Source organism: Kitasatospora sp. NPDC058063, assembly GCF_042885395.1.
In the GTDB taxonomy this organism is placed as follows: Bacteria; Actinomycetota; Actinomycetes; order Streptomycetales; family Streptomycetaceae; genus Kitasatospora; species Kitasatospora lactacystinica.
This window is the reverse complement of sequence record NZ_JBHVSD010000007.1, coordinates 1-114734: the sequence shown is the minus strand read 5'-3', so window position 1 is coordinate 114734 and position 114734 is coordinate 1. Positions and strand designations below refer to the sequence as shown.

97 protein-coding genes (1 of these 97 running past the window's edge) are annotated in these 114734 nt (G+C 73.8%); 37 read left to right on the top strand and 60 right to left on the bottom strand.

Annotated elements, in window-relative coordinates; translation table 11 throughout:
• From ACFVUY_RS14090 to ACFVUY_RS14075, 4 genes are all read right to left on the bottom strand, one after another.
• Positions 1-190: the beginning of a PDZ domain-containing protein gene (locus ACFVUY_RS14090; protein WP_359908403.1), read on the bottom strand. Its footprint begins 920 nt before the window's first position; only the first 190 of its 1110 coding nucleotides appear in the window; it begins with the start codon at positions 188-190; its stop codon lies beyond the left edge, outside the window.
• Between the two features lie 42 nt (positions 191-232).
• On the bottom strand, positions 233-424 hold the full coding sequence (locus ACFVUY_RS14085) for a hypothetical protein (protein ID WP_387694938.1): 192 nt from the start codon (positions 422-424) through the stop codon (positions 233-235).
• A gap of 212 nt (positions 425-636) precedes the next feature.
• Positions 637-1077 carry a molybdenum cofactor biosynthesis protein MoaE gene (locus ACFVUY_RS14080; RefSeq protein WP_359908397.1) on the bottom strand — a complete coding sequence of 147 codons (441 nt, stop codon included), beginning with the start codon at positions 1075-1077 and terminating at the stop codon, positions 637-639.
• Between the two features lie 138 nt (positions 1078-1215).
• Complete coding sequence (locus tag ACFVUY_RS14075) at positions 1216-2364, bottom strand: NAD-dependent epimerase/dehydratase family protein (RefSeq protein WP_387694936.1); 1149 nt, start codon at positions 2362-2364, stop codon at positions 1216-1218.
• A 199-nt stretch (positions 2365-2563) separates the two neighbouring features.
• Here ACFVUY_RS14075 and ACFVUY_RS14070 point away from each other — a divergent pair, with 199 nt between their 5' ends.
• The gene (locus ACFVUY_RS14070) at positions 2564-4084 is read left to right on the top strand and encodes a zinc-dependent metalloprotease (RefSeq protein WP_387729847.1); all 1521 of its coding nucleotides are present in this window, start codon (positions 2564-2566) and stop codon (positions 4082-4084) included.
• Entirely contained in the window at positions 4081-4683 is a 603-nt protein-coding gene (locus ACFVUY_RS14065; RefSeq protein ID WP_387694934.1) for an NUDIX hydrolase, read from the top strand. Before ACFVUY_RS14070 ends, ACFVUY_RS14065 begins: the two co-directional genes overlap by 4 nt.
• 120 nt (positions 4684-4803) lie before the next feature.
• Here the strand turns inward: ACFVUY_RS14065 and ACFVUY_RS14060 are convergent, their stop codons facing one another.
• Entirely contained in the window at positions 4804-5541 is a 738-nt protein-coding gene (locus ACFVUY_RS14060) for a M48 family metallopeptidase (RefSeq protein ID WP_387729844.1), read from the bottom strand.
• Positions 5542-5796: 255 nt separating this feature from the next.
• Here ACFVUY_RS14060 and ACFVUY_RS14055 point away from each other — a divergent pair, with 255 nt between their 5' ends.
• Positions 5797-6885, top strand: a complete 1089-nt coding sequence (locus ACFVUY_RS14055; RefSeq protein WP_387694932.1) for a ThiF family adenylyltransferase — start codon at positions 5797-5799, stop codon at positions 6883-6885.
• A gap of 227 nt (positions 6886-7112) precedes the next feature.
• On the top strand, positions 7113-8495 hold the full coding sequence (locus ACFVUY_RS14050; RefSeq protein ID WP_387729841.1) for an ABC1 kinase family protein: 1383 nt from the start codon (positions 7113-7115) through the stop codon (positions 8493-8495).
• 120 nt (positions 8496-8615) lie between these two features.
• Here ACFVUY_RS14050 and ACFVUY_RS14045 read toward each other — a convergent pair whose 3' ends face one another.
• From ACFVUY_RS14045 to ACFVUY_RS14030, 4 genes are all read right to left on the bottom strand, one after another.
• Positions 8616-9014 carry a hypothetical protein gene (locus ACFVUY_RS14045; RefSeq protein WP_387694930.1) on the bottom strand — a complete coding sequence of 133 codons (399 nt, stop codon included), beginning with the start codon at positions 9012-9014 and terminating at the stop codon, positions 8616-8618.
• Positions 9011-9379 (bottom strand): WhiB family transcriptional regulator, encoded by a 369-nt coding sequence (locus ACFVUY_RS14040; RefSeq protein WP_387694929.1) that lies wholly within the window; start codon positions 9377-9379, stop codon positions 9011-9013. The genes ACFVUY_RS14045 and ACFVUY_RS14040 overlap by 4 nt, the downstream gene beginning before the upstream one ends.
• 170 nt (positions 9380-9549) lie before the next feature.
• Positions 9550-10008, bottom strand: a complete 459-nt coding sequence (locus ACFVUY_RS14035; RefSeq protein WP_380358901.1) for a hypothetical protein — start codon at positions 10006-10008, stop codon at positions 9550-9552.
• Between the two features lie 270 nt (positions 10009-10278).
• On the bottom strand, positions 10279-12546 hold the full coding sequence (locus tag ACFVUY_RS14030) for an ATP-dependent DNA helicase UvrD2 (RefSeq protein ID WP_387694927.1): 2268 nt from the start codon (positions 12544-12546) through the stop codon (positions 10279-10281).
• 164 nt (positions 12547-12710) lie between these two features.
• Between ACFVUY_RS14030 and ACFVUY_RS14025 the strand changes: the two genes are divergently transcribed.
• A complete protein-coding gene (locus ACFVUY_RS14025) occupies positions 12711-12968 on the top strand; it encodes a mycoredoxin (RefSeq protein WP_030058313.1) in 258 nt (85 codons plus the stop codon).
• Between the two features lie 41 nt (positions 12969-13009).
• Here the strand turns inward: ACFVUY_RS14025 and ACFVUY_RS14020 are convergent, their stop codons facing one another.
• From ACFVUY_RS14020 to ACFVUY_RS13995, 6 genes are all read right to left on the bottom strand, one after another.
• The gene (locus tag ACFVUY_RS14020; RefSeq protein WP_359915373.1) at positions 13010-13849 is read right to left on the bottom strand and encodes a GntR family transcriptional regulator; all 840 of its coding nucleotides are present in this window, start codon (positions 13847-13849) and stop codon (positions 13010-13012) included.
• Positions 13850-14186: 337 nt separating this feature from the next.
• Positions 14187-15128 carry an NAD(+) diphosphatase gene (gene nudC, locus ACFVUY_RS14015; RefSeq protein WP_359915374.1) on the bottom strand — a complete coding sequence of 314 codons (942 nt, stop codon included), beginning with the start codon at positions 15126-15128 and terminating at the stop codon, positions 14187-14189.
• Between the two features lie 70 nt (positions 15129-15198).
• The gene (locus ACFVUY_RS14010; protein WP_387694926.1) at positions 15199-16602 is read right to left on the bottom strand and encodes a dipeptidase; all 1404 of its coding nucleotides are present in this window, start codon (positions 16600-16602) and stop codon (positions 15199-15201) included.
• Positions 16603-16803: 201 nt separating this feature from the next.
• On the bottom strand, positions 16804-19662 hold the full coding sequence (locus tag ACFVUY_RS14005; protein ID WP_387729838.1) for an FtsX-like permease family protein: 2859 nt from the start codon (positions 19660-19662) through the stop codon (positions 16804-16806).
• On the bottom strand, positions 19659-20423 hold the full coding sequence (locus ACFVUY_RS14000) for an ABC transporter ATP-binding protein (RefSeq protein WP_387729836.1): 765 nt from the start codon (positions 20421-20423) through the stop codon (positions 19659-19661). Before ACFVUY_RS14000 ends, ACFVUY_RS14005 begins: the two co-directional genes overlap by 4 nt.
• A gap of 70 nt (positions 20424-20493) precedes the next feature.
• Positions 20494-21120 (bottom strand): PadR family transcriptional regulator, encoded by a 627-nt coding sequence (locus ACFVUY_RS13995; protein ID WP_387694923.1) that lies wholly within the window; start codon positions 21118-21120, stop codon positions 20494-20496.
• 79 nt (positions 21121-21199) lie between these two features.
• Between ACFVUY_RS13995 and ACFVUY_RS13990 the strand changes: the two genes are divergently transcribed.
• Positions 21200-22171, top strand: coding sequence for an endonuclease/exonuclease/phosphatase family protein (locus tag ACFVUY_RS13990; RefSeq protein ID WP_387694922.1), 972 nt, complete (start codon positions 21200-21202; stop codon positions 22169-22171).
• 15 nt (positions 22172-22186) lie between these two features.
• Here ACFVUY_RS13990 and ACFVUY_RS13985 read toward each other — a convergent pair whose 3' ends face one another.
• From ACFVUY_RS13985 to ACFVUY_RS13970, 4 genes are all read right to left on the bottom strand, one after another.
• Positions 22187-23398, bottom strand: a complete 1212-nt coding sequence (locus ACFVUY_RS13985) for a PP2C family protein-serine/threonine phosphatase (RefSeq protein ID WP_387694921.1) — start codon at positions 23396-23398, stop codon at positions 22187-22189.
• 191 nt (positions 23399-23589) lie between these two features.
• Positions 23590-26856, bottom strand: a complete 3267-nt coding sequence (locus ACFVUY_RS13980; RefSeq protein WP_387729834.1) for a UvrD-helicase domain-containing protein — start codon at positions 26854-26856, stop codon at positions 23590-23592.
• Between the two features lie 58 nt (positions 26857-26914).
• Positions 26915-30235, bottom strand: coding sequence for an ATP-dependent helicase (locus ACFVUY_RS13975; RefSeq protein ID WP_387729831.1), 3321 nt, complete (start codon positions 30233-30235; stop codon positions 26915-26917).
• Positions 30236-30369: 134 nt separating this feature from the next.
• Complete coding sequence (locus ACFVUY_RS13970) at positions 30370-30720, bottom strand: MGMT family protein (protein WP_387694918.1); 351 nt, start codon at positions 30718-30720, stop codon at positions 30370-30372.
• Between the two features lie 135 nt (positions 30721-30855).
• Between ACFVUY_RS13970 and ACFVUY_RS13965 the strand changes: the two genes are divergently transcribed.
• Positions 30856-33663, top strand: a complete 2808-nt coding sequence (locus ACFVUY_RS13965) for a flippase-like domain-containing protein (protein ID WP_387729829.1) — start codon at positions 30856-30858, stop codon at positions 33661-33663.
• Between the two features lie 88 nt (positions 33664-33751).
• Here ACFVUY_RS13965 and moeZ read toward each other — a convergent pair whose 3' ends face one another.
• From moeZ to ACFVUY_RS13940, 5 genes are all read right to left on the bottom strand, one after another.
• Positions 33752-34930, bottom strand: coding sequence for an adenylyltransferase/sulfurtransferase MoeZ (gene moeZ, locus ACFVUY_RS13960; RefSeq protein WP_387694916.1), 1179 nt, complete (start codon positions 34928-34930; stop codon positions 33752-33754).
• Positions 34931-35158: 228 nt separating this feature from the next.
• Positions 35159-36148, bottom strand: coding sequence for an NAD-dependent epimerase/dehydratase family protein (locus ACFVUY_RS13955; RefSeq protein ID WP_380539953.1), 990 nt, complete (start codon positions 36146-36148; stop codon positions 35159-35161).
• A 136-nt stretch (positions 36149-36284) separates the two neighbouring features.
• Complete coding sequence (locus tag ACFVUY_RS13950; RefSeq protein WP_387729827.1) at positions 36285-37388, bottom strand: hypothetical protein; 1104 nt, start codon at positions 37386-37388, stop codon at positions 36285-36287.
• Complete coding sequence (locus tag ACFVUY_RS13945; protein WP_387729824.1) at positions 37388-39019, bottom strand: DUF3492 domain-containing protein; 1632 nt, start codon at positions 39017-39019, stop codon at positions 37388-37390. Before ACFVUY_RS13945 ends, ACFVUY_RS13950 begins: the two co-directional genes overlap by 1 nt.
• Before the next feature lie 543 nt (positions 39020-39562).
• Positions 39563-40465: an alpha/beta fold hydrolase gene (locus ACFVUY_RS13940; RefSeq protein WP_380539945.1), complete on the bottom strand. Its 903-nt coding sequence runs from the start codon at positions 40463-40465 to the stop codon at positions 39563-39565.
• A gap of 220 nt (positions 40466-40685) precedes the next feature.
• Between ACFVUY_RS13940 and ACFVUY_RS13935 the strand changes: the two genes are divergently transcribed.
• The 3 genes from ACFVUY_RS13935 to ACFVUY_RS13925 all read left to right on the top strand — a co-directional run bounded on the left by ACFVUY_RS13935 (position 40686) and on the right by ACFVUY_RS13925 (position 42169).
• Complete coding sequence (locus ACFVUY_RS13935) at positions 40686-41348, top strand: TetR/AcrR family transcriptional regulator (RefSeq protein WP_387694913.1); 663 nt, start codon at positions 40686-40688, stop codon at positions 41346-41348.
• 130 nt (positions 41349-41478) lie between these two features.
• Positions 41479-41706, top strand: coding sequence for a DUF3107 domain-containing protein (locus ACFVUY_RS13930; protein ID WP_359903510.1), 228 nt, complete (start codon positions 41479-41481; stop codon positions 41704-41706).
• A 136-nt stretch (positions 41707-41842) separates the two neighbouring features.
• Positions 41843-42169 carry a hypothetical protein gene (locus ACFVUY_RS13925; RefSeq protein WP_387729822.1) on the top strand — a complete coding sequence of 109 codons (327 nt, stop codon included), beginning with the start codon at positions 41843-41845 and terminating at the stop codon, positions 42167-42169.
• A gap of 6 nt (positions 42170-42175) precedes the next feature.
• Here ACFVUY_RS13925 and ACFVUY_RS13920 read toward each other — a convergent pair whose 3' ends face one another.
• Positions 42176-42904, bottom strand: coding sequence for a ferritin-like fold-containing protein (locus ACFVUY_RS13920; protein ID WP_049660234.1), 729 nt, complete (start codon positions 42902-42904; stop codon positions 42176-42178).
• Between the two features lie 689 nt (positions 42905-43593).
• Here ACFVUY_RS13920 and ACFVUY_RS13915 point away from each other — a divergent pair.
• From ACFVUY_RS13915 to ACFVUY_RS13895, 5 genes are all read left to right on the top strand, one after another.
• Positions 43594-45768, top strand: coding sequence for a DEAD/DEAH box helicase (locus ACFVUY_RS13915; protein ID WP_387729820.1), 2175 nt, complete (start codon positions 43594-43596; stop codon positions 45766-45768).
• Between the two features lie 201 nt (positions 45769-45969).
• Positions 45970-46845: an alpha/beta fold hydrolase gene (locus ACFVUY_RS13910; protein WP_387694911.1), complete on the top strand. Its 876-nt coding sequence runs from the start codon at positions 45970-45972 to the stop codon at positions 46843-46845.
• 409 nt (positions 46846-47254) lie between these two features.
• The gene (locus tag ACFVUY_RS13905) at positions 47255-47413 is read left to right on the top strand and encodes a hypothetical protein (RefSeq protein WP_359903649.1); all 159 of its coding nucleotides are present in this window, start codon (positions 47255-47257) and stop codon (positions 47411-47413) included.
• Between the two features lie 308 nt (positions 47414-47721).
• Complete coding sequence (locus tag ACFVUY_RS13900; protein WP_387694910.1) at positions 47722-48360, top strand: DUF6758 family protein; 639 nt, start codon at positions 47722-47724, stop codon at positions 48358-48360.
• Positions 48361-48409: 49 nt separating this feature from the next.
• Positions 48410-49270, top strand: coding sequence for a PHP domain-containing protein (locus ACFVUY_RS13895; RefSeq protein WP_387729817.1), 861 nt, complete (start codon positions 48410-48412; stop codon positions 49268-49270).
• 102 nt (positions 49271-49372) lie between these two features.
• On the opposite strand, the gene ACFVUY_RS13890 is transcribed toward ACFVUY_RS13895, so the two are convergent.
• Entirely contained in the window at positions 49373-50014 is a 642-nt protein-coding gene (locus ACFVUY_RS13890; protein WP_387694908.1) for a suppressor of fused domain protein, read from the bottom strand.
• Between the two features lie 453 nt (positions 50015-50467).
• On the opposite strand from ACFVUY_RS13890, the gene corA reads away from it, so the two are divergent.
• Positions 50468-51589 carry a magnesium/cobalt transporter CorA gene (gene corA, locus ACFVUY_RS13885; protein WP_387694907.1) on the top strand — a complete coding sequence of 374 codons (1122 nt, stop codon included), beginning with the start codon at positions 50468-50470 and terminating at the stop codon, positions 51587-51589.
• 27 nt (positions 51590-51616) lie between these two features.
• On the opposite strand, the gene ACFVUY_RS13880 is transcribed toward corA, so the two are convergent.
• Entirely contained in the window at positions 51617-52588 is a 972-nt protein-coding gene (locus tag ACFVUY_RS13880; protein ID WP_387729815.1) for a DMT family transporter, read from the bottom strand.
• Between the two features lie 145 nt (positions 52589-52733).
• Here ACFVUY_RS13880 and ACFVUY_RS13875 point away from each other — a divergent pair, with 145 nt between their 5' ends.
• The 4 genes from ACFVUY_RS13875 to ACFVUY_RS13860 all read left to right on the top strand — a co-directional run bounded on the left by ACFVUY_RS13875 (position 52734) and on the right by ACFVUY_RS13860 (position 56553).
• A complete protein-coding gene (locus ACFVUY_RS13875) occupies positions 52734-53273 on the top strand; it encodes a hypothetical protein (protein ID WP_387729812.1) in 540 nt (179 codons plus the stop codon).
• Between the two features lie 139 nt (positions 53274-53412).
• Positions 53413-54711, top strand: coding sequence for a magnesium transporter MgtE N-terminal domain-containing protein (locus tag ACFVUY_RS13870; protein WP_359903533.1), 1299 nt, complete (start codon positions 53413-53415; stop codon positions 54709-54711).
• Positions 54712-54787: 76 nt separating this feature from the next.
• A complete protein-coding gene (locus ACFVUY_RS13865; RefSeq protein ID WP_387694950.1) occupies positions 54788-55336 on the top strand; it encodes a DUF1003 domain-containing protein in 549 nt (182 codons plus the stop codon).
• A gap of 56 nt (positions 55337-55392) precedes the next feature.
• Positions 55393-56553 carry an Mrp/NBP35 family ATP-binding protein gene (locus ACFVUY_RS13860; protein ID WP_387694902.1) on the top strand — a complete coding sequence of 387 codons (1161 nt, stop codon included), beginning with the start codon at positions 55393-55395 and terminating at the stop codon, positions 56551-56553.
• Positions 56554-56625: 72 nt separating this feature from the next.
• On the opposite strand, the gene ACFVUY_RS13855 is transcribed toward ACFVUY_RS13860, so the two are convergent.
• From ACFVUY_RS13855 to sigE, 4 genes are all read right to left on the bottom strand, one after another.
• The gene (locus ACFVUY_RS13855) at positions 56626-57294 is read right to left on the bottom strand and encodes a hypothetical protein (RefSeq protein ID WP_387694901.1); all 669 of its coding nucleotides are present in this window, start codon (positions 57292-57294) and stop codon (positions 56626-56628) included.
• Positions 57295-57538: 244 nt separating this feature from the next.
• A complete protein-coding gene (locus ACFVUY_RS13850; RefSeq protein ID WP_387694900.1) occupies positions 57539-57973 on the bottom strand; it encodes a sec-independent translocase in 435 nt (144 codons plus the stop codon).
• A gap of 148 nt (positions 57974-58121) precedes the next feature.
• A complete protein-coding gene (locus ACFVUY_RS13845) occupies positions 58122-59006 on the bottom strand; it encodes a zf-HC2 domain-containing protein (protein WP_387729809.1) in 885 nt (294 codons plus the stop codon).
• A 122-nt stretch (positions 59007-59128) separates the two neighbouring features.
• Complete coding sequence (sigE, locus tag ACFVUY_RS13840) at positions 59129-59860, bottom strand: RNA polymerase sigma factor SigE (protein ID WP_387730063.1); 732 nt, start codon at positions 59858-59860, stop codon at positions 59129-59131.
• A gap of 258 nt (positions 59861-60118) precedes the next feature.
• On the opposite strand from sigE, the gene ACFVUY_RS13835 reads away from it, so the two are divergent.
• On the top strand, positions 60119-60781 hold the full coding sequence (locus tag ACFVUY_RS13835; RefSeq protein WP_359903646.1) for a class I SAM-dependent methyltransferase: 663 nt from the start codon (positions 60119-60121) through the stop codon (positions 60779-60781).
• Between the two features lie 133 nt (positions 60782-60914).
• On the opposite strand, the gene ACFVUY_RS13830 is transcribed toward ACFVUY_RS13835, so the two are convergent.
• Complete coding sequence (locus tag ACFVUY_RS13830) at positions 60915-61082, bottom strand: DUF3117 domain-containing protein (protein WP_014137929.1); 168 nt, start codon at positions 61080-61082, stop codon at positions 60915-60917.
• A 297-nt stretch (positions 61083-61379) separates the two neighbouring features.
• Between ACFVUY_RS13830 and ACFVUY_RS13825 the strand changes: the two genes are divergently transcribed.
• Positions 61380-62180: an enoyl-CoA hydratase-related protein gene (locus tag ACFVUY_RS13825; protein ID WP_359903545.1), complete on the top strand. Its 801-nt coding sequence runs from the start codon at positions 61380-61382 to the stop codon at positions 62178-62180.
• Between the two features lie 39 nt (positions 62181-62219).
• Here the strand turns inward: ACFVUY_RS13825 and ACFVUY_RS13820 are convergent, their stop codons facing one another.
• Together ACFVUY_RS13820 and ACFVUY_RS13815 are read right to left on the bottom strand one after the other, a co-directional pair.
• A complete protein-coding gene (locus tag ACFVUY_RS13820; RefSeq protein ID WP_359903548.1) occupies positions 62220-62813 on the bottom strand; it encodes a DNA-3-methyladenine glycosylase I in 594 nt (197 codons plus the stop codon).
• A gap of 10 nt (positions 62814-62823) precedes the next feature.
• Positions 62824-63264 (bottom strand): DivIVA domain-containing protein, encoded by a 441-nt coding sequence (locus ACFVUY_RS13815; RefSeq protein ID WP_387729807.1) that lies wholly within the window; start codon positions 63262-63264, stop codon positions 62824-62826.
• Positions 63265-63445: 181 nt separating this feature from the next.
• On the opposite strand from ACFVUY_RS13815, the gene folP reads away from it, so the two are divergent.
• Positions 63446-64258 (top strand): dihydropteroate synthase, encoded by an 813-nt coding sequence (folP, locus tag ACFVUY_RS13810; protein ID WP_387694253.1) that lies wholly within the window; start codon positions 63446-63448, stop codon positions 64256-64258.
• A 57-nt stretch (positions 64259-64315) separates the two neighbouring features.
• On the opposite strand, the gene ACFVUY_RS13805 is transcribed toward folP, so the two are convergent.
• The gene (locus ACFVUY_RS13805) at positions 64316-65125 is read right to left on the bottom strand and encodes a TIGR00730 family Rossman fold protein (RefSeq protein ID WP_359903553.1); all 810 of its coding nucleotides are present in this window, start codon (positions 65123-65125) and stop codon (positions 64316-64318) included.
• Positions 65126-65236: 111 nt separating this feature from the next.
• Positions 65237-66313, bottom strand: coding sequence for a succinyl-diaminopimelate desuccinylase (dapE, locus tag ACFVUY_RS13800; RefSeq protein ID WP_387729804.1), 1077 nt, complete (start codon positions 66311-66313; stop codon positions 65237-65239).
• Positions 66314-66500: 187 nt separating this feature from the next.
• Here dapE and ACFVUY_RS13795 point away from each other — a divergent pair, with 187 nt between their 5' ends.
• Together ACFVUY_RS13795 and ACFVUY_RS13790 are read left to right on the top strand one after the other, a co-directional pair.
• Positions 66501-67577 (top strand): hypothetical protein, encoded by a 1077-nt coding sequence (locus ACFVUY_RS13795; protein WP_387729801.1) that lies wholly within the window; start codon positions 66501-66503, stop codon positions 67575-67577.
• 304 nt (positions 67578-67881) lie between these two features.
• Positions 67882-68682 (top strand): hypothetical protein, encoded by an 801-nt coding sequence (locus ACFVUY_RS13790; protein ID WP_387694244.1) that lies wholly within the window; start codon positions 67882-67884, stop codon positions 68680-68682.
• Between the two features lie 81 nt (positions 68683-68763).
• Here ACFVUY_RS13790 and dapC read toward each other — a convergent pair whose 3' ends face one another.
• Complete coding sequence (dapC, locus tag ACFVUY_RS13785; RefSeq protein WP_387694243.1) at positions 68764-69912, bottom strand: succinyldiaminopimelate transaminase; 1149 nt, start codon at positions 69910-69912, stop codon at positions 68764-68766.
• 20 nt (positions 69913-69932) lie between these two features.
• A complete protein-coding gene (fdxA, locus tag ACFVUY_RS13780) occupies positions 69933-70259 on the bottom strand; it encodes a ferredoxin (RefSeq protein ID WP_030061559.1) in 327 nt (108 codons plus the stop codon).
• Positions 70260-70458: 199 nt separating this feature from the next.
• Here fdxA and ACFVUY_RS13775 point away from each other — a divergent pair, with 199 nt between their 5' ends.
• Together ACFVUY_RS13775 and ACFVUY_RS13770 are read left to right on the top strand one after the other, a co-directional pair.
• On the top strand, positions 70459-71403 hold the full coding sequence (locus ACFVUY_RS13775) for a GNAT family N-acetyltransferase (RefSeq protein ID WP_387729799.1): 945 nt from the start codon (positions 70459-70461) through the stop codon (positions 71401-71403).
• A 61-nt stretch (positions 71404-71464) separates the two neighbouring features.
• Entirely contained in the window at positions 71465-72373 is a 909-nt protein-coding gene (locus ACFVUY_RS13770) for a transglutaminase family protein (protein WP_387729796.1), read from the top strand.
• A gap of 9 nt (positions 72374-72382) precedes the next feature.
• Here the strand turns inward: ACFVUY_RS13770 and ACFVUY_RS13765 are convergent, their stop codons facing one another.
• Positions 72383-73012, bottom strand: a complete 630-nt coding sequence (locus ACFVUY_RS13765; RefSeq protein ID WP_387694240.1) for a response regulator — start codon at positions 73010-73012, stop codon at positions 72383-72385.
• A 77-nt stretch (positions 73013-73089) separates the two neighbouring features.
• Here ACFVUY_RS13765 and ACFVUY_RS13760 point away from each other — a divergent pair, with 77 nt between their 5' ends.
• Both ACFVUY_RS13760 and ACFVUY_RS13755 read left to right on the top strand, forming a co-directional pair.
• Positions 73090-74031, top strand: a complete 942-nt coding sequence (locus tag ACFVUY_RS13760) for a MerR family transcriptional regulator (RefSeq protein ID WP_387694239.1) — start codon at positions 73090-73092, stop codon at positions 74029-74031.
• Positions 74028-74519, top strand: coding sequence for a GNAT family N-acetyltransferase (locus ACFVUY_RS13755; RefSeq protein ID WP_387729793.1), 492 nt, complete (start codon positions 74028-74030; stop codon positions 74517-74519). Before ACFVUY_RS13760 ends, ACFVUY_RS13755 begins: the two co-directional genes overlap by 4 nt.
• A gap of 110 nt (positions 74520-74629) precedes the next feature.
• On the opposite strand, the gene ACFVUY_RS13750 is transcribed toward ACFVUY_RS13755, so the two are convergent.
• Together ACFVUY_RS13750 and murJ are read right to left on the bottom strand one after the other, a co-directional pair.
• Positions 74630-74950, bottom strand: a complete 321-nt coding sequence (locus tag ACFVUY_RS13750; RefSeq protein ID WP_387694237.1) for a hypothetical protein — start codon at positions 74948-74950, stop codon at positions 74630-74632.
• Positions 74947-76521, bottom strand: a complete 1575-nt coding sequence (gene murJ, locus ACFVUY_RS13745; RefSeq protein WP_387729790.1) for a murein biosynthesis integral membrane protein MurJ — start codon at positions 76519-76521, stop codon at positions 74947-74949. Before murJ ends, ACFVUY_RS13750 begins: the two co-directional genes overlap by 4 nt.
• 146 nt (positions 76522-76667) lie before the next feature.
• Between murJ and ACFVUY_RS13740 the strand changes: the two genes are divergently transcribed.
• Positions 76668-77342, top strand: a complete 675-nt coding sequence (locus ACFVUY_RS13740; RefSeq protein WP_387694235.1) for a response regulator — start codon at positions 76668-76670, stop codon at positions 77340-77342.
• A complete protein-coding gene (locus ACFVUY_RS13735; RefSeq protein WP_387694234.1) occupies positions 77336-78757 on the top strand; it encodes a sensor histidine kinase in 1422 nt (473 codons plus the stop codon). Before ACFVUY_RS13740 ends, ACFVUY_RS13735 begins: the two co-directional genes overlap by 7 nt.
• Here the strand turns inward: ACFVUY_RS13735 and ACFVUY_RS13730 are convergent.
• The 4 genes from ACFVUY_RS13730 to ACFVUY_RS13715 form a co-directional block, all read right to left on the bottom strand.
• On the bottom strand, positions 78754-80013 hold the full coding sequence (locus tag ACFVUY_RS13730) for a sensor histidine kinase (protein WP_387694233.1): 1260 nt from the start codon (positions 80011-80013) through the stop codon (positions 78754-78756). The two genes, ACFVUY_RS13735 and ACFVUY_RS13730, sit on opposite strands and share 4 nt — an antisense overlap.
• Positions 80014-80021: 8 nt before the next feature.
• Positions 80022-80744, bottom strand: a complete 723-nt coding sequence (locus ACFVUY_RS13725; protein ID WP_387694232.1) for an ABC transporter permease — start codon at positions 80742-80744, stop codon at positions 80022-80024.
• Positions 80741-81706, bottom strand: a complete 966-nt coding sequence (locus tag ACFVUY_RS13720; protein WP_387729787.1) for an ABC transporter ATP-binding protein — start codon at positions 81704-81706, stop codon at positions 80741-80743. Before ACFVUY_RS13720 ends, ACFVUY_RS13725 begins: the two co-directional genes overlap by 4 nt.
• Before the next feature lie 196 nt (positions 81707-81902).
• On the bottom strand, positions 81903-84056 hold the full coding sequence (locus ACFVUY_RS13715) for a prolyl oligopeptidase family serine peptidase (RefSeq protein WP_387694230.1): 2154 nt from the start codon (positions 84054-84056) through the stop codon (positions 81903-81905).
• 313 nt (positions 84057-84369) lie between these two features.
• On the opposite strand from ACFVUY_RS13715, the gene ACFVUY_RS13710 reads away from it, so the two are divergent.
• The 5 genes from ACFVUY_RS13710 (at position 84370) to ACFVUY_RS13690 (ending at position 90555) form a co-directional block, all read left to right on the top strand.
• Complete coding sequence (locus ACFVUY_RS13710; protein WP_049658010.1) at positions 84370-84564, top strand: DUF2304 family protein; 195 nt, start codon at positions 84370-84372, stop codon at positions 84562-84564.
• 105 nt (positions 84565-84669) lie between these two features.
• Complete coding sequence (mshB, locus tag ACFVUY_RS13705) at positions 84670-85578, top strand: N-acetyl-1-D-myo-inositol-2-amino-2-deoxy-alpha-D-glucopyranoside deacetylase (protein WP_387694229.1); 909 nt, start codon at positions 84670-84672, stop codon at positions 85576-85578.
• Positions 85575-86033: a DUF6113 family protein gene (locus ACFVUY_RS13700; protein ID WP_387694228.1), complete on the top strand. Its 459-nt coding sequence runs from the start codon at positions 85575-85577 to the stop codon at positions 86031-86033. The genes mshB and ACFVUY_RS13700 overlap by 4 nt, the downstream gene beginning before the upstream one ends.
• A gap of 244 nt (positions 86034-86277) precedes the next feature.
• Positions 86278-88692: a hypothetical protein gene (locus ACFVUY_RS13695; protein ID WP_387729785.1), complete on the top strand. Its 2415-nt coding sequence runs from the start codon at positions 86278-86280 to the stop codon at positions 88690-88692.
• A 150-nt stretch (positions 88693-88842) separates the two neighbouring features.
• A complete protein-coding gene (locus tag ACFVUY_RS13690) occupies positions 88843-90555 on the top strand; it encodes an ABC transporter family substrate-binding protein (RefSeq protein WP_387729783.1) in 1713 nt (570 codons plus the stop codon).
• A gap of 24 nt (positions 90556-90579) precedes the next feature.
• On the opposite strand, the gene ACFVUY_RS13685 is transcribed toward ACFVUY_RS13690, so the two are convergent.
• The 12 genes from ACFVUY_RS13685 to typA all read right to left on the bottom strand — a co-directional run bounded on the left by ACFVUY_RS13685 (position 90580) and on the right by typA (position 105899).
• Entirely contained in the window at positions 90580-91629 is a 1050-nt protein-coding gene (locus ACFVUY_RS13685; protein WP_387729781.1) for an ABC transporter ATP-binding protein, read from the bottom strand.
• Between the two features lie 156 nt (positions 91630-91785).
• The gene (locus ACFVUY_RS13680) at positions 91786-92844 is read right to left on the bottom strand and encodes an ABC transporter ATP-binding protein (protein WP_387730061.1); all 1059 of its coding nucleotides are present in this window, start codon (positions 92842-92844) and stop codon (positions 91786-91788) included.
• Between the two features lie 25 nt (positions 92845-92869).
• Positions 92870-93922: an ABC transporter ATP-binding protein gene (locus ACFVUY_RS13675; RefSeq protein ID WP_387694224.1), complete on the bottom strand. Its 1053-nt coding sequence runs from the start codon at positions 93920-93922 to the stop codon at positions 92870-92872.
• A gap of 15 nt (positions 93923-93937) precedes the next feature.
• The gene (locus ACFVUY_RS13670) at positions 93938-94852 is read right to left on the bottom strand and encodes an ABC transporter permease (protein ID WP_359899595.1); all 915 of its coding nucleotides are present in this window, start codon (positions 94850-94852) and stop codon (positions 93938-93940) included.
• A gap of 76 nt (positions 94853-94928) precedes the next feature.
• The gene (locus ACFVUY_RS13665) at positions 94929-95855 is read right to left on the bottom strand and encodes an ABC transporter permease (protein WP_387729779.1); all 927 of its coding nucleotides are present in this window, start codon (positions 95853-95855) and stop codon (positions 94929-94931) included.
• A 126-nt stretch (positions 95856-95981) separates the two neighbouring features.
• The gene (locus ACFVUY_RS13660) at positions 95982-97607 is read right to left on the bottom strand and encodes an ABC transporter substrate-binding protein (RefSeq protein ID WP_387694222.1); all 1626 of its coding nucleotides are present in this window, start codon (positions 97605-97607) and stop codon (positions 95982-95984) included.
• A gap of 236 nt (positions 97608-97843) precedes the next feature.
• Positions 97844-98860, bottom strand: a complete 1017-nt coding sequence (locus tag ACFVUY_RS13655) for a dipeptide ABC transporter ATP-binding protein (RefSeq protein WP_359899565.1) — start codon at positions 98858-98860, stop codon at positions 97844-97846.
• A complete protein-coding gene (locus tag ACFVUY_RS13650) occupies positions 98853-99902 on the bottom strand; it encodes an ABC transporter ATP-binding protein (RefSeq protein WP_387694221.1) in 1050 nt (349 codons plus the stop codon). The genes ACFVUY_RS13655 and ACFVUY_RS13650 overlap by 8 nt, the downstream gene beginning before the upstream one ends.
• 19 nt (positions 99903-99921) lie before the next feature.
• Positions 99922-100866, bottom strand: coding sequence for an ABC transporter permease (locus tag ACFVUY_RS13645; protein WP_387694220.1), 945 nt, complete (start codon positions 100864-100866; stop codon positions 99922-99924).
• Complete coding sequence (locus ACFVUY_RS13640; RefSeq protein ID WP_387694219.1) at positions 100859-101785, bottom strand: ABC transporter permease; 927 nt, start codon at positions 101783-101785, stop codon at positions 100859-100861. Before ACFVUY_RS13640 ends, ACFVUY_RS13645 begins: the two co-directional genes overlap by 8 nt.
• A gap of 140 nt (positions 101786-101925) precedes the next feature.
• Complete coding sequence (locus ACFVUY_RS13635; RefSeq protein WP_387694218.1) at positions 101926-103563, bottom strand: ABC transporter substrate-binding protein; 1638 nt, start codon at positions 103561-103563, stop codon at positions 101926-101928.
• 431 nt (positions 103564-103994) lie between these two features.
• Positions 103995-105899: a translational GTPase TypA gene (typA, locus tag ACFVUY_RS13630; protein WP_359899557.1), complete on the bottom strand. Its 1905-nt coding sequence runs from the start codon at positions 105897-105899 to the stop codon at positions 103995-103997.
• A 256-nt stretch (positions 105900-106155) separates the two neighbouring features.
• Here typA and ACFVUY_RS13625 point away from each other — a divergent pair, with 256 nt between their 5' ends.
• Complete coding sequence (locus ACFVUY_RS13625; RefSeq protein ID WP_387729777.1) at positions 106156-107280, top strand: hypothetical protein; 1125 nt, start codon at positions 106156-106158, stop codon at positions 107278-107280.
• Positions 107281-107365: 85 nt separating this feature from the next.
• Here the strand turns inward: ACFVUY_RS13625 and ACFVUY_RS13620 are convergent, their stop codons facing one another.
• The 3 genes from ACFVUY_RS13620 to ACFVUY_RS13610 all read right to left on the bottom strand — a co-directional run.
• Positions 107366-109183, bottom strand: coding sequence for an ABC transporter family substrate-binding protein (locus ACFVUY_RS13620; protein ID WP_387729775.1), 1818 nt, complete (start codon positions 109181-109183; stop codon positions 107366-107368).
• Between the two features lie 92 nt (positions 109184-109275).
• Positions 109276-111876, bottom strand: a complete 2601-nt coding sequence (locus ACFVUY_RS13615) for a SpoIIE family protein phosphatase (RefSeq protein WP_387694215.1) — start codon at positions 111874-111876, stop codon at positions 109276-109278.
• A 228-nt stretch (positions 111877-112104) separates the two neighbouring features.
• Positions 112105-114734: SpoIIE family protein phosphatase (locus tag ACFVUY_RS13610; RefSeq protein ID WP_387729773.1), on the bottom strand; the 2630-nt coding region annotated here is incomplete at its 5' end.

The following is a 114734-nucleotide window of genomic DNA, read 5'->3' as shown; positions in this document are numbered from 1 at the left end:
GGTGACCGCTCGTCGGGTACGAGTCGTGCCCGCTGATGCTGATCACCGGCTTGCCGCCCTGGTTGCCGAGCGTGTTGTACGTCGGCCCCGGGCTCATCTCCGTGTACGGCACCTTCATCAGCACCGAGACGCAGAGCAGCGCTATGAGCAGCAGGGTGGCAGCGAGCATCGTCGCGGAGCGGCGTGGCATGCCACGACAGTACGGGACGCGCCCGAAGCGGCGCCCGCCGGGCTACCTGCCGGAGCCCTCGCCGGGGGCGGCCGCGCCCGCGGTGGTGCGCTCCATGGCGGCCATGAAACGCCGGTGCTCGGCCAGTGAGGCCGGGTCCCCGGTGGCCCGCGGCGCCCGCTGGGCCCACACCGCCCAGAGGGCGGCGATCAGGACCGCGACCACCGGAATGATCAACCAGGCGAGCGCACCCATGTCAGTACTCCCAGCTCGTCGTGTCTATGAGCAGATTAACCACTCCGGCGGACAACGCGGCCGGCGCCATCCGGGTCACGGGACGGCCGATCGGCTCACTTCCAGGGAGTATTCGGAGCGCCGTCACGGACCCGTTGGAGTGAGACCTCGGCGCGCCTGACCCGACCGACGCACGAAGTGTGCCGATCGGTTCCGTCGCACCGGTCCCGCTCTCAGCAGCCGCCGGCGCCGACCCACTCCTCCCCGCCGTCGGAGAAGACCTGGTGCTTCCAGATCGGCACCTCGTGCTTGAGGTCGTCGATCAGCCGACGGGCGGCCGCGAAGGCCTCGCCGCGGTGGGCGCAGGAGACGGCGACGATCACGGCCTTGTCCGTGATCTCCAGCCGGCCCACCCGGTGGACCGCGGCGAGCGCCCGGACCGGGAAGTCGGCGGCCACCTTCTCGGCGATCCGGCGCATCTCCTGCTCGGCGGTGGGGTGGCAGCTGTACTCCAGCGCGGAGACCGACTTGCCGCCGTCGTGGTCCCGGACCGTCCCGACGAAGACGGTGGTGCCGCCGGCCGCGTCGTCGCCGACCGCCTCGTACACCTCGTCCAGCGAGAGCGGGGTGTCGCGGATGGCGAGCAGGCGGATGGGGTCGTGGTTCTCGGACATGCCCCCATGATTCCCCATCCGGGACGGGACGGGGCAAGTACTTTCCGCATCACGACGCCGGAATTTCGCATCGTGAGAAGCGTGCGCCGCCAAGCGCCCGCCCCCCCCGTTTACGGCAGGACGAAACCGGCCGACCGGTCAGAACCGCCGCCGCTTACGGGCCCGGCGGACCAGCGCCGCCGTACCCACCAGCGCCACCGTCGCCCCGGCCGCCCCCAGACTGGTCGCCGCCTCCTTGCCGCCCAGCCGGCGACCGGCCACCGCGTGCTTGCCGGACACCTGCTCCAGCAGCTCGGCCAGCACCTGCTCGTTGGTGTGCGCCGGACGCCAGCCCGCCTCGTGCAGCCGGCTCCCGGACACCACCCACGGGTACATCGTGTACGCCAGGTCCCCGGCCGGGGCCGGGGTCAGACCGAGCCGGTGCAGCCGCGCCGCCGTACCGAGCGCCAGCGAGGCCGGCAGCTCCATCCGCCGGATCCCGGACAGCCGCTCCACGTCCTCCTGCTCCAGCCAGCCGTCGCAGCCGACCGTCACCTCGCCCTCGACCAGGCCCAGCACCGCGTACTCCAGCGCCGCCGCCAGGTCGTCCACGTGGCAGAACTGCCAGCACGGGCGGGAGCCCGCCACCACCAGCAGCCGGGGTGCCTCGAAGTGCCGGGTCAGCACGGTGTCCACGCCGGGGCCCACCACCACGGCCGGGCGCAGCACCGTCACCTGGAGGCCCGGGTGGGCGCGCGGCGCCCGGCGGGCCAGCCGCTCGATCTCCAGCAGGTCCCCGACCAGCGAGGCCTCCTCGGTGGCCCGCAGCTCGGAGTCCTCCGCCAGCGGCACCTCGTTGTCGGCCAGCGCGCCGTAGACCATCGCCGAGGTGCACAGCACCACCCGGTGGACGCCGGCGGCCGCGGCCGCGGTCAGCACCGTCTGGGCGCCGCGCACGTTGTAGGCGCTGCGGGCCCGGGCGTCGGACTCCATGCCGAAGTCCATCGCCAGGTGCACCACCACGTCGACCCCGGCCAGCCGCTCGGCCACCGCCGGGTCGCGGACGTCGAGCACCCGCCACTGCACGCCCGGCACCTCCCCTCGCCGGTCGTCCACGGCGAGGACCTTCCGGACGTGCGGGGAGGCCACCAGCCGGGCGGCGACCCGCTCGCCCAGCACCCCCGCGGCGCCGGTGACCGCCACGGTCAGCGGCCGTCCGCCGTAGGCTGGAGACGGCGACGCCGTGGTGTCCGACGCGTCCTCTCCTCCGGTCAGCCCAGAGCGAACGTCCGAGGGCGGGGAACTCACCGGCCATCCTCCACGGTTAGCTTTATGTGCGTACGGACGTGTGTCACGTACGTCCATCCTGCCCGAGGCGAAGGCCCGGCGGTGCACCCGGCGCGGGCCTGCCGCGTGGGAGCCGCCCCCGAGTCCCCCACTCCGCCGCCGCCCCGGGCGCAGACTTTTCCGCCACACCCGCATGACGGCCGACCGGATCGAGGACCCCGTGAGCGACCTTCCCTTCGGATTCGGCGTTCCGCCCGAGGAGCCCGAGGACGGCAAGGCCAAGCCCGACGACGCGCAGAAGAACGAGAAGAAGGACCCGGAGCAGTCCGGCAGCGGTCCGCAGCCGTTCGGCTTCGGCGGCGGCAACCCCTTCGGCGCGATGTTCGGCATGCCCGGCGCCCCGGGCGGTGCCGGAGCCGACAACCCCTTCGCCGCGATGTTCGGCGGCATGAACCCGGGTGACCTCGGCGCCGCCTTCCAGCAGCTCGGCCAGATGCTCTCGTTCGAGGGCGGCCCGGTGAACTGGGACCTCGCCACGAACATCGCCCGCCAGACCGTGGTCGCCGAGCCCGCCGAGGGCAAGAGCAAGGACCGCTCGGTCAGCGCGGCCGAGCGCTCCGCCGTCGCCGAGGCCGTCCGCCTGGCCGACCTGTGGCTCGACGGCTCCACCGAGTTCCCCTCCGGGGCCGGCACCGCCGTCGCCTGGAGCCGCGCCGAGTGGATCGAGGCCACCCTCCCGGTCTGGAAGGACCTGGTGGACCCGGTCGCCGAGCGGGTCGGCAACGCCATGGGCGGCGTGCTGCCCGAGGAGATGCAGGCCATGGCCGGCCCGCTGATGGGCGTGATGCGCTCGATGGGCGGCGCCATGTTCGGCACCCAGATCGGCCAGGCGCTCGGCGCGCTCGCCGGCGAGGTGGTCGGCTCCTCCGACGTCGGCCTGCCGCTCGCCCCGGCCGGCAAGGCCGCGCTGCTGCCGCAGAACGTCGCCGAGTTCGGCGAGGGCCTGAGCGTGCCCGCCGACGAGGTCCGGCTCTACCTCGCCCTGCGCGAGGCCGCCCATCAGCGGCTCTTCGCCCACGTGCCGTGGCTGCGGGCCCACCTGCTGGGCGCCGTCGAGGCCTACGCGCGCGGCATCAAGGTCGACACCTCCCGGATGGAGGAGCTGGTCGGCCAGCTCGACCCGAGCAACCCGGAGGCGCTGCAGGAGGCGCTGGCCGGCGGCCTGCTCCAGCCCGAGGACACCCCGGAGCAGAAGGCCGCGCTCGCCCGCCTGGAGACCGCGCTCGCGCTGGTCGAGGGCTGGGTCGACGCCGTCGTGCACGCCGCCGCCGAGCCGCACCTGCCGCAGGCCGGCGCGCTGCGCGAGACCGTCCGCCGCCGCCGCGCGGCCGGCGGGCCCGCCGAGCAGACCTTCGCCACCCTGGTCGGCCTGGAGCTGCGTCCGCGCCGGCTGCGCGACGCCTCCCGGCTCTGGGCGCTGCTCGCCGACGCCCGCGGCATCGAGGGCCGCGACGCGCTCTGGGAGCACCCGGACATGCTGCCCACCGCCGCCGACCTGGACGACCCGGACGCCTTCGTGCACCGGGGCTCCGCCGACGACCTGGAGGGCGGCATCGACTTCGACGCCTTCGACAAGCTGCTCGGCGACGCCGCGGCCGGCAAGCCCGACCTCACCAAGAAGGACGAGCGGCCGGGGACCGACGAGGACGGCACCGACGGAAAGGGCGAGCCCACCGCATGACGGCGACCGAGACGCCCGCCACCGGGACGCCCGCCACCGGACTGCACGCGGACGCCGTCCGCGCGCTGACCGGGTGGCGGCCCACCGACGAGGACCAGGAGCAGCTGCGGCTGGACTACCTGGAGCACCTGGCCGAACAGCCCGAGGGCCTGTACCGCTCCTGCCTGCCCGCGCACATCACCGCGAGCGCGGCGGTCGTCGACCCGGCGGCCGGGCGGGTGCTGCTCACCCTGCACCCCAAGGTCGGCATGTGGCTCCAGATGGGCGGGCACTGCGAGCCCGGCGACCGCGACCTCGCCTCGGCCGCGCTGCGCGAGGCCGTCGAGGAGTCCGGCATCCCCGACCTGGTGCTGCTGGAGCGCGACGGCGCCCCGGTGCCGGCCAAGCTGGACCGGCACCTGGTCCGCTGCACCGGCAAGGACCGGCCGGAGAACACCCACCTGGACGTCCAGTACATCGCGCTGGCCCCGGCCGGCGCGCAGGCGCTGATCAGCGAGGAGTCGCTGGACCTGCGCTGGTTCGACTACGACCGGCTGCCGGAGCTCACCGACCACTCGGTGCGCGACCTGGTGGCCCGGGCACGGCAGCTGACCGGCTGAGGTGCGACATCGGAAGGGGGCGCGGAGCCTATTGGCCCGCGCCCCCTTCCGTCGTTCCTCCGGTCGGACCGACCGGGCTCCGGCCGGGCGCGCGCCCTCCCCGCCCGCACCGCCGCGGCCTCAGCCGCAGGAGGAGTCCGGGTCCGGCCCGGACGGATCCGGGGCCGCGTGCCGCGCGCCGGGGATGTGCGGCAGCCGGGCGGCGGAGACCACGCCCTCCAGGTAGCCGCGGGCCCGCTCGGTCCGCGGGTAGGACTCCAGCAGGGCCCAGAACGCCGGGCCGTGGTCCGGCACCAGCAGGTGCGCCAGCTCGTGCAGCAGCACGTAGTCCAGCACGTACTCCGGCATGCCCTGGAGCCGGTGGGAGAGGCGGATCGTCCCCTCGCTGGGGGTGCAGGAGCCCCAGCGGGAATTCTGGTTGGTGACCCAGCGGACCTGGCTGGGCCGGGCGCGACCGTCCAGGTAGGCGCCCGACAGCTCGCGGGCCCGGGTCATCAGGGCCTCGTCACCGGGGATCCGCCGGGACTCCTGGGCGGCGAGCTTCTCCAGCATCTGCGCGACCCAGCGCTGCTCCTCGGCGTGCGACATCCGGGCCGGGATCAGCACCACGGTGCGGTCGCCCTCGCGGTAGGCGGAGACCGTACGGCTGCGGCGGGCGCTGCGGCGCACCTCGACCCGGCCGCGGTCGTGCGCCTCGGGGGCCGCCGCGCCGGAGGGCGGCGGCTGCGGTGGAGCCGGCCTCGGCTGCTGCCGCTGGTCGGGGCGCCCGCGTGTGTTCGGCGCCGCGACCTGCGACCCGGACGCTGCGCGGGCACGCCGACGCGACGCCGGTGGATGGGAGTCCCGCTCGGCTGCCATGGCACACGACGTTACCCGGTACCACGGACAGAAGTCCGCTGCCGTGGCCGGAATCTTTCATGGAGTGATCGGGAACGAAAAGTCGACGGCGGGTGTCCGGAAACCGACGCCGGAGGGGATGGCCGGTTATCCACAGGGCGCGCGAACGGATGGTGCGATCATGCGCACGGCCCTGTGGACAACCTTCCGCACGACGTCGGCGCGATGGGGCAAGCTGCGGTCGGCCGTCCGGAAACGATCGGAAGGGAGATCGTCGTGCGCCTCGCCCTCAAACCCGCGCTGTCCCGCAGCTGGCGGGACCCGCAGACCCTGCAGTTCGGCACCGTCACCCGCTTCGCCGGGGTGCTCGGCAACGCCGACAAGACCCTCTGCGACTTCCTCGCGCTGCTCGACGGGACACGGGAGCGACCGGAGCTCCTGACCGAGGGCGAACGCATCGGGCTCGGCCGCGAACCGGCCGACACCCTGCTCACCGGCCTGGAGGAGACCGGCCTGCTGGACGACGCGGAGGCCGACCGCCGCGCCCTGGCCCGCTTCCCCCCGCAGCAGCGGGACCTGCTCGGTCCCGACCTCGCCTCGCTCTCCCTGGTCCACTCCGGGCCGGGCGCCGCACCGGCGGTCCTCGGCCGCCGGGCCGACGCGCGGATCGAGGTGCGCGGCGCGGGCCGGGTCGGCACCGCCGTGGCGGCGGTGCTCGCGGCGGGCGGCACCGGCACGGTCACGGTCGCGGACCGCGGCCGGGTGAAACCGGAGGACTGCTCCCCCGCCGGCCTGCCGCCAGGGGACGTCGGACGGCTGCGCTCGACGGCGGCCCGGGAGGCGGTGCAGCGGGCCACCGGCCGGCCGCCGGCGCCCCTGCCCCGGCGCCGCACCGGGGAGCCGCCACCGGACTTCGTGGTCCTCGCGCCGCGGGACGGCAGCGCCGCCTTCGCCGGCGGGACGTACGAGGCCCGACTGCTGCTGCGGGCCGGGGTGCCGCACCTCTACGTGGGCGTGGTCGAGGAGTTCGGCGTCGTCGGACCGCTGGTGATCCCCGGGGTGTCCGCCTGCGGGCACTGCCTGGTGCTGCGCCGGGAGGACGAGGACGCCGCCTGGCCCCGGGTCCTGGCCCAACTCGCCGACGGAGGCCCCGGACGGGCCCGGACCCCGGCCTGCGACACGGCGCTGGCGACGGCGGTCGCCGGGCTGGCGGCGCTGCACGTCCAGGTGTTCCTGGACGGCGGCCGGCCGCCGAGCGTGGACGGCTGGTGCGAGGTCTCGGCCGGGGACGGCATGCCGAGGCGCCTGCGGCTGCGCGGGCACCCCGACTGCGGCTGCCTGTGGCAGCCGCTGCCGCCGGGGTGAGGAGCCCCGGAGGAAGCCGTCCGGCCCCGCGCGGGACGTCGACCGAGCCGACTTCCGGCGCGGAACCACCGGCCCCCACCGGACCAAGCCACCCAACTCCCCGCAAAGCGAGGGCACTCCCGGCCCCGCCCCACGGAATTCCGAGGGGCACGCAGCAGGGAGCGGGCACAATGGCGTAGAGATGGTCGGCCGCCCGGAACCGGGGGGCCGGGGAATGGAGGCCCGGGGTGAGCGATCTTCCGCGCAAGGCAATGACCCGCACGGCACGGCTCGCCGCCCTGCCGCTGGGGATAGCCGGCCGCGCCACGCTCGGCCTGGGCAAGCGGATCGGCGGCCGCTCCGCCGAGGTCGTCACCGCCGAGCTCCAACAGGCCACCGCGGACCAGCTGTTCAAGGTCCTCGGCGAACTCAAGGGCGGGGCGATGAAGTTCGGGCAGGTGCTGTCCGTCTTCGAGGCCGCGCTGCCGGAGGAGGTGGCCGGGCCGTACCGGGCGGCGCTCACCAAGCTCCAGGACGCCGCTCCCCCGATGCCCGCCGCCAAGGTGCACACCGCGCTCGCCCAGCGGCTCGGCGACTCCTGGCGCGAGCTGTTCCGGGAGTTCGACGACCGGCCCTCGGCCGCCGCCTCGATCGGCCAGGTGCACAAGGCGGTCTGGCACGACGGCCGCACGGTCGCCGTCAAGGTGCAGTACCCGGGCGCGGGCGACGCCCTGCTCGCGGACCTCTCGCAGCTGAGCCGGGTGGCCTGGCTGCTGGGGCCGCTGATCCCCGGGCTGGACATCAAGCCGCTGATCACCGAGCTGCGCGAGCGCGTCTCGGAGGAGCTGGACTACGAGCTGGAGGCGCAGGCCCAGCGCCGGCACGCCGAGGAGTTCACGGACGACCCGGACATCGTGGTGCCGGGCGTGGTGGCCCAGGCCGACCAGGTGCTGGTCACCGAGTGGATGGGCGGCACCCCGCTGGCCGAGGTGATCGCGGGCGGCACCCAGGAGGAGCGCGACCGCGCCGGGCAGCTGCTGGCCCGGTTCCTGTTCGCGGGCCCGTCCCGGACGGGGCTGCTGCACGCGGACCCGCACCCGGGCAACTTCCGGCTGCTGAAGGACGACGGCCCGGTGTCGGGCTGGCGGCTGGGCGTGCTGGACTTCGGCACCGTGGACCGGCTGCCCGGCGGGCTGCCCGCGCCGATCGGGGCCTCGCTGCGGATGGCGTTGGCCGGGGACGCGGCCGGGGTGCTCCGGATGCTGCGCGAGGAGGGCTTCGTGAAGCCCTCGATCCGGCTGGATCCGGACGCGGTGCTGGACTACCTGCTGCCGATCATCGAGCCGGCCGCGGTGGAGAACTTCCACTTCACCCGGACCTGGATGCGCTCCCAGGCGGCCCGGATCGCCGATCCGCGCTCGCCCGCCTACAACCTGGGCAAGCAGCTGAACCTGCCGCCCGCGTACCTGCTCATCCACCGGGTGACGCTGAGCACCATCGGGGTGCTCTGCCAGCTGGGCGCCAAGGCGCCGTTCCGCGCCGAGATGCTGGCGTGGCTGCCCGAGTTCGCCGGGCACCCGTCGGCGGGGCCGGCGGAGCCCGCCGAGCCCGCCCGGGTCCGCGAGGACTGACCCGGGCACCGCGACAACGGCCGCAGGCCGCTCCCCGACGACGGGGAGCGGCCTGCGGCACGACGGGGGTGGACCGGAGTCCGGGAGGGGCCCGTCGAGGACGGCCCCGGGCCGAAGGCCCTACATCAGTGCGACGGCGAGCGCCTTGCGGGCCCGCATCGAGGCCCGCTCGGCCCGCTGCCTGAGCCTGCGGGCCCGGTCGACCCGGTTGACGAGCCGTTGGTTCTCGGCCTCGTGCAGCCTGTCTTGCATATGGGCACGGGCCAGGGATTCGTGGAGGAGTTGCATTTCGAGGATCCTGTTCTGGGTCTGACGTTCGGTGGCCTGCTCGGCGCGGGCGGTGGGATCGACGGCGGCGGGGTTCATGTGGTGGTCCTGCTCGTGGTGCTTGCTCGGGAACGGGATGCGGGCTGCGGCGTCGGCCTTGGCGGCGGCGATCCGCACGGATCGGCGGAGGGCGCTGTCCAGCGGGGGCTGCTCTCCCCGGCGGACGACCCTGGCGCCGTGGGCGGGGTTCACGCCATGACCTCGGTCTTGCGCGGACGGCCACGGGGACGCTTGCGGGCCACGACGACGCCCTGGACGAACAGCTCGCCGCCCCAGACGCCCCACGGCTCACGCCGCTCCAGAGCGCCGGTCAGGCAGGCCTCCTTCACCGGGCAGGTACCGCAGAGGGACTTCGCGTACTCGACGTCGGCCGGCGTCTCGGCGAAGAAGACCTCGGGGTCGAAGGCGCGGCAGGGGATGGGGAGACCGAGGGACTCGGCCTGCTCGATCGAGCTGAGCTGCATGGAAAGAACCTCCGGGGGGTCGGCCTGGTCGGCCTGGGTGATCTGGCTTGTCGGCGGTACGGACGGGGTGGGCGGTGTGATGACCGTGGACACTGTGGGCGTCTTCCTCGTCTTTTCTCAGTGGTTCCGGCCCAGGTGACTGGTGGTGCTGGGCCGGAGGCCCCGGAGGGCCTGGGTGGTCTTGCGTACCGGACAAAACAGAAGGGCCGCGGATCCCGGTGTGACGGGTTCCGCGGCCCTGGAGGTGCCGACCTGAGGCTGGCTCAGGTTCGTTCTCTCCAGGGTTCAGGGCCGCGGAAGGCCCACATCCGGACGGCCTCGGCGCCGGTAAAGGCGGCCATGGCCTGGTTAATCTGCTGCTCGTTCTGCTTCTGGGCATTTTCGGCACCGATGACCTGCGCATAGCCGCCATGCATGGCGGCGGCTACGGCCGCCTTCGGTGCCTGGGTCGGTCGCTCGTCGCGCAGGGAGCACGGCGTGCCGAACGAGGCCCAGCCCCGGGACAGACCGGTCTCGACAGTGGTGCCGTCGACGCTCCTGCTGCCCGTGAGGCACAGATCAGTGTGTCCAGGACCACTGACAACGGGGGCGACGGAGACACCGGTGGTGTCGAGACCCAGACCGGTTCCACCGAGCTCGGCGAGCGCCCGCAGGCGGGCGGCACGCAGGGAGGCAGCGACAACGGTCTGGCCAGTCATTTTGGTGATCATGATGTTTCCCACTGTCTTCGCCTCCTCTCGGCGTCTCGCGGAGCCTGGTTTCCCTGGCTCCGAATGTTCGGATGTCTGTCTCGGTAAAGCTGTGGTGAAGCTCTCGGGCGAGGGGCATCAGCACAGGTTTCACCCCGTGCGACCGCGTCCCCTTGACCGCTCCGGCAGGCTATTGCGCTCCCGGTACGCGGCGCAAACTATTTTTCACGCGAGTTCTTCGGCACGTCACACAACGGGTTCCGAAACCCTCGAAGCGGCCTCCTGGACCACGCCCGGACCGGCTCAGGCCGGATCGTCCGAACCGCCGTCCTCGACGTCGTCCGGGTCCTCCTCGGGCTCCTCCCCCGCACACAACGAGAGCACGGCCGCCCCGTACTTGTCCAGCTTCAGGGCGCCGACCCCGGAGATGGCGGCCAGCTCCCCGCGGCCGGCGGGCACGTCCTCGGCGATCGCCATCAGCGTGGCGTCGGTGAACACCACGTAGGCCGGCGCGCCCTGCTTCTTCGCCTGCCGGGCCCGCCACTCGCGCAGCCGCTCGTACAGCCCCTCGTCCATCGTGGACGGGCAGCTCTCGCAGCGGCGCAGCTTGCGCTCGACGGCCTCGGTGAGCACCTTGTCGCAGACCCGGCACTTGACCGGTCCGCGGACCCGCCGCGCGGCGGAGCGCTCGCCGGGCTCGACGCCCCCTCGCCCGCCGCGCGCGCCGGTGCGCGCGCCAGGAGCGGTGGAGCCGGGGCGCAACCCGTCCAGGAAGCGGCTGGGCTTGCGGCTCGCCCGGCCGCCCGGGGAGCGGGAGAGCGCCCAGGAGAGGCTGAGGTGCTTGCGGGCGCGGGTGACGCCGACGTAGAGGAGCCGGCGCTCCTCCTCGACCTGCTCGTCGGTCTTGGCGTAGATGATCGGCATGGTGCCCTCGGTGAGGCCGACCAGGAAGACGGCGTCCCATTCGAGGCCCTTGGCGGCGTGCAGCGAGGCGAGCGTGACGCCCTCGACGGCCGGGGCGTGCTGGGCCGCGGCGCGGGCGTCCAGCTCGGCGACGTAGGCCGAGAGGTCGGTGCCCTGGCCGGCCTCGGTGCGGGTGCGCTCGAACTCCTCGGCCAGCCGGACGAGGGCGGCCAGCGACTCCCAGCGGTCCCGGACGGCGCCGGAGCCGGCCGGGGGCTCGGCGGTGAAGCCGCGGGTGGCCAGCACCGCGCGGACCTGGCCGGCCAGGTCGGGGGCGTCGTCGGTGAGCGGGTCGGAGGCGGCCCGGGCGGCGCCGCGCAGCAGCACGCCGGCGTCCCGGACCTCGGGGCGTTCGAAGAACCGTTCCGCACCCTTGAGCTGGTAGGGGACGTTGAGGTCGGCGAGGGCCTGCTCGTAGACCTCGGACTGGCCGTTGGTGCGGAACAGCACCGCGATCTCGCTGGCGCGCACGCCGGCGGCGAGCAGCTCCTTGATCCGGCGGGCGGTGGTCTCGGCCTCGGTGGGCTCGTCCTCGTACTCGGTGTAGACCGGTTCGGGGCCGGCCTCGCGCTGGGAGACGAGTTCCAGGCGGTGCCGGGCGGCCTCGCCGCGGGCCTGGGAGAGCAGCCCGTTGGCGAGGTGGACGACCTGGGGGGTGGACCGGTAGTCGCGGACCAGCTTGACCACCGTCGCCCCGGGGTGCCGGTTGCGGAAGTTGAGCAGGTAGTCGGGCGTGGCGCCGGTGAAGGAGTAGATGGTCTGGCTGGCGTCGCCGACGACGCAGAGGCTGGCGCCGCCGTCCGGGCCGGTCCACTGGTCGAGCAGGCGCTGCTGGAGCGGGGAGACGTCCTGGTACTCGTCGACGGTGAAGTGCCGGTACTGGGAGCGGACCTGGTCGGCGATGTCCGGGCGGTCCTCCAGGATCGCGGCGGTGAGCAGCAGGACGTCCTCGAAGTCCATGCTGCCGCGGCGGCTCTTGGCCTCCTCGTAGACGCGGTAGACCTGGGCGGTCTCGGCCGGGTCGCGGGGGGCCTCGCGGCCGGACTTGGCGACGGCCACCGGGTAGTCCTCGGGGGCGATCTGGGTGACCTTGGCCCATTCGATCTCGGCGGTGAGGTCGCGCAGTTCGGTGCGCTGGACGCGCAGGCCGCAGCGGCCGGCCGCCTCGGCCACCAGCTGGACCTTGCGTTCCAGGAGCTGGGGAACGGGGCCGCCGACGGCGCGCGGCCAGAAGTACTGGAGCTGGCGCAGCGCGGCGGCGTGGAAGGTGCGGGCCTGGACGCCCTCGGCGCCGAGCTGGCGCAGCCGGCCGCGCATCTCGCCGGCCGCGCGGGCGGTGAAGGTCACGGCGAGGATCTGCTGGGGGTGGTAGACGCCGCTGCTCACGCCGTAGGCGATCCGGTGGGTGATGGCGCGGGTCTTGCCGGTGCCGGCGCCGGCCAGGACGCAGACCGGGCCCTGCAGGGCGGTGGCGACGGCGCGCTGCTCGGGGTCGAGCCCGGCGAGCACGGCGTCCGGGCCCGTCGCGGCGCCGGGGTCGCCCCAGGGGGAGCCGTGGGGGCCGTCGTACGGGCTGCCGCTCAAGAGGTCTTCCTGCATGCTTTCCATCCTCTCAGCCCGGTGGGACATCGCGGAGGGGGTTGTCCACAGGCCCGGTGCGATCGCAGGATGATCGCTCCGTACGACGGTCGACGGCGTACCGGAATGCCCGCCGCCCGGTGGACGTTGCCTCCGGAGACCGTACGCACCTCTCTTTCGAAGGAGCCCCCTCGATGTCCGGCACCGTGACGATGTACAGCACGACCTGGTGTGGGTACTGCAACCGACTCAAGAGCCAGCTGGAGCGCGAAGGCATCGGCTACACCGAGATCAACATCGAGGAGGACCCGGCGTCGGCGTCCTTCGTCGAGTCGGTGAACAACGGCAACCAGACCGTTCCGACGGTGCTGGTGACGCCGGCCGGCGGCGGCGAGCGGGTCGTCATGACGAACCCGAGCCTGCTGCAGGTCAAGAAGGCCCTGGCGGCCTGAGGCCGCCGGGTCCGGCCCGGGCCGCCGGGGGCCGGCGCGCGTCACGGCGCGTCGGCCCGGGCCGGGTCGACGGGCGCGGCGGGGGCGGGCAGGGTGGTGCGGGCGCCGAGGTCGCCGACGCCGTAGACGAGCCGGCTGCGGTCGGCCGAGTAGCGGGTCTCGATGACCCGGACGGGCCCACGCCGGTCGTAGGTGACGCGGGTCTGCACCATCAGCGGCACCCCGGGGCCGCCCTGGAACCACTGGGCCTCCTCGGGGCCGGGCATCCGCGCGACCAGGTGGTCCACGGCGCCGATCTCGGTACGTCCGAGGGTGGCGAGCACCGCCTCGTCGCCGCCCTCGACGGGGTCGGGCTCCATCAGCGGGGTGCCGGCGGCGAGGCCGGCCCGGTAGTGGCTCTCCTCGATGGAGTACGGCTCGCGGTCGAGCAGCCGCAGCTGGCGGCGGACCACGATGGCCTCGCCGGGGCGCAGTCCGAGCCGTTCGGCGATGTCCACCCGGGCCCGGACGATCATCATCTCGAAGTCGGTGCCGAGCTCCCGTCCGGCCTCGGCGGCCTCGCCGAGGTAGACGGCGGAGGGCGCGGCGAGGCAGTCGCGCGGCGCGGGGGTCAGGCCGGGCCCGTAGGCGCGGTGGTCCAGGACGGGGTGTTCGCGCAGGTAGGTGCCCTTGCCCTGGAGGCGGACCAGGCGGCCCTCGTTGACCAGGACGTCGACGGCGAGCCGGACGGTGTTGCGGGCGACGCCGTACTGGCGCTCCAGTTCGCTCTCGACCGGCAGGGCCGCGTCGGCGGTGAACTCGCCCTCGGCGATCCGGCGGCGCAGGTCGGCGGCGAGGCGCTGGTATTTGGGGGATTGGGCGGTGCCCCGGGGGATTGTCACCCTCGTGAATGTAGCGAGCACGGCGAGCCGGTTTCAGCCGTTTCCGGCAATATCGTCCGCGCGGGTTGACTTCGGAGACCTGCGAGCCCCTCCCGGTAGCAGAACTGGCCCGTCCGGATACGAACAGCTGGTCGTGGCAAATTCGGGAAGGGATTGCGGAGTAAAAGGGGGGCGCGCGAAATTCTCCACGCGCCCCCTTGCTCCGGGCACCATTCGGGCGGGCCGCTTTCGGGCCGACCACTTCGTACGGACCGCTTCGCACGGACCGCTTCGCACGGACCGCTTCGTACGGACCGCTTCGGGCGGATCGCCTCGGGTGGACCGCTTTACCCCAGGGCTACCAGCGCGCCGCCGAGGGCAGCGGCTCCCCGTACCAGAGCTCGACCAGGTGCCGGGCGATCGAGATGCCGGACGGCGGCAGGATCTCGCCCGCCTCCATGCCGGCCCGCAGCTCCTCGCGGGAGAACCAGCGCGCCTCGGCCAGCTCCTCGCCGTCCACGGTGATCTCGGTGCCGCCGGGCAGCGCCCGGCCCAGGAAGCCGAGCATCAGGCTGGACGGGAACGGCCAGGGCTGGCTGGCGACGTAGCGCACCTCGCCGACCCGCACGCCCGCCTCCTCCTGCACCTCGCGGGCCACCGCCTGCTCGATCGACTCCCCCGGCTCGACGAAGCCGGCCAGCGTGGACCAGCGGCCCTCCGGCCACAGCGCCTGGCGGCCGAGCAGGCAGCGGTCCTGCTCGTCGGTGATCACCATGATCACCGCCGGGTCGGTGCGCGGGTAGTGCTCGGCCGCGCAGGAGGTGCAGCGCCGCACGTGCCCGGCGCCGGCCTTCTCGGTCGGGTGCCCGCAGCGCGAGCAGAAGCTGTGCAGCCGGTGCCAGTGCTCCAGCGCCACCGCGTGCACCAGCAGCCCGGCGTCCCGGTCGGACAGCAGCCCGCCGACCTCGCGCAGCCCGGCCGGGCGGGCGTCGCCGTCCAGGCGCCCGGGCAGGCTCTCGCCCGCCAGCGCGAAGTACGAGACGCCGTCCTCGTCGGTGCCCAGGAAGTACCGGTCGCCGGTCTGCGGCGCCTCGAAGGAGGGCATCAGCACGAGCTCGGTGCCCTGCGCGGTGTCGACCACGAACGCCTCGCCGCCGGCGATCGGCAGGACCCGGGTGCTCGGGTGGCTCCAGGCCGCCGCCAGCCAGGGCTCGTCGAGGCGGTGCTCGGCCGCCCGGTCCACCCCGGACCGGGCCAGTGCCAGGTGCAGCGGGCGCTCGGTCTCAGGCACGGTGCTCACGTCTGTTCCATCCCCACGTGGTGAATCATCCGGATGAGTGATCTGGCTGCCATGGTGCTCGAACCCGGGGTCATGCCCCCGGCCGGAAGTTCTCGGCCAGGTCGCCCCAGAGGTACGCGGCGGTCTCCACGCCCTTGGCCAGCAGGTCCAGCTCGACCTTCTCGTTGACCGAGTGCCAGCCGTCCGAGGGCACCGAGATGCCGAGGAACAGCACCGGCGCGCCCAGCACGTCCTGGAGGTCGGCGGCAGGGCCGGAGCCGCCCTCGCGGGTGAAGAGGATCTTCTGGCCGAAGGCCCGCCCCATCGCCCGGACGGTGGACTGGAGCGCCGGGTGGTCCAGCGGGGTCAGGCAGGGCCGGGTCGCGCCGGGGAAGACCAGGTCGTACCGGACGCCCGCGGGCACCCGCTCGGCCACCCAGGCCCGCACCGCCTCGCGGACCTTCTCCACCTCCTGTCCGGCGACCAGCCGGAAGGACAGCTTGAGGTGCGCCGAGGCGGGGACGATGGTCTTGCCGCCGGGGCCGGTGTAGCCGCCCCAGATGCCGTTGACCTCGGCGGTCGGGCGGGCCCAGATCCGCTCCAGGGTGGAGTAGCCGGCCTCGCCGCGGGTGCCGTACGACTTGGCGACCCGCAGCCACTGCTCCTCGTCGAAGGGCAGCTCGGCGAACAGCTCGCGCTCGGTCCCGGTCAGTTCGACGACGCCGTCGTAGAAGCCCGGGATCGCGACCTTGCGGTCGGCGTCGTGCAGGCCGGCGGCCAGCTCCGCCGCGACCTGGGCCGGGTTGGGGACGGCGCCGCCGAAGGAGCCGGAGTGGATGTCGGTGTCCGGCCCGTACAGGTCGATCTGGGCGTCGGCCAGGCCGCGCATGCCGGTGCAGACGGTCGGCGTGGTCGCGGACCACATGCCGGTGTCCGAGATGACCACCACGTCGGCGGCCAGCCGCCCGGCCTCGCGCCGGACCAGCTCGGCGAAGTTCGGCGAGCCGGACTCCTCCTCGCCCTCGATCAGCAGCTTGAGGTTGACGGCCGGCGCGGTGCGGCCGGTGGCGGCCAGGTGGGCGCGCACGCCCAGGGTGTGGAAGAACACCTGGCCCTTGTCGTCGGCGGCGCCGCGCGCGTACAGCCGGCCGTCGACCACGGTCGGGGTGAACGGCTCGGTCTCCCAGCCGTCCTCCCGGGCCGCGGGCTGCACGTCGTGGTGCCCGTAGACCAGGACGGTCGGCGCGGACGGGTCCCCGGAGGGCCACTCGGCGAACACCGCGGGCAGGCCTTCGGTCTCCCACACCTCGGTCACCGGGAAGCCGGTCTCGCCGAGCTTGGCGGCCAGCCACTCGGCCGAGCGCCGCACGTCGCCGGCCCGGTCCGGATCGGCCGAGACCGAGGGGATGGCCAGCCACTCGGCGAGGTCGGCGAGGAAGGCGGCCTGGTGCCGGTCGATGTAGGAGCGGACGGCGCTGTCCGGGGTTCTCGTCATACCGACGACTGTAGTTCGCCCGTGCGGGTGCCCGCCCCGGCCGTCCGGCTGCCGGGCGCCGTCGGGGCTGTAACCTCCGTCACCCCCGCCGCGACGAGGACGCGGACGGGGGTGACACGGACGGGGGCGGGGCGAGCGGGCGCGGGGCCCCGGGGCCGACGCGGGCCCCGGGGCGGCCCGGGCCCCGGGGCGGCGCGGGCCTCAGCCCGAGCGGCGCAGCAGGGTGATCCGCGAGCGGGTCATCAGCGCCGCGAGCCCGGCCGCGAGCACCGGCAGCAGCAGCACGGTGGCGGCGATGGTGGGCCACGGGAAGACCAGGGCCGCCTTGCTGGCGATCTCCTCGGGGCTCATCCCGGGGTAGCTGCTCGCCGCGGCCTCGACCTTGCGCAGCGCCACTCCCGGCACCACGCCGCAGACCACACCGAGCAGGGCGCCCATCGCGGCGATCACCCCGCACTGGAAGCCGGACAGCGTGCGCCGGATGCGCGGCTCGGCGCCGACCGCCGCGAGGGTGGTCAGATCGCGCTGGGAGTCGGCGGCGGCCAGTCCGGTGGCGATGCCGGCCGCGCCGAGGGCGACGATGCCGGCGAAGGCGTTCAGGCCGAACTGGATCAGCCCGGCCGGGGACTCGTAGCCCCGCTCGATCTTGAGCACGTCGTGGTCGACGAGCTTGGTCAGCGCGCCGTCGGCCTTCTGCTGGGCGCTGTCCGAGGGCATGGCGCCGGGCAGCCAGACGGAGCCGGTCGGGGCGGTGGAGAAACCGAGCCGGGTGGCGGTGTCCTGGCTGACCACGGCCTGGGCCGGGGCGGGCAGCGCGGGCTCGGCGAGGACGGCGTCCACCGCGATCTCGGTGATGACGGGCTTGTTCGCGGAGCCGTTCCCACTGCCGATCACCGGACTGCTGTACCGGAGGATCACCTTGCCGGCCTTGATGTAGCGGGCGTCGAAGACCACGGCCTTGCCGGCGGCGAGGGCCTGGCCCGGGGCCGGGTCGGTGACTCCGAAGAGGTTGTGCAGCAGGGTGGCGTCCCCGGCCGTGATCTCGCTGAACGGGTTGTTGCGGCGGTGGTCCGTCTGGCAGCGCTTGTCGGTGCTCATGACGTGCTCGCTCTCGGCCAGCGAGAGGGAGTCGCCCGAGTCCATGAGCGGGCAGCGGTCCTCCTTGGGCAGCGCGACGCTGACGTAGCCGCAGTAGCTGCCCTCGGAGCAGTCGACCTTCGGCTGGACGCGCCGGACGTCGGCGCGCGGGCCGAGGTCGGGGATGCTGCGTTCGACGGCCTCGCGCATCTGCGGCAGCAGCTTGGCGTCGGACAGCCAGCCGTTGCCGAGGATGACGGCCCCGGACGGACCGGAGGCGGTGTACTCCAGCCGGTACTGCTCCTCGAAGCTGGCGATGTAGACGCTGACGGCCACGGAGCCGGCGACGGCGGCCATCACGGCGGCCACCGCGGGCGCGGTGCGGCCGCGGTGGCGCACCGAGTCGCGCAGGGCGAGCCGGGGGCCGAGCGGGAGCCAGCGGCCGAGCCGGCCGAACAGGCCGACCAGGTAGGGCACGAGGGCGACCATGCCGAGCTCGGCGAGGGCCGAGCCGCCGAGGACGGCGAAGCTGCGGTTGCCGACGCCGCTGGTGGCACCGGCCAGGGCGAGGGCCGCGCCGCCGCCGAGGGTCAGCAGTCCCGCGACGGCGAGCCTGCGGCTCGGCGGCTTGAGGGTGTCGCGGCCGGTGAGCGCGGCGACGACGTCCTGCCGGGAGGCCTGGACGGCGGGCACGACGGCGGCCAGCAGGCCGGTGACGAGCCCGACCATGAGGACGCCGAGCAGGTCGAGCGGCGGCAGGGCGAAGTGGGCGAAGCGCTGGCCGGAGCGTTCCTCGGCGGCGGTGCGCAGCAGGGCGACCAGGCCGATGCCGAGGCCCAGGCCGAGCACCGCGCCGGTGATGCCGAGGACGATGCCGCCGCCGAGCACGACCGCGCGGACGTTGGCGCGCTCACCGCCGGCGGCGGCGAGCAGCCCGAGCTGCCGCCGGGAGCGCCGGGCGCCGACGGCGAAGGCGGGGCCCGCGAGGAGGACGATCTCCAGCAGGGCCATGCCGACGACGGTGGCGAGGATGACGATGTCGGTCCGGTTGAAGTAGCTGGTGCCGCCGCCGTCCTGCTTCTGATCGACGAAGTAGGGGACGTCGTCGCGGGCCGGCGGGTCGGCCAGCACGGCGCGCGAGGCCACCTGGAAGCCGTGCTCGTTGAACTCCTTGACCTTCGGCCAGTCGATCGGGGTTCCGGCCGGGAGCTTGACCAGCCAGCGGGTGGTCCCGCCGGGGTCCTCGGTCGAGGCGTCGGAGCCGCCCGACGGCTTGGGGAGGCGGTCGAGCACGGCGCCGGGGCGGGCGGTGAGTTCGGTGGCCCGCAGTTCGCCGGGGTACTCGTAGACGCCGGTGATGGTGAAGGGGCTGTTCTCCAGGCCGCGGACGGCGGTCCTGTCGCCGATCCTGAGCCCGGAGCGCTTGAGGAAGTCCCGGGTGACGACGGCCTCGGTGTCGGAGGCGGGGGCCCGGCCCTGGTAGAGGTCGATCCGGCCCCGCCAGACCGGGTCGGTCAGGTCGGCCTCGCTGACCCGGGTGCTGAGCACGCCCTCGGCGCTGCTCGCGGCGGTGTACGGGCCGGAGAGCTCGGGCACCAGGACGGCGCCGGCCGGGAGCAACTGACGGGCCAGCTCGACGGGTTCGGTGTCGAGGGAGCGCTGCTGCGCGGGGGTGTACTTGGGCGCTTCGCCGTTCTTGGCGTCGTCCTTGGGGCTCTGGACGGAGAGCCCCTTCTCGGGGTCGGGCGCCTGCTTGACGGAGGTGCCGCGTTCGACGAGGTGCACTTCGGCGACCGCCTGGCCCATGACCCGCGTCGCGTGTTCGGCGGGGGTGAGTTCGGCACTGCGGAAGACCACGTCGGCGCCGGTGACGCCGAGGACGGGCAGGGCGACCATGGCGATGACGAGGGCGCTGCGGCCCTTGGCGCGCAGGGCGTCGCGGCGGGCGATGCGCAGGGCCACCCGCCAGGCGCTGAGCTTCACTCGTCCACCTTCAGGCTGTTGGTGGCGGCGCTGACGAGCAGGCTGGCGGCGTCCTGGCTGACGGACTCGTCGACCATCCGGCCGTCGCGCAGGAAGACGACCCGGTCGGCCCAGGCGGCGTGCCGGGCCTCGTGGGTGACCATCATGGCGGCGGCGCCGGCGTCGCAGCGGGCGCGCAGGACAGCGAGGACGGCCTCGCCGGTGGTGGAGTCGAGGGCGCCGGTGGGTTCGTCGGCGAGGACCAGGCGGCGGTCGCCGATCAGGGCGCGGGCGATGGCGACGCGCTGCTGCTGGCCGCCGGACATGTCGTCGGGGAAGCGGTCGGCGAGTTCGGGGATGCCGAGCTCCTCCAGGGCGGCGATGGCCTCGCGGCGGGCGGCGCGGGTGGACAGCCCGTCGAGTTCGCGCGGCAGCGAGATGTTCTCGGCGGCGGTGAGCGCCGGTATCAGGTTGTAGTCCTGGAAGACGTAGCCGACGGAGCGGCGGCGGACCCGGGCGAGCTTCTTGCGGTCGAGCTCGCCCAGGGCGACGCCCTCGACCAGGACCCGGCCACCGCTCGGGGTGTCCAGGCCGCCGGCCAGGGTGAGCAGGGTCGACTTGCCTGAGCCGGAGGGGCCCATGACGGCGACGAACTCGCCGGGGTGGACCTTGAGGTCGACGCCGCGCAGGGCCTGGACCTCGGCGGCGCCGTGGCCGTGGACGCGGGTGACGTTCTCCAGGTGGAGCACCGGCATCTGCCGGGCCTCTTGGGTGTGGGACATGGATTCCCCCCTCGTACTGGGTGTGCGCTCGGCGTCGGGGCCGAGCATGGTGGTTCGGTTGCCGCGGGGCTCAGGCGCGCAGGCGGCGCCCGCGCTTGGCGGGCGCGGCGCCGTCGCGGGCGGCCTCGGCGGTGCGGGTCTGCAGGAGTTCGGCCTGCTGGGCGAGCCGGGTCTCGCAGTGGTCGAGCCAGCGGATCTCGGCTTCGGTCTGGAAGATGAGCTGGTCGAGGACGAGCAGCCAGGCCAGGTCGTTGCTGGCGGAGGGCGTCGCGCCGGGGCGCTTCTCCCCCGCGAGGGCGCGGCCCTTGAGCCGGGTGTAGTCCTGGAGCGCCTTGATGCTGTGCCGGCGCTGGCCCTGGACGACGGCGGAGACGTCGACCCCGGGGACGGTCACCGCCATGGCGAGCTTGATCGCCAGTTCGTCGCGCGGGGGGTTGGTCCGGGGCACCGGGGTGTCGAACCAGGTCCGCAGCTCTTCCCGGCCCGCGTCGGTGGCGGCGTAGAACTGGTGGCCCTCGCCGTCCTCCCCCGCGGGCTCGACCAGCCCGTCGCGCTCCAGCCGGGACAGCGTGGTGTAGACCTGCCCGACGTTGAGCGGCCAGGTGGCGCCGGTGCGCGCCTCGAACTCGGTGCGCAGCTGGTAGCCGTAGCGAGGGCCCTGGTCGAGCAGGGCGAGCAGACCGTGACGGATGGACATACCGAGTATGTATACCCGGTATGCCCTACCGTCTCAAGCCGCGCCCACCCGGTCGGGGGAGCGGGTACCGTCGTGCGGTGTGAGCCACTTGCGCATCGCCACCTTCAACCTCCTGCACGGCCAGCCGCTCGCCCCGGACGGCGCCCCGCGGCCCTACCCGTCCGACGCCGGCGAGCCGTTGGCCGACGCGGTGGCCGCGCTGGACGCCGACGTGCTGGCGCTCCAGGAGGTCGACCGGTACCAGTCGCGCTCCGGCGGCACCGACCAGGCCGCGGTGGCCGCCGCGGCCATGGGCGCCAAGGACTGGCGCTTCGCCGCCGCCCTGCACGGCCGCCCGGCGCCGGTCGCGGGCTGGGTGACGGAGCCGTCCGGACCGGGCGGCCTTCGGGTGTACGGGCCGGGCGAGGTGGGCGACGGCGCCCCGCCCTCGTACGGGACGGCACTGCTGACGCGGCTCCCGGTGCGGCACTGGCGGGCCCGGCGGTTCGCCCCGGCGCCGTTCGGACTGCCGCTGCGGGTGGCCGGGCGGCGCGGACTGACCCCGGTGCCGGACGAGCCGCGGGCGGCGCTGGCGGCCGTCCTGGAGGGCGACCGCGGGCCGTTCACCGTGGTGGCGGCGCACCTGTCCTTCGTCCCCGGCTGGAACATGGCGCAGCTGGCCGGCATCCGGCGCTGGATCGCCGACCTGCCGCAGCCGTACCTGGTACTGGGCGACTTCAACCTGGTCGGGGCCGTGCCCCGCACGGTGCTCGGCGGGGCGACGGCGCTGGAGCGCACCGCGCCGCGGGTGCGGGTGCGCGAGCTGCGGGCGGCGCGGCGGGCCCGGCCGGCCCTGACCGAGGCGCGCCGGCGCCGGGTGCGCGAACCGCGCCCCCGCCTGCAGGGCTGGTACGACCTGGCGCGCACGCCGACCTACCCCTCGCACCGGCCCGCGGTGCAGTTCGACCACGTACTGGGGATCGGCGTGCCGCGCACGGCGGTCGGGCCGGCGGCGGCGCCGCGCGCGACGGTGTCGGACCACCGCCCGCTGCTGGTCGAGGTGTCGCTGTAGGGCGGCCCCGGACGCCTACTGGCGCGCCAGGACCCCGGCCTGCTGCGGGAGGTGGACGGTGGTGGCGGCCCGGGGCTCCCCCGGCCCGAGCGCGTGCGGGGGATCGAACTGGAGCAGCAGCATGGCCGCGTCGTCGCCGAGCTGGCGCCCGACGTGGCGCACCACGTCCTCGTGCAGCAGTTGCAGGACGTCGGCCGGGCGGCCGGCCGCGCAGTGCGGGAAGCGTTCGGCGAGCGGGTAGAAGACGCCCGCGCGGTCACGGGCCTCGATCACCCCGTCGGTGAACAGCAGCACCCGGTCGTCGCCCTGGAGCAGCAGCCGGTGCACCGGCGGGCGGACGTCGACCGGGTCGAGGACGCCCAGCGGCGGTACGGTCTCGGCGAGTTCGAGCGGCCGGACCTCCCCGCCGCGCAGCAGCAGCGGGGCGGGATGACCGCAGTTGACGATCTCCGCGGCGCCGTCGGGCCCGACGCCGATCAGCACCAGGGTGACGAACTCCTCCTCCACGCCCGGGTGGTCGTTCTCGTGCAGGGCGCGGTCGAGGCTGACGGCCAGCCAGCCGGCCACCCGGTCCAGGGCGGCCTCCTGGTGGGCGGCCTCGCGGAAGGCCCCGAGCACGGCGGCGGCCGTCTCCACCGCGCCGAGGCCCTTGCCGCGCACGTCCCCGACCACCGCCCGCACCCCGTGCCGGGTGTTGACCACCTCGTAGAGGTCGCCGCCGATCCGGGCGTGCGCGGCGGCGGCCTCGTAGTGGACGGCCGCCCGGACGGTGCCGACCCGTTCGGGGACGGGCCGCAGGAGCACCCGGCGGGCGATCGAGGCGACCAGCTGGGCGTCGGCCAGCGCCCGTTCCTGGCGCAGCCTCAGGGTGGCGCTGACCCAGCCGATCGTGGCGACGAGCAGGATCGCGAAGACGCTGGCGGCGTGCACGGACTCGCCGAGCGTGTCGCTGCGGAAGGCCATCAGGAAGGCCGCCGCCTCGGTGCCCAGACCGATGGCGAGCGGGTACCAGGTTCGGCGGCTGACCACGGCGGCCAGCGCGGGTACGGCGGTGAGGGCCGGTTCGACCGTCACCTCGGTGCCGCTGAGGTAGTCGAGGGCGACGATCAGCACCATGCCGAGGAACGGCAGCGCCAGCGCCGTCCTCGGCCAGGTGCCGGTCGCGCGCGGAGCGGGCCCCGGTGTCGGCCCGGTGAACCGCTCTCTGATCCATCCGGTCGCACTCAACTTCGGTCTCTCCAGCAGAAGACGCCGATGCCCGAGGGCACCTGCGGTGATGACTGAGGGTCAGGGAATGCGGGCCTCGCTGGCGGCCGGAGTACGGGGGTTGACCGGTTACCGACCCCACAATAGGCGCGAAACGTGCATGACGCACAGGTTTCGGGCACTGGCATGATGACTTGGATGCTCTGCGTGACTCAATAGTCACTGTTCCCGATCAGGAGCCGTTCCAACTCTTTTCGGTCGGGAAGTCCTGCCGGACGGACGATCCGGCCACTGCGGACGTACAGGAACGACGCCGTGACCTGCTCGGGATCGACGCCCGCGTGCTCGGCCCAGGCCAACCGGTAGACCGCGAGCTGCAACGGGTCGGCGGTCTCCTCCCGATGGGTTTTCCAGTCCACCACTTCGTAGCGTGACGCACCACCGGATTCCGACAACGCGTCGTCCTCCCGGTAGACCGCGTCGATCCGTCCCCGCACCACCCGACCCGCCAGCACCAGCTGGAACGGCACCTCCACCCGGTGGGGCTTGCGCCGGGCGTACGGGGTGCGCAGGAACGCCTCCTTGAGCCGCTCCAGGTCCTGCTCGTCCTCGATGCCGTCGTCGTCGGCGCCGGGCAGCGCACCGGGCTCGACCAGCAGCAGCGGCTCGATCCGGGACTGCACCCAGGCGTGGAAGCGGGTGCCGCGCCGGGCCGCCGGCTGCGGGGGGCGCGGCATCGGGCGGGCCAGCTCGTGCGCGAAGCCGTCCGGGTCCGCGGCCAGCCGCAGCAGCTGGGTGGCGGACAGCGCGGCGGGCAGCGGCACGTCCCGCGCGGTGCGCCGGGACCGCTCCAACTCGCCCAGCAGCGCCGTCAGATCGCGGTCCCAGGAGGCGACCTGACGCTGGTCCTCGGGGGCCGTCTCCTCGGCTTCGGGGGCGGGCGCCCCCGCCACCCGGGCGCGCACCACCTCGGCGACCCGGCGGCGGGCGTGCTGGGCGGCCGGGTCCAGCGGCAGCGGCCAGGGGCGCTCGACGGGGGCGGCCAGCGCCGGGTTCTCGGCGCCCTTCTCCGGCTGCTCGGCCCAGTGCTCGACCTCGCCCGCGCCGGGCCGCTCGCAGTGCTCGCGCAGCCGCTCCAGGAAGTCGGACGGGCCGCGGACGGTCTTCTGACTCGGCCCCCACCAGTGCCCGGAGGCCAGCAGCAGCGACCTGGGCCGGGTGAACGCCACGTAGCCCAGGCGCAGTTCCTCGACGCCGGAGTGGTCGGCCAGCTCCTTCTTGAACGCCGCCATCGACTTCCCGTTCCACCCGCCGCGGACGTCGGGCAGAGTTTCGGCGTCGCCGCGCAGGGCGTGCGGGAGCACCCGCTTGGTGCTCGTCCAGCGTTCGCGCGGGCTCGACGAGGGGAACGCGCCCCGCACCAGACCGGGGACAGCCACCACGTCCCACTCCAGGCCCTTGGACTTGTGCGCGGTGAGCACCTTCACGGTGTCCTCGCCGCCGGGCAGGCTGCTGTCCAGGCCGCGGTCGTACTCCTGGGCCGCGCGCAGGAAGCCGAGGAAGGCGGCGAGGCCCGGGTCACCGTCGAGGTCGGCGAAGGAGGCGGCGACGTCCAGGAAGGCGTACAGGGTCTCCCGCCGCCGGGCTGCCAGGGCCTGCGGGGAGGCGGCGAGTTCGACCTCCAGCCCGGTGACGGACAGCACCCGGTGCAGCACGTCCATCAGCGGATCGGCGAGCGAGCGCCGCAGTTCGCGCAGCTCGACGGCGAGCCGGGCGAAGCGCACCCGGGCCTCGGCGGAGAACGGCAGCTCGTCGGGCTTCCCGTCCTCACCGGCCGAGGGGTCCAGGAAGGTCTCCACCGCGTCGGCCAGCGAGACCACCTCGGTCGGATCGGCCTCGGCGACCGCCGCGGCCAGCGCCTCGACGCCCTCCGGCCGGTCGGTGCGCACCAGGTCGGCGGCCCGGCGGCCGAGCAGCGCGAGGTCGCGCGGGCCGATCCGCCAGCGCGGGCCGATCAGCAGCCGCACCAGCGCCGCGTTGGCGGTCGGGTCCTGCAGCACCTCGCAGACCGCCACCAGGTCGGCCACCTCGGGCAGCTGCAGCAGCCCGCCCAGGCCCACCACCTCGACCGGCACCTCCCGGGCGACCAGCGCGGCGTGGATGTCCGGGAAGGCCGCGCCGCCGCGGCACAGCACGGCGATCCGGCCGGGCGCGGTGCCGGTGCGCACCAGGTGCGCGATCGAGTCGGCCAGCCAGTCGACCTCCTCGGCGTGGGTGGGCAGCAGCGCCGCCCGCACGAAGCCGTCCCGCTCGGCGCCGGGGGCCGGGCGCAGCGCCTCCACGCCCTCGTGCATCTCCCGCAGCGGGGCGGCGAGTTCGTTGGCGAAGGCGAGCAGCCGGCCGCCGCTGCGGCGGTTCTCGCTGAGCGCGTAGCGGGCGGCGGGGCGGCCGTCGGCCTTCGGGAAGTGCCGGGGGAACTCGTCGAGGTTGGCCACGGAGGCGCCGCGCCAGCCGTAGATCGCCTGGCAGGGGTCGCCGACGGCGGTCACCGGGTGACCGCTGCCGGTGCGGGCACCGTCGGCGGGGGCGCCGAACAGGCCCGCGAGCATCAGCCGCTGGGCGACCGAGGTGTCCTGGTACTCGTCCAGCAGCACCACCTTGAACTGGTCGCGCAGCAGCTCCCCGACCTCCGGGCGCTGCTGGGCCAGGCGGGCGGCGGCGGCGATCTGGTCGCCGAAGTCCATCAGCCCGGCGGAGCGCTTGCGGCGCCGGTAGTCCTCGACGAGGCGCAGCAGCTCCAGCCGGGCCCGGGCGGTGACCGGGACGGCCCGCAGGTCGTCGTTGGTCAGCTTGACGGTGGCGAGGGTGTCCAGCAGCCGCTCGTCGAACTCGCGCAGGGTCTGCGGCTCGACCAGGTGCTCGGCGAGTTCGCCGTCCAGCGCGGCCAGGTCGGCGACCAGGTTGGAGAAGGTGCCGGTGAGGGCGGGGAACGGGCCGCGGGCGGTGCGCAGCACCTTGGCGGCAAGCTGGAAGCGGGTGGCGTCGGCGAGCAGCCGGACGTCCGGCTCGATGCCGATCCGCAGGCCGTGCTCCTTGAGCAGGCGCCCGGCGAAGGCGTGGTAGGTGGAGATCTCCGGGTCGCCGAGCGGCTCGGCGGCGGCCCGGTCGGCCGCCCTCCCCCAGTCCTCGTCCGGGGGCGCCCCCTGCCCGCCGAGACGCAGGGAGGCCCGCACGCGCTCGGAGAGCTCGCCGGCGGCCTTGTTGGTGAAGGTGAGGCCGAGCACCTCCTCGGGCCGTACGGCACCGGAGCCGACCAGCCAGACCACCCGGGCGGCCATCACCGTGGTCTTGCCGGAGCCGGCGCCGGCCACGATCACGGCCGGTTCCAGGGGGGCGCCGATGGCCGCCATCTGCTCCCGGTTGAACGGGATCCCCAGCAGCTCCTTGAGCTGGTCGGGATGGCTGAGCACGGCGGTCACCCCGCAACCGTAACCGGAGCGACGGACAAACCCCGCCCGGCCGTTCCCCGCCCGCCCCCTACTCGACGAGTTGGGTGCCGTCCCGCTGGGCGGAGCAGCTGCGGCGGAAGGCGCAGCGGTCGCAGCCCGCGCCGGTCCGCGGGACGAAGCGCTCGGCGAGGACCTTCCCGGCCGCCTCGGCGAGCAGGTTCTCGATCCAGGGCTCGCCCTCCGGCGGGTCCTGCCGCTGCACCTTGGGGGCGTCCGCGGCGGCCTTGGCGGCGGGCTCGCGCAGGTGGACCAGTTCGGCGCCGCCGGTGTCCGGCGGGTGCCCGGTGAAGCCGGGCAGCTCGTTCAGGGCGCCGGCCCGGACGGCGAGCTGGTAGACGGCGAGCTGCTTGTGCTCGGGCAGCGACTTGTCGGTGGGTATCTGCTTGCCGGTCTTGAAGTCGACCACGTAGGCGCGCCCGGCCGCGTCCTTCTCCACCCGGTCCATCGAGCCGCGGATGCGCACCGCGACGCCGCCGACGTCGAGGGTGACGTCGAAGCCGTGCTCGGTGGCGACGAGGTCCCGGCCGCGCTCCAGGACGTGCCAGTTGAGGAAGCGCTCCAGGGCGGCGCGGGCCTCGGTCTTCTCCTGCTGGGACTTCCAGGGCGCGTCGAAGGCCAGCGCGTCCCAGACGGTGTCCAGCCGCTCCATGAGCACGGCGAGGTCGGCGGGGGTGCGGCCGGAGCCGACCTCGTCGGCGAGGGCGTGCACCACGTTGCCGAAGCCCTGGGCGGCCGAGCCCGTGCCGCGGGCCTTGACCTCCTTGTCCAGGAACCACTGCAGGGAGCAGCTCTCCAGCTGTTCCAGCCCGCTGCCGGACAGCCGGACCGGCACGTCGGCGCTGCGCAGCGGTTCGGGGGCGGTGGTGGGGTCGTCCAGGCCCCACCAGCGCTCGGGCTGGGCGGCGGGCACCAGCGGCAGCCCGTCCTCGTCGGTGGCGGCGGCCAGGGTGGCGAGCCGTTCGGCGGCGGCGCGGCGCAGTTCGGGCGAGCGGGCGGGGTCGACGGTGACGGCGCGCAGTTCGGCGACCAGTGCCGCGACGGACAGCGGGCGGCGCGGGCGGTGGGTGACGTCCTCGACGGTGACCGCCGGGGTGCGCCGGACCACCTTGCCGGTCCGGGGGTCGACGTCCTCGCGGTAGAGCTCGCGCAGGAAGCGGGACGGTTCGTCGCCGTCGTCGGCGGGGGCCTTGACGGCGGTGACGATCAGCCGCTCCTTGGCGCGGGTCGCGGCGACGTAGAAGAGCCGGCGCTCCTCGCCGAGCAGGGCGCCCGGGGAGAGCGGTTCGGCGAGGCCGTCGCGGCCGATCCGGTCGGCCTCCAGCAGGGAGCCGCGGCGGCGCAGGTCGGGCCAGAGGCCGTCCTGGACGCCGGCCACCACGACCAGGCGCCACTCCAGGCCCTTGGAGCGGTGGGCCGTCATCAGGCGCACCGCCTCGGGGCGCACCGCCCGGACGGTGAGGGTGTCGGCGGCGATGTCCTGGGCTTCGAGCTCGGCGAGCAGGTCCAGGGCGCTGCGGTGGCCGGTGACCTGCTCCTCGGCCCGGGCGGCGGTCTCGAACAGGGCGCACAGCGCGTCCAGGTCGCGGTCGGCGTTGCGGCCGGCCGCGCCGCCGCGCAGGGCGGCCCGTTCCAGCCGCTCGCGCCAGCGCCGGCTGCCGTCCCACAGCTCCCAGAGCGCCTCCTCGGCGGTGCAGCCGCCGGCCAGCTGTTCGCGGACCTTGCGCAGCAGGGTGCCGAGGTCGCGGGCGCGGCGGGCGTGCGCGGGGTCGAGGGCGACGAGGCGCTCGGGTTCGGCGAGGGCCTCGCGGATCAGTTCGGCGGCCGGGCGCGGGACGGCGGCGGCGCGGCCGTCGGCGCGCAGCGCGGCGCGTTCCTCCTCGCGCAGGGCGCGGCCGAGCCGGCGCAGGTCGGAACCGTCGAGGCCGCCGAGCGGGCCGGTGAGCAGGGCGTGCGCCACGTCGGTGGTGAGCGGGTCGGGGGCGTCCGGGTCGCCCTGCCTGTCCCGGGCGGCCTGCTCGGCGCAGGCCCGCAGGGCGAGCAGCAGCTGGGCGACGGCCGGCTCCTCGCGCAGCGGCAGGTCGTCGCCGTCGATCTCCAGCGGGACGCCGGCCGCGCCGAGCGCCCGCCGCACGCCGGGGATGGAGCGGGCGCCGGCCCGGACGAGCACGGCCATCTCGCCCCAGGGCACGCCGTCCTCCAGGTGGGCGCGGCGCAGCAGGTCGGCGATCGAGTCCAGCTCGGCGCCGGGGGTCGGGTAGGTGTAGACCTCGACCCTGCCGCCCTCGCGGGAGGGCAGCAGGGCGCGGTGCTGGGCGAGCTTGTCGGCGGGCAGCCGGCCCATCGGCATCCGGCGGGCGACTTCCCGGGAGGCGGCGAGCAGCACGGCGCCGGAGCGGCGGGAGACCCGCAGCACCTTGACCTCGGCGGGGCTGCCGTCGGCCCGCCGGAAGGCCTGCGGGAAGTCGAGGATGCCGTTGATGTCGGCGCCGCGGAAGGCGTAGATCGACTGGTCCGGGTCGCCGACCGCGACGAGGTCGCGCCCGCCGCCGGCCAGCTGGCGCAGCAGCCGGACCTGGGAGGGGTCGGTGTCCTGGTACTCGTCGACGAAGACGACCTCGTAGCGCCGCCGCAGCTGCTCGCCGACCTCGGGGCGCTCGGCGAGCAGCACGGCGCGGTGGACGAGTTCGGCGTAGTCGAGGACGCCGCGCAGGTCGAGGACGTCGAGGTAGTCGGCCAGGAAGTGCGCGGCGGCGGCCCAGTCGGGGCGCTGGACGCCCTGCGCGAAGCGTTCCAGTTCGGCTTCGCCGAGTCCGAGTTCGCGGCTGCGGGCGAGGACGGCGCGGACCTCGTCGGCGAAGCCGCGGGTGGTCAGGCAGGCCCGCAGGTCCAGTGGCCACTCGATGCGGGTGCTGCCGTGCTTGGCGTCCTCGGCGCCGCCGGCCAGCAGCTCGCGGACCATGACGTCCTGCTCGGGGCCGGAGAGCAGCCGCAGCGGCTCGGCGTAGTCCGCCGGGTCCTGGTGAGCGCGCAGCAGGGCGTAGCAGAAGGAGTGGAAGGTGGTGGCCTGCGGGGCGGCGGCCGCGCCGCCGAGCCGGCCGGACATCCGGTCGCGCAGTTCGGTGGCGGCCTTGCGGCTGAAGGTGAGGACGAGGATCCGCTCGGGGTCGGTGCCGTCCTCGATCCGCCGGGCGACCGCCTCGACCAGGGTGGTGGTCTTGCCCGTGCCCGGCCCGGCCAGCACCAGCAGCGGCCCGCCGGTGTGCTCGACCACGGCGCGCTGGTAGGCGTCCAGCACGGGTGGGTCGGGCTGGACGAGCGGGCTGCGCACGAGCCGGTAGGGGGAGCTCACGAACTGGTCCTGGGGGTCGAACGGTGGGGCACGGCGGAGGCGGACCCGTCGGGCCCGCCCGTACCGAGCCTACGATCCTGCCCCGTCATTCCCGTCCGCGCGGCGGTTTCGGCACAATGCGACCCGGCCGCGGTCTACGCCGGCGAGCCGTCCCAGCGGGCCCGCCCGAGGTCGACCCGGGGCGGGTCGGCGAGTTCGCGCAGCGGGGTGCCCTCGTCGCCGTAGTGGGCGAGGGCGCGCTGCTCGTGCCCGGGCAGCAGGCGGCCGTCCGCGCGGATCACCCGCCACCAGGGCACCGAGCCGCCGTACAGTGCCATGACCCGGCCGACCTGCCGGGGGCCGCCCTGGCCGAGGTATTCGGCGACGTCGCCGTAGGTCATCACCCTGCCGGGTGGAATCCGCTCGGTCAGGTCGAGCACCAGTTCGGCGAACGGCGGCAGGGCGTCCGGAAGACCGTCGTGTGTTGCGTCCGTCACCTGCGGCATTCTTCCTTACAGGGGCGCGTCCGTGGCCCGGTGCGTACGATCCGCCGCGCCCGATCCGCCCCCTGTCCCGCACGGGACGCCGGGGCATGCCACCATCTTCCGGGGCGGTGAGTGGTGATACGAGGACAAGACCAGATGACCGGGACGGCTGACGTGGGCGTGGACAAGGACTCCGACGAGTCCGCCTCCGCCGTGCCGTCGACGCCCGGGAACGAGAGCGAAGGCCGGCCCGAACCGGGCCCGACGCCGGAAGTCTCCCTGATCAAGGACCGAACGATCAAGACCCCCGCACCCGCGAAGGCCCCCGAACAGCCCGGCCCCCCAGCGGCCGAGACCACCTCGGCCCCGGAACCGGCGCTCCCGGCGCCGGCGGCCGGCGGCCCGAAAGCCCCCGCCGTCCCCGCCGTCCCGCCCGAGGACACCGAGCCGCCGGACCACGCCCCCCTGGACCACGACCCGCTGGACGAGGCCCCGCACCTGGACGTCGACGAGCCGCTGCTCGCCGCCCGCGCGCACCGCCCGTCCGACCTGATCCGCTTCCTGGCCGGCGTCCTCGGGATAGTCGCCGTCTTCGTGCTGGCCGGCATCGCCACCGGGACCACCAGCGGCATCGAGCAGGACATCGCCTCCAACGCGCCGCACTTCTCCGCGGTGTTCTCCACCATCACCGGCCTGCTCTCCAGCGTCGCGGTGCTCGCCGTACCGCTGGCCTTCGCCGTCGAACGGCTGATCAAACGCGACGGCCTGCGGGTCGCCGACGGCGTGCTCGCCTCGGTGCTGGCGTACGGCGTCTCGCTCGGCATCGACTGGTGGGTGGCCGAGGGCGCCTCCGAACACACCCGGGACGCGCTGACCCGGCTGCCGCTGGACAGCAACGGCACCCTCACCGACCCGGTGCACGGCTACCTCGCCCCGGTGATCGCCTACATGACCGCCGTCGGCATGTCGAGCAGACCCCGCTGGCGGGTCGCCCTGTGGGTGGTGGTGGTCTTCAGCGGGGTCACCGAGCTGCTCGGCGGCTACACCACCCCGCTGTCGCTGATGCTCACCGTGCTGATCGGCTGGTCCGTCGCCTACGGCACGCTGTACGCGATCGGTTCCCCCAACATCCGGCCCACCGGCCAGCACCTGATGATCGGCCTGCGCAAGGTCGGCTTCACCCCGGCCGGCGCCGTGCGCGCCCCCGACGCCCCCGGCGGCACCCGCCGCTACCACGTCACCCAGCAGGGCGGGCCCCCGCTGGACGTGCACATCATCGACCGCGAGCAGCAGGCCTCCGGCTTCTTCTACCGGGCCTGGCGGCGGCTGCGGCTGCGCTCGGTCGCGGTGCGCCGCAGCCCCCAGTCGCTGCGCCAGGCGCTGGAGCAGGAGGCCCTGATCGCGTACGCGGCGGCCGCCTCGGGCGCCCGCGCGCCGCAGCTGGTCGCCACCTCCGAGCTCGGCCCGGACGCCGCGATCCTGGTGTACGAGAACGTCGAGGGCCGCACCCTGGACGAGCTGGCCGACGAGGAGGTCACCGACCCGGTGATGGCCTCGGTCTGGCAGTCGGTGGCCGCCCTGCACGAGCGCCGGATCGCCCACCGCCGGCTCACCGGCGAGTCGCTGCTGGTGGTGGACGAGCGCACCGGCTGCCTGGTCAATCTCTCCGGCGGCGACATCGCCGCCACCGACCTGACGCTGCGCATCGACGTCGCCCAGCTGCTCACCACCTTCGCGCTGCGGATCGGCCCGGAGCGCGCCGTCGCCACCGCCAACGCGGTGCTCGGCGCCGAGCGGGTCGCCCAGGCGCTGCCGCTGCTCCAGCCGGTCGGGATGAGCCGCTCCACCCGGGTCGACCTCGCCAAGCTCACCAAGGAGCGCAAGACCGCCGCCCGGGCCAGGGCGCTGGAGCAGGTCGCGGCCGGCGAGCGCACCCAGCAGCAGGCCGAGGAGGACATCGCGGTGGCCGGCGAGGACCTGCTGAGCCGCATCCGCGGCCAGATCCTCCAGATCGCCCCCGAGGCCCCGATGGCCCCGGTCAAGCTGGAACGGCTGAAGCCGAAGAGCCTGATCATGGTGATCGCGCTGACCTTCGCCGCCTACCTGGCCCTGACCACCATCAAGCCGGCCCAGCTGAAGCTCTCCCAGATGAACTGGGCCTGGGCCGCGGCCGCCCTGCTCGCCGCCGCCTTCAGCTACGTCGCCGCCGCGATGAGCCTGACCGGCTTCGTCCCCGAGCGGCTGCCGTTCCGGCGCACCGTCGCCGCCCAGCTGGCCGGCTCCTTCGTCAAGCTGGTCGCCCCCGCCGCGATCGGCGGCATCGCGCTCAACACCCGGTACCTGCAGAGGGCCGGCATCCGCTCCGGCCAGGCGGTGGCCTCGGTCGGCGCCTCCCAACTGGCGGGCCTGGCCGGGCACCTGCTGCTGCTGTTCAGCTTCGGCCTGATCACCGGCAGCCAGACCAACGGCGACCTCTCCGCCTCCCGCGCGGTGATCATCGGCGTGCTGAGCGCCGCCGTGCTCGCCCTGGTGGTGGCCGCCGTCGCACCGCTGCGCCGGTTCGTGCTGGGCCGGCTGCGCTCGCTGTTCTTCGGCGTGGTGCCGCGGATGCTCGACCTGATGCAGACGCCCAGCAAGCTGGTCACCGGCTTCGGCGGCATCCTGCTGCTGACCCTCTCCTTCACCGCCTGCCTGGACTTCTCGGTGCAGGCCTTCGGCGGCGACGTCAGCTTCTCGGCCGTCGCGGTGGTCTTCCTGACCGCCAACGCGGCCGGCTCGGCGATCCCCACCCCCGGCGGCATCGGCCCGGTCGAGGTCGCCCTGATCGGCGCCCTGACCGTCGCCGACGTCTCCCCCACGATCGCCACCCCGGCGGTCTTCCTCTACCGGGCGCTCACCTTCTGGCTGCCGGTGCTGCCGGGCTGGATCGCCTACAACGTGCTCCAGCGCAAGAAGGCGCTCTGAGCCGCCCCGGGCACCGCTGACCTCCCCCGCACCGGAGCACGGAAAAGGGCCCGCCGGACGGCGGGCCCTTCCACGGTGGGGGCGTCGGTCAGTAGACCGGCTTGTGCGGCTCGATCTGGTTCACCCAGCCGAGCACGCCGCCGCCCAGGTGCACGGCGTTGCCGAAGCCGGCGGCCTTCACCACGGCCAGCACCTCGGCCGAGCGCACGCCCGACTTGCAGTGCAGCACGATCTTCCGGTCCTGCGGCAGCTTCTCCAGCGCGTCGCCCATCAGGAACTCGTTCTTCGGGATCAGCACCGCGCCGGGGATGTTGACGATCTCGTACTCGCCGGGCTCGCGGACGTCGATGAGGTAGATGTCCTCCTTGTCGTCCTGCCACTGCTTGAGCTGCTGCGAGGTGACGGTCGAACCGGCGGCGGCGGCCTGCGCCTCCTCCGACACGACGCCGCAGAAGGCCTCGTAGTCGATCAGCTCGGTGACCGTCGGGTTCTCGCCGCAGACGGCGCAGTTCGGGTCCTTGCGGACCTTCACCTGGCGGTAGTTCATCTCCAGGGCGTCGTAGATCACCAGCCGGCCGACCAGCGGGTCGCCGATGCCGGCGAGCAGCTTGATCGCCTCGTTGACCTGGATCGAGCCGATGGACGCGCACAGCACGCCGAGCACGCCGCCCTCGGCGCAGGAGGGGACCATGCCCGCCGGCGGGGCCTCCGGGTAGAGGCAGCGGTAGCAGGGGCCGTGCTCGGCCCAGAACACGCTGGCCTGGCCGTCGAAGCGGTAGATCGAGCCCCACACGTACGGCTTGCCGAGCAGCACCGCGGCGTCGTTCACCAGGTAGCGGGTGGCGAAGTTGTCGGTGCCGTCCACGATCAGGTCGTAGCCGGAGAAGATCTCCATGACGTTGGAGTTGTCGAGGCGCTCCTCGTGCAGCACCACGTCGACGTACGGGTTGATCTCCTTGACCGAGTCGCGGGCCGACTCCGCCTTGGACCGGCCGACGTCCGACTGACCGTGGATCACCTGGCGCTGCAGGTTCGACTCGTCGACCACGTCGAACTCGACGATGCCCAGCGTGCCGACACCGGCGGCGGCCAGGTACAGCAGGGCCGGCGAGCCGAGGCCGCCGGCGCCGACGCACAGCACCTTGGCGTTCTTCAGCCGCTTCTGCCCCGCCATGCCCACGTCCGGGATGATCAGGTGGCGGGAGTACCGGCGGACCTCGTCAACGGTGAGCTCGGCGGCCGGCTCGACCAGGGGTGGCAACGACACGGGGACTCCGATGGGTCTTGTTCGGGTGGCCAGGGCCAACCGCGCTGCGGGTTGCTGCTCCGCCACTCGGGTGGCTGTCTAGGCCAACAGTGTCACGCCCCCTCGCTATTCCGAGACAGCCCGTCCGATGGGCGAGACGGGCGACACCGGATCGTGGAACCGGCGGCGGGGCCCCGGAAAAGCGCCCCGAGCCCGTGGTTGACGGGCCCGGGGCACCGCGCGGCGCGCTCACACCCGGCAGGCCGTCTCCAGCCACACGTCGCCCAGCGACTCCTCCAGCGGCACCTGCGTCCGCCATCCGAGACGGTCCCGGGCGGTGCGCACGTCCGCCTGCCGCCACGGCACCGGCTCGCCCGGCACCGCCCGGCCCTCCGGGCGGTGCCCCTCCGGCCGGTGCCCCGGCAGGTGGTGGCCGGGCAGGTGGTCGCCGCCCGCCCCGGCGGCCTGCGCGGGCAGCAGGACCTGCCGGTTCTCCTCGACGATCTGCCCCTCGAAGCCCGAGGCCCGCACCAGCAGCTGGGCCGCGTCCCGGGCCCGCACGGCGTGCCCGCTGCCGATGTTGATCACCCCGGTGGCGGCCGACACCGCGGCCGCCCGGACGGCCCGCGCGACGTCCCGCACATCCACGAAATCCCGGTATCCGGACAGGTCCGGCATCCGCACCTGGTGCTCGTCCCGCTCCAGCGCCCGCCGCAGGCCCTCGGCCAGCCGCCCGAACAGCGAGGCGGTCGGCGCCCCCGGGCCCACCACGTCGAACACCCGCAGCACCGCCGCGTCCAGCCCGGAGGCCAGCACCAGCTCCGTCCCGGCCAGCTTGGACACCCCGTACGGGCCGACCGGCCGCGGCTCGGCCTGCTCGGACACCGGCACCCCGCCGGGCACCGGCCCGTACTCGGCGGCCGAGCCGACGTGCACCAGCCGGGCCGGCTCCCGGCTGCGCCGGATGGCCTCGCAGACGGTCGCGACGGCCAGCGTGTTCGACCGGATCAGGGTGCGCGAGCTGCCGTAGGTGGCGCCCGCGCAGTTGATCACCACCTGCGGCGCGACCGCGTCCAGGAACCGGGCCAGCGCGCCCGGGCTCCCCGTGGTCAGGTCGAAGCGGATGTCGGCCGAGTCGCGCCGGCCGAGCACCGTCACCTGCAACTCCTGGTCCATCAGCAGACGATCGGTGACCCGGCGGCCGATGAAGCCGTCGGCGCCCAGCAGCAGCACCCTCATCGGGGGTGTCCTTCCACGAAGCCAGTTCGGGACGACCTGGCGGACTGAGTTCAACGAACGGGACGAGATCGGGGATCACGCGGCGGATCCCCGCGGTGGATCGACGGAGCGGGTGGACGGCGTCGGCGGACGGCGCTCAGCGATGCGAACCGGCCCGGCCGAGCACCGCCCAGGCGTACGCCAGCAGCGCCGCCGCGACGGTGCCGCCGCCGAGCAGCCAGGCCTCCGGGGCGGAGCGCCCCAGGGCGAGCGGCCCGAGCACCGCGGCGGCCCCGGCCGACGCCCCCGCCGCGGCGGCGGCCGGCCGGCCGCACCGCGCCAGCAGCACCGGCAGCACCAGCAGCAGGCCCAGCACGCCCTGCGCCGCCCACTGGGCGGGGCCGGCCCGCTCGACCGCCAGGTGCAGCGGCCCGCCGCCGTGGCCCGGCCCGGGGCGCGGCGCGACGACGGCCAGCACGGCCAGCGCGGCGAAGCTCAGCACCCCGAGCACCGCCAGGTGCAGGGCCAGCGCGACCGGGAGCACCGGCCGCATCCGGGCCCGGAACTCGGCCAGGGTGCCCGCCGTGCCCAGGTGGCCGCGACCGACCTGCCGGTACCAGCGGGCCGTCCGCTCGGCCGCCCCGACCGAGACCGCCGCCGCCAGCACCAGCGCGACGGCCTGCGGACGGTCCCCGCCCGGTACGGCCGAGGGGAGCAGCAGCAGCGCGGCCAGGCCCAGCCCGTGGCCCAGCGCCGCCGGGCGCAGCCGGGAGCCCGGGAGCGGCCGGGGCGCCGGTGCCCCGGCCGGCCCCGGCCCCATGGCGTCCGGCGGGCGGACGGGTCCGGCGCACGGCGGGCCGGGATCGGCCGGGGACGGCGCGGTCAGCGCGGGCAGCAGCACCAGCGGGACGGCGGCGGACAGCAGCACCGGCCAGCGCGGCCCGAGCGCGGCCACCCCCGCGCAGGGCAGCGCGGCCAGCGCGGCGGCGGTCAGCGCGGCCCGGGCGGCGGCTCCGCCCGTACGCCGTTCCACCGGCCGGGGCGCCGGCGGGCGGCGGGGCACCCGGGCGTACAACTCCTCGGCCAGCGAGAAGAGGTCGGCGTGCCGGCAGCGGGCTGCGGTGTCCGGGCCGAGCCCGGCCTCCTCCAGTCCGGCGGCGATCTCCAGCGGGTCGACGGCGCGCTCGCACAGCCCGCGGTGCTCCGCCATCACCTCGCGCACCGGGTCCGCGCCGCCGCCGAGCAGGGTCCCGCCCGGCATCAGCGGGCCTCCGCGAGTTCGGCCCGCCGCCCGGCCGGCTCCCGCACCCCGTCCGGGTTCGCGTTCCCCTCCTCCGGGGTGCCGCCCCCGCGCGGGCCGTCGGCCAGCCAGTACTCGGCGGGACGGGCGAACGGGCGCGGCGCGGGCCCGCCCTCCCCGCCGCCCCCGCCACCGGGGAAGGCCGGGTACTGCGAGACCAGCTCCAGGTAGATCTCCCGGAACGCGCCGATCACCGGCTCCACGGCGAAGCGTTCCTGCGCCCGCAGCCGCCCGGCCAGCCCGAGCCGGCCCCGCCGCTCCTCGTCGCGCAGCAGCGCCAGGCACGCGCCGGCCAGGGCGCGCGGATCGCGGGCGGGCACCAGCAGCCCGGTCGGCCCGACCACCTCGCGGGCCACCCCGACATCGGTGGAGACCACCGCCCGGCCGCTGAGCATCGCGTCCGCGAGCAGCCGGGGGCTGCGCTGGGAGAGCCCCGAGAAGACCGTCACCGTGCCCGACTCCCAGGCCCCGGCGAGGGAGCCGGGCCGCCCGGCGAAGTCCACCGCCGGGGCCACTCCCAGCCGTTCGGCCACCGCCGCGCAGTGCGCCCGGTAGCCGGGCGCCGCCTCCTCGCCGTACACCACCAGCCGGGCGCCGGGCAGTTCGGCGCGGACCCGGGCCAGGGCGTGCAGCGCGAGTTCGAGGTCCCGGCCCGGCTCCAGCGCGCCCGCCCACACCAGGGTCGGCGCCGCGGGCTCCGGCCCGGCGGCCGGGCGGTCCACCGCCGGCGTGCCCTCGTACACGACCCGGGTGCGCGCCGGGTCGGCCCCGCAGCGGCGCTGCCACTGCTGGTCGTGGGCACTGCCGGGGGTGAGTATCGCGGCCTGCCGGTAGGTCTCCCCGGTGAGCGCCCGGAAGAAGGACAGCAGCAGGGCGCGGACCGGCCACCGGTACGGCGCCTCGCGGTAGCCGAGGTACTGCTCGCGCAGGTGCAGGCCGTGCTCGGTGACCACGAACGGCACCCCGTGCAGGTGCCGGGCCACCAGGGCGGGCAGCGCGGCCGGACCGCCACCGACCACGTGGCACAGGTCGGCCGCGCCGAGGCCGCCGGGGCCGGTGCCGTACCAGGGCGCGGACAGCGGGCGCAGGCACTGTTCCAGCAGGTCCGCCGCGACCAGCACGTCGCAGACCAGCGGCTGCCCGGCCGAGGTGTCCGCGCCGGGCAGCCGCCAGGTCCGCTCCAGCAGCCGGCGGGCGTGCGCGGAGGCCAGGAAGGCGGGCAGCCCGCCGTCCTCCCGGGCGAGCGCCGCCAGCCGGTACAGCCCGGGCCCGAAGCCGGCTCTCTCCGCGGGCAGCACCAGGGCCCGCACCAGTTGTTCGTACGCCCCGGCGTACCGGCGTCTGCGCACCGCGCCGGGCGCGCGGCCGCCCGGCCGGCGCCCCCACAGCGCCAGCTCGTGCGGGCCGCGCAGGGCGGCCGGCAGCCGCTCCGCGGTGTCCGGGGCCCGCCGGACCGGCCCCGGCCGCGGACCGGTCAGCAGGTACAGCTCGAACCCGTGCTCCGGCAGGCCCTCGGCCAGCCGCTCGCACCAGCCCCCGGCACCACGCCGGGAATGCGGACGGACACCCTCGGTGAGCAGGGCAACGCGCACGGGAGACCTCCAGGGCAGAGCGGATTCGCTGGGCGGGATCACGGACGGATCGACGGATGTCCGGGCGGCCCGGGCGGTCGCCCGGGGCGCCCCCGCACGACGGCGGGAACGGTCGGGGAAGGGAGGTCCGGTCGGCCCGGGTCGGCGCCGCGGTGCCTCCGTGCGGCCCGCCGGCGGCCCGGCCGCGGCCGCGCCGCGTTCCGTTCCCCCGGGCTCCCGCCCGCTTCGGCGGTCGGGCCCGGCCCGCCGGAACCCCTCGGCCGCGGCCGCCCTCCGGTTCCTCCGGCGGCCGCGACTCCCCCACACCTGTTCGGTCCGACAGCAGAAAGGTAGGACCGGCCCTGGCCGATCCATCGGTCACATGCCTGCCTGCCACCTGATCGAGTGAACCGCCGTGACCTCGACCCGGTCCGGGCCGTTACCGGGCGGTATGCGCGGCCGCCCGCGCGGCCCCGCCCGGGCGCGCGATCGGCCCGCCGCGGCGCGCGCCCCACCCGCGCCGTGCGCTCGGCCGGTGACGTGCGCTCGGCCCGTGGTGTGCGCTCAGCCGGTGGTGTGCGCGATCAGCTCCCGTACCGCCCGGGCGACCTCGTCGGGGTGCTCCATCATCGCCACGTGCCCGGATTCCGGCAGCACCAGCAGCCGGGCGTCCGTGAAGGCCGCGCAGGCGCGGCGGGCCGAGCGGTAGGAGACCAGCTTGTCGCGCAGCCCGTACACCAGCAGCACCGGCGCCCCGACCCGTTCGGCCTGCCGCCACAGCGCCTGGTCGCCGCGCTCGGTGTACGCCGAGACGATGCCGCGGGCTGAGCCGACCAGCGCCTGCATCGCGTGCGGCACCTCCAGCCGGCGCCGGTACTCGGCGACCGCCTGGGCCCGGGTCTCCGGGCTCAGGCTCTCCGGAGCGCCGTAGACCAGCCGCAGCAGGTCCTCGGTGGCCGCCTCCGCGTCGCGCCCGCCCGCGGACAGCCGGCGCAGCACCGCCGGCACGCCGGGCACCGCGAGCAGACCGGTCGGCCAGGCGGAGCGCTGCGGGGGCAGCTCGGGCAGCGCCGGGGAGACCAGGGTGAGGCTGCGCACCAGATCCGGGCGCACGGCCGCCAGCCGGACGGCGACCGCGCCGCCCAGCGAGTTGCCGAACAGGTGGACCGGACCGCGGCCGGAGGCCTCCAGGTAGCCGATCACCGCACGGACGTGGCCGGAGACGGTGAGGTTGCCGTCGGTGGGCGGGTGGGAGCGGCCGAAGCCGGGCAGGTCCACGGCCTCGCCGTCGACGTGCCCGGAGAGCCGGCCCATCAGGGCCTCCCAGTTGGCGGCCGAGCCGCCGAGGCCGTGCACGAAGAGCCCGGGCTCGCGCCCGTCGGCGACGCCGTCGGCGGCGGGCCGGTGCACCGCGAGCACCGCGCCGGGGACCTCGACCGTACGTACCTGCTGCTCAGCGCTGCTCATGGTGGACGATGGTAGTGAGCCCCGCCCCGGAAGCGCCGGGGTGGTCGGGCCGTGGGCCGCCTCCGTCCCACCACTGCCGAGGCCGAGGTCAGCGCCGTATTGTGGGCTCCTGACAACCAGGCCGATCGTCTTTTCTCGCCTTCGCCGAACGCGGGCGCGGTTACCGAAAAGTAGAATCGGCCATCCTGCAGCAGCGAACAGACCCGAAGTGAGGAGCGCCGTGACGGCCATCCAGGAGGCGCAGGAGCGCCCGCGCGGTGCCCGCCTGCCGCGAAGCGCCCGCCGTGAACAACTGCTCGGTGCCGCCCAGGAGGTGTTCGTCGCGCAGGGCTACCACGCGGCCGCCATGGACGACATCGCCGACCGCGCCGGGGTGAGCAAGCCGGTGCTCTACCAGCACTTCCCCGGAAAGCTGGACCTCTACCTGGCGCTGCTGGACAAGCACTGCGACGCCCTGGTCGAGTCGACCCGCGAGGCGCTGTCGGCGACCAACGACAACAAGCAGCGGGTGGCCAACACCATGGAGGCGTACTTCAACTACGTCTCCAGCGAGTCCGGCGCCTTCCGGCTGGTCTTCGAGTCGGACCTGACCAACGAGCCGGCCGTGCGCGAGCGGGTCGAGCGGGCCTCCGAGGCGAGCGCGACGCTGGTCAGCAAGGTGATCCAGGAGGACACCGACCTGCCCGAGGCGGAGTCCAAGCTGCTCGCCGCCGGGGTCTGCGGCCTGGCCCAGATCACCGCCCGGTACTGGCTCTCGCAGGGCCTGGAGATCCCCCGCGACGAGGCGGTGCGGCTGGTCGCCAGCCTGTCCTGGCGCGGCCTGAAGGGCTTCCCGATGCACCCGGGCGAGCAGTCCGGCGAGGGTGCCGCCCACCAGGGCTGATCCACCGACCTTCGTCGGGCCGGGGATCCGGTGCTCTATGGTGAAGCCGTACGGCACGGTCGCCGCGAACGCTTGTCCCAGGCGGTCCGGTGTCCGTGCGTGGAGGCTGCAACCCGGAGGGACGGAAGCCGTGGAGGTCAAGATCGGCGTGCAGAACGCGCCTCGCGAGATCGTGATCGAGAGCTCGCAGACTGCCGATGAGGTCCAGAGCGCGGTCGCGAAGGCGCTGGAGGGCTCGGAGAAGATCTTCGCGCTGTCCGACGAGCACGGCCGTCGCATCATCGTCCCGGCCGAGCGCCTGGCGTACGTGGAGATCGGCGAGTCGGCCTCCCGCAAGGTCGGCTTCGGCACCGCCTGAGGCGTCGCCGCACAGGATCGTCCGGTGCCCCGTTCCCGCGAGGGAGCGGGGCACCGTCGCGTGTACGACCGGGTGGGGCGGGGTACGGCGAGGGTGCGGCGCCGGTGCCGCACGCCCGTTCCCCCGGGAGGCAGCCTTGCTGGTCGAGTCGATCGCCTTCGCCCTCGTCGGCCTGGTCACGGGCGGCGCCGCCCTGCTGGCCCTGCCCGCGTACTTCCGCGCCGCCCGGGCCCTGACACTGGGCACCGCGCTGGCGGCGGCGCTGGTCGGCGGGGTGGTCGCGCACTTCGGCGTGGACGGGCGCCAGCCCGCGGTGTCCGTCGCGGCCGCGGCGGTGGCCGCGGGCGTGCTCACCTCGCTGCTGGCCCGGCCGGACCTCGCCGCCGGGCGCACCCCGGCGCACCGGCACCACCCGCACCGGCCCGGCGCCCACCGCGCGTCGCGGCGGCACCGGGCGGCGTGAGGACTCCTAGGACGCCAGGCCGAGGGCGGCCATCCGCTTGGTGTGCGCCTCGGTGATCCGGTTGAACATCTTGCCGACCTCGACCAGGTCGAAGCCCTGCACCTGCACGCCGCCGACCAGCAGGTTGGACAGCGCGTCGCGCTCGGCGACGACCCGCTGGGCCTGGCTGAGCGCCTCGCCCATCAGCCGCCGGCCCCACAGGGCGAGCCGGCCGCCGGCCCGCGGGTCGGCCTCGATGGCCTGGCGGACCTTGTCCACGGCGAACTGGGCGTGGCCGGTGTCGGACATCACGCTCAGCACCAGGTCACGGGTGTCGTCGTCCAGCCGGACGGCCACCTCGCGGTAGAAGTCGGTCGCGATGGCGTCGCCGACGTAGGCCTTGACCAGGCCCTCCAGCCAGTCCGAGGGCGCCGTCATCCGGTGGAACAGCTCCAGCGGCTCGACGAAGGGCCGCATCGCTTCCTGCGGGTCGGCGCCGACCTCGGCGAGCCGGTCGTGCAGCCGCTGGTAGTGCTGGAACTCGGCGGAGGCCATCCGGGCGAGCGCCGCCTTGTCGGCGAGGTCGGGCGCCAGCTTGGCGTCCTCGGCGAGCCGCTCGAAGGCGCTGAGCTCGCCGTACGCGAGCGCGCCGAGCAGGTCCAGCACCGCCGCCCGGTAGCCGGGGTCGGCCGAGCACGCGGCCCAGTCCCCGATCGAGCCGGCCGCCGCGTCCTGCGTCTCACCATGGGTCTCCATGACCCGCAACTTTAGTCCCGCCCCGCCGCCCTGTGCCCGGGCACGCCCAGTGACCGGCCGGAGGGGCCGCTCCGGTGGCAGTTGCCGGGGGCAATGTCAGACGCGTCACGTGTTCGAGTCGTCGCCTGACTGTATGGTGGTACGGAGCCCGTCGTGTTCGCATGGTGTCACCGCCGTCTCGGTACCCCGCGCGAACCCTCCGTAGTGGCACCGTCCAGCCGGACGTGTCCGCACCGGAGGCACGGGTACTCACGTACGCGGATGCCCGGTCGGAGAGCCGATCGGCTCCGACCATGGCTTGGACTTCAAGCCTTGGCACCGCATCAGTGGCCGAGCGAGGGCCGCCGAGACCACGCCCCGAGGCGGAGGTCCCGCGCAGGTCCCTCACGGGAATCCTCCCCGACGCCGCCGGCGACGCGCCCCGCACCAGGGCAGCGCGCACCGGCCGGCCGCAGGGACCGGCGCGGTTGTGCGTCCGCGCAGCTGTATCAGGGCCGCCCAGGCCCGTAGGCAGCCGCGCGGCTGCCCGCCCGCCGCTCGCTCTCGGCCCCTTCGAAAACGGAAGAGGCAGCACCCTGTCCACCACCGCTGAACCCATCAAGACGACCTTCCGGGACCTGGGGATCCTCCCGGAGACCGCCGAGGCGCTCGAGTCCGTCGGCATCGTCCACCCCTTCCCCATCCAGGAGATGACCCTGCCGGTCGCGCTGACCGGCCACGACGTCATCGGCCAGGCCAAGACCGGCACCGGCAAGACCCTCGGCTTCGGCCTCCCGCTGATCGAGCGGGCCATCGTGCGCGCCGACGTGGACGCCGGCCGGGCCACCGAGGACCAGCTCTCCGACTTCCCGCAGGCGCTGATCGTCGTCCCGACCCGCGAGCTGTGCACCCAGGTCACCAACGACCTGCAGACCGCCGGCAAGGTGCGCAACGTGCGCGTCCTCGCCGTCTACGGCGGCCGGGCGTACGAGCCGCAGGTGGAGGCGCTCACCAAGGGCGTCGACATCGTGGTCGGCACCCCGGGCCGCCTGCTGGACCTGGCCGGGCAGAAGAAGCTCAACCTGTCCAAGGTCCGCGCGCTGGTCCTGGACGAGGCCGACGAGATGCTCGACCTCGGCTTCCTGCCGGACGTCGAGAAGATCATCACCATGCTGCCGGCCAAGCGGCAGACCCTGCTGTTCTCGGCCACCATGCCGGGCCAGGTCATCAACCTCGCCCGCCGGTACATGAGCCAGCCGACCCACATCCGGGCCGCCGCCCCGGACGACACCGGTGCGACCGTCGCCAACATCGAGCAGCACATCTTCCGTGCGCACTCGCTGGACAAGGTCGAGATGGTCTCGCGCATCCTGCAGGCCGACGGCCGCGGGCTGGCGATGATCTTCTGCCGCACCAAGCGCACCGCCGCCGACGTCTCCGACCAGCTGACCCAGCGCGGCTTCGCGGCCGGCGCGGTCCACGGCGACCTCGGCCAGGGCGCCCGCGAGCAGGCCCTGCGGGCCTTCCGCAACGGCAAGGTCGACGTGCTGGTCTGCACCGACGTCGCGGCCCGCGGCATCGACGTCGAGGGCGTCACCCACGTCATCAACTACCAGTGCACCGAGGACGAGAAGACCTACCTGCACCGGATCGGCCGCACCGGCCGGGCCGGCGCCTCCGGCACCGCCGTCACCCTGGTCGACTGGGACGACATCCCGCGCTGGCAGCTGATCAACAAGGCGCTGGACCTGCCGTTCAACGACCCGGAGGAGACCTACTCCACCTCCGCGCACCTGTACGAGCTGCTGAAGATCGCGCCGGGCACCAAGGGCGTCCTGCCGCGCTCGGAGCGGACCCGCGCCGGGCTCAACGCGGAGGAGGTCGAGGACCTCGGCGAGACCGGTGGACGCGGCGCCCGCTCGGGCCGCGGCGGTCGCGGCGAGCGCAATGACCGCGGTGAGCGCAGTGAGCGCAGTGAGCGCGGTGACCGTGGTGGACGCGGCGGCCAGGGCGGCTCCGGCCGTCCGGGCGCCGGCACCGCCACGGCCGAGACCGAGGAGCAGCAGCCGCGCCGCACCCGCGAGCGCCGCCGCACCCGCCGGGGCTCGGCGGTCGGCGCCGAGGGCGAGGCCGCTGCCGTCGTGACCGGTGCCGCCGTGGCAGCCCCGGCCGTCGAGAGCGCCGAGGGCGAGGCCGCTCCGCGCCGTCGCCGCCGCCGCTCGCGCGGCAGTGCCGCCTCGGCCGAGGCCGCGGTGGCGGTCGAGTCGACCCCGGTCGCCGAGGCCGTCGTGGCCGAGGCCGCCGCGGTCGTCGAGGCTGCCGCGGTCGTCGAGGCCGCCGCCGAGGCGGTCACCGAGGCCCCGGCCCCGGCGAAGAAGGCCACCCGTACCCGGACCCGCAAGCCGAAGGCGGAGACCACCGAGACGGCTCCGGCCGCCGAGGCCGTCGTGGCCGAGGCCGCCGCGGTCGTCGAGGCCGCCGCCGAGGCGGTCACCGAGGCCCCGGCCCCGGCGAAGAAGGCCACCCGCACCCGGACCCGCAAGCCGAAGGCGGAGACCACCGAGACGGCTCCGGCCGCCGAGGCCGTCGTGGCCGAGGCCGCCGCGGTCGTCGAGGCCCCCGCTCCGGCGAAGAAGGCGACCCGGGCCCGCAAGCCGAAGGCGGAGACCGCCGAGACGGCTCCGGCCGCCGCGGCCGACGCCACCGAGGCCCCGGCCCCGGCCAAGAAGGCCACCCGGGCCCGCAAGCCGAAGGCCGTCGCCGAGACCGCCCCGGAGGCCCCGGCCGCCGAGGCCGCCGAGACCGCCTCCGAGGTCCCGGCGCCGCGCAAGCGCACCCGCGCCCGCAAGGTCGCCGCGCCGGTGGAGGCCACCCCGGAGAGCTGACACCCCGTGTCTCCCCCCGAGGGGGCGGGCCAGGCCACCCGGCCGGGCCCGCCCCCTCGGGCGTTCCACGCCGCGGTCCCGTCCCGCCGATCGCTCCCGGGGCCCGACCCGCCTCCGCCTCGGACACGCCCTAGGCTCGGGGCGCCGGGGAGTCCCCGGCGGACCGGCGGGTCGCCGGCAGGACAGCAGGGAGAACAGCCCATGAGCACGCCGCCGTTTCTGACGCTGCCTCGGTGTGCGCGGGCCGAGCGGGTGGTGACCGGGCGCGGGGAGTTCGCGGCGCTGCGGGCGGAGCCGGCCGGGCCGGTGCGCGGTTCGGCACTGCTGGTGCCGGGGTTCACCGGCAGCAAGGAGGACTTCATCGCGCTGCTGGAACCGCTGGCGGCGGCCGGGTACCGGGTGACGGCCGTGGACCAGCGCGGGCAGTACGAGACCGGCGGCCCGGACGACCCGGCGGCGTACGGCGTCGGGGCGCTCGGCGCGGACGTACGGGCGCTGACCGGGGCGCTGACCGCCGACGGCACCCCCTTGCACCTGCTGGGGCACTCCTTCGGCGGCCAGGTGGTGCGCGAGGCGGTGCTCGCCGCGGCCGCCGAGGGCCCGCTGCCCTGGCGGTCGCTGACCCTGGTGTCCACCGGCCCGGGCGCGATCGACCCGGCCGAGGCGGCCCGCACCGAGCTGCTGCTGGACGCCCTGCAGGGCATGGACCTGGAGCAGATCTGGCAGGTCATGCGGCAGTTGGAGGCGGAGAGCGGGCAGCCCCGGCCGAGTCTGGAGCCGGCCGTCGCGGAGTTCCTGCACCGGCGCTGGCTGGCCAACGTGCCGCGGGCGCTGTCCGTCACCGGCGGCCATCTGGTGGCCGCGCCGGACCGGGTGGCGGAGCTGGCCGCCGCCACCGCCGGGCTGCCGCTGCTGGTGCTGTCGGGCGTGCGGGACTACGCCTGGCCGGTCCCGGAGCAGACCGCGATGGCCGAGCGGCTGGGTGCCCGCCGGGTGGTGGTCGCGGACGCCGGGCACTCCCCCAACGCCGAGCGGCCGGCCGCCACGGCCGAGGCGCTGGCCGCTTTCTGGGGCTGACGCGGCCGGCGCCGACGCCCGCCGGACCGGTCCGGTTCCCCCGGTTCACCGAAAGTGGTCTGTACCACTTCTGCAACTTCGACCGGCTTCAACACAGGACAAAATTCGTTAGTTACGGTAATCTTTGATTCTGTCCGGGAATCATCGCCGGCCTCCGCTCGGCGCCAATCTCCCGAAACCTGGACTTTACGGACGGGCAACGGCCCGGTAGCACCGCCACGTCACCGTGGTTCACGAGGCACTGGACGTACCAGGCAAGCAAGGGGGGCCCTTGCCGCAGCAGACCGCCGCACCCGCGACTACGACCCGCCCGGTCCGGTCTCACCGCCGGATCCGCAGGACCCCGAAAGGGCTGATACCGACTCAGCCGCGACCGCCCCGCCCCGCGGGGTCAGGAAAGGAGACGCCCATGACGAAGACCATGCGCTTCGAGATCGTCCGGCTCGACGACACCAACGGCTCCGCCGCCGACCGCCTGATCGCCGACGCCGCCACCGTGCGAGAGGTCGTCGACGCCGCCGCCCGCACCGGCGAGCGCCTGCTCATCCGCCCGTGCCCGACCGTCTGACCCGTCGCGGCGCCTCCGACCCGGAGCCCACACCCGCCGCCGACGACCCGGGAGCATCCGATCCGGACGTTCCGATACCCGACTGACGCCCCGTCACCGCATTCGCCGATGACGGGGCGTCAGTGCGTTCGGGGTTCGGAGCCGGAACGTTTGCCGCCGCCCGGGACGGGACATCCCCCAACGGGAACCGCCCGCGCCGCACCCACCCGGTGCCGGTCCGGGCGTCCGCCACCGACAGGTGCCGCCGAGCCCTCCGTACGGGTGATCGTCCTTGACGCGGCGGTCCGGAGGGAGGAGCGTTGACGGCTATGAGGGGCGAGCCAAGCTGCCCGAGGTGCGCCGGTCGGGTCCGCGCCCCCGGTCTGTTCTCAGACACCTGGCAGTGCGACCGGCACGGAGCCGTGCACCCGATGCAGCCCGTGCTGCCCCCGAGTGTGGAGGCCCTCGGCGTCGCCGTCGCCCGCTCCCAGGTCCCGGTCTGGCTGCCCTGGCCGCTCCCGGTCGGCTGGCTCTACACCGGCATCGCCCACGTCGGTGACGACGTTTCGGGAGCCCGGGCCACCGCCGTCGCCTGCTCCGGACCGGCCCCGCTCGGCGGCTTCGGCGAGCTGGTGCTGATCGCCGAGGAGCTGGGCGTCGGCCTCGGTGCCCGCTACGCGGGCCTGCCCGGACCGGACCCGGGCGACTCCGTCGGCCTCTACAAGCCCGCCGACGCCAAGCTGATGGCCGCCGGACGGCCCACGCCGATGTTCCACGTCCCGGACGCCCCGGCCGACCGCGCGGTGTTCGCCGGCGAGGCCCGCGGACTCTGGATCTGGGCGGTCGCCTGGCCCGAGCAGTCCGCGCTGGTGATGTACGACGAGCTGGTGCTGACCGACCTGCGCGAGGCGGGCGCCGAACTGGACCTGCTGCCCTGCGGGGCGCTCTCCCCCCGGCTGCTCGGCTGACCGCTGGCCTATCCTGGGCGGCACCCACGAGCCCCCAGGAGCCCGACCCGTGCGCATCGACCTGCACGCCCACAGCAACGCCTCCGACGGCACCGACAGCCCGGCCGAGCTGGTCGCCGCGGCCGTCGCCGCGGACCTCGACGTGGTGGCGCTGACCGACCACGACACCGTGGCCGGCCACGCTGAGGCCGCCGGGGCGGTGCGCGCGCTGCCCGCGGGCAGCCGGCTGACCGTCGTCCCGGGCGCCGAGCTGTCCTGTGCCGTGGACGGCATCAGCATGCACCTGCTGGCGTACCTGTTCGACCCCGCGGAGCCGGAGTTCGCGCGCGAGCGGGACCTGGTGCGCACCGACCGGTTCCGGCGCGGTCGGGCGATCGTGGAGCGCTGCCGGGAGCTCGGCGCGGACATCAGCTGGGAGCAGGTGCGGCGGATCGCCGGGGCCGGCTCGGTCGGACGGCCGCACATCGCCAGCGCGCTGGTCGAGGCGGGCGTGGTGGCCACCGTCTCGGACGCCTTCACCGCCGACTGGCTGGCCAACGGCGGGCGGGCGGACGTGCGCAAGCACGAGACCGACCCGGTCGCGGCGGTCCGGCTGGTCCGGGCGGCCGGCGGGGTGCCGGTGTTCGCCCACCCGGGCGCGGTCAAGCGCGGCCGGACGGTCTCCGACCAGGTGATCGCCGACCTCGCGGCGGCCGGGCTGGCCGGGCTGGAGGTCGACCACACCGACCACGACGAGGACACCAGGGTCCGGCTGCGCGGCCTGGCCGGCGAGCTCGGCCTGCTGGTCACCGGCTCCAGCGACTACCACGGCACCCGCAAGACCGTCCGGCTCGGCGAACACACCACCGACCCCGAGGTGTACGGGGCACTGCTGGCGCAGGCCACCGGCGCCGAGCCGATCGAGCGCTGAGCGGACGCGGCGGCGGGCACGGGGACGGACGCTGGGGCAGGGGACCCGTGACCCCTTGCCCCGGGGTCCGACGCCGCCGCACCCCGTCCGATCGCGCGGCGGTCAGTCCAGCCGGACGCCGCGGCGGTTCGGGTCGCGCAGGTCGGCGCCCTGGTCGAGCCAGCGCTCCTGCAGCGCGGCCGCGCCGTGCACCCGCTTCCAGCCCGCCTCGTTGGGCGTCATCGGCAGCAGCGGCAGGAAGCGGACCGGATCGGCCGGATCGGCCAGCTCCAGGTCCTCGACCAGGCCGCCCGGTTCGGCCGCGAGCACCGAGGTGAAGGGCGCGCCGTCCCAGAGCGGGGAGCCGAGGTCCAGCGAGCCGCCCGGGGCCACCACCAGGCCCTCGACCTGCGGGGTGGCGGCGAAGGTGGCCAGGGTGCGCAGCACGCTGTCGCGCCCGCCCCGGACGGTCAGCACCAGTTCGGCGCGCGGGCCGCGCACCTGGTCGGCGACCGGCGCGGTCGGGTCGGCCATCGGCGCGGCGGACATGCCGAGCGTGGCGTACCGCACGAGGTCCTCGGTGTCCGGGCCGAAGCGCAGCACCTCGATCCGGTCGGCACCGAGGAAGGTGACCGCGGCGCGGCCGCCCGGCTCGCCGAAGGTGGAGATCAGCCGGGCCTCGACGGCGGCCAGCACCGCCTCCCGGGAGAGCTCCGGGGAGGTGCCGCCGTGGGGGTCGCCGAAGAGCGGGAAGTCGTGCGCCATGCCGGTGAGCGTAACCCCCGGGGGTTCGCGGGCAGCGTGCGGGCGGGTGCGCGGACGCTCGCGGCGGGGCCGCACAAGGATCCCGTAAAGCCTTCGGAAACCTCCGGGAAACCCCACGGCTTCGACGCCCGGTCAGATGTTAGGGTGAGCGACTGGCCACCGGGATCGTTTCGTCCCGGGGCGGCGGCGCGAAGGAGGTGGTTGCGGTGGATACCGGCCGACCATGCAGTACCGGCAGCTCTACCCGGCCCCGACTCCCCCGTACCCCGCGCCCCGCAGGCCCAACCGGCTGAATCAGCCGCGGTAGCCCCGGGCGCAGGCCCCACGGCGGACGGACCGGCCGGGAGAGCACTTTCATCCCCCGTTCCACCGGTGTTCTCCGCCGTCGTACCGCGGCCGAACGTTTTTCCTTCCGCGCCGCCGCGCGACGGTTCCTGCCTCTGGGAGCCTGCCATGTCGATGATCAACAGCCTGCGCGCCGCCGTCCGCACCAACCGCCGCCGCGGTGTGTCCGGCGTCTACGACGTCCTGCCCGAGGACGCCGGTTCGGCGGTCGTGGACTGCGCGGTCTACCAGCACGGCAAGCGCAGGGGCGAGACGTGCAGCCCCCGCGAGGCCGCCCACCGGGTCAAGGCCGCCCACCAACTCCCCGAGGGCGAGGGCTCGTTCAGCTGGATCGGGCTGCACGAGCCGACCGAGGCCGAGTTCGAGGGGATCGCCCAGCGCTTCGGCCTGCACCCGCTCGCGGTCGAGGACGCGGTGCACGCGCACCAGCGCCCCAAGGTCGAGCGCTACGACAGCGTGCTGTTCGCCGTCTTCAAGACCATCCGCTACGTGGAGCACGACCAGCTCACGCCCACCAGCGAGGTGGTGGAGACCGGCGAGCTGATGGTCTTCGCCGGCCGGGACTTCGTCATCACCGTCCGGCACGGCGGCCACGGCTCGCTGCAGGAGCTGCGCCACCGGCTGGAGGCCGACGCGGACGAGAGCGGGCTGCTCTCCAAGGGCCCGGCGGCGGTGCTGCACGCGATCGCCGACCACGTGGTGGACAACTACCTGCTGGTCGCCGAGCGGCTCCAGAACGACGTGGACGAGATCGAGTACGGCGTCTTCTCGGCCAAGGGCGGGCGCAGCGCCGATGTCGGCCGGGTCTACCAACTCAAGCGCGAGGTACTGGAGTTCAAGCGTGCCGTGGTGCCGCTGCTGCGCCCGATGCAGCAGCTGTCCGAGCCGCTCCAGCGGCTGGTCGACCCGGACATCCAGAAGTACTTCCGGGACGTCGCCGACCACCTGGCCCGGGTCGCCGAGCAGGTGCACGGCTTCGACGAGCTGCTGAACTCGCTGCTGCAGGCGAACCTGGCGCAGGTCTCGGTGGCGCAGAACGAGGACATGCGCAAGATCACCGCCTGGGCGGCGATCTTCGCGGTGCCCACCATGATCACCGGCGTGTACGGCATGAACTTCGATTACATGCCCGAGCTGCACCACGAGTACGGCTACCCGATGGTGCTCGGCGCGATCGCACTGATCTGCGTCGGGATGTACCGGGGCTTCCGCCGCAACGGCTGGCTCTGACCGCCGCGGCCGGCTCCGGTCCGACGGTCAGCGCCGCCCACCGCGGGCGACCAGGACCAGGCCGAGCAGGATCAGCACCACCGCCGGGTAGGCGGCCGCCGGGGGCCACTGGCCCAGCCAGAGGGCGGCGATCAGCGCCGCGCCCGGGGTCTCCAGCAGGATCGCGGTGGAAGTGATCGACGGCCCGAGGTTGCGCACCACGCGGTTGCTCAGCGAGTGGCCGAGCAGCTGGGCGGCGACCATCAGCAGCACGATCTGCCACCACACCCCGGCCGGCCATCCGGCCAGCGGCGTGCCGGCCACCAGGCAGATCCCCAGCAGCACGGCCGCCGTGGTGGCGTAGCAGACCAGGGTGTAGGCAGTGGTGCTGACGGTCCTGCGGACCTCGGCACCCAGCAGCATGTACCCGGCCGCGGCCAGGCCCGCGCCGAGCGCGAGGGCGTCGCCGAGCAGCGCGCGCGGGGAGAGCGAGAGGTCCACGCCGGTCAGCACCAGCACGCCGGCGAAGGCGACGATCGTGCCGGTCCAGACCGCTCGCGGCGCCCGGACGCCCATCAGCCGCATCAGCAGGATGGTCCACAGCGGGGTGGTGGTGACCAGGGCGGTGGCCGAGGCCACCGAGGTCATCCGCAGGCTGGGCATCCAGAGCGCGAAGTGCACGCCGAGCAGCACTCCCGCGGCCACCGCGAGCAGCAGTGCCCGCCGGCCGATCCCGCGCAGTTCGGCGCGGTGGCGCAGCAGCGCGTACGGGCCGAGGACGCCGACCGACATGACATTGCGCCAGAGGGCGATCGCCAGCGCGGGCGCGGCGGTGGCGCTGATCAGCGGACCGGACAGCGAGATGCCGCCGATCGAGACCGCGAGCAGCAGCAGGTCGAGGGTGGGGAGCGGGTGCGCCGGCCCCGGGCCGGCAGTCGCGGTCGCGGGGGCGGTCGCGGAGGCGGTCGCGGAGGCGGTCGGGGCGGCGGAGGGGGCGGTCGCGGGCCGGGCGGCGGACACGGCGCTCCTTGCTGGTCGCGGGGGTGGGGCGGTCATACGGTAAGGCCCGTGGCGGCGCAATGGAACTGTCGCCCGGAGGCTGAGACGTCCGACCGGCTCCGGACCGCTCCGCCGGAGGGCCCCCGGTGGCCGTACGCTGTCCGCCATGGACCGTACGCCCGCCGCCGCGACCGCCGACGACTTCCTCGACCGGGCCCTGCTGGAGGAGGCCGCGAAGAAGTCCGGCCTGCTCTGGGTGCGCGCGGACGGGCAGGAGCACGCCCGGCCGCTGTGGCACGCCTGGCACGACGGCGCCGTCGTGGTGGTCGGCGGGGGCGGCGAGCAGCCGCTGCACGGCCTGGAGCCCGGCGCCGGGGCCGTGGTCACCGTCCGCAGCAAGGACAAGGGCGGCCGGCTGACCGGCTGGACCGCCCGGGTGGTCGAACCGGCCCCGGACAGCGAGGCCTGGCTGGGCGCCGTCGAGGAGCTCAAGGGCAAGCGGCTGAACGCGCCCGACACCGACGCCATCACCGCCCGCTGGGCCCGCGAGTGCCGGGTGCTGCGGCTGGAGCCGACCGGCCCGCTCACCGAGCACCCCGGGGCGATGCCGGACGGCTCGCACGCCGCGCAGCCGCTGCCCACCCCGGCCACCACCCGCCGCCCGATCCCGGCCGGCCTGCCCAAGCTGCTGTTCAAGCGCCGTTAAAGCCCCCCTAAACCTTTGAGCCCGGGACTCGTCCAACGGCTACCGTGCCTCCCGGCCGGGCCCGGGACACGCGGGTAGCCTTGGCCGCGGACGCGCCCCCGGCGCATCCGGTACGGCGTCGAGCGAGTCGAGGGAGTCCATGGCAGGGCCAGGCACCCGGGTCTTCATCTCCCATCTGTCCGCCATCGCGGTCTTCGACCCGAACGGCGACCAGGTCGGGCGGGTCCGGGACGTGGTCGTGTCGCTGCGGCTCGGCGGCCGCCCCCCGCGCGTGCTCGGCCTGGTGGTCGAGGTGGTCGGCCGGCGCCGGATCTTCCTGCCGATGACCCGGGTGACCAGCCTGGAGTCCGGCCAGGTGCTCACCACCGGTGTGATCAACATGCGCCGCTTCGAGCAGCGCCCGTCCGAGACCCTGGTGCTCGCCGAACTGCTGGACCGCACCGTCACCTGGTCCAAGACCGGTGAGCAGGTCACCGTGCTGGACGTCGGCATGGTGCAGAGCCGGCTGCGCGAGTGGGAGATCAGCAAGGTCTTCGTCCAGCTCGGCCGGGCCGGCCGGCTGCGCAAGGGCAAGGGCGAACGGCTCACTCTGGACTGGCAGGACGTCACCGGCTTCTCGCTGACCGAACAGGACCAGGGCGCGGCCAACCTGCTCGCCACCTTCGAGCAGCTGCGCCCCGCCGACCTCGCCAGCGTGCTGCACCACCTGTCCGCCAAGCGCCGGGCCGAGGTCGCCGCCGCCCTCGACGACGAGCGGCTGGCCGACGTCCTGGAGGAGCTGCCCGAGGACGACCAGGTCGAAATCATCGGCAAGCTCCAGGAGGAACGCGCCGCCGACGTCCTGGAGGCGATGGACCCGGACGACGCCGCCGACCTGCTCTCCGAGCTGCCCGGCGACGAGGCCGAGCGGCTGCTCCAGCTGATGGAGCCGGACGAGGCCGCGCCGGTGCGCCGCCTGCTGACCTACGAGGAGGACACCGCCGGCGGTCTGATGACCACCGAGCCGGTCGTGCTGGAGCCGGACGCGACGGTCGCCGAGGCGCTGGCCCGGGTCCGGGTCAGCGACCACAAGCCCGCGCTGGCCGCGCAGGTCTTCGTCTGCCGCCCGCCGAACGAGACCCCGACCGGCCGCTACCTGGGCACCGTGCACTTCCAGCGGCTGCTGCGCGAACCCCCGTACGTCCTGGTCGGCTCGCTGGTGGACGACGACCTGGACCCGCTGCCGCCGGACACCCCGCTGTCGCTGATCACCAGCTACCTGGCGACCTACAACCTGGTCGCCGCACCGGTCGTGGACGACGCGGACCACCTGCTCGGCGCGGTGACCGTCGACGACGTGCTGGACCACCTGCTGCCGGACGACTGGCGCGACGCCGCGCTGCACGCCCACGACGAGGACCGCGACGACGAGAGCGAAGGGGTGACCGGTGGACGGTGACCGCAGCGGACGGCCGGACGACTCCGCGCGCCGACGCCTCCAGGGAGAACTGCGCCAGCTGCGTCAGCTGCGCGAGCTGCGCACCCGCGAGGGCGGCCGGGACCGGCGCTCGGACACCGCGCCGATCACCGGCACCGGCCGCACCCGGCTCGACCAGCCCCGCACCGCGCGGCCCGGCCTGCTCTCGCTGCCCTCCTACGACCCGGAGGCCTTCGGCGTCCTGTCCGAGCGGATCGCCCGCTTCCTCGGCACCGGTCGGTTCATCGTCTGGATGACGGTGGTGGTCGTCGTCTGGATAGCGTGGAACACCCTGCTGCCGGCGAACGTGCGCTTCGACGAGTACCCGTTCATCTTCCTGACCCTGGCGCTGTCCCTGCAGGCCTCGTACGCGGCCCCGCTGATCCTGCTGGCGCAGAACCGCCAGGACAACCGGGACCGGGTCAACATGGAGCAGGACCGGGCCCGCAGCGACCGCAACATCGCCGACACCGAGTACCTGACCCGCGAGGTCGCGGCCCTGCGGCACGGGCTCGGCGAGGTGGCCACCCGGGACTTCATCCGGTCCGAACTCCAGTCCCTGCTCAAGGAGATCGACGAGCGCCGGGAGTCCTCCGACGCCCTGTGACCCTCGGCACGCTACCGGCGAGTCAAGGGAATCCGTCGGCGCCGTACCATCAAGGCATGGCCAACGAGACAGAGGTCGCGGCCGGCGTCACGGAGGAGTCCGTACGCCAGGCGCTGGCGACCGTCAACGACCCGGAGATCAACCGCCCGATCACCGAGATCGGCATGGTGAAATCGGTCGGGATCGCCGAGGGCGGCGCGGTGCGCGTCGCGGTCTACCTGACGGTCTCCGGCTGCCCGATGCGCGACACCATCGTCACCCGGGTGCGCGAGGCGGTCGGGAAGGTCCCCGGCGTGACCGGCGTCGAGGTCGAGCTCGACGTGATGAGCGACGAGCAGCGCAAGGAGCTGTCCCAGCTGCTGCGCGGCGGCGCCCCCGAGCGGGAGATCCCGTTCGCCAAGCCGGGCACGCTGACCAGGGTCTACGCCGTCGCCTCCGGCAAGGGCGGCGTCGGCAAGTCCTCGGTGACCGTCAACCTGGCGGCCGCGATGGCCGCCGACGGTCTGAAGGTCGCCGTGGTGGACGCCGACATCTACGGCCACAGCGTGCCGCGCATGCTGGGCGTCGAGGGCCGGCCGACCCAGGTCCAGGACATGATCATGCCGCCGCAGGCGAACGGCGTGAAGGTCATCTCGATCGGCATGTTCACCCCGGGCAACGCCCCGGTGGTCTGGCGCGGCCCGATGCTGCACCGCGCGCTCCAGCAGTTCCTCGCCGACGTGTACTGGGGCGACCTGGACGTGCTGCTGCTGGACCTGCCGCCCGGCACCGGCGACATCGCGATCTCGGTGGCCCAGCTGGTCCCCAACGCGGAGATCCTGATCGTCACCACCCCGCAGATGGCCGCCGCCGAGGTGGCCGAGCGGGCCGGCACCATCGCGGTGCAGACCCACCAGAAGATCGTCGGCGTGATCGAGAACATGTCCGGCATGCCGTGCCCGCACTGCGACGAGATGATCGACGTCTTCGGGACCGGCGGCGGCCAGACCGTCGCGGACGCGCTCACCCGCACCGTCGGCGCGACCGTCCCGGTGCTCGGCTCGATCCCGATCGACGTGCGGCTGCGCGAGGGCGGCGACGACGGCCGCCCGGTCGTGCTCGCCGCGCCCGACTCCCCGGCCGGCGCCGCCCTGCGCGCCGTGGCCGGCAAGCTCGGCGGCCGCCAGCGCGGGCTGTCCGGCATGTCGCTGGGCCTGACGCCCAGGAACAAGTTCTGAGACCGTGACCGACAGAGGGCCGGGTGGCCGGACCACCCGGCCCTCCGTCGTACCGTCGCGCGCCCCGGGGCGCTACGGCCGGGTGTAGGCGGCCAGCTCCGCAACGGTGGCGAAGCCGATGCCGTAGGCGCTGACGCCGCGGCCGTAGGCGCCGAGCAGGACGCCGGGGGCCTCGCCGGCCAGCACCCAGCCGTACTCGGACTCGCGGTAGCGGAAGGGCTGCGGCAGCCCGTTGACGGGCAGGCTGAGGGTGGACCAGCCGGGGCCCGCCAGGTCGTCGGCGAGGTCCCAGGCGAGGCTGCTCTGCTGGTCCAGCCAGTCCTGGCGCAGCGCCCGGTCCAGCTGCCCGGGCCAGGTCCCGGCGAGCAGGCCGGAGCCGGCCAGCCAGGCCGCGGAGGACGCTGAGGTCGCTTCCAGGGTGCCGGTGTTGTCGGCACTGCGGCGGCTGTCCCGGCGGGCCACCGTGACCACGACGGCGAACTTCCGCACGTCGCGCGGCTCGTACCGCTGGGCCGGCTCCTCGCCGTGGCCGAGCGAGCCGTAGTCGACACTGCCCGCGGTGCGGGGGCCGGCGCCGGCCTGCACCAGGAAGCGACGGCCGGTCCAGCCCTCGTCGAGCCCGTACCAGGGGAAGTCTGCGGACAGGTAGGGCACCAGCGGGTCCACCGGGCCGGCCTGTCCGCCGACCACCGGGCCGCCGGCCGTGACCGTCGCCCCTCCCGCCTGACTCGTCGCGTCCATCCCCGGGCCTCCTCAAACACACGTTTGCCTGCCGTGGCGCGCTCCCATGGTGGCGCACCGCGGCGCTCCCCGGGGCCGTTCCTGGTACGCGACGGGGCGCGTTGTGACGGACGGCTCAGCGGGAACAATCAGCACAATAGCGGCGCACACGCCACCGCCCCGCTCAGCCGGTGGCCGGGCGGGGCGGTGGCGCGGAGCCGGACGCGCCGTACGCGGTGCGGATCGACCGGCGTACGCGGCGTGATCAGGTGGCGTCGGGGTCGAACGGGGGGCGCTCGCCGGGCGCCAGCGGGGCGCCGGTGGAGGCGGCGGCCGGCGCGGACTTCTCGAAGCTGACGCTGCCGCTGCGGCCGTTGACCGGCGCCGCGGGCTTGTCGTCCAGGACCGAGCGGATGTCCAGCGAGTCCTTCATCTCCTTGAGGCCCAGCGGGTCCTCCTGGCCGCCCATGAGCTGCTTGCGGACGAAGGTCTTGGGGTTCAGGTCCTCGAACTCGAAGTCCTGGAAGTCGGGGCCCAGCTCGCTGCGGATGTCCTCCTTCGCGTTGTCGGCGAAGGAACGGATCTTCCGGATGAAGCCCATCGTGTCCTGGATCAACTTCGGCAGTTTGTCCGGGCCGAAGATGATGATCGCCATCACGACAAGCGTCAGGAGCTCCAGCCCACCCACGTCGCTGAACACCTTTGCTCCCTAGCTCGTCGGACGACGGTTCCTACAGGGTAATGGCCACCGGCGAGTCCCTGGTCCACGCTGGGATGAAGCCGTGGTAAAGACCTGCCGGTGGCCGAGGCCGTCCGGACCGGAGCACCGGTGTCCGTCGAGGGCCGCTCTAGCGAGTCTGCTGGCGCAGTGCGGCGGGCCCCCCGGGGTAGCGCTCCGGGTAGCCCGGCGGGGTCGCCTCGCGGGTCGCGGCGACCGGGCGGCCCGGGAAGTCCACCGGGACCTGCGCGTTCATCGGGACGAGTCCGCCGCCCCGGCCGGTGCCGGCACCGGGCGGGCTGACGGTGGTGCCGTGGCGCTCCTCGCCCTGGGTGCTGAGCCCGCCGACGCCGCCGAGCGTCACCGCGGCGACGGAGAAGGCGCCCGCGGCCGCGAACACCAGGCGGCGTCCGCGCGCGGGAGGGCGCACGACGGCCGCGGAGGGCTGCGGACGGGCCGGGGCGGCGGTGGGCTCGGGACGGGCCGTGCGCCGGCCCATGAGCGGCCCCAGCACCGCGCCGCGCCCGAAGGCACGCGGGTCCACCCCGGGCAGCGGGGCGTCGGCGCCGAGCGCGCCCGCGCCGAAGGAGGCCCCGGCACCGCGGCCGAAGGAGCCGCCGTCGAGCCGGCTGCCGCCGAGCGTGCCGGTGGCCGCGACCCCGCCACCGGGCAGGTCGTCGTCGTCATCGCGGCGGCCGCGCCCGGCCGGCCCGCCGCGGTCCGCCGGGGCGTCCTCGGGGAGGCTGCCGACGGCCATCAGGCGGGCCATCAGCGCGGAGGACGGGCCGGGGGTGCCGGTGCGGGTCAGCATGTGCTTGACGGCGCGGCCCTCGTCGGCCTCGGCGAGGCACTGGGGACAGGTCGCCAGGTGGGCCTGGACGCGGTCGCGCGAGTCGTGGCCGAGTTCGCCGTCCAGGAAGGCGGAGAGGCGCTCGCCCAGGTGGTGCTCCTCGGCGGCGGGCGCGGTGGGGCGGACGGGAAGCGCGTGCAGCGCCGTGTCCGCGGGCAGTGCCACCGCGGGCAGCACGGGCTCACCGGGTTCGTCGCCTCCGCGACGCCCCGGCAGGGCCCAGCCCCGTCGGGTCAGGGACCGGTCGGACGCATCCGAACGATCCGAACCGGACCGGCTGGTTCCGCTCACGATCGCCTCCGTCCGCGCCCACCGGGCGCGACCGCGGCCTCGACCACGCCGACGCCGACCGGCACCGGCTCCTCCGAGCCGCCGCGGCGCTCACGGCCGGGGGCCGAGCCGGGGGCGCGGTGCTTGAGCGCGGCGCGCAGGTGCGAGCGGCCGCGGTGGATGCGGCTGCGGACGGTGCCGAGCTTGACGCCCAGCGTGGCGGCGATCTCCTCGTAGGACAGGCCCTCGATGTCGCAGAGCACCACGGCGGCCCGGAACTCCGGCGCGAGGGTGTCCAGCGCCTGCTGGACGTCGGCGTCGAAGTGGGTGTCGCTGAAGTGCTGGGCCGGGCTGGGCTCGCGGGAGGGGAGCCGCTCCGCCGCGTCCTCGCCGAGCGCGTCGAAGCGGATGCGCTGGCGGCGGCGGACCATGTCCAGGAAGAGGTTGGTGGTGATCCGGTGCAGCCAGCCCTCGAACGTGCCGGGGGTGTAGGTCGACAGCGAACGGAATACCCGGACGAAGACCTCCTGGGTGAGGTCCTCGGCGTCGTGCTGGTTGCCCGTCAGACGGTAGGCGAGCCGGTAGACGCGGGCGCTGTGCGCCTCGACGATCTCCTCCCAGGTGGGCGGAGTCCAGGTCTGCGCGTCGGGACCTTCGGTGAAGGTCGCGAGAGCGGGGGCCTCGGTGGCACCGGCGGTCGGCGTGGCGGCCGCGGGCTGGTCCAGGTCGGAGTGCGCAGGCTGGTTCATCACGGGCTTCGGCGTACGGGCCGACGCGGTGCCGCGGGAGTGCCGCCGCACAGGGACGTCGCCCTCGGCCACACCTCCTCGGTCGGCTCTTCTGCCCAGCAGGGCCACCACCATATCCACCTCACCCGTCAAGCCCGGATAAAAGTGCCCGGGAGGCCTTCCGCACCCGGTCCGTCCTGACAACGGCCCGCCGCCGTACGCGGTTCCCGGTCGGCCAGTAATCTGTGCCAGGAAATATCGACATCCCTCGGCACCGGGCTGCCGCCCGGCGCTCCGAAAGAGGCAGCCATCAGCGAATTCGGGCCCGCACGTGCGGCCCTCGCCGACACCTTCGTGAGCGAGGACGCGGTGCTGACCTACGCCCGGGCCCAGTCCGCGCGGACCGGGATAAAGGCGATCGGGCCGAGCGGCGGGGCGTGCCTGCGGCTGCTGGCCGCCGCGCTGGACGCCAAGGCGGTCGCCGAGATCGGCACCGGCACCGGGGTATCAGGGGTCTACCTGCTGCGCGGGATGCGGCCGGACGGCGTGCTCACCACGGTGGACTCCGAACCGGTGCGCCAGCAGCTGGCGCGCGAGGCGTACCAGGCGGCCGGGTTCGCGGCCAACCGCTCCCGGTTCATACCGGGCCGGGCCCTGGAGGTGCTGCCCCGGCTCGCCGACGGCCAGTACGACCTGGTGTTCTGCGACGGCGACCCGGTCGAGTCCTGCGAGTACCTGCTGGAGGCGCTGCGGCTGCTGCGGCCGGGCGGGATGGTCTGCTTCGAGGGGGTCTTCCAGGAGGGCAGGCTGGCCGAACCGGAGCTCCAGGACCCGCAGACCGGCGCCGTCCGGGACCTGGTCCGGGACGTGCGGGAGAGCGAGGCCCTGCTGCCGGCACTGCTGCCGGTGTCGGACGGGCTGCTCTGCGCCATCAAGCGCTGAGCCCGGCGCCATCGAGCGCCGAGCCCGGCGCCCCGCGGGGACCGGGCCCGGAAAACGTGCGGACCCGGGCCGACATGACGTCGTACCCGGGCCCGGCAGCACATCTCCAGGAGATGGCGAGCACCTGCTGCGGTCAGCCGCAGGCCTTCTTCAGGGCCTCGCCGAGGGCGTCGGCCTCGTCAGGCGTGAGCTCCACCACAAGGCGTCCGCCGCCTTCGAGCGGAACGCGCATGATGATGCCCCGCCCCTCTTTGGTGACTTCGAGCGGGCCGTCACCCGTCCGCGGCTTCATGGCCGCCATGCTCGTTCCCCTTCCTGCAACCGCTCAGCTACGCACCGGCAGTCCGTCCACCGCCGGTATCGAACGCATTGATCGGAAGCCATTATCCCGCATGCCACGGGCTGATGACCAACATCACTCTCGGTGCAACCACGGCCGGACCGCCCCCAACCGCCGCAAACCGCGTCATAAGCCCCGGCGTGGCGGCGGCACGGACAGCACCGGAAGGTGCGATACCTCACACTCCCCAGGCCCCCGTGTGCTCCGGCATCCTGACACACACGACCGACACCGCCACGACCCCGGGAGCCCTCACCCATGTCCGATTCCGTGCTGTACGAGCTGGACGGCGGCCTGGCCGTCCTCACCATCAACCGCCCGGAGGCGATGAACGCGCTCGACGTCGCCACCAAGATCGCGCTGCGCGACGCCGTGACCGCCGCGGCCGCGGACCCGGCGGTGCGGGCCGTCCTGCTGACCGGGGCGGGCGAGCGGGCCTTCTGCGTCGGCCAGGACCTGAACGAGCACCTGACCCTGCTGAAGCGGGCCGAGGAGACCGGCGAGGGCGCGCTGCGCACCGTCGCCGAGCACTACAACCCGCTGGTGCGGGCGCTGGCCGGAATGCGCAAGCCGACCGTCGCCGCGGTCGGCGGGGTGGCGGCCGGAGCCGGCGCCTCGCTCGCCTTCGCCTGCGACTTCCGCTTCCTGTCCGACCGGGCCGGCTTCAACACCGCCTTCGCCGGGATCGGGCTGACCGCCGACTCGGGCGCCTCCTGGACGCTGCCCCGGCTGGTCGGGCACGCCAGGGCCACCGAGCTGCTGATGCTCCCCCGGACGGTCAAGGCCGCCGAGGCGATGGAGCTGGGCCTGGCCACCAAGGTGGTGCCGGCCGAGGAACTCGCCGCCACCGCCCGGGCCTTCGCCCGCGAGCTGGCCGAGGGCCCGACCGTCGCCTACGGCGCCATCAAGGAGTCGCTGGCGTACGGCGCCTCCCACTCGCTGGACGAACTCCTCGACAAGGAGGACGAGTTGCAGACCCTGGCGGGCGAGAGCGAGGACCACCGGATCGCGGTGCGCGCCTTCATCGCCAAGGAGAAGCCGAAGTACCTGGGCCGCTGAGGCGCGCGGGGGCCGACCACCGGGCCCCGCGCCGGCTGGTCAGCCCTTGGCGCCGGTGCGGACGTGGCAGTCCGCCAGGTGGTCGTCGACCAGCCCGCAGGCCTGCATCAGGGCGTAGGCGGTGGTCGGGCCGACGAAGCGGAAGCCCTCCTTCTTCAGCGCCTTCGCCAGCGCCGTCGACTCCGGCGTGACGGCCGGCACCTCGCTCAGCGTGCGGGGGGCCGGCCGGTCCGGCTCGGCGGCGAACCGCCAGATCAGCGCGTCCAGGCCGCCCTCCAGATCGCGGGCGACCCGCGCGTTGGCGATCGCCGCCTCGATCTTGGCCCGGTTGCGGATGATGCCGGCGTCGGCGAGCAGGCGCTCCTTGTCCGCCTCGCCGAACTCGGCGACCTCGGCGATCTCGAAGCCCGCAAACGCGGCCCGGAAGCCCTCGCGGCGGCGCAGGATGGTCAGCCAGGACAGGCCGGACTGGAAGGCCTCCAGGCAGACCCGCTCGAACAGCGCGTCGTCGCCGTGCACCGGGCGGCCCCACTCGGTGTCGTGGTAGACCCGGTAGTCGTCGGTGGAATCGCCCCAGGCGCAGCGGCGCAGCCCGTCCGCACCGAGCACCGCGCCCTCGACCTCACCACTCATGCGCACCCGTTCACTTGTCGGCCCCCGGCTTCGCGTCCTCGGGGGCTTGCTCCCCGGCCGGCTGCTTGGCGAGCACCACGACCGGCTCGACCACCTGGGCGAACTCCTCCAGGCCGGGCAGCGGCTCGGCCGCCGGGTCGGGGGCGGTGGTCGCCTCGACCGCGCCGCGCAGATGGGCGGCGGCCTCCAGCTCGGCGATCCGCGCGTCGCGGTAGGCGAGTTCGGCGCCGAGGCGGTCCAGGACGTCGTCCACCTCGTCCATCCGGTAGCCGCGCAGCGCCATCGGCAGGCGCAGCTCGTCCACGTCCGCCTTGCCCAGCGGGCGGTCCTGCGGCAGTCGCGCGGAGATGCGGTCCGGTACCGCCTCCGGCATCGACCCGCCCCCACCCAGCGCCACCAGGGCGGCACCACCGACCACCACGGCCATGGCGACCACGATCACCCAGAACACGAGCTGTCCTCCCGAACTCCCGGCCGGTCCGCTATGTGGTGGCAGGTAACCACACTGATCATGACAGCATGGTCCCTTAGTGAGGCCGGGGGCCATCATCGCACCCGCAGGAGCTGTGGAGGAGACATCGGTGGCACTGCGCCTGGGACCGCGGGAATTCGGTGACGACGAGCTGGTGATCATGGCGATCGTCAACCGGACGCCGGACTCGTTCTTCGACAAGGGCGCGACCTTCGCCGACCAGGCCGCCTTCGCCGCCGCGGACCGGGCGATGGCCGAGGGCGCGGCGATCCTGGACATCGGCGGGGTGAAGGCCGGGCCGGGCGACGAGGTCACGGTCGAGGAGGAGCTGCGGCGCACCGTGCCCTTCGTGGCCGAGCTGCGCAAGCGCCACCCCGAGGCGGTCATCAGCGTGGACACCTGGCGGCACGAGGTCGGCGAGGCGGTCTGCGAGGTGGGCGCGGACCTGCTGAACGACGCCTGGGGCGGGGTGGACCCGAAGCTCGCCGAGGTGGCCGCACGGTACGACGCCGGGCTGGTCTGCACCCACGCCGGCGGCGCCGAACCCCGCACCCGGCCGCACCGGGTCGGGTACGAGGACGTGATGGCGGACATCCTGCGGGTGACCGTGGGACTGGCCGAGCGCGCGGTGGAGCTCGGCGTGCGGCGGGACGCGGTGGTCATCGACCCGGGGCACGACTTCGGCAAGAACACCCGGCACTCGCTGGAGGCCACCCGGCGGCTGCCGGAAATGACCGCGACCGGCTTCCCGGTGCTGGTCTCGCTCTCCAACAAGGACTTCGTCGGCGAGACCCTGGACAAGCCGGTGAACGAGCGGCTGCTCGGCACCCTGGCCACCACCGCGGTCTCGGCCTGGCTGGGCGCACGGATCTACCGGGTGCACCAGGTCGCGGAGACCCGCCAGGTGCTGGACATGGTCGCCTCGATCCGGGGCACCCGCGCCCCGGCGGTCGCCCGCCGGGGGCTGGCCTAGACCCCGGCCGGGCCGGGGCCTGCCCGCTGGTCCGGCCGACGGGGCCGGGCGGCGGGGCTAGATCTCGCCGGCGGGCCGGCGGGCGTCGGCGAGGATCTTCATGACCTCGTCGATCTCGTCGGTGATGTGGAACAGCTCCAGGTCGTGCGGGGCCGCCTTGCCCTGCGCGACCAGGGTGTTCTTCAGCCACTCGTAGAGGCCGCCCCAGTAGGCGCTGCCGTAGAGGATCACCGGGAAGCGGGTGACCTTCTTCGTCTGCACCAGGGTGAGCGCCTCGAACAGCTCGTCCAGCGTGCCGAGGCCGCCGGGCAGGACCACGAAGCCCTGGGCGTACTTCACGAACATCGTCTTGCGGACGAAGAAGTAGCGGAAGTTCAGACCGAGGTCGACGAACTCGTTGAGGCCCTGCTCGAAGGGCAGCTCGATGCCGAGCCCGACGCTGAGGCCGCCGGCCTCGGAGGCGCCCCGGTTGGCGGCCTCCATCGCGCCCGGGCCGCCACCGGTGATCACCGCGTAGCCGGCCTCGACGAGGGCCCGGCCGATCTCCACGCCCGCCTGGTACTCGGGCGAGTCGACCGGGGTCCGGGCGGAGCCGAAGACGCTGATCGCGGGCGGGAGTTCGGCGAGGGCGCCGAAGCCCTCGACGAACTCGGAGGTGATCCGCAGGACCCGCCACGGGTCGGTGTGCAGCCAGTCGGTGGGGCCGGTGGTGTCCAGCAGGCGCTGGTCCGTGGTGCTCGTGCCGACCTGGTCCCGGCGCACCAGCACCGGGCCCTTCTGCTTCTCGGGCCAGGCCTTCTTCTTCCGCGGCACCCCGACCTGCTCGGGACCGTGACCGTAGTGCTTCTCGTCTCCTGTGCCTGTCATGACGAAACCCTACGCCGATCTTCCCCCGTTTTCAGGCAACGGGGGAAGGTCGGTTGAGCAACCGGAAGGTGGCGTTCGGCCGCTGATCGTACGAGCTGAGCCGCGCGCGGCTCAGCTGGTCAGCCAGGCGCGCAGCCGCTCCTCGACCTCGGCGATGGCGCTCAGCGAGCAGTGCTCCTCGCGCTTGTGCGCCAGGTTCGGGTCCCCGGGGCCGTAGTTGACGGCCGGGACGCCGAGCGCGCTGAAGCGGGCGACGTCGGTCCAGCCGAACTTGGCCCGGGCCTGGCCGCCGGTGGCCGCCAGGAAGGCCTGGGCGGCCGGCTGGGCGAGTCTGGGCAGGGCGCCCGCGGCGAAGTCGGTGACGGTGAGCTCGAAGCCGTCGAAGACCTCGCGCACGTGCTTCTCCGCGTCGGCCTCACTGCGGTCCGGCGCGTAGCGGAAGTTGACCGTGACGACGCACTCGTCCGGGATCACGTTGCCGGCCACGCCGCCGTCGATCCGCACCGCGTTCAGGCCCTCGCGGTACTCCAGGCCGTCGATCTCCACCCGGCGCGGCCGGTAGTCCGCGAGCCGGGTGAGCACCTCGGCGGCGTGGTGGATGGCGTTGTCGCCGAGCCAGCTGCGGGCCGCGTGGGCGCGCACGCCGGTGAGCCGCACCTGCGCCCGCAGGGTGCCCTGGCAGCCGCCCTCGACCATGCCGCCGCTGGGCTCCATCAGCACCGCGAAGTCGCCCGCCAGCCACTGCGGGTGGTCCTTGGCGAGGTGGCCCAGGCCGTTGCGGTGGGCCTCCACCTCCTCGCAGTCGTAGAAGACGAAGGTGAGGTCGCGGTTGGGCTCGGCGAGCGTGGCGGCCAGGCGCAGCTGGACGGCCACGCCGGACTTCATGTCCGAGGTGCCGCAGCCGTAGAGCAGGTCGCCCTCGACGTACGAGGGGAGGTTGTCGGCGATCGGCACGGTATCCAGGTGGCCGGCCAGGACGACGCGCTCGGCCCGGCCCAGGTTCGTCCGGGCGACCACGTTGTTGCCGTGGCGGTCCACGGTGAGGTGCGGGTAGCCGCGCAGCGCGGCCTCCACGGCGTCGGCGAGCGCCTGCTCGTCGCCGCTCACCGAGGGGAAGTCGACGAGGCGGGCGGTCAGCGCGCCGCCGTCGAGAGTGAGGTCCAGGGGCGTCGGGTTCGGGCTGCTCATGGGCGCCAGCCTAGTCCGCGGCCCGGTGCGGGCCGGTGCGGCCGCCCGGTGACACGGACGGGCCCCCGCCGCCCCCGGCGCCGGTGCCCGGACGGCGAGTGGGCGGGCAAGGGCAACCGGGAGGCGCCGCACATCCGTCCGAGTGGGTACGGTGTCGGATCAAGGAGCAGGCGCGAGAGGGGCGACGGTGGCCAGGAGAAGGAGCAGCGAGGAGCTGGGCGACGAAGAGGAGCCCACTCGCCGCCGCGGGCCGCTGCGCGCCCTGCTGATGGTGATCGTCGGGCTGCTCGGCCTGGCCCTGGTCGCCGGTCTGGCCGTGGTCGGGATCTGGTGGTTCGGCTTCAAGCCGGGCGCGTCCGAGGAGTGCACGGTGAAGACCGCGGCGGGCAACGGCACGCTGGAGCTGCCGCAGGCCGCCAACGCCGCGACGATCGCCGCGGTGGCGCGCTCGCGCGGGCTGCCGGACCGGGCCACCACGATCTCGCTGGCGACGGCCATGCAGGAGTCCAAGCTGCGCAACCTGGCGGGCGGCGACCGGGACTCGATCGGCCTCTTCCAGCAGCGGCCGTCGATGGGCTGGGGCACCCCGGCGCAGATCTCGGACCCGGTGTACGCGACCAACAAGTTCCTGGACGGCCTGGTCAAGGTCCCCGGCTACACCCGGATGCCGCTGACCGACGCCGCGCAGACGGTGCAGAAGAGCGGCTACCCGCAGGCCTACGCCAAGCACGAGACCAAGGCGACCCTGCTCACCTCGGCGCTGGCCGGCCGGGAGCCCGCCTCGTTCTCCTGCGTGGTGCACGACTACGCCAAGCCGGACCCGGAGGACTCCGCGTCCGCCTCCCCCTCCCCGGGCGCGACCCCGGGCGCCACCGCGACCCCGGTCGCGGCGCCGGACCGGGCCCAGGTGCTGTCCGACCGGGTGCGCCGGGAGTTCGGCCGCACGGTGACGCCGGCGACCGGCTACACCTCGACCATCAAGGGCGCCGAGAACGCCGTCTCGCTGACCCCGGACCCGGCCACCGCCGCGCTGACCTCCTCCTCGGACGCGGGGGCGGACGGCGGGGTGGTCGCCGAGCGGGCGAGCGGCTGGGAGGTCGCCCACTGGGCGGTCGCCCAGGCCCAGCAGCTGGGCATCGCGACGGTCGCCTACGACGGGAAGATCTGGCGCAAGTCCAAGTCCGAGGACGGCTGGCAGAGCCAGACCTCGGGCACCTCGACCAAGCTCGTCCAGGTCACTCTGGCCCCGGCCGACAAGGGCTGACGCACTGATGTTCGGGTTGCCGCCGGTCGGGTGATTCCGGTCAACCCCGGTGGACCGACCCCCCGTTCCGGCGAACCGGGATGGAGAACCGTCACTGCCCTTGGCCGGGCCCGGTTCGGCGACGTCCGACCGGGCCCGGCGGGCACCCCTGTCACGGTCGTACGATCCGATGATCGGCCAGGAAGCTTCCTTGCACGGGCCGAAACCTTCTGGCTTCTCAAGCGGTAACAACGTCGTCCGCCCGATCGGCCACACCCGGCCCCCGGGGCGGACGGGACGGACCCAGACCCCTTCGAGGAGCCCCATGTCTCACCCCCTCACGCGCCGGATCGCCCAGGCCGCGCTCGTCGTGGCCGCCGGAGCGACCCCGCTGCTCGCCGCCGGCTCCGCGTCCGCCCTGGGCGGAGACGCCCTGCTGCCCAAGAGCGACCTCGCGGCACCGCTGGGCCAGCTGACCAACACCGACACCGGTTCCACCCTCCAGCACACCACCCACCAGCTCGGCCAGGCCGCCGGCACCACCGGTGCGGCCACCGTCGCCGCGGGCGTACCGGCCTCCGCCGACGCCGCCGGCAACATCGTCGCCCAGCAGCTGCCCGAGGCCAACGAGAAGGCCGGCTCGCTGACCGCCCCGGTCGACGAGACCGCCGCCACGGCCGGCCGGCTCTCCTCGGTCACCCCGAAGGTCACCTCGGCCCTGGCCGGCAAGCTCGGCGAGGCCGTCACCGGCAGGAGCACGGCCACCCGCAGCGCCACCGCCGGCACCGGCCCGCTCGACGGGCTCACGTCGGGCCCGGTCACCCAGACCCTGCCGGCCGCCGGGACCCTCACCGGCGCCGTCCCCGGCGGCACCGCCGTCGCCGACGCCCTGCCCGTCGGCGCGGTGCAGCGCGCGCTGCCGCTCGGCTCCGTCGAGCAGACCCTGCCGGCCGACCTGCCCGCCACCGACGTGCTCGGCCTGGCCGAGCACGGGTCGGCCAACCGCCTCGGCGGTGCCGACCTCGGCTCGAACAGCCCGCTGTCCGGCCTGACCGGGGCGCTCGGCCCGCTCGGCGGCCTGCTGGGCAGCCTCAACGGCGGCGGCCTCAACGGCCTGCCGCTGTAACCCCCGCCTCCGCGGAGAACCCCGAAGGGGGCCGGTGTCCGTGACACCGGCCCCCTTCGCCGTACGGTCGTCCGGGTGCGGTCAGCGCGCCGCGCCCAGCCGCTCCACGGCCGCGGCGACCCGCTCGTCGGTCGCCGTGAACGCGACCCGCACGAAGCGGTCGCCGGCCGGCCCGTAGAAGTCGCCGGGCGCCACCAGGATGCCCAGCCCGGCCAGTTCGGCCACCGTCTCCCAGCACGGGCGGTCCTGGGTCGCCCACAGGTAGAGGCTCGCCTCGGAGTGCTCGATCCGGAAGCCGTACGCCTCCAGCGCCGCCCGCAGGGCCGAGCGCCGGGCCGCGTACCGCTCGCGCTGCTCGGCCACGTGCGCGTCGTCCGCGAGCGCGGCGACCGTCGCCGCCTGGACCGGCGCCGGCACGATCATGCCGCCGTGCTTGCGCACCTCCAGCAGCTCCTTGACCACCACCGGGTCGCCCGCCACGAAGGAGGCGCGGTAGCCGGCCAGGTTGGAGCGCTTGGAGAGCGAGTGCACGGCCAGCAGGCCCTCGTGGCCGTCGCCGCAGACGTCCGGGTGCAGGACCGAGACCGGGTCGGCCTCCCAGCCCAGCTCCAGGTAGCACTCGTCGCTGACCAGCAGTGCCCGGTGCTCCCGGGCCCACTCGACGGCGCGGCGCAGCTCGTCCGCGCCCAGCACCCGGCCGGTCGGGTTGGACGGCGAGTTCACCCAGAGCAGGCGCACCCGGGAGCCGTCCAGCTCGTCCACCGAGTCGTACTCGACCGGCTCGGCGCCGCACAGCCGGGCGCCCACCTCGTAGGTCGGGTAGGCCAGGCGCGGGTAGGCGACCTGGTCGCCGGGGCCGAGGCCGAGCTGGGTCGGCAGCCAGGCCACCAGCTCCTTGGAGCCGACGGTCGGCAGCACGGCCTGCGGGCCGATCCGCGCGCCGAGCCTGCGGTGCAGCCAGCCGGCGATCGCCTCGCGCAGCTCCGGCGGACCCCAGACGGTCGGGTAGCCGGGGGTGTCGGTGTGCGCGGCCAGCGCCTTCTGGACGACCTCGGGGACCGGGTCCACCGGGGTGCCGACGGAGAAGTCGCAGAGCCCGCCCGGGTGGGCCAGGGCGGTCGCCTTGTACGGTTCCAGCTTGTCCCAGGGGAAGACCGGGAGCTTGTCCGAAACGCGACGCGCCGCCCCCGGGTGGCCCGGGAACGGCGCGCGCGTGCTGTTGGTGCTCACAGCTGTTCTGCCACCGATCGTCAGTGGTCGGCGTTCTGCGGCGGCAGAGCGGCGATGAACGGGTGGTCACGCTCGATCAGGCCGAGCTTCGAGGCGCCACCGGGCGAACCCAGATCGTCGAAGAACTCGACGTTCGCCTTGTAGTAGTCCTTCCACTCCTCCGGAGTGTCGTCCTCGTAGAAGATCGCCTCGACCGGGCAGACCGGCTCGCACGCGCCACAGTCGACACACTCATCCGGGTGGATGTAGAGCGATCGCTCGCCCTCGTAGATGCAGTCAACCGGGCACTCTTCGATGCACGCCTTGTCCTTCACGTCGACACAAGGCTGCGCGATGACGTAGGTCACGCTGTCGTTCCTCCTCGGAAGGGCCTGGTGGCCCGTTCTGTTCTGCTGCCGTGCGCGGTGAGCGCGGCGTCGTCGATGCCCGCCCCTAGTATCGCGGGTCGGAGACCGCAAATGCACAGGAGGTGGCCAGATGGCGACGGTCAACCCGGTCGGCGACCGTCCGGAGGTCCGGATAGATCGCTCTGACGTGGGACGACGCGTGTCGGTCCGACGCCTCGCGGAGTTCGTGGACGACCGGCCGGTGTTCCGGGATTCGATCGGCGTGCTCACATCGTGGGACGATCATGGGCTGACGATCGCCCCGCGTTCCGGCGATCCGGTGCACTTGCCGGAGAAGCTGCTGGTCGCGGGCAAGATCGTGCCGCCGTTTCCGGTTCGGCGGGCCCCGTTGCCGGTCACCGCGCCGGTCGAGCTGCAGCGGATCGCGGGCCGCGGCTGGCCGGCCGTCGAGCAGGAGCCGCTCGGCGAGTGGACGCTGCGCGCCGCCGCCGGGTTCACCCGGCGGGCCAACTCCGTCCAGGCGCTCGGGGACCCGGGGCTGCCGCTGCCTCAGGCGCTGGCGGCCGTCCGCGCCTGGTACGCGGCGCGCGGGCTGCCCGCGTACGTCGAGGTGATCTCCCCCGGCTCGCCGACCGCGCTGGTCGCCGAGCTCGACCGGCTCGGCGCCGGGTACGCACCCACCCTGGTCCGCACCGCCCCGCTGGCCGTGCTCGCCCGGGTCGGCACCGGGCACGAGAGGGTCCGGCTGGCGCGGACCGCGGACGACCGGTGGCTGTCGGTGTACCGGCGGGTGAGCGGCGACCCGGCCGTCGAGGAGGCCGCCCGGCAGGTGCTGCACGGCGGACCCTCCGTCTGGTTCGCCACCGTGCCGGGCGCCCCCGGGCAGCCCCCACTGGCGATCGGACGCTGCGTCATCGAAGGGGACTGGGCCTGCTTCGGCGCGATCGAGGTCCAGCCGTACGCCCGGCGGGCCGGGCTGGCGACGGCGGTCATGGCGGTGCTCGCCTCGCGCGCGGCCGAGGAGGGGGCGAGCGGCGGGTACCTCCAGGTCGAGGCGGAGAACGCGGGGGCGATCGCGCTCTATGACGGACTCGGCTTCACGACCAGTCACACTTACCACTACGCCCTTCTTCCCCAGGGGTAGCCGCCAGTCCGTACCGTCCGACCGATCACCCGACCGATCGCCCGACCGTCCGTCCGCCGCCTTGTCCGTCCGCCGTACGAAAGCCGTCGCCGTCACCGTGACCGAGCAGAGCAGAGACCGCTTCCGGACCGCCGCCCGCGCCGAGCAGCCCGACCCGGTGCTGCTGTGCCTGCTCGCCGCCGCCGAGCACGGCATGGTGCCCGACCCCGGCGACCCCGGCGAACCGCCCGGCGTGGACGCACTGCTCGCCGCCTGCGAGGCCGCGCTGGAGCGGCACGCGGCAGCCGTCCGGCAGGCCGTCGCCGAACGGGCCCCCACCGGGCCGGAGGAGACGGCCGCCCTGCTCGCCGCGGTGCTCGGCGGACGGGAGCGCTTCCACGGACGGCAGTCGGACTACCGGCGCCTGGAGTCCTCGCTGCTGCCCGAGGTGCTGCGGCGGCGGCGCGGACTGCCGATCACGCTCTCCCTGGTGTGGACGGCGGTCGGGCGGCGGGCCGGGCTGACCGTCCACGGCATCGCGCTGCCCGGCCACTTCATCGTCGCGGTGGGCGGCCCGGCGGGCGGCGAGGACTACGTCCTGGCCGACCCGTTCCACGGCGGGCGGCTGCTCGACCCGGAGGACGTCGAACGGCTGGTCGCCGCCGCCGGGCAGGAGTTCACCCCCGCCATGCTCACCCCGGCCCAGCCGCTGGAGATCGTGCTGCGGGTGCTCGGCAACATCCGGGTCTGGGCCGCCGACCGCCCCGAGCACGCCCGCACCCAGCTGTGGGCCACCGAACTCTCCCTGCTGCTGCCCCGGCACCCGGCCCAGCTGCGCCTGGAACGGGCCGAACTCCTCGTCCGCACCGGGGACTTCCTCGGCGGATCGGCGGAGATGGACGCCTACGCGCAGATCCTGGACACCTTCGACCCGGACACCGCCGCCAAGGTCCGCCAGGAGGCCCGGGCGGCCCGGCACCGGCTCAACTGACCCGCCCGCCTACAGCCAGCCCTTCTCGCGGGCGATCCGCACCGCCTCGGTACGGTTGCGGGCCTCGGTCTTCTGGATCGCCATCGACAGGTAGTTGCGCACCGTCCCCTCGGACAGGTGCAGCCGCCGGGCGATGTCCGCGTTCACCGCGCCGTCGGCGGCCGCGCCCAGCACGTCCCGCTCGCGCGGGGTCAGCGGGTTGGCGCCCTCCGCCAGCGCGGCGGCGGCCAGCACCGGGTCGATCACCCGCTCGCCGCGCAGCACCCGGCGGATCGCCTCCGCCAGCTCGGCGGCCGGCGCGTCCTTCACCAGGAAGGCGTCCGCGCCCGACTCCATCGCCCGGCGCAGGTAGCCGGGCCGGCCGAAGGTCGTCGCGATGACCACCTTCGTCCCGGGCGCCCGGCCGCGCAGCTCGGCGGCCGCCTCGATGCCCGTCATCCCCGGCATCTCGATGTCCAGCACGGCGACCTGCACGTCGTTCGCGAGCACCGCCGCCACCACCTCGTCCCCGCGGCCGACCTGCGCGACGACGTCGATGTCCCCCTCCAGCCCGAGCAGCGCGGCCAGCGCCTCCCGGACCATCCCCTGGTCCTCGGCGAGCAGCACGCGGATCGAGGCCCCGTTGTCAGTGTCGTTCATGGCCACGACCTTAGGGCGTGTCCGGCGACGGCGACGGGCTTGTGTCTCCGGTAAGGGGAGGGTCCAGAGTGAGGTCCATGGACGGCAGCGACATGCTCTACTCGATCGGCGAGCTCGCCCGGCGCACCGGACTCACCGTCAAGGCCATCCGGTTCTACGCCGACACCGGCCTGGTGCCGCCCACCGGCCGCACCGCGGCCGGCTACCGGCGGTACGACGTCCACGCGCTCGCCCGGCTGGACCTCGTCCGCACCCTGCGCGAACTCGGGCTCGACCTGCCCGCGATCCGCCGGGTGCTGGAGCGGGAGGCCCCGCTGCGGGAGGTCGCCGCCGCGCACGCCGAGGCGCTGGAGGTGCAGATCCGCACCCTCCGGCTGCGCCGGGCGGTGCTGCTCGCCGTCGCCCAACGCGGTTCCACACCCGAGGAGATGAGACTCATGCACAAGCTCGCCGCGCTCTCCGACGCCGAACGCCGGCGTCTGATCCACGACTTCGTCGACGAGGTCTTCGGCGGTCTGGACGCCAACCCGGAGTTCGTCGCCATGATGCGCTCGGCCATGCCCGAACTGCCCGACGAGCCAAGGGCGGAGCAGGTCGAGGCCTGGGTGGAACTGGGCGAACTCGTCCAGGACCCGGACTTCCGCGCGGCGGTGCGCCGGATGGCCGAGCACCAGGCCGCCGAGCGCGCCGACGGGGACCGCACCGGCCTGCACGTCGAGCTCACCGGGACGGTGACCTCCCTGGTCCGGACCGCGCTGGCGGCCGGCGTCGCCCCCGCCTCCCCCGAGGCCGACCCCGTCGTCGCCGCCCTCGCCGCCGCCTACGCCGAGGCCTTCGGCCGCCCGGACGACACCGCGCTGCGGCGGTGGCTGCTCGACCGCCTCGGGACGGCCGACGACCCACGGGCCGAGCGCTACTGGCAGCTGATGGCGACCGTCAACGGCTGGCCGGTGCCGGAGAACCTGCGGGACGTATTCGAGTGGTTCACCGAGGCCCTCCGGGCCAGACTGTCGGAATGATCACCCTGGAACCGCTGTGCCCCGACCACGCCGAGGAACTGCTCGGCTTCGAACGCGCCAACCGCGCCCACTTCGCCCGCAGCATCCCGGACCGCGGTGACGACTACTTCACCGGGTTCGCGGACCGCCACGCCGCCCTCCTCGCCGAACAGGCCGCGGGCACCTGCCGGTTCCACGTCGTCCGCGACGCGGCCGGCGAGCTGGTCGGCCGCGTCAACCTCGTCGACCTCGCCGACGGCGGCGCCGAGATCGGCTACCGGGTGGCCGAGTCCGCCACCGGCCGCGGCGTCGCCACCGCCGCCGTCGCCGAGGCGTGCCGGCTCGCCGCCACCAGGTACGGACTGCGCTTCCTCACCGCCGTCACCACCCGCGACAACCCCGCCTCGCAGACCGTCCTCGCCCGGAACGGCTTCGCGTTCCGGCACGAGTTCCTCCTCGGCGACCGCCCCGCCCTCGCCTACCGCCGCGACCTGGCCGACCTCGGCTGAGGCATACCGGCGGGCGTCGAGGAGGGCCCGCACGGCGTCGCCGTCCGTGCCGGGGACGGTGTGCGGGTCGAAGCCGAGCACGAGAACGGTGGGCATGTCCGAAAGGACGCTCACCCCGGCCGCCCGGGTTCCCCGCGCAGGAAGCGGGCCGCGTCGGCGAGGGTGAGCTTGGGATCGCTCCAGGAGCAGACCTCCAGCCAGGAGAGCCGGCCGTCCTCGGCGAAGAGCAGGATCTCGCCGTCGGAGCCGATCGCCGCCTCGGCCACCACGTCCGAACGGGCGCCGTCCGCGACGCCGGCGAAGAGGGCCGTGCTGCAGCCGCACCGGCAGCGGGACTCCACGCGCAGGTGCGGGACCTGGGCGCGCAGGGGGTGGCCCTCCGGGAGGAGGACGTCGAGGACACGGGCGACATCGGTGGGAAGGAGAGTCATGGGCGTCTGCGCAATCGTGTGGTGAGGGCCGACAGTTCGTCGACCCGCAGGAGGCGGGCGAGCAGGAGGTAGCCGACGGCGAGGGTGGCGGCGGCCGGCGCCAGGCCGTACCGCGCGGTCCACCAGGCCGCGGTGGCGGCCGGGAGGGCGGCGAGCAGCAGCCTGGCGTGGTCGCCCAGGACCCGCACCGGGCCGAGGCGTCGCCGCAGCAGCAGGGAGGCGCCCAGGACGGTCAGCAGGAACGAGCCCCCGTAGCAGCCGGCCATCCCGGTGACGGCCCAGCGCAGCGGCAGCAGCCGGTGGCAGAGCACCGCCCCCAGGGCCGTGGCGGCGACCGGTAGCAGGTTGAGCAGGAAGGGCGTGCGGCTGTCGCCCAGCGCGTAGAAGGCGCGGGTCAGCGCGTACGAGGCCGAGTAGAGGACCAGGCCGGGCGCGAAGGCGGTCAGCATTCCGGCGATGGCCCGGACGTCGGCGGGGCCGGTGCTCCCGTGCCCGAAGGCGAGCGCGCACAGCTGCGGCGCGAGGACCGCGAGCCCGCAGGCCGCCGGGACGGTGACCACCGCGATGGTGCGCACGGTCCGGGCGAGCAGCGCCCGCACGGCCCGCGGGGAGCCGGCGGACGCGCTGAGCGCGGGTACCGCCGCCGTCACCAGCGACACCGTGACCACCCCGTGCGGCACGATCCACAGCAGGTACGCGCTGCTGTAGGCGGTGTACCCGACGCCCGGCAGCCCGGCCGCGGCGGCCTGCGCGCCGACCGAGGTCGACAGCCTGGTGACCACCCAGTAGCCCGCCTGGTCGGCGAGCACCAGCAGCAGCGTCCACCCGGCGGCGCGCAGCGGCTCGCCGAGTCCCGCCCGCCGCCAGTCCCAGCGCGGCCGCAGCCGCACCCCGGCCGCCCGCAGGCAGGGCAGCAGCACCAGGCCCTGGGCCACCACGCCGGCCGTCGTCCCGGCCCCGAGCACGGTCAGGTCCCGCTCGTCGAAGGAGCGGTGGCCGACGAAGGCGCCGAACACCCCGATCACCACCAGGTTGTTGAGCACCGGAGCCCACGCCATCGGCGCGAACCGCCGCCGGGCGTTGAGGAGTTGGCCGAGCACCGTGAACAGCCCGTAGAAGAACACCTGCGGCAGGCACAGGTACGCCAGCAGCACCGTCCGGTCCAACTGGGCACCGTCGTACGAGGTGTAGGCCCGCACCAGGTACGGCGCACCGGGCACCACGACCGCCGTCAGCACCAGCAGGGCGACCACCAGCACCGTCACCAGCCGGTCGGTGTGCGCCGCCCCGCCGTCCGCCGACTCCTCGGCGGCGCGCACCAGATGGGGCACCAGCGCGGTGTTCAGCGCACCGCCGATCAGCAGCACGAACAGGATGTTGGGCACCGTGTTGGCCACGTTGTACCCGTCCGCGAGCAGCCCCGAGCCGAGGACCGCCACCAGCAGCGCCGAGCGGACGAAGCCGGTGGCCCGGGAGACCACCGTCCCGGCCGCCATCACCAGGCCGGGCGGGAGCGCACGGCGCGGCCTGCGGTGCCGGACGGGCACCGCGGGGCCTTCCAGAACACTCATCCGCCGGTCCCTCCCGCTCCGAGCAGCGCCGACCCGGACGGATCGGCGAACCCGGCGAGAGCATGCTCCGGTTCCCCTGAAGCGAGGCTGAGAAAGCTGAAGGCGACTTAAGGAACGGATCCGGCGCCGATGGCATCCTGATCCGCATGGAGATTCTGGTGGTGGAGGACGACGCCCAGGTCGCGGCGGCCGTACGGCGCGGTCTGGAGGCGGAGGGCTACACCGTCGACCTCGCCCCGGACGGTCTCACCGGCCTGCGGCTGGCCCAGCGGCACGCCTATCGGGCGATCGTGCTCGACATCATGCTGCCCGGCCTGAACGGCTACAAGGTGTGCGAGGCGCTGCGCGTCGGCGGCGTCACCACCCCGATCCTGATGCTGACCGCGAAGGACGGCGAGTACGACGAGGCCGAGGGCCTGGACACCGGCGCCGACGACTACCTCACCAAACCGTTCTCCTACCTGGTCTTCCTGGCCCGGCTGCGCGCCCTGCTCCGCCGCAGCCAGACCCCGGGCCCGCTGCTGCGGGTCGGCGACCTCTGGCTGGACCCGGCGGGCCGCCGCTGCGGCCGGGGCGGCGCCGAGATCACCCTCACCGAGCGGGAGTTCGCCGTCCTGCGCTGCCTGGCCGAGCACCCCGGCGAGGTGCTCTCCAAGCGCCGGATCGTCGACGAGGTGTGGGACATCGCCTTCGACGGCGAGGAGTCCATCGTCGAGGTGTACGTCAGCATGCTGCGCCGCAAGGTGGACACCCCGTTCGGCGTCCGCTCGATCACCACGGTGCGCGGCGCCGGCTACCGACTGGAGACCGCACCGTGCTGAGCCGCCTCTCCACCCGCCTGCGCACCTCGCTGGCGGCCGGACTGACCGCGCTGCTGCTGCTCGGCGGCGGCGCCTGGTGGCTGCGCGGCCACCTGTACGACGCCCAGTTGGAGGCCGCCCAGGCGGAGGCCAAGTCGCAGTCCCACGATCTCAGCAACGGCTACAAGCTCGGCCAGCAACTGGTGGACAACTGGAGGCTGCCGTACGTGGTGCTGGGCGGCGACGGCCAGGTGCTGTTCATGGGCGGCACGCTGACCACCCAGCACCTGGTCGGGCCCCCGCCCGCCTCCGTACCGCACCTGGCCCGGGACGACTGGCAGTCCGTCCAGCGGGTCACCGTCGGCCCCGCGGGCACGGCCGCGGCCAACCGCTACTCGGGACGCACCTTCACCGCGATGGGCAGCTGGAGCCCCCTGCTGCGCAAGGACGGCGACCAGACGAAGCCGATGGCCGGCCCGTTCACGGTGTACGTGCTGGTCACCCCGTTCGCCGCCGAGGCCTCGCTGCACACCATCGACCCGGTGCTGCAGCTGGGCGTGCCGGCCGCCGCGCTGCTGGTCGCGCTGGTGGCCTGGGCGGCGACCAGCCGGGCGCTGCGCCCGGTGGAGGCGATCCGCGCCGGGCTGGCCGAGATCGGCGAGCACCGGCTGGACCGCCGCGTCCCGGTGCCGCGCGCCGGCGACGAGCTCACCCGGATGGCCCGGACCACCAACGCCACCCTGGACCGGCTGGAGCGATCCGCCGTGCAGCAGCAGCGCTTCGTCGCGGACGCCTCGCACGAGCTGCGCAGCCCGATCGCCGCGCTGCGCACCAATCTGGAGGTGTCGCTGGCGCACCCCGAGCGCACCGACTGGCCGGCCACCACCCGGGAGGCGCTCACCTCGGTCGAGCGGCTCCAGCAGCTCACCGAGGACCTGCTGTTCCTGGCCCGGGACTCGCACCCGGCGTCGGCCGGCCGGCTCACCGACGTCGACCTGTCCGCCGTGCTGCGCGAACTCGCCGACCAGTACCGCCCGGTCGTCGGCGCCCGGCTCGCCCTGCGGGTGGACGCGCCCGAAGCGGTGCTGGTGCGCGGCAGCCGCATCCGGCTGCACCGGCTGGTGCGCAACCTGCTGGACAACGCCCAGCGGCACGCGGCCGCCGAGGTGGTGCTGTCCGTGCGGCACACCGTGCACGGCTGTGTCCTGGAGGTCCGGGACGACGGCCCGGGCGTGCCGCCGGAGGACCGCGAGCGGATCTTCGAGCCGTTCACCCGGCTCGACGAGGCCCGCAGCCGGGACGCCGGCGGCAGCGGCCTGGGCCTGGCCATCTCGGCGGACATCGCGACCCGGCACGGTGGAACCCTGCGGGTCGCCCACGCCCCGCACGGCGCCCGCTTCGTGCTGGAACTGCCGTCGGCCGGACGGGACTCCTAGGGTTCCGGGTGTGCCTGGGCCGTGGCCGCGGACACCGTCCGCAGCGGCACCGAGGCCCGCAGCCGAAAGCCCCTCCCCCGCTCCCCCGGCCCGGTCTCCAGCCGCCCGCCGACCAGGGCCAGCCGCTCCTCCAGCCCGGACAGGCCGTTGCCCGGCTGGGACTTGCCCGGCCCGCGCCCGTTGTCGGTGATCTCCAGGACGGCGTAGCGCTCGCCGCTCGCCTCCCAGCTCTCGTCAGCGGTCACCGTGCAGACGGTGGCGCCCTCGCCGTGCCGGACCACGTTGGTGACGGCCTCGCGCAGCGCCCAGGCCAGCGCCCCGGTCTCCTCGTCGGCCAGCGACGGCCAGGCGTCCACCAGCTCCGGCGCGGCCTCCAGCCGGACCTGCGCGGCGGCCAGCGCGGTACGGGCGGCGGCCAGTTCGACCGGCAGGGTCGGGCGACGGAAGCCGGTCACCGCCTCCCGGACGTCGATCAGCGACTGCCGGGCGACCTGCTCGATGTCGGCGACCTGCGCCCGCGCCGCCTCGTCCTTGCCGGCGTCCATGAACCGCCCGGCCAGCTCGCTCTTCAGGGTGATCAGCGACAGCGAGTGCCCGAGCAGGTCGTGCAGGTCGCGCGCCAGCCGCAGCCGCTCCTCGGAGGCCGCCAGGTGGGCGACCGCGGCCCGGGCCTCGCGCAGCTCCTTCATGGTGGCGACCAGCCGCTGCAGACCGGTCATCGCGACGCCGGAGAGGAAGGCGCCGAGCGCGAAGGTGGAGACGTTGCCGACGCCGGCCCCGATGCCCGTCCCGACGGCGGCGGTGAGCACGGCCATGGCGACCAGGGCGCGCAGCGCGTAGTGGGTCGGCACGATGATCGCGACGCACACCGAGGCGTAGATGAACAGCGTCAGGAACGCGGCTCCGAGGCCGACCGGGGCGGCGACGGCGAGCCCGACCATCGTCGTGACGATCACCAGGCAGGCCCGCGGCCGCATCCCGGCCTGCGAGCGGAAGACCACCAGCAGCACGTAGGCGACCACGAACCCGGCCAGGCAGCACCAGCCGAGCACCGTCCCGGCCGTGGTGTGGCCGCCGTTCAGCAGGTCGCCCGCCGGGTAGGCCAGGTAGAGCATCCACAGCATCATCCAGGCGACCTTGACCAGCAGCTGGCGCCTGCTCTCCACCGGGGAACCGGGCACGTTCATGAAGGACGCGCGCGCCACGCCCACCTCCGGCGGTTCGTCGGGGCGGTGGGCCTGGCGCGCGTCACTCATGTCGATCATCATGCCTGGCGGCTGTCGCGGCGGTACAGGGCCGCCGCGGCGGCGCCGAACACCACGAGGAAGGCGGCCAGCCCGGCGACCGCGCCGGTGTCCAGGGAGTGCCCGGGCCGGGTGAAGTCGGCCAGCTGGTTGTACAGGTACACCGGGTTGAAGCGGGCGAACCTCTCCAGCGAGCCGCTCACCGGGAACCAGGTGCCGCCGAGCAGGGCCATCGCCATGTAGGTGATCATCACGATCGGCTGCACCGCGTCCGGCGCCGCCGCGTACCCGAGCGCCACCCCGAGCGCGGCGAAGACGAAGCTGCCCAGCCAGAGCGCGGCCGCCAGCCCGAGCCACTGCGGCGCGCTCAGCGAGACGCCCTGGCTCGCGCCGACCGCGAAGACCACCAGGATCGCCGGCAGCGTGGTGACGGCGGTCGCCGCGATCTTGCCGACGGTGTACGCCCGGCCGGGCAGCGCGGTCAGCCGCAGCTGGCGCACCCAGCCGCTCTTGCGCTCCAGCGAGATCCGCTGCGCGCTGCCGGTCAGCACCGCGCCGACCGCGCCGAAGGTGGCCATCGAGACCATGAAGTAGGTCTTCACCGGCAGGCCCCCGGCGAGCTGGGTGGAGCCGTAGGCGTTGATGAAGAAGAAGTACATCAGCGCCGGGTAGGCGACGGTGAAGAGCAGGTAGCGCCGGTTGCGGAGGGTCCGCAGGATCTCCAGCCGGATCAGGGTGGTCATCGCACGGTCTCCTTCTCGGTGCTCTCGCGGCCGGCGCCGTCCTCGCGGTCCAGCTCGCCGGTGATGGTCAGGAAGGCCTGCTCCAGGCCCACGCCGGCGACCTCCAGCCCGCGCGGGTACAGCCCCGCCCGGTAGATCCCGGCCACGGCGGCGTCGGCGTCCGCGGTCCGGATCCGTACCGTCCGCACCCCCGGGACCCTCGCGGTGACGTCCAGCGACTGCACGCCCGGCAGGGTGCGCAGCACGGACTCCTCGAACCCGCCGTCCGCGTCGTGGAGTTCGAAGGCGACCCGGCGGGCGCCGGCCCGCGCCTTGATCTCCGCCGAGCTGCCGTCGGCGATCAGCCGGCCCCGGTGCAGCACCAGCACGCGGTCGGCGATCGAGTCGGCCTCCTCCAGGTAGTGGGTGGCGAACAGCACCGTGCGCCCGGCGTCGGCCTGCGCGCGCATGCTCGCCCAGAACGACTGCCGCACGCTGACGTCCATGCCGGTGGTCGGCTCGTCCAGCACGATCAGGTCGTTGTCGCCGGCGATGGCCAGGGCGAAGCGGACCCGCTGCTCCTGGCCGCCGGACAGCTTGTCGACCCGCCGCTCCGCCAGCTCGGTGATCCCGGCGTCGGTCAGCACCTCCGTGACCGACCGGCCGCGCGGGTGCACGTCGCAGGCGAGCCGCACCAGCTCGCGCACCTTGACGTCGGTCATCAGCCCGCCGCTCTGCAGCATCGCGCCGACCCGGCCGGCCTCGATCGCCGCCCGCGGGGTGCCGCCGAACAGGGTCACGCTGCCCCGGTCGGGCTCGCGCAGGCCGAGCAGCAGGTCCAGGCTGGTGGACTTCCCGGCGCCGTTCGGTCCGAGCAGGGCGACGGTCTCTCCCGGCCTCAGCACGAGGTCGAGTCCGTCCACGGCGCGCACCCGCCCGTAGCTCTTGCCCATGCCGCGGAAGGCGGCCACCTCGGTACCCATCGCCCGGCTCCTGTCCTCTGATGGTGTCACGCCCGTGGTGTCACGGTCGGGTGCTGTTCGCACCTCCTCAGAGTCCCGCGCGGGCGGGTGACGGCGGCAGTGTCCGCCGTCGTGCCTCCGGCATGACGGATGTCATGCCGGCGGCCGGTACCCCCGTCAGGGGCACCGGCCGCCGAAAGCGCTGGTCGGACGGGTGTCACATCCCCAGCGAGCGCTTCACGAAGTCGACCTGGAGCAGCAGCAGGTTCTCCGCGACCTCCTCCTGCGGGGTCATGTGGGTGACGCCGGACAGCGGCAGCACGGTGTGCGGGCGCCCGGCGGCGAGCAGCGCCGAGGACAGCCGCAGGGTGTGCGCGGCCACCACGTTGTCGTCCGCCAGCCCGTGGATGATCATCAGCGGGCGCTCCAGGCCCGCCGCGTACCCGCTCAGCGAGTTGGCGGCGTACACCTCGGGCCGCTCGGCCGGGTCTCCGAGGTAGCGCTCGGTGTAGTGGGTGTCGTACAGCTCCCAGTCGGTCACCGGCGCCCCGGCCACCGCCGCGTGGAAGACGTCCGGGCGGCGCAGCACGGCGAGCGCGGAGAGGTAGCCGCCGTACGACCAGCCGCGGACGGCGACCCGGTCGAGGTCCAGCGGGAACTCCCCGGCGAGCGCCCGCAGCGCCTCCACCTGGTCGTCCAGGGTGGCCCCGGCGAAGTCGAAGGCGATCGACTTCTCCCAGGCCGGCCCGCGCCCGGGCGTGCCGCGCCCGTCGGCGACGACCACCGCGAAGCCCTGGTCGGCGAACCACTGCGAGTTGAGGTGCGGGTTGTGCGCCTGGACGACGCGCTGGCCGTGCGGGCCGCCGTACGGGTCCATCAGGACGGGCAGCAGGCCGTCCCGCTCCCGGTCGTAGCCGGTGGGCAGGAAGACGGCGGCCGGGATGCGGCGCTCGCCGGCGAAGCGGAAGACCGGGCGGGCGGTGATGACCGGGGTCTCGGCGTACGAGGCGATGGTGGCGACGTCGTCGACCGCCAGGCCCTCGGGCAGGTCCCGGGCGACCTGGACCAGGGTGCCGGGCAGGTCCGGCTCGGCGGTGGCCCGGACGGTGATCCCGCCGCCGTGCACCGCGCTGGTGACGGAGGTGAACGGCCGCCCGTTGGCGGACTCCCAGCCCAGTCGCGTGCCGTCGTGGCTGATCCGGCCGACGCCGATCCAGCCCGGCTCGGGGTCGGTCTCCTCGGCGCCGCCGGCGGCGCCGAAGAACACCTCCCGCTCGGTGACCGCGACGACCGAGCGGACGTGCAGGTCGGCCCCGGTCACGGCGCGGTCGCCGATCACCAGCGCCCGCACGCCTCCCTCGTCGGAGATCCGGACCAGCTTGCCGTCCGGGGTCCAGGCCGGCGCGCCCGGGAACAGCTCCAGCCAGACGCCGTCCTTCTCCTCGTGCAGCACCTCGGTGGCGCCGGTGGCGGCGTCCAGGCCGAGGATCCGCTGGCCGCGCTGGTCGCGGGTCTGGACCAGGAGCAGCGGCACGCCGCCCTTCGACCAGTGCACCCGGCCCAGGTACGGGTAGGCCTCGCGGTCCCAGACCACCTCGGTGCGCCCGCCGTGCAGGTCGAGCAGCCAGAGCCCGACCTCGGCGTTGGCGCCGCCGGCCGCCGGGTAGGCGACCTCGGCGGGCTCGCGGTCCGGGTTCGCCGGGTCGGCGATCCACCAGCGGCGCACCGGGCTGTCGTCGGCGCGCTCGACCAGCAGCCGGTCGCCCGCCGGGGACCACCAGAAGCCGCGGTCGCGGTCCATCTCCTCCTGCGCGATGAACTCGGCCTGGCCCCAGGTGACGTTCGGGCCGTCCGGCTCGGCGAGCACCCGGTCGCCGCCGCCGTCGGTGCGGGTCAGCCGCAGCTCGCCGGCGGTGTTGGCGTACGCGACGTAGGCGCCGTCCGGGGACGGGCGCGGGTCCAGCAGCGGCCCCTCGGCGGGCAGTTCGGCGGTGGCGCCGGTGGCCAGGTCGGCGGTGAACAGGCGGCCGGAGAGGGCGAAGGCGGCCAGCTTCCCGGCCGCGTCCAGGGCGTAGCCGACGATGCCGGCCGAGCCCTCGCGGCTGCGCTCGCGGCGGGCCCGCTCGGCCGGCGAGAGGTCCTCCTCGCCGCCGCCGAGCAGCGCGGCCGGGTCGGCGGCGACCCGCTCCTCGCCGGTGGCGGTGTCGAGGGTCCAGAGCAGGTTCGCCCGGTCGCGGCCGGATCGCGAGCGGAGGAAGACGACCCGCGAGCCGTCCGGCGCGACGGAGAAGGAGCGGGGCGCGCCGACGGTGTAGCGCAGGGTCCGCGCGTACTGCCTCGGGAAGGTGTCGGCAGAGGTGTGGGAGGTCATGGCACCAGACCTTATGACGACGGACCACCACCCCCGGGCGTGCGTTGATCACTCGTTCGGAGCATCGTCGACAAGTACGCCCCAAAGAGGTCCAAACCGCCTCCGACCGGCCCACGCGCCCCTCGGATGCCACGATGCCCCGGCGCGCGCGGACTCACCGAGGGTAATGACACCCTCACTCATCGGGTATGACTTGTCGCGCGAGTGAACGCCCGGCCCCGTCCCGGACCGCGGTCACCCGCAGCCCCCAGTCCCGCACCGTCCCTCGCCGCTCTCCCCCGGGCGGCGTGCCCGAGAAGGGGTGTGAGCCGACATGGCCATGAACATCTCCGCCGCCGTGCTGATGCTGGTCATCGTGGTGATCCTGATCCGCCGGTCCGGCCTGAAGCTGGCGCACGCGATCGTCTGCGCGCTGCTGGGCTTCTACCTGGCGTCCAGCTCGATCGCCCCGTCGATCAGCCAGGTCACCAGCAACCTCGCCGGAATGATCAACGGCCTGAGGCTCTGACCCCGCCGCCGCAGCCCGCGAGGGCCTGTCGTCGCACGCGCGCCCGCCCCGCCCGCCGTCCGGGCGGACGACGGGAGCGCGACGACAGGCCCTAGGCTTCCTCCCATGACCGCGACTACCGGCCGCCGCCTCCTCCTGGTGCACGCGCACCCCGACGACGAGTCGATCGGCAACGGCGCCACCATGGCCCGGTACGCCGCCGAGGGCGCCCGGGTCACGCTGGTGACCTGCACCCTCGGCGAGGGCGGCGAGGTGATCCCCGCGCGGCTGGCCCACCTGACGGCCGATCGGGACGACACCCTCGGCGCGCACCGGATCGGCGAGCTCACCGAGGCGATGCGCGCCCTCGGCGTGACCGACTTCCGCTTCCTCGGCGGCCCTGGGCGCTACCGCGACTCCGGGATGATGGGCGTGCCCGAGAACGACGTGCCCGGCTGCTTCTGGCGGGCGGACGTCGAGGAGGCGGCCGGCCACCTGGTCGCGGTGATCCGCGAGACGCGCCCGCAGGTGCTGGTCACGTACGACCCGGACGGCGGCTACGGGCACCCGGACCACATCCAGGCGCACCGGGTCGCGACGCGCGCCCACGAGCTGGCCGCCGACCCGGCGCACCGGCCGGAGCTGGGCCCGGCCTGGCGGATCGCCAAGGTGTACTGGAACCGGATGCCCCGCTCGGTGATCGAGGCCGGGCTCGCCGAGGCCGCCGCCAAGGCGTCCTTCCCGGGCGTGGCGCAGCCCTCCGACGTCCCCGGCGTGGTCGACGACGAGGTGGTCACCACCGTCCTGGACGGCGCGGCGTACGCGGGGCGCAAGGCCGCCGCGCTGACCGCCCACGCCACCCAGATCACCGTGGACGGCGCCTTCTTCGCGCTCTCCAATGACCTCGCCCAGCCGCTGTTCACCACCGAGTACTACCAGTTGGTGCACGGCCAGGCCGGGCCGGGCGGGCCGGAGGACGACCTGTTCGCCGGCCTTCCGCTCGACGCCGCCCACGCCGAGGAGGGCACCCGATGAGCAAGTCCGACGCCACACCGCCGCGCCGCACGCTCGCCGCCGCCGTCCTCGGCACCCGCGAGGAGCGGCTGGCGGAGCCCCAGCCCCCGCGCGCCGCCCGGATCGGGGCCTACGTCCTGTTCTTCCTGCTGGGTGCCGCGGTGTCGGTCTGCGGATCCTTTGTGCAGGCCCTGTGGCCGCCGGTGGGGGTCCTGTTGGCGCTCGCCGCGACCGGCGCCACCTTCTACGCCGGCCTGCGGGTCACCGGCACCCGGCTCGGCGCGGGCGCGCCCGCGGCCGGCTGGTTCCTGGCGATGCTGCTGCTGATCGTGCCCCGGCCCGAGGGCGACAACGTGCTGTGGTCCAACGCCACCTCGCTGGCCTGGCTGTTCGCCGGGTCGGTGCTGGGCGTGATCTGCGCCACCCTGCCCACCCGCACCAGCTGGTTCCCCGGGGTGCCCGGCCCCCCGCGCTGACCCGGGTCGTGCACGGCGTACCGTACCGCGTACGACGAGCAGTCAGGAGCGTACGGCCTTACTCTCATACCGGAGGAACCGGACGTATCAGGATCTGTCCGAAGCCGTTCGCCGCTCAGTTCTTCCCAGTATGGTGGTCCCGCAGAACGCCGTACCCGACCGCCGCCCGCCCCAGCCAAGGCCCGGCGACCACGAACCGCGGTCGCGCCGCACGGCCCGCCCGCGAACCCGGAGCAGAGCAGCATTGAGCAGCCGCGAATCTGACAACGCCCACCCGACGCCCCGGCGCACGGGTCCGGACGCCTACCCGTCGGGCACACCGCCCTACGGCACGCCGGGGCTCCCCGGCGGCGACCGGGCCGACGCCGGACCGGGCACCGCGTCGGGCGGCGAGGACGACGGTCCGAAGACCGAGACCACCCTGACCACCCGGGTCCGGATCAACATCCCCGGCTCGCGTCCGATCCCGCCGGTCGTCGTCCGCAGCACCGTCAAGAACGAGGACGGCCCGGGCGATGACGCCCCGGCCGCCGCCGCCGAACCGGGCGGCCCGCGGCACCGCTCCGCGCCGACCTCGCCCGTCCTCGGTGTGATGGACGACGGCGGCCGCCAGGCCGCCCCGCCGAACCTGCCGCCGGAGTGGCAGATCCCGCCGATCCCGCCGGCGACCTCGGAGTCGGAGTCCACCGGCGCCTGGTTCCGTCCGCGCCAGAAGAAGGCCGCGACCGCCGAGTCCGCGCCGGCCGCGGCTCCGGCGACCGTTCCGGCCGGTGCCGTGGGCACCACGGAGGCCCCGGTCGCCCCCGGCGGCGCCGAGCCGCGCCCGCAGGGTGCCGGTCCGGCCGCGGGCCGGCCCGCCCGTGCCGACGGCGCCCGCAACGGCGCCCCGAACGGCCGGCCGGTGCCCTCCCAGGGCAAGCAGCCGAACCCGGCCGCCGCGCCCGCCGCGCCGTTCCACGCCGAGGCCCCGGTGGAGGAGCCCGGCGTGTACGAGGCCGCCGACCCGTTCGCGCCGGTCACCGACCCGTTCGGCACCTCCGTTCCCGACGCCGGCCCGCAGGGCCTGCCCCGGCGCAACGGCGGGCAGCAGAACCCCGGACAGCAGAACGGGCAGCAGAACGGGCAGCCGCAGAACCGTCAGCAGCGCAAGAACCGGCCGGGCGGGCCGCAGCAGCCCGGCCCGCAGAACGGCTTCCAGCCGAACGGCCACCAGGCGCCCGCGCCGCACCCGCAGGCCGGGCCGGTCACCGAGCCGAACCCGGAGGACACCTCCGTCGACGGCTTCGCGCCGATCCGCGACAACACCCCGCCGCCCGCCGCGATACCCGGGCTGCCCCGGAACGGCGCCCCGAACGGCGCCGACGGCCGTCCGCAGCCGGGCCTGTTCGCCTCGGCCCCGACCGGCACCGACCCGTTCGCCGCCCAGCGCCCGGCCGCCCCCGGCCACGGCCAGGAGGTCCCCGCCGCTCCGGCGGGCCCCGGCGCCCTCTTCCCGGGCGCGCCCGGCACCGCCGCGCAGCCCGGCGACCCGGAGGCCACCGCGGTCACCCCGCTGCCGGCCCCGGCACCCGGCCCCCGGCCCGAGGAGACCGGGAACGCCAAGGGCGGCAAGGGCGGCAAGGGCTCCAAAGCCGCCCCGGCCCCCGCTCCGGCCCCCGCCAAGGCGAAGGCCGAGCCCGCCGCCCCGGCCAGGGCCAAGCGCGGCGGGGCCGGCAAGAAGCTGGTCAAGCTGGGCGTCTACGGCGTCGTCGCGGTGCTGTTCCTCGGCGCCGCCGCGTACGGCACCGGCCTGATGCTCAACCAGTCCGACGTCCCCAAGGGCACCGTGGTGCTCGGCGCCGAGATCGGCGGCAGCAGCCGCGACCAGGCGATCCACCAGCTGGACGAGTCGGTCGGCAAGGCCGGCCAGCAGCCGCTCAAGCTGAAGATCGGCGACCAGGCCGTGGACCTCGACCCGGCGGTCGCCGGACTGAGCTTCGACACCACCGCCACCGTGGACGGCCTGGCCCAGCACAGCTACAACCCACTGGACGTCTTCAAGTCGCTCAAGGGCGGCACCAAGACCGTCGCCCCCGAGGTCAAGGTCGACAAGGCCAAGCTGAAGGCCGCTCTCGACACCCTCGCGGCCGGCTCCGGCCAGGGCCTCCAGGAGGGCTACGTCAAGTTCGGCGACGTCAACGGCGAGCCGATCGTCGTGCCCGGCCGGGCCGGCCAGGCGGTGGACTCGGCGAGCGCCCTGGACGTGATCGCGCAGGCCTACCGCGACCGCGCCGACGGCAAGCCCGAGCAGCCGATCGCCCTGGCCGTCACGGCCGCCCAGCCGAAGATCTCCACCCAGGCCCTCCAGGGTGCCGCCGACACCCTCGGCAAGCAGATCGCCGCGGGCAAGGTGCACGTCGTGGCCGGCGCCAAGTCCTGGGACTTCGGCCCGAAGACCGCCGCCAAGGCGCTCACCCTCGTTCCGGACGCCTCCGGCAAGATCGTGCCCAAGTGGGACCTCGACGCGCTCGCCGCCCAGCTGGGCACCGCGTTCGACAAGGTGAAGGTCAAGAAGAACGGCCAGGTCGCCGCGATCACCCCGCAGGACGTCGCGGACGGCATCACCTCGGTGCTAGACAAGACCGGCGACAAGGACCGCACCTTCAAGTTCGTGGTCTGACGCGGTCGGGGGGCGGCGCGTCCGCGTCCGCCGTACCCGCACCGCACGAGGGGCGGGCCCGCATCAGGGCCCGCCCCTCGACAACACCCGTCCCGGTCAGCAAGATGTGACGCCACACCATCCGCCACATCCACCCCGGGGAGCACGCCGATGCGCCGCCGCCTCCAGCACCACGGGACGGCCCTGCTCGCCGGTCTCACCGCCCTCACCCTCTCGCTGGCCCTCTGCTCCTGCACCTCCGGTCAGGACGCCGCCGAGGCGCCGACGGCCGCCCTCGCGTCGCCCAAGCTCACCTCGGTCGACATCAACCCGCACGACCGGGCCCAGCTGCGCCAGGGCGGCACCCTGAACCTGGCGATCGCCCAGTTCTCCCGCCAGTGGTCGCCGATCCACACCGACGGCAGCGAGTCCTCGACCGTCATGGTCAGCAAGCCGCTGCTGCCGACCTTCTTCCGCTCGGACGCGGCCGGCACCCAGACCCCCAACCCGGCCTACCTGCAGGAGGCGCACGCCGAGCTCAGGGACGGCCGGCAGGTGGTCACCTGGACGCTCAACCCGAAGGCCCACTGGTCCGACGGCACCCCGATCACCTGGCGCGACATCGAGGCCAACTGGCGCGCCCTGAACGGGAAGGACCCCGCCTACAAGTCCTCCAGCAGCACCGGCTTCGAGCTGGTCTCCGCGGTGGAGCGCGGCAAGGACGACTTCCAGGCCGTGATGACCTTCGACCACCCGTTCTCCGAGTGGCAGTCGATGTTCAACAGCGCCGGCAACGCCCCGCTGCTGCCCGCCGGCCGGATCTCCACGCCGGAGCTGTTCAACTCCTCCTACCTGGACGCGTTCCCGGTCACCGCCGGCCCGTTCAAGGTCGAGCAGCTGGACCGCGCCGCCCAGACCGTCACCCTGGTCGCCGACCCCTCCTGGTGGGGCGACAAGCCGGTGCTGGACCGGATCGTCTTCCACGCGATGCTGCCCGACGCGATGCCCGCCGCCTTCGCCAAGGGACAGCTCGACCTCGTCAACATCGGCCCGGACGTGGCCGGCTACCAGGTGGTCAGGAACACCAAGGGCGCCGCGGTGCGCCGGGCCGGCGGACCGGACTTCCGCCAGCTCACCCTGAACGCCCGCACTCCCGCGCTCGGCGACGCGACCGTGCGCCAGGCCGTCTTCCAGGCGATCAACCGGGACGTGGTGATCCGCTCCGACCTCAGCGGCCTGGACTGGCCCGCCGTCCCGCTCAACAACCACCTGCTGGTCACCAACCAGAACGGCTACCGCGACAACTCCCTGGGCCTGGCCCGCTACGACCCCGCAGAGGCCGCCCGCAAGCTGGACGCGGCCGGGTGGAAGCTGGACGGCGACGTGCGGAGGAAGGACGGCCGCGAGCTGAACCTGCGGATGGTCGTCCCGGCCGGCGTCAACCCGGCCCAGGCCGAGGCCGCCAACGCCACCAGAATGCTCAAGGACGTCGGCATCAAGGTCACCACCGTGACCGCCCCCGCCAACGAGTTCTTCGACAAGTACGTCAACCGCAACGACTTCGACATCGCCGCCTACTCGCTGATCGGCACCCCCTTCCCGGCCAGCGGCAACCGCGCCAACTTCGTCCAGAGCGGCGGCACCAACCACGTCGGGGCGGGCAGCCCGGCGGTGGACGCCGCGCTCGACCGGGCGGCGGCCGCGGCCGACGCCGCCACCGCCACCGAGGCGATCAACCAGGCCGACGGGGAGCTCTGGAAGGTGGCCGGCGTCCTGCCGCTCTACCAGCGCCCGCAGCTGTACGGGGCCCGAGCCGACCTCGCCAACATCGGCGCGCAGGGCCTGTCCGACATCGTCTGGGAGAACGTCGGCTTCGCGAAGTAGCCGCCGGCCGGGCCGGTCGCGGCCTCAGCCGTGCAGCGTCTCGCGCCAGTAGTGGCAGGCGCTGCGGCGGCCCGCCAGCTCCGTCCCGTGCTCGCCGGTCACCGGTGTCAGCGCGGGGAGTTCGGTCCGGCAGCGGTCCTGGGCGCGCGGGCAGCGGGGGTTGAAGGCGCAGCCCTCCGGGGGGTTCAGCAGGCTCGGCGGCAGGCCCTTGATGGCGTGCAGGTTCCGGCCCTTCTGGTCGAGCCGGGGGATGGAGTCCAGCAGTCCCCGGGTGTACGGGTGCGCGGGCCGGGCGTACAGCTCGTGCACCGGGGCCGTCTCGACGATCCGGCCCGCGTACATCACGGCGATCTTGTCCGCGACGTCCGCGACCACACCGAGGTCGTGGGTGATCAGGATCAGGCCCATGTTGTACTCGGCCTGCAGCTCGGCCAGCAGGTCCATCACCTGCGCCTGCACCGTCACGTCCAGCGCGGTGGTGGGCTCGTCCGCGATGATCAGGTCCGGCTCCAGCGCCAGCGCCATCGCGATCATGATGCGCTGGCGCATACCGCCGGAGAACTGGTGCGGATAGTCGTTCACCCGCTGCCCGGCGGCCGGGATGCGCACCCGGTCCATCAGCTCCACGGCCCGGTCCCGGGCCTCCTTGCGGGAGACCTTCCGGTGCGCCCGGAACATCTCCCCCAGCTGGTAGCCGACGCTGAGCACCGGATTCAGCGCCGAGAGCGCGTCCTGGAAGATCATCGCGATGTGCCCGCCGCGGACGGACCGCCGGGCGTTGGCCCCCATGGTCAGCAGGTCCTCGCCGCGGAACAGGATCCGCCCCGCGGTGATCCGCCCCGGCGGCATGTCCAGGATGCCCATGATCGCCTGCGCCGTCACCGACTTGCCCGAGCCGGACTCCCCCAGCACCGCCAGCGTCTCCCCCGCCGCGACGGAGTAGCTCACCCCGTTGACGGCCCTGGCGACGCCGTCCCGGGTACGGAACTCCACGTGCAGGTCGTCGACCTCCAGCAGCGGCGTCCCGGGTTCCGCGCTCCCCCGACCGCCGCCGATCAGCTCCACCGCGTCCATCAGAGCAGCCTCCCCGGCGCCGCGGCACCCACTGCTGGGCGCAGAGCAACTATCAAGGAACGGACCGCACTTGGCGAGCCTGCGGCAGATCTCTTTTCCGTCACGGGAAAGGGCGCGTCCCCGCCGGCGGGGACGCGCCCTGGTCATCGACCGGTCTCAGCCGGCGCCCTGCCCGGCCTCCCTCTCCGCCGCGAAGTGACACGCCGAGTCGTGCCGCGCCGCGCCGTCCAGCCAGGACGGCGCGGCCAGCAGCGGCTCCTCGGCCTCGCACCGCTGCTGCGCCTTCCAGCAGCGGGTGCGGAAGCGGCAGCCGGACGGCGGGTTGGCCGGCGAGGGCACGTCGCCGGTGAGCACGATCCGGTCCCGGATCTCCCGCGCCCTCGGGTCCGGCACCGGCACCGCGGAGAGCAGCGCCTGGGTGTACGGGTGGGTGGCGTGGTCGTAGATCTCCGCGTCGCTGCCGATCTCGACCATCTTCCCCAGGTACATCACGCCGACCCGGTCGGAGATGTGCCGGACGATGGAGAGGTCGTGCGCGATGAACATGTACGACAGGTTGAACTCGCCCTGCAGCTGCTCCAGCAGGTTGATCACCTGCGCCTGGACGGACACGTCCAGCGCCGAGACCGGCTCGTCGCAGATGATGATCTCCGGCTTGAGCGCGAGACCGCGGGCGATGCCGATGCGCTGGCGCTGACCGCCGGAGAACTGGTGCGGGTACCGGTTGATGTACTCCGGGTTGAGCCCGACCACGTCCAGCAGGTCCTGGACGGCCTTGCGGCGGTCGCCCTTGGGCGCCACCTCGGGGTGGATCTCGAACGGCTCACCGATGATGTCGCCGACCGTCATGCGCGGGTTGAGCGAGGTGTACGGGTCCTGGAACACCATCTGGATGTTCCGGCGGACGGCCTTCAGCCCGGCCCCGGAGAGCCGGGAGATCTCCTCCCCCTTGTAGCGGACCGATCCCGAGGTGGCCGGCTCCAGGTTCATCAGCACCTTGGCCAGCGTGGACTTGCCACAGCCGGACTCGCCGACGATCCCGAGCGTCTCGCCCTGCATCAGGTCGAAGGTGACCCCGTCGACCGCCTTCACCGCGCCGACCTGCTTCTTGAACAGGACGCCCTTGGTGAGCGGGAAGTGCTTGACCAGGTCCCGGACTTCGAGGATCGGCCGGCCGCGCGGCACCTCCTGCTCGAAGGCGACCTCCTCCTGCATCGCCGCGCCCAGTGCGCTGGACCCGTTAACGGTCATGGAGGGTCTCCTTCCAGAAGAAGCAGGCACTGCCGCGCCCCTCCAGCGGCGTCCCGTCCTCCTCGCTCACCGGGAACAGCTCCGGCACCTCGGTCCGGCAGCGGTCCTGGGCACGCGGGCAGCGGGGGTTGAAGGCGCAGCCCTCGGGGATGCGCAGGAGGTTGGGCGGCAGGCCCTTGATCGCGTAGAGCTCCTGGCCCTTCTGGTCGAGCCGGGGGATGGAGTCCAGCAGTCCCCGGGTGTACGGGTGCGCGGGCCGGGCGTACAGCTCGTGCACCGGGGCCGTCTCGACGATCCGGCCCGCGTACATCACCGCGATCTTGTCCGCAACATCCGCGACCACACCGAGGTCGTGGGTGATCAGGATCAGGCCCATGTTGTACTCCGCCTGCAGCTCGGCCAGCAGGTCCATCACCTGCGCCTGCACCGTCACGTCCAGGGCGGTGGTGGGCTCGTCCGCGATGATCAGGTCCGGCTCCAGCGCCAGCGCCATCGCGATCATGATGCGCTGGCGCATACCGCCGGAGAACTGGTGCGGGTAGTCGTTCACCCGCTGCCCGGCGGCCGGGATACGCACCCGGTCCATCAGCTCCACGGCCCGGTCCCGGGCCTCCTTGCGGGAGACCTTCCGGTGCGCCCGGAACATCTCCCCCAGCTGGTAGCCGACGCTGAGCACCGGATTCAGCGCCGAGAGCGCGTCCTGGAAGATCATCGCGATCTTCTGGCCGCGGATCCGCCGCCGCTCCTCCTTGCTCATCCTGAGCATGTCCTGGCCCCGGTAGAGGATCTCGCCGCGCGGGATCCTGGCCGGCGGCATGTCCAGGATGCCCATGATCGCCTGCGCCGTCACCGACTTGCCCGAGCCGGACTCCCCCAGCACCGCCAGCGTCTCCCCCGCCGCGACGGAGTAGTTGACGCCGTTGACGGCCCTGGCGACGCCGTCCCGGGTGACGAACTCGACGTGCAGGTCCCGCACGTCGAGCAGCGGCCCCTGGTACGGCGCCTCCTGCTCGCGCCCGGTGGTGTCCACCGCTGTACTCACGATGCGCTCCCTCGCTCAGCGAAGCTTCGGATCGAGGGCGTCGCGGACCGCGTCGCCCATCATGATGAAGGCCAGCACGGTGATGGAGAGCGCCGCGGCCGGGAAGAACATCACGTACGGCGCGGTCCGGATCACCTTCTGGGCGGAGGAGATGTCGATGCCCCAGGAGATGGTCGGCTCCTGCAGGCCGATGCCGAGGAAGCTCAGCGTCGCCTCGGTCGCGATGTAGCCGCCGAGTGCGATGGTCGCCACCACGATCACCGGCGCGACCGCGTTCGGCAGGATGTGCCGGAGCATCAGCCGTCCGGTCCCGGCCCCGAGGGCCCGGCCCGCCGTCACGAAGTCGGACTGCTTGACGGTCAGCACCGCGCCGCGCATGACGCGGGCGATCTGGGTCCAGCCGAGGACGGCCAGGGCGACCACCACGGTCCACACCGTGCGGACGGTGAACGCGTTCAGCAGCACCAGGGCGCCGAGCAGCAGCGGGATGCCGAAGAAGATGTCGACGATCCGGGAGACCACCGCGTCGACGACCCCGCCGTAGTACCCGGCGACCATGCCGGTCAGCCCGCCGAGCAGGGTGACCGCGGCGGTCACGAAGATGCCGACGGTGATCGAGGCCCGGGCGCCGTAGACCACCCGGGCGTAGATGGACCGGCCCTGGGCGTCGTAGCCGAACCAGCCGGCGCCGAAGAAGTCCGTCCAGTCCGGCCGCCGGAGGTAGTCGTGCACCAGGTCGGCCCTGCGCGGGTTGGCGTCGGTGAAGGCCCAGGGGAAGATCGCGACGAGCACCAGCAGCACGATCAGCACGACCGAGAGCAGGAAGATCGGCCGTCGGCGCAGGTCCCGCCAGGCGTCGCCCCAGAGGCTGCGGGCCTCCTCCCGCTTCTCCACGTCGGATTCGACCAGGGTCTCCTGCTCAACCGCCATGCCCTGCTCCCCCGCGTAGTCGAGACGGGAGACACCAGGCTTGGGGTGCGGTTCGTAGGAGTCCTCGTCGTGGATGTCAGACATAGCGGATCCTCGGGTCCAGGACCGCGTAGAGCAGGTCGACGAGCAGGCTGGCGACCAGGTAGATGATCACCAGGACGGTCACGATGCCGACCACGGTCGGGCCTTCCTTCTGGTTGATCGCCTGGTACAGGACGTTGCCGATGCCCTGCACGTTGAAGATGCCCTCGGTGACGATCGCCCCGCCCATCAGCGCGCCGAGGTCGGTGCCGAGGAAGGTGACCACCGGGATGAGCGAGTTGCGCAGCAGGTGGCGGGAGATGATGGTCCGCCGGGGCAGGCCCTTCGCGGTCGCGGTCCGGATGTAGTCGGCCCGCAGGTTCTCGCCGATGGAGGTCCGGGTGAGCCGGGCGACGAACGCGAGCGAGAGCGAGCCGAGGACGACCGCCGGCAGGATCAGCTGGGAGAGGTCGTAGCTGTCCTGCACCGTCGGCGTGACCCAGCCCAGGTTGGTGGCGAACACGGTCTGCGCGATGTAGGCCAGCACGAAGACCGGGATCGAGATCACCACCAGGGTCAGGATGAGCACCAGGGTGTCCGCGATGCTGCCGCGCTTCAGCCCGGAGAGCACGCCGAGGGCGAGGCCCACGATCATCTCGAAGAGAAAGGCCATCAGCGCCAGCCGGATGGTGACCGGGAAGGCGTCCGCCATGATGTCGGAGACCGGGCGGCCGGTGAAGCTGGTTCCGAAGTCCCCCTGGAAGAGGTTCCCCATGTAGTGCAGGTACTGCTTCCAGAGCGGCTGGTCCAGGTAGTACGTGTGCTTGATGCTCGCGACCACCGACGGGTCCGCGGCCTTCTCGCCGAACAGCGCGACCACCGGGTCGCCCGGCAGCGTGTAGACCATCACGAAGATCAGCAGCGTGGTGCCGAAGAACACCGGGATCATCTGCAGCACCCGCCGCAGCACGTAACTGCCCATCCGAGCCTCCTTCCTGTGTGGCCGACCGGGCCGGGCCGGTCGGCCGGGAGACCGCGCCCCGCCCTCCGTGCGGGGAGGGCGGGGCCGGTGCGCGGGGATCAGGGTCCGGGGACCAGGGCCCGGGGATCAGCCCTTGACCTCGACCTGCGTCCAGGCCGGGTTGCCGAAGGAGTCGAACTTCACGTTCTGCACCTTGGTCGAGTAGCCCGAGTTGGTGCGGTAGTACCAGAGCGGGACGGCCGGCATGCCGCTCTGCAGCACCGCCTCGGCCTGCTGGTAGCCGGTCACCGTGTCGGCGACGCTGGCGGCCTCGTCGGCCTGGGTCGCCGCCTGGTCGAACTGCGGGCTGCTGTACCCGGTGTCGTTGGACGCGGCACCGGTGCGGTACACGTCGGCCAGGAAGTTGGCGTTCAGCGGGTAGTCCTGCACCCAGCCGGTGCGGAAGGCGCCGTTGAGCTGGTGCGCGGTGATGGCCTGGCGGGCGGTCTTGAAGTCGGGCTTCGGGTCGCCGAGGCAGTCGACGCCGGTGTTCTGCCGGATCGAGTTGCAGACCGCGTCGACCCACTCCTTGTGGCCGCCGTCCGCGTTGTAGGTGATCAGCACCTTGTTGCCGGGGACGCCGCCGCCCTGCTGGATCAGCTGCTTGGCCTTGGCGGGGTCGAAGTTGCAGAAGTCCCCGCAGGTGCCGGCCTTGTAGCCCTGGACGCCCTCCGCCACCCAGGCGCTGGCCGGCGCGCGGGAGCCCTGCAGCACCGTCTTGGTGATGGTCGCGCGGTCGATCGCCATCGACAGGCCCTGGCGCACCTGGGCCTTCTCCGGGGCGGCCCAGTCGGCCTGGTAGAGGGTGAAGCCGATGTTCTGGATGGCGCCCTGCGGCGCGTCCACCGCGCGGTCGCCGAGGTCGCTCTTGTACGTGGCCAGCGCGGACGGCGGCACCTGGTCCATCACGTCCAGGTTGTTGGACTGGAGGTCGGCGTAGGCGGCCTCGGACGTGGTGTACATCTTGAAGACGACGCCGCCGTTCTTCGGCTTGTCCACGCCCTGGTAGTCCGGGAAGTTCTTGGTGACCACCTGGCTGTTGTGCGCCCAGCTGACGAACTGGTACGGGCCGTTGCCCACCGGCTTCTGCCCGTACCCGGCCGGGTCCTTGAAGAAGCCCTCGGGCAGCGGCGAGAAGGCGATGTAGCCGAGCTTGTACTCGAAGTACGAGACCTTGTGGTTCAGCTTGACGGTGAAGTGCAGGTCGTCGGTGACGGTCAGTCCGGACATCTTGTCCGCGGTCGGCTGGCCGGAGGCCGGGTGGACGTCCTGGTAGCCCTCGATGTCGGAGAACCAGGAGCTGTTGATCTGGTTGTTGGCGGGGTTGGCGCCCCAGTTCCAGGCGTCGACGAAGTTCTGGGCGTGCACCGGGGTGCCGTCGTGGAACTTCCAGCCGTCCTTCAGGGTGACGGTGAAGGTCAGCGAGTCACTGGTGTCGATCGTGTCGGCGACCTGCATCCGGATCTTGGCGTTGGTGGGGTCGTAGTCGACCAGCCCCTTGAAGAGGTTCTGGATGATGCGACCTCCGCCGACCTCGTTCGCGTTGGCGGGCTGCAACGGGTTCTGCGGCTCGTTGCTCTGGTAGCTGAAGGTCTTGCTGGCGTCCGACGAGCCGCTGCCTCCTCCGCCGTTGCTGCCACTGCACCCGGTGGCCACCAGGACCACGGACGTCGCGACGGCGAGGACCCAACGAGCACGGGCGGCTTCGGGCATGGAGGTCCCTCCTCAGGGTGTGTGTCGCATCACACCCCATGAGAAGCGCGCCCCGGCGACGGCGCGAGTCAGGTGCACCCGGACGGGTGCCGTGACCCCCTGCCGAGTTGACGCGGCGCCGGATCGCCGCAGCACCGGCTCCACGCGGTGCCCGATCGCCGCGGCGCCGGGTCCACAGATGCCGGAAGGGCCCGCGGCGCGAACGCCACGGGCCCTTCCTGGGACCAACGGGGGAATCAGGCCGCGGCCTGCTCCCGGACCTCGGGGAAGTGGCAGGCCGACTCGTGCGCGGCCGGGCCCTTCAGCAGCGAGGGGACCGCGAGCAGCGGGACCTCCTCGGAGCACCGCTCCTCCGCCTTCCAGCAGCGGGTGCGGAAGCGGCAGCCGGACGGCGGGTTGGCCGGCGAGGGGATGTCCCCGCTGAGCACGATCCGGTCGCGGGTCTCGCGCGCCGCCGGGTCCGGCACCGGCACCGCGGAAAGCAGCGCCTGGGTGTACGGGTGGGTGGCGTTCTCGTAGATCTCCTCGTCCGAGCCGATCTCGACCATCTTGCCCAGGTACATCACGCCGACGCGGTCGGAGATGTGCCGGACGATGGAGAGGTCGTGCGCGATGAACATGTAGGAGAGGCCGAACTCGCCCTGCAGCTGCTCCAGCAGGTTGATCACCTGCGCCTGGACGGACACGTCCAGCGCGGAGACCGGCTCGTCGCAGATGATGATCTCGGGCTTGAGCGCGAGACCGCGGGCGATGCCGATGCGCTGGCGCTGGCCGCCGGAGAACTGGTGCGGGTACCGGTTGATGTACTCCGGGTTCAGACCCACGACGTCCAGCAGGTCCTGGACGGCCTTGCGGCGGTCGCCCTTGGGCGCCACCTCGGGGTGGATCTCGAACGGCTCACCGATGATGTCGCCGACCGTCATGCGCGGGTTGAGCGAGGTGTACGGGTCCTGGAACACCATCTGGATGTTCCGGCGGACGGCCTTGAGGGCCGCCCCCTGGAGCGTGGAGATGTCCTCGCCCTTGAAGAGCACCTGGCCGGAGGTGGCCCGCTCCAGGTTCATCAGCACCTTGGCCAGCGTGGACTTGCCACAGCCGGACTCGCCGACGATCCCGAGCGTCTCGCCCTTCTTCAGCTCGAAGGAGATGCCGTCGACCGCCTTGACCGCGCCGACCTGCTTCTTCAAGAGGATGCCCTGGGTCAGCGGGTAGTGCTTGACCAGGTCCTTGACCTCCAGGATGTTCTCAGCCATGGAGGGTCTCCTTCCAGAGGTGGCACGCGCTGCGGCGGCCGGTGAGCTCCTTGCCGTCCTTGTCCGTCACGTGGTGCAGCGCCGGGATCTCGGTGCGGCACTGGTCGGTGGCGACGTCGCAGCGGGGGTTGAACGCGCAGCCGGCCGGAACCTTGAGCAGGTTCGGGGGCAGGCCCTTGATCGCGTACAGCTCCTGGCCCTTCTGGTCCAGGCGCGGGATGGAGCGGAGCAGGCCCTTGGTGTACGGGTGCGCGGGGTTCGCGTACAGGTCGTGCACCGGGGCGGTCTCCACGATCCGGCCCGCGTACATCACGGCGATCTTGTCCGCGACGTCGGCGACCACGCCGAGGTCGTGGGTGATCAGGATCAGGCCCATGTTGTACTCGGCCTGGAGCTCGGCCAGCAGGTCCATCACCTGGGCCTGGACGGTGACGTCCAGGGCGGTGGTGGGCTCGTCCGCGATGATCAGGTCCGGCTCCAGGGAGAGCGCCATCGCGATCATGATGCGCTGGCGCATACCGCCGGAGAACTGGTGCGGGTAGTCGTTCACCCGCTGGCGGGCGGCCGGAATGCGCACCCGGTCCATCAGCTCGATGGCCTTCTCCTTCGCCTCCTTCTTGGAGGCGCCCTGGTGCACGCGGAACATCTCGCCGAGCTGGTAGCCGACGCTGAGCACCGGGTTCAGCGAGGAGAGCGCGTCCTGGAAGATCATCGCGATCTTCCGGCCGCGGATCCGCCGCCGCTCCTCGCCGCTCATCGTGAGCATGTCCTGGCCGCGGTACAGGATCTGGCCCTGGGTCACCTTGCCCGGAGGCATGTCCAGGATGCCCATGATGGTCTGCGCCGTCACGGACTTGCCGGAGCCGGACTCGCCGAGGACGGCGAGGGTCTCGCCGGCCGCGACGGAGTAGTTGACGCCGTTCACTGCCTTGGCCACGCCGTCCCGGGTGTGGAACTCCACGTGGAGGTCCTTCACCTCCAGGAGAGGGGTGCCAACTTCAAGACGTTCGTTCTTCTGGTTGTTCTCGATCACGGTGGTCATCGGGTCGTCACCTCTTCTCTCAGCGGAGCTTCGGGTCGAGGGCGTCGCGCACCGCGTCGCCGAGCATGATGAACGCCAGCACGGTAAGGCTCAGCATTCCGGCGGGGAAGAACAGGGCGAAGGGAGCCGTACGGATCACCTTCTGGGCCGAGCTGATGTCGATGCCCCAGGAGATGGTCGGGTCCTGGAGACCGATACCGAGGAAGCTCAGCGTCGCCTCGGTGGCGATGTAGCCGCCGAGCGCGATGGTGGCGACGACGATCACCGGGGCGATCGCGTTCGGCAGGATGTGCTTGAACATGATCCGGCCGGTGCCGGCGCCGAGCGCCTTGGCCGCCGTCACGAAGTCGGCCTGCTTGACCGTGATCACCGAGCCGCGCATGACACGGGTCATCTGGGTCCAGCCCAGGGCGACCAGCGCGAAGACCACGCTCCAGACGGTGCGCGAGGTGAAGGCGTTCAGGACCACCAGCGAGCCGAGCAGCAGCGGGATGCCGAAGAAGATGTCGGTGATGCGGGAGATGATCGTGTCGACCCAGCCGCCGAAGTAGCCGGCCACCATGCCGGCGAGGCCGCCGAGGATGGTCACGCCCAGGGTGACGCAGATGCCGACCACGACCGAGGCACGGGCGCCGTAGACGATGCGGGCGTAGATGCTGCGGCCCTGGAGGTCGTAACCGAACCAGTCAGCCTGGAAGAAGTGGCTGTAGTTCGGCTTCGACAGGTAGTGGTTGCGCAGGTCGCCGGCCCGCGGGTCCACCGAGGTGAACAGCCCGGGGGCGATGGCGATGACGATCAGCAGCAGGATCAGCAGCGCGGAGATCACGAAGATCGGCTTGCGGCGCAGGTCGTGCCAGGCGTCCGAGCCGAGGCTGCGGGCCTTCTCCTGCTTCGGCGCCGGGGCGTCCGCCGCGCGCTGGGCCGGGATGTCCCCGGCGGTCTTCTTCTCGGTCAGGTCAGGCATAACGGATCCTCGGGTCCAGGACCGCGTAAAGCAGGTCGACGATCAGGCCGGCGGCCAGGTAGACGATCACGAGGAAGGCCACGAAGCCGGAGACCGTCGCGCCCTCCTTCATGTTGATCGCTTGGTAGAGCGCGTGGCCCACGCCCTGGACGTTGAAGATGCCCTCGGTCACGATCGCGCCGCCCATCAGGGCACCGAGGTCGGTACCGAGGAAGGTGACGACCGGGATCATCGAGTTGCGGAGCAGGTGGGTGCCGATCACCTTGCGCCGCGGCAGGCCCTTGGCCACCGCGGTGCGGACGTAGTCGGCCTTGATGTTCTCGGCTATGGAAGTACGGGTGAGGCGCGCGACGAAGGCCAGCGAGAGCGAGCCGAGCACCACGGCCGGCAGCACCAGCTGGGTGATGTCGTTGCTGTCCTGGACGGTCGGGGTGACCCACTTCAGGTTCTGCCCGAAGACCGTCTGGAAGATGAAGCCCAGCACCGGGACCGGGATCGAGATCAGCAGCAGGGTGAGGACCAGGGTGCCCCGGTCGAACAGCTTGCCGCGACGCAGACCGGAGTACAGGCCGATGCCGATGCCCAGCACGATCTCGATCACGAACGCGAACAGCGCCAGCCGGACCGTGACCGGCAGTGCCTCGCTGATCTTGTCGATGACCGGGCGCTGGTCCAGACCGGTGCCGAAGTCACCGGTGAGCAGCTTGCCCATGTAGTCGAAGTACTGCTGGATCAGCGGCTTGTCGAAGCCCTGCTGGTGCTTGAGAGCGGCGAGCTGCACCGGGTCCGGTGCCTTGTCGCCCCACAGTGCCGCCACCGGGTCACCGGGCAGCAAGTGCACCATGAAAAAGATGAGTGCGGTCGTTCCGAGGAACACCGGGATCATCTGGAGCAGTCGCCTTGCGACAAAGCGCCCCATCGTGCCTCCATGTATGGCCCTGCCGAGCCCGTCAACTCGGCAAGAGAAAAGTCGGCGTGCCAACGGCCGGTGCCAGTCCTCGCCCTTGTGGGGATGGACGGGCACCGGCCGTTGTCACCGGGTCAGGCGGTGCCGACCGATTACTTCTTCTTCTTGACCTCGACGTCGGTGTAGACCGGGTCGCCGAAGGAGTTGAACTTCACGTTCTGGACGTTCTTGGAGTAGCCGGAGCTGGTCTTGTAGTACCAGAGCGGGATGGCCGGCATGTCCTTGGCCAGAACGGCCTCGGCCTGCTGGTAGAGCTCGGCGGTCTTCTCGACCGTGGTGGCGGCGTCCGCCTCCTTCGACAGCTTGTCGAACTCGGGGCTCGAGTAGCCACCGTCGTTGGCCGCGGCACCGGTGCCGTAGACGTCACGCAGGAAGTTCGCGTTCAGCGGGTAGTCCTGCACCCAGCCGGTCCGCATCATGCTCTGGACCTGCTTGTTGGTGATGATGTCGCGCGAGGTCTTGAAGTCCGGCTTCGGGTCACCGAGGCACTCGACGCCGGTCGCCTGGCGGATCGAGTTGCAGACCGCGTCCACCCACTCCTTGTGGCCACCGTCGGAGTTGTACTGGATGAGGACCTTGCCGCCGGGGACGCCGCCGCCCTCGGTGATCAGCTGCTTGGCCTTCTCCGGGTTGTACTTGCAGGCGTCGCCGCAGGTGCCGGCCTTGTAGCCCATGACGCCGGGCGCCACGAACGAGTCGGCGGGCAGGCGGTTGCCGTTGAGCACGGTCTTGGTGATCGTCTCGCGGTCGATCGCCATCGAGAGGCCCTGACGGACCTTCTCCTTGCCCTGCTCGCTCCAGCCGCCCTGGTACAGCGCGAAGCCGATGTTCTGGATGGCGCCCTGCGGCTGGTCGACCGCGCGCTTGCCCAGGTCGTCCTTGTACTTCGGCAGGTCGGTCGGGTCGACCTGGTCCAGCACGTCCAGCGTGTCGGACATCAGGTCCTTGTACGCGGCCTCGCCGGCGGTGTAGTTGCGGAAGACGACACCGCCGTTCTTCGGCTTGTCGATGCCCGTGTACTTGTCGAACGCGGCCAGGGTGATGGCCTTGTTGTGCTCCCACGAGACGAACTTGTAGGGGCCGTTGCCGACCGGCTTCTGGCCGTAGCCGGCCGGGTCGGCGAAGAAGCCGTCGGGCAGCGGGAAGAAGGCCGAGTAGCCGAGCTTGTACGTGAAGTACGAGACCGGGCTGGTCAGTTCGATCGTGAAGTGGGTGTCGTCGACGACCTTCAGACCGGACATCTCGGTGGCGGTCGGGTCACCCTTCTCCGGGTGCACGGCGTCGTAGCCGACGATGTCCGAGAACCAGTCCGAGTTGATCTGGTTGTTCTTCGGGTTGGCCGACCAGTTCCAGGAGCTGACGAAGGACTTGGCGGTGACCGCGGTGCCGTCGTGGAAGGTCCAGCCGGACTTCAGCGTGACGGTGTAGTTCTTGGCGTCCGTGGTCTCGATCTTGTCGGCCACCTGGTTGCGCAGGGCACCGGTCGCGGGGTCGTAGTCGACGAGGCCCTTGAAGAGCTGCTTGACGATACGGCCGCCCTGGTTCTCCATGGCGTTCGCCGGCTGGAGCGGGCGCTGCGGCTCCGCGCTCTGGTAGCTGAAGCTGGCCCCGGGGTCGACCGCAGCGCTGTCGGAGCTACCCCCGGAGGAGTCGCTGCTGCTGCACGCAGTCGCAGCGAGGGCGACAGCAACAGCTGCGACAACCCACTTGGCCTGGCTCGCACCGCGCATCGGTGTGCCTCCTGAATTCGACGTTGCAACGAGGAGGGCACTGCGGAACGGTGATCACCGGACCCGCTGTGCCGTCCGCGCTCGTGGTTTCGGCGCGCACCCCTGCGCGTTCACCCTTGACCCGAGCCTGACTGCACCCACTATCCGTCACGCACGGACACGAAAGTGACCAGTGACGATCTCAATTAGGTCACATGAACAGTCGGTAAGTTTCGAAAACCGGACATTTGAGACATAGCCAGACAGGCACCAAACGGACAGTCGTCACGGATGACGAACTGTCACGTCCGCTCAGCGGACACTCGGCTGTGATGAGCGCTATTCCGTGAATAGCGGCCCCGACAACTTGGAGTAGTTGAAAAAGTTCGCCCCCCTCTCCATGGGAAAGGGGGGCGAATCATTCCGGCCAATGGCCGTTCAGTGCGTCCGGATCACGCCTTCTTGGCGCGCGAGGCAGTGCGTCCGCGGTCCTTCTGGTCAAGGACGACCTTACGGATGCGAACCGTCTCCGGGGTCACCTCGATGCACTCGTCCTCGCGGCAGAACTCCAGCGACTGCTCCAGCGAGAGCTTGCGCGGCGGGACGATCGACTCGGCCACGTCGGCGTTCGCCGAGCGCATGTTGGTGAGCTTCTTCTCCTTGGTGATGTTCACGTCCATGTCGTCGGCACGCGAGTTCTCACCGACGATCATGCCCTCGTACACCTCGGTGCCCGGCTCGCAGAAGAGCACGCCGCGCTCCTGCAGGTTGGTCATCGCGAAGGCGGTGACCACGCCGGCCCGGTCGGCGACCAGCGAGCCGTTGTTGCGGGTGGTCAGGTTGCCGAACCACGGCTCGTGACCCTCGTGGATCGAGTGGGCGATGCCGGTGCCGCGGGTGTTGGTGAGGAACTCGGTACGGAAGCCGATCAGGCCGCGGGACGGCACGACGAACTCCATCCGGACCCAGCCCGAGCCGTGGTTGGACATGTTGTCCATCCGGCCCTTGCGGATGCCCATGAGCTGCGTGACCGCGCCCATGTGCTCCTCGGGCACGTCCACCGTGAGGCGCTCGACCGGCTCGTGGGTCTTGCCGTTGACCTCCTTGGTGACCACCTGCGGCTTGCCGACGGTCAGCTCGAAGCCCTCGCGACGCATGGTCTCGATCAGGATGGCCAGCGCCAGCTCACCGCGGCCCTGCACCTCCCAGGCGTCCGGACGCTCGGTGTCCAGGACGCGCAGCGAGACGTTACCGATCAGCTCGCGGTCCAGGCGGTCCTTCACCTGGCGGGCGGTGACCTTGCGGTCCACCTTGCCGGCGGCCTTGGCGTCCGCGCCCTTGCCGCTGCCGCCACGGCCGACCAGCGGGGAGGTGTTGGTGCCGATGGTCATCGAGATGGCCGGCTCGTCCACCGTGATCAGCGGCAGCGCGATCGGGTTCTCCGGGTCGGCCAGGGTCTCGCCGATCATGATCTCGCCGATGCCGGCGACGGCGCAGATGTCACCGGGGCCCGCCACCTCGGCCGGCTTGCGGGTGAGCGCCTCGGTCATCAGCAGCTCGGAGATGCGGACGTTCTGGATCGAGCCGTCGCGCTTGATCCAGGCCACGGTCTGGCCCTTGCGCAGCTCGCCCTGCTCGACGCGGAGCAGCGCGATGCGGCCGAGGAAGTTGTCGGCGTCCAGGTTGGTGACGTGGGCCTGGAGCGGCGCGGCCTCGTCGTAGCTGGGGGCCGGGACGTGCTCCAGCAGGGTGGAGAAGAACGGCTCCAGGCTGGTGCTGTCGGCCGGGACGGTGCCGTTCTCCGGCTTGGTCAGCGAGGCGACGCCGTCACGGGCGCAGGCGTAGACGATCGGGAACTCGATCTGGTCCTCGTCCGCGTCCAGGTCCAGGAACAGGTCGTAGGTCTCGTTGATGACCTCGTCGATCCGGGAGTCCGGACGGTCCGTCTTGTTGATGCAGAGGATGACGGGCAGGCGGGCCGTGAGCGCCTTGCGGAGCACGAAGCGGGTCTGCGGCAGCGGGCCTTCGGAGGCGTCGACCAGCAGGACGACCGCGTCCACCATCGACAGACCGCGCTCGACCTCGCCACCGAAGTCGGCGTGGCCCGGGGTGTCGATGATGTTGATGGTGATCGGCGCGCCACCATCCTTGGGGTGGTACTTGACCGCGGTGTTCTTCGCGAGAATGGTGATGCCCTTCTCGCGCTCCAGGTCGTTCGAGTCCATCATCCGGTCATCGAGGTGCTGGTGCGCGGCGAAGGCGCCGGCCTGCTTGAGCATGGCGTCGACCAGCGTGGTCTTGCCGTGGTCGACGTGGGCGACGATGGCGACGTTACGGATGTCGTTGCGCGTGGGCATGCCTAGCGGATTCTCCCGGAATCGTGGGTTACGGCGCCCGGCCGCGAGACGCGCACTTGCGACCCCTTCGGTCGCTGCCACCCGTTCCGCCTGCTACTACCGGTCCACCCGCCGGGCATATCGACATGCCTCGGCTTCCTCCTATCGTACGGGGAAGCGCCCAGGTGAGCAGAAACGGGCAGGTCGCACGGGATCAAGATCACAGGTGGGTCACACACCCTTCACCCCGCGGCCCGCCTCCGACACTCTTCCGGTCGTGATCCAACACCTCCGTGCCTCGCTGCCCTGGCTGTTCCGCGCCGTCGGCGCCGTGCTCCTGTACCTGGCGGTCCTCCACGACCTGCCGGGCCCGACCGCTCTCGGCTGCGCGATCGGCTTCCTGGTGGGCCAGGAGCCGCTGTCCGACCTCTGGTTCCTGCTCACCCACCGGCTCTGCGGCGGGTCGCTGTACAGCGCCTCGTACGGCAGGGGCCGGAAACTGTGGAGCGGCTCGGTCGCCGGGGTGCCGGTCGAACTGGGGCTGCGGCCGACGAGCGGATTCCTGTTCCCCTGGGGCCTGCTGCCGGTCCGCGCGCCCCGGCTGCGGCTGTGGCTCGTCTCGGTCGCACGGTTCGGAGTCCACGCGGGGCTCGGGGCCTGGCTGGCGGCCTCCGCCACGGAGCTGCCCCGGGGCATCGGCCTCGGGCTGCTGTTCTCCCTCGCCATGACCGCGGTGACCTCCGCGACGAGCCCGGTCAACTCCCTCTGGGCCGTGTTCGTCATGCCCTTCCGGCCGGGATCCGTGACGATAGACGCCGAGTCGCCGAGCGCCGTGGAAGCCGAGCGGTTCCTGGTCCGGGGCCGGATCTCCGAGGCGCGCCGCGAGCTGGACAAGGGCACACCCATGGTCCTCACCGCTGCCGGGATCGCGCTGGCCGAGGGCCACTACGAGGAGGCCGAGCGACTCACCGACGAGGCCTTCGAGCGGGGCCGCACACTCGCCGACCCGACCGTGGCCTTCATCGCCGCCATGACCTTCGTGGGCCGCGTCGACGCCGGGGAGCACTCCCCCGCGCGGGCCGGAGCACTGCTGGAGCCGTATCTCGTCCGACTGGGCGTCCACGACCGGACGCTCGCCCGCGACTTCCTCCCGGCGGCCGAGCTCGCCCGGTTCCGGAACGATCCGCGGGCCGCCGTCCGCACGGCCCGCCGACTGTCGAACACGGTCGGCTCCCGCTTCCACCGGTCCCTGGCCTGCTGCTCCCTCGCCGCCGCCCTCATCGCGGCCGGGCATCCGGAGGAGGCCCGTGAGGCGCTCGCCCGGGCCCGCCGGGAGTGCCCCGAACTGGCCCGGACCGCCGATGTCGAACGCATGCTGGAGCCGGTGGAGGCGGCCCGGTAAGGGTCCCGATCGTCCTGGTGCGCGGCACGCGGGAGCTCTAGGGCCTGTCTTCAAACCCCCGCCTGCGGGGGTTTGAAGACAGGCCCTAGCGGAGCAGGCCCACGTCCTGGAAGCGCGGCCACCCGTAGCCGTACGCGCCCGCGCCGGCCACCCCGGTCCGGACCCCGACCAGCTCCGGCCGCTGGTAGAGCGGCACCGAGTGGCCGAGCTGCCAGATCCGCACGTCCGCCTCCTGGAGCAGGCCCAGCCGGGCCGCCGGGTCCGGCTCGGCGGCCGCCCGGTCGAACAGTCGGTCGATCTCCTCCGTGCCGCTGCGGCCGAAGTTGCCGCCCGGCTCGGGCACGCCGTCCAGGTCCGGCCGGGGCTTGGCGTAGACGGAGCGCTGTTCGACCGCCGGGCTGGGGCCGACCGGCCAGGAGAGGAGCGCGAGGTCGTAGTCCCCGGCCGCCAGGTGCTCCCCGACGAAGGACTCGGCGGGCGCGGGCACCCGCCGCACCGCGATCCCGGACTCCCCGAGCTCTGCGATGAGCGCGTCGGCGGTGCGCTCGGCGGTCGCCGAACCGGCCGGGACGAGCAGCGAGAGGGCGAGCGGCTTGCCGCCCTTGGCCCGGGTGCCCCCGCCGGCGGGCCGCATCCAGCCCGCCTCGTCCAGCAGCAGGCCCGGGTCCGCCGGACCGGCCGCGTCGCTGTTGTCCCGGTAGCCCTGCTGGTCGCCCGCGAACAGGTGGCTGCCCAGCGGGGCGGCGGGCAGGCCGAGCGGGGTGAGCGCGGCGTCGGCGATCCGCCGCCGGTCGACGGCCCGGGTGAGGGCCCGGCGCACCAGCGGGTCGGTCAGCGGGCCGCGCGCCGCGTTGAGGGTGAGCTGGGTGAGCGAGGCCGCGGCGGCCCGGTGCACGGTGACGCCCGGCAGCGATTCGGCCCGCCGCAGCGCCAGTGCCGCGGCCTCGGGCGCGGCCGCGGGCGGCGGCGCGGCGGAGGCTGACGCGGAGGCGGAGGCAGGAGCGGAGGCGGAGGGCTCGGGAGGGGCGGCCGGCGCCGCCCGGTCCACCGCCGCGGTGAGCGGGGCGATGTCCAGCCGGTCCTGGTCCAGCGCGTCCAGCCGCTGCTCGGGCCGCACGGCGAGGAAGTCGATCCGGTCGGCCTTCGGCGGATCGCCCCACCAGAGCGGGCTGCGCACCACGGTGACCGTCCCGCCCTCGGCGTCGTACCGGGAGAGGGTGTACGGGCCGGCGCTCGGCCGGCCTCCCTCGGCCGGCGGCCGGGTGGCGGCGGCCGGACCGGCCGTCTCGGCGGCCGGGTAGAGCGGGCCGAACAGTGCGCGCCACTCCGCGTACGGCCGCCGGAACGTCACCCGCACCTCGTAGGGGTCGGCGCCCTGGGCGACCGACTCGATGGCGTCGTACCCGGCCGCCTTCCCGCTCCGGCGGGCCGGGTCCGGGCCGGACAGCGCGGTCCGCTGGGCGTCGAGGTCTGCGGCCGAGATCGGGGTGCCGTCGCTCCAGACGGCGCGCGGGTTGAGCCGGTAGGTCACCACCTGCGGCTGCTGCCCGGGCGGGGTGGAGTCGAAGCCCTCCAGGTAGTCGGCGTCGGGGACGAGCCGGCCGTGCTCGTCCGGCCGGAACAGCGAGGGGTACAGCGCGTGGGCGAGCAGCGCCGAGTCGGCGGTCGCCGCGCCCTGGTAGACGTTCAGCGTGGCCGGGACGCCGTCCACCGCCCAGCGCAGCGTGCCGCCGTCCCGGACGGCGGTGCGGTCGGCGGGCCCGACGTCCCCGGTGGTGGCGGTGGGATCGGCCGGGGCGGGCACGGGGGCGGGGGCCCGGGGGCCCGGGTCGTCGGAACAGCCGCCGAGACCGGCGGAGAGCAGCAGCGCGGCGGCTGCGGCGGTGAGCTGGCGGACGCGCATGGCGGCCATCGAACGCCGCCGCGGCCGCCCGGCCCGTGCCGACACGGCGGGCCGCCGGGCGACTGCACCCGTCCGGCCCACCGTTGCGGCGGCTAGAGGGCCAGCTCGAACCAGACGATCTTGCCCTTGGGCGTGCGCCGGCTGCCCCAGCGCTCGGCCAGCAGGCTGACCAGCTGCAGGCCGCGCCCGCCCTCGTCGGTCTCCTGGGCGCGCCGCTGCCGGGGCTGCGCGTAGCCGTCGTCCCAGACCTCGCAGACCAGGCTGCGCTCGCGCAGCAGCCGCAGCCGGATCTCGCCCCGCCCGTGCTTGAGCGCGTTGGTGACCAGCTCGCTGACCAGCAGCTCGGTGGTGTCGACCAGCTCCTCCAGCCCCCGGGCGAGCAGCCAGCTGCACGCCAGCTCCCGGGCCTTGGCCACCGAGGTGGGCTCGGGCGGCAGGTACCAGTTGCCGACGGCGTCGTCGGGGAAGGCGTGCACCTTGGCCATCAGGAGGGCGATGTCGTCCTCGCCGTGGTGCGGGTTGAGCTCCCCGAGCACGTGGTCGCAGAGGTCCTCCAGGCCCTTGCCCTCGTCGGAGAGCGCGGCGCGGAAGGCCCGCAGGCCCTCGTCCAGCTGGTGCTTGCGGCTCTCCACCAGGCCGTCGGTGTAGAGGCCGAAGACGGCGCCGTCCGGGAGGTCGATCTCGACCTCCTCGAAGGGCTCGCCGCCGACGCCGAGCGGCAGGCCGGGCGGTACGTCGAGCATCCGGGCGCCCTCGCCGGGGCTGAGCAGGACGGGCGGCAGGTGGCCGGCGTTGGCGATCCAGCAGCGCCGGCTGACGGCGTCGAAGACCGCGTAGACGCAGGTCGCCAGGTAGACCTCGCGGGCCTCCTCGTCGGCGGTCGAGGTGAGCCGGCCGTACGGGGTGGGCGGGCCGACCGGCACCGAGTCGTCGCCGAGGCCGCGGGCGATCTCGTCCAGGGCGGTGAGCACCTCGCCCGGCTCCAGGTCGAGCATGGCCAGGGTGCGGACGGCGGTGCGCAGTTGGCCCATGGCGACGGCGGCGCGCAGGCCGCGGCCCATCACGTCGCCGATGACCAGCGCGGTGCGGTTGCCGGGCAGCGGGATGACGTCGAACCAGTCGCCGCCGACCTCTGTGTTGTTGTTGCTGGGCAGGTAGCGGCAGGCGATCTCCAGGCCGCTGGCGGCCGGGTTGCCCGGGGGCAGCAGGCTGCGCTGGAGGATCAGCGCCCGCTCGTGCTCGCGCCGGTAGAGCCGGGCGTTGTCGATGCAGACGGCGGCGCGGGCGACGAGTTCCTCGGCGATCGCGACGTCGCGGGCGTCGAAGGGCTCGCTGCCGATCGCCCGGGAGAGCTGGACGAGGCCGAGCACCTGGTCGCGGGCGACCAGCGGGACGATCAGGGTGGAGCGCAGCAGCGGGTCGCGCCCGGGCTCGGGGACGACGCTGCGGCCGGTGCGCAGCGCCCGGGCGTGCGGGGAGCGGCGGGGGTAACAGAGGGTGCCGCCGGCCTCGGCGATCGGCAGGCCGGTCACCGAGCCGAGCACCGAGGAGGCGCCGCCGACCACGCTGGAGACGGCGACCCGGCGAAGTTCGCCGCTGCCGTCGGTGAGCACGGTGTCGCCGAGCCGGCCGGCGCTGGGCACGGTCTCGCCGGAGAGCAGCGCGGTGTAGAGGTCGACGGTGGCGAGGTCGCAGAACGGCGGGACGACGACGTCCAGCAGTTCCTTGGCGGTGGTCTCCAGGTCGAGCGTGGAGCCGATGTGCGCGCTGGCCTCGTTGAGCAGGGCCAGGTTGCGGCGCACGCCGTCGGCCTCGCGCTCGGCGACGTGCCGGCTGGTGACGTCGGAGACCTGCCCGGCGACGCCCATGGTCTGCCCGGCGGAACCGTTCAGGCGGTACAGCGAGACGGCCCAGAGCCGGTTGCCCTCGCGGGTCGGGACGGCGCCGTGGAAGCGCAGGTCGAAGACGGGCTCGCCGGTGGCCAGGACCTTGCGCAGGGCGGCGGAGAGCCGGTCGGCCTCGGACGACGGGAAGAGGTCGTGCGGGGTGAGCCCCTCCAGGTCGGTGGGGACCAGGCCCATGCCGGAGGCGAAGGCGTCGTTGACCCGCTGCAGCCGCAGCCGGTCGTCGAACAGCACGAAGCCGGTGGGGGTCTGCCCGAAGACGGCCTCGGAGGCGGCCAGGTCGGTCTCGATCCGGCGCAGCCGTCCGAGGTCGACGGCCAGGCAGGTGGCGCCCGCCGTGGGCAGGGAGCTGTCGGGCATCAGGTAGAGCTCGGCGAGGCCCTCGCCGCCGTCGGCGTCCCGGTACGGGGTGGTGCCGACCCATTCCTCGCCCGCCAGGGTGCGCTCCAGCCGGGCCCGGCCGCGCTGCCAGAGCTCGCGGGGGACGAAGGTGGAGATCGGGTCGGCGCCGACGGCCTCGGCGGCCGGGACCCCGAAGAACTCGGCGGCGCGCTCGCTCCACTGGCTGATCCGCCCGTCGGGGCCGATCGCGAAGGTGGCGACCCGGATGTAGTCGTAGATCGAGCCGGGGTCGCCCGCGCCCCAGGGCCGGTCCTCGGCGACGGGGTGGTGGCCGCGGCCGGCGGGCGCGCCGTCCGGTACGGGCAGGTGCGAGGAGCCGGCCTGCCCGGGTACAGCGGCATGACCGCTGCTCCTCGGCGACACGCTCCGCGCCGGAGTGCTGTTCAACGGACCGACCCCTCCAACCCGCGACCGTCCGGATGTCGAGAAGACCGAGTATTCATCATCGAGGGGTACGTTCACACGCCCTCAACATCACAACATCAGATCGGGCGAAGGTTTTTGTCCTACCGCCCGCGCAACCACAATGCCACGCCCGCGCCCCCTTCCGGAGCGCGCGCTCCCCCTGAGCGCCCGATGGCACTGGCGACACCCCTTCCTCGCTGTTCGCTCCGCTCACGATCCGTCCGGCTCATTACCCGGCAGCGCCTGCTCGAACCAGACCACCTTGCCGATCCCCTCGGCCCGGGCGCCCCAGTGCAGGGCCAGCCGGTGGACCAGCTCCAGACCGCGCCCGCCCTCGTCGGCCTCGGCGGCGTGCCGCTCCTGGGGCGGGTCGGGCAGCGGATCGGAGATCTCGACCAGCAGCGTCTCGCCGAGCGTCAGCCGCACCCCGATGGGGGCGCTGGCGTACCGGACGGCGTTCGTCACCAGCTCGCTGACCAGCAGCTCGGCGATGTCGGTGAGCTCCTCGACGCCCCACTCGGCGAGCGCGGCGCGGACCAGCCGGCGCGCCCGGGAGACGGCGGTGGGCTCGGCGGGCAGGGTCCAGCCCGCCGTCGGGGTGCCGGCCTGGCCGTGGCCGAGCCGGGCCAGCAGCAGCGCGACGTCGTCCGGCTCCCGGCCCTGCTCCATGGTGTCCAACACCGCCTCGCAGGCGGCCTGGATGGAGGCGTGCGGCTCCTGGAGCACCGTGATCAGCCGGCCGAGGCCGACGTCCAGGTCCTTGTCCCGGGACTCGACCAGGCCGTCGGTGCACAGCGCCAGCAGGCTGCCCTCGGGGATCTTCAGTTCGACCGATTCGAACGGAACTCCGCCCACTCCGAGCGGGGCGCCGGAGGGCAGGTCGAGGATGCGGCCGGCGCCGCCGCGCAGCGGGCCGCCGTTGCGGGTCGGCTCCGGGGCGGCCTCGCCTGGCACCACCAGCACCGGCGGGATGTGCCCCGCCTTGGCCACGGTGAGCCGGGCCGTCGTCGGGTCGAAGACCGCGTAGACGCAGGTCGCCAGCAGCGCCTCGTCCGGGCCCTGGGCGAGGTCGTCGGCCAGCTCGTGGACGTGCCGCAGCAGGACGTCCGGCGGCAGGTCGAGGGCGGCCAGCACCCGGACGGCGGTGCGCAGCCGTCCCATGGTGGCGGCGGCCCGCAGGCCGTGGCCCATCACGTCGCCGACCACCAGCGCGGTGCGGTCGCCGGGCAGCGGGATGACGTCGAACCAGTCGCCGCCGACCTCGGTGCCGCTGCTGCCGGGCACGTACCGGTAGGCGACCTCGACGCCGGTGGGCTGCGGGACCTGCTGCGGGAGCAGGGTCCGCTGGAGGGTGAGCGCGGCGGTGCGTTCGCGGGCGTAGAGGCGGGCGTTGTCCAGCGAGCTGCCGGCCCGGTCGGCCAGCTCGACGGTGAAGGCCAGGTCGTCCCGGTCGAAGCCCTCGCGGTAGCCGGACCGGCTGACCAGCAGCAGGCCGATCACGATGCCCCGGGCGCGCAGCGGCACGACCAGCATCGAGTGCACGCCGAGGTCCCGGGCGGCCTGCGTCTTCGGGTCGCCGGGGTAGGTCAACTCGTCCAGCTGGTCGGCGCCGGACAGCGGCTCGGGCACGCCGGTGCGCAGCACCCGGCCGCAGACGGAGTCCTCGGCGAAGGTGATCCGGGCGCCGCGGCGCAGCATCACGTCCACCTCGGGGCCGTCCTGGACGGAGGCGGTGCCGAGCTGGAGCAGCGAGGTGCGCCGGTCGTGGCCGTGCCGGGGCAGGTCGTCGCCGTGCGCGACGGCCTGGAGCAGGATCACCGCGGAGTGGTCGGCCAGCCGGGGGACGACCGAGCCGGCCAGCTCCTGGGCGATCCGGGAGGCGTCCAGGAGGTCGCCGACCCGGGAGCCGAACTCGTTGAGCAGCGAGAGCCGGCGCCGGGCGTGCTCGACCTTGGCAACCGCCCGGTAGCGCTCGGTCACGTCCATCACGGTGCCGGAGATGCCGAGCACCCGGCCGGAACGGTCGGTCATCCGGCTGTAGGAGATCGAGCGGTAGCCGGCCCGGGTGGTGACCGGGGAGGCCAGGGTGACGTCGATGACCGGCTCGCCGGTGGCCAGCACCTGGCGCTGGATGGCAGTGATCTCGTCGGCGGCCCGCTCCGGCAGGGTCTCGCCGGTGGTGCGGCCGACGTGGTCGTCCAGGGCGACGCCGTTCATCTCGGCGAGGGTCTGGTTGACGGCGGTGTAGCGCAGGTCGGTGTCCATGATGGCGATGCCCAGCGGGGACTGCTCGAACAGCGCGTCGCGCACCGCGAGGTCCCGCTCGACGGCCCGGACGGCGGCCGCCTCGGCCATGTTGACCTGGAGGAACGGGGTGCCGTCGCCGTCCACCAGGAGGGAGATCCGGGCGTCCACGGCGATCGGGGAGCCGTCCCGGTCGCGCAGCTCGGCGGGGCCGGCCCAGCGGCCGTGCCGCAGGGTGTCCTGGATCGCGCGCCGGATCCGGGCGACCTGCTCCCGGTCGGGGATCAGCTCGTCGATCCGGCGGCCGACCAGCAGCTCGTTCGGCCAGCCGAGCAGTTCCTCGGCGGCCGGGCTCCAGAGCACCACCCGGCCCGCGGTGTCCAGGATCGCGATGGCGACCCTGAGCATGTCCAGCAGGCTGCCCTCGGCGGGCGTACCGGGACCGCCCGGGGCGCCCGGACCGCCCGGGGCGTCGGCGGGCCCGCCGGGGAACGGCCGGCCGGGACGGCCGCGCAGATCGGACCGGGCGCCGGGGCCGGCCACCGGGGTCGGCGCCGGCTGGTCGGGACCCGCGGCGCCGGGGGCCCCGCCGGTGC

Bases quoted from the DNA above. Each gene is read 5' to 3' on its own strand.
- ACFVUY_RS13750 (WP_387694237.1), bottom strand. From the start codon at position 74,950: ATGACTCTCCTTCCCACCGATGTCGCCCGTGTCCTCGACGTCCTCCTC.
- ACFVUY_RS13655 (WP_359899565.1), bottom strand. From the start codon at position 98,860: ATGGCTGAGAACATCCTGGAGGTCAAGGACCTGGTCAAGCACTACCCG.
- ACFVUY_RS13740 (WP_387694235.1), top strand. From the start codon at position 76,668: ATGGAGATTCTGGTGGTGGAGGACGACGCCCAGGTCGCGGCGGCCGTA.
- ACFVUY_RS13870 (WP_359903533.1), top strand. From the start codon at position 53,413: ATGGCAGGGCCAGGCACCCGGGTCTTCATCTCCCATCTGTCCGCCATC.
- ACFVUY_RS13660 (WP_387694222.1), bottom strand. From the start codon at position 97,607: ATGCCCGAAGCCGCCCGTGCTCGTTGGGTCCTCGCCGTCGCGACGTCC.
- ACFVUY_RS13665 (WP_387729779.1), bottom strand. From the start codon at position 95,855: ATGGGCAGTTACGTGCTGCGGCGGGTGCTGCAGATGATCCCGGTGTTC.
- ACFVUY_RS13685 (WP_387729781.1), bottom strand. From the start codon at position 91,629: ATGGACGCGGTGGAGCTGATCGGCGGCGGTCGGGGGAGCGCGGAACCC.
- typA (WP_359899557.1), bottom strand. From the start codon at position 105,899: ATGCCCACGCGCAACGACATCCGTAACGTCGCCATCGTCGCCCACGTC.
- ACFVUY_RS13910 (WP_387694911.1), top strand. From the start codon at position 45,970: ATGAGCACGCCGCCGTTTCTGACGCTGCCTCGGTGTGCGCGGGCCGAG.
- ACFVUY_RS14065 (WP_387694934.1), top strand. From the start codon at position 4,081: ATGACGGCGACCGAGACGCCCGCCACCGGGACGCCCGCCACCGGACTG.
- ACFVUY_RS14000 (WP_387729836.1), bottom strand. From the start codon at position 20,423: ATGTCCCACACCCAAGAGGCCCGGCAGATGCCGGTGCTCCACCTGGAG.
- ACFVUY_RS13620 (WP_387729775.1), bottom strand. From the start codon at position 109,183: ATGCGCGTCCGCCAGCTCACCGCCGCAGCCGCCGCGCTGCTGCTCTCC.
- ACFVUY_RS13920 (WP_049660234.1), bottom strand. From the start codon at position 42,904: ATGGAGACCCATGGTGAGACGCAGGACGCGGCGGCCGGCTCGATCGGG.
- ACFVUY_RS14025 (WP_030058313.1), top strand. From the start codon at position 12,711: ATGTCCGGCACCGTGACGATGTACAGCACGACCTGGTGTGGGTACTGC.
- ACFVUY_RS13640 (WP_387694219.1), bottom strand. From the start codon at position 101,785: ATGGGGCGCTTTGTCGCAAGGCGACTGCTCCAGATGATCCCGGTGTTC.
- ACFVUY_RS13825 (WP_359903545.1), top strand. From the start codon at position 61,380: ATGTCCGATTCCGTGCTGTACGAGCTGGACGGCGGCCTGGCCGTCCTC.
- ACFVUY_RS13730 (WP_387694233.1), bottom strand. From the start codon at position 80,013: ATGAGTGACGCGCGCCAGGCCCACCGCCCCGACGAACCGCCGGAGGTG.
- ACFVUY_RS13645 (WP_387694220.1), bottom strand. From the start codon at position 100,866: ATGCCTGACCTGACCGAGAAGAAGACCGCCGGGGACATCCCGGCCCAG.
- ACFVUY_RS13915 (WP_387729820.1), top strand. From the start codon at position 43,594: ATGACCCTGCCGGTCGCGCTGACCGGCCACGACGTCATCGGCCAGGCC.
- ACFVUY_RS13690 (WP_387729783.1), top strand. From the start codon at position 88,843: ATGCGCCGCCGCCTCCAGCACCACGGGACGGCCCTGCTCGCCGGTCTC.
- ACFVUY_RS14010 (WP_387694926.1), bottom strand. From the start codon at position 16,602: ATGACGAGAACCCCGGACAGCGCCGTCCGCTCCTACATCGACCGGCAC.
- ACFVUY_RS14060 (WP_387729844.1), bottom strand. From the start codon at position 5,541: ATGGCAGCCGAGCGGGACTCCCATCCACCGGCGTCGCGTCGGCGTGCC.
- ACFVUY_RS13940 (WP_380539945.1), bottom strand. From the start codon at position 40,465: ATGAGCAGCGCTGAGCAGCAGGTACGTACGGTCGAGGTCCCCGGCGCG.
- ACFVUY_RS13890 (WP_387694908.1), bottom strand. From the start codon at position 50,014: ATGGCGCACGACTTCCCGCTCTTCGGCGACCCCCACGGCGGCACCTCC.
- ACFVUY_RS13875 (WP_387729812.1), top strand. From the start codon at position 52,734: ATGGACCGTACGCCCGCCGCCGCGACCGCCGACGACTTCCTCGACCGG.
- dapE (WP_387729804.1), bottom strand. From the start codon at position 66,313: ATGAGCAGCCCGAACCCGACGCCCCTGGACCTCACTCTCGACGGCGGC.
- ACFVUY_RS13995 (WP_387694923.1), bottom strand. From the start codon at position 21,120: ATGTCCATCCGTCACGGTCTGCTCGCCCTGCTCGACCAGGGCCCTCGC.
- ACFVUY_RS13710 (WP_049658010.1), top strand. From the start codon at position 84,370: ATGGCCATGAACATCTCCGCCGCCGTGCTGATGCTGGTCATCGTGGTG.
- ACFVUY_RS13965 (WP_387729829.1), top strand. From the start codon at position 30,856: ATGACCGGGACGGCTGACGTGGGCGTGGACAAGGACTCCGACGAGTCC.
- ACFVUY_RS13860 (WP_387694902.1), top strand. From the start codon at position 55,393: ATGGCCAACGAGACAGAGGTCGCGGCCGGCGTCACGGAGGAGTCCGTA.
- ACFVUY_RS13755 (WP_387729793.1), top strand. From the start codon at position 74,028: ATGATCACCCTGGAACCGCTGTGCCCCGACCACGCCGAGGAACTGCTC.
- ACFVUY_RS13900 (WP_387694910.1), top strand. From the start codon at position 47,722: ATGAGGGGCGAGCCAAGCTGCCCGAGGTGCGCCGGTCGGGTCCGCGCC.
- ACFVUY_RS13720 (WP_387729787.1), bottom strand. From the start codon at position 81,706: ATGGGTACCGAGGTGGCCGCCTTCCGCGGCATGGGCAAGAGCTACGGG.
- ACFVUY_RS13760 (WP_387694239.1), top strand. From the start codon at position 73,090: ATGGACGGCAGCGACATGCTCTACTCGATCGGCGAGCTCGCCCGGCGC.
- ACFVUY_RS13700 (WP_387694228.1), top strand. From the start codon at position 85,575: ATGAGCAAGTCCGACGCCACACCGCCGCGCCGCACGCTCGCCGCCGCC.
- ACFVUY_RS13670 (WP_359899595.1), bottom strand. From the start codon at position 94,852: ATGGCGGTTGAGCAGGAGACCCTGGTCGAATCCGACGTGGAGAAGCGG.
- ACFVUY_RS13680 (WP_387730061.1), bottom strand. From the start codon at position 92,844: ATGCAGGAGGAGGTCGCCTTCGAGCAGGAGGTGCCGCGCGGCCGGCCG.
- ACFVUY_RS13905 (WP_359903649.1), top strand. From the start codon at position 47,255: ATGACGAAGACCATGCGCTTCGAGATCGTCCGGCTCGACGACACCAAC.
- murJ (WP_387729790.1), bottom strand. From the start codon at position 76,521: ATGAGTGTTCTGGAAGGCCCCGCGGTGCCCGTCCGGCACCGCAGGCCG.
- ACFVUY_RS13635 (WP_387694218.1), bottom strand. From the start codon at position 103,563: ATGCGCGGTGCGAGCCAGGCCAAGTGGGTTGTCGCAGCTGTTGCTGTC.
- corA (WP_387694907.1), top strand. From the start codon at position 50,468: ATGTCGATGATCAACAGCCTGCGCGCCGCCGTCCGCACCAACCGCCGC.
- ACFVUY_RS13950 (WP_387729827.1), bottom strand. From the start codon at position 37,388: ATGCCGGGCGGGACCCTGCTCGGCGGCGGCGCGGACCCGGTGCGCGAG.
- ACFVUY_RS13955 (WP_380539953.1), bottom strand. From the start codon at position 36,148: ATGAGGGTGCTGCTGCTGGGCGCCGACGGCTTCATCGGCCGCCGGGTC.
- ACFVUY_RS13765 (WP_387694240.1), bottom strand. From the start codon at position 73,012: ATGAACGACACTGACAACGGGGCCTCGATCCGCGTGCTGCTCGCCGAG.
- ACFVUY_RS14085 (WP_387694938.1), bottom strand. From the start codon at position 424: ATGGGTGCGCTCGCCTGGTTGATCATTCCGGTGGTCGCGGTCCTGATC.
- ACFVUY_RS14030 (WP_387694927.1), bottom strand. From the start codon at position 12,546: ATGGAAAGCATGCAGGAAGACCTCTTGAGCGGCAGCCCGTACGACGGC.
- ACFVUY_RS13725 (WP_387694232.1), bottom strand. From the start codon at position 80,744: ATGACCACCCTGATCCGGCTGGAGATCCTGCGGACCCTCCGCAACCGG.
- ACFVUY_RS13790 (WP_387694244.1), top strand. From the start codon at position 67,882: ATGTCTCACCCCCTCACGCGCCGGATCGCCCAGGCCGCGCTCGTCGTG.
- ACFVUY_RS13820 (WP_359903548.1), bottom strand. From the start codon at position 62,813: ATGAGTGGTGAGGTCGAGGGCGCGGTGCTCGGTGCGGACGGGCTGCGC.
- ACFVUY_RS13715 (WP_387694230.1), bottom strand. From the start codon at position 84,056: ATGACCTCCCACACCTCTGCCGACACCTTCCCGAGGCAGTACGCGCGG.
- ACFVUY_RS13830 (WP_014137929.1), bottom strand. From the start codon at position 61,082: ATGGCGGCCATGAAGCCGCGGACGGGTGACGGCCCGCTCGAAGTCACC.
- sigE (WP_387730063.1), bottom strand. From the start codon at position 59,860: ATGAACCAGCCTGCGCACTCCGACCTGGACCAGCCCGCGGCCGCCACG.
- mshB (WP_387694229.1), top strand. From the start codon at position 84,670: ATGACCGCGACTACCGGCCGCCGCCTCCTCCTGGTGCACGCGCACCCC.
- ACFVUY_RS13650 (WP_387694221.1), bottom strand. From the start codon at position 99,902: ATGACCACCGTGATCGAGAACAACCAGAAGAACGAACGTCTTGAAGTT.
- folP (WP_387694253.1), top strand. From the start codon at position 63,446: ATGGCGATCGTCAACCGGACGCCGGACTCGTTCTTCGACAAGGGCGCG.
- ACFVUY_RS14080 (WP_359908397.1), bottom strand. From the start codon at position 1,077: ATGTCCGAGAACCACGACCCCATCCGCCTGCTCGCCATCCGCGACACC.
- ACFVUY_RS13805 (WP_359903553.1), bottom strand. From the start codon at position 65,125: ATGACAGGCACAGGAGACGAGAAGCACTACGGTCACGGTCCCGAGCAG.
- ACFVUY_RS13855 (WP_387694901.1), bottom strand. From the start codon at position 57,294: ATGGACGCGACGAGTCAGGCGGGAGGGGCGACGGTCACGGCCGGCGGC.
- ACFVUY_RS13970 (WP_387694918.1), bottom strand. From the start codon at position 30,720: ATGCCGCAGGTGACGGACGCAACACACGACGGTCTTCCGGACGCCCTG.